The 114,490-nt window shown below is 67.3% G+C and carries 99 protein-coding genes, 1 tRNA gene, 1 other RNA gene and 1 riboswitch (1 of these 102 cut by a window edge); of the genes, 45 read left to right on the forward strand and 56 right to left on the reverse strand.

All coding sequences use genetic code 11. The features are described from left to right. Nucleotides 1-59 precede the first annotated feature (59 nt). The 12 genes from LRM18_RS11825 to LRM18_RS11880 all read right to left on the reverse strand — a co-directional run bounded on the left by LRM18_RS11825 (nt 60) and on the right by LRM18_RS11880 (nt 13,653). Entirely contained in the window at nt 60-1,379 is a 1,320-nt protein-coding gene (locus LRM18_RS11825; protein WP_064239101.1) for a dicarboxylate/amino acid:cation symporter, read from the reverse strand. Between the two features lie 57 nt (nt 1,380-1,436). Next, nucleotides 1,437-3,152, reverse strand: a complete 1,716-nt coding sequence (locus tag LRM18_RS11830; RefSeq protein ID WP_270954675.1) for a BatD family protein — start codon at nt 3,150-3,152, stop codon at nt 1,437-1,439. Next, the gene (locus LRM18_RS11835; RefSeq protein WP_270954677.1) at nt 3,149-4,954 is read right to left on the reverse strand and encodes a VWA domain-containing protein; all 1,806 of its coding nucleotides are present in this window, start codon (nt 4,952-4,954) and stop codon (nt 3,149-3,151) included. Before LRM18_RS11835 ends, LRM18_RS11830 begins: the two co-directional genes overlap by 4 nt. Next, complete coding sequence (locus LRM18_RS11840; RefSeq protein ID WP_270954680.1) at nt 4,951-5,955, reverse strand: VWA domain-containing protein; 1,005 nt, start codon at nt 5,953-5,955, stop codon at nt 4,951-4,953. The genes LRM18_RS11835 and LRM18_RS11840 overlap by 4 nt, the downstream gene beginning before the upstream one ends. Continuing rightward, nucleotides 5,952-6,401 (reverse strand): DUF4381 family protein, encoded by a 450-nt coding sequence (locus LRM18_RS11845; protein WP_053506009.1) that lies wholly within the window; start codon nt 6,399-6,401, stop codon nt 5,952-5,954. Before LRM18_RS11845 ends, LRM18_RS11840 begins: the two co-directional genes overlap by 4 nt. Further along, nucleotides 6,398-7,327: a DUF58 domain-containing protein gene (locus tag LRM18_RS11850; RefSeq protein ID WP_270954682.1), complete on the reverse strand. Its 930-nt coding sequence runs from the start codon at nt 7,325-7,327 to the stop codon at nt 6,398-6,400. Before LRM18_RS11850 ends, LRM18_RS11845 begins: the two co-directional genes overlap by 4 nt. A gap of 8 nt (nt 7,328-7,335) precedes the next feature. After that, nucleotides 7,336-8,361: a MoxR family ATPase gene (locus LRM18_RS11855; RefSeq protein WP_270954684.1), complete on the reverse strand. Its 1,026-nt coding sequence runs from the start codon at nt 8,359-8,361 to the stop codon at nt 7,336-7,338. Nucleotides 8,362-8,538: 177 nt separating this feature from the next. Beyond that, a complete protein-coding gene (locus LRM18_RS11860) occupies nt 8,539-10,509 on the reverse strand; it encodes a type IV pilus secretin PilQ family protein (RefSeq protein WP_154331122.1) in 1,971 nt (656 codons plus the stop codon). Between the two features lie 21 nt (nt 10,510-10,530). Next, complete coding sequence (locus tag LRM18_RS11865; RefSeq protein ID WP_005418914.1) at nt 10,531-11,064, reverse strand: pilus assembly protein PilP; 534 nt, start codon at nt 11,062-11,064, stop codon at nt 10,531-10,533. Then, the gene (pilO, locus tag LRM18_RS11870; protein WP_005418916.1) at nt 11,064-11,720 is read right to left on the reverse strand and encodes a type 4a pilus biogenesis protein PilO; all 657 of its coding nucleotides are present in this window, start codon (nt 11,718-11,720) and stop codon (nt 11,064-11,066) included. The genes LRM18_RS11865 and pilO overlap by 1 nt, the downstream gene beginning before the upstream one ends. Then, nucleotides 11,717-12,595, reverse strand: a complete 879-nt coding sequence (locus LRM18_RS11875; RefSeq protein WP_053506172.1) for a PilN domain-containing protein — start codon at nt 12,593-12,595, stop codon at nt 11,717-11,719. The genes pilO and LRM18_RS11875 overlap by 4 nt, the downstream gene beginning before the upstream one ends. Next, on the reverse strand, nt 12,595-13,653 hold the full coding sequence (locus LRM18_RS11880) for a pilus assembly protein PilM (protein ID WP_014038321.1): 1,059 nt from the start codon (nt 13,651-13,653) through the stop codon (nt 12,595-12,597). The genes LRM18_RS11875 and LRM18_RS11880 overlap by 1 nt, the downstream gene beginning before the upstream one ends. Before the next feature lie 219 nt (nt 13,654-13,872). Here LRM18_RS11880 and LRM18_RS11885 point away from each other — a divergent pair, with 219 nt between their 5' ends. Both LRM18_RS11885 and LRM18_RS11890 read left to right on the forward strand, forming a co-directional pair. Then, nucleotides 13,873-16,296 carry a penicillin-binding protein 1A gene (locus tag LRM18_RS11885; RefSeq protein ID WP_053461282.1) on the forward strand — a complete coding sequence of 808 codons (2,424 nt, stop codon included), beginning with the start codon at nt 13,873-13,875 and terminating at the stop codon, nt 16,294-16,296. 183 nt (nt 16,297-16,479) lie between these two features. Continuing rightward, nucleotides 16,480-17,124 carry a hypothetical protein gene (locus LRM18_RS11890; protein ID WP_049465702.1) on the forward strand — a complete coding sequence of 215 codons (645 nt, stop codon included), beginning with the start codon at nt 16,480-16,482 and terminating at the stop codon, nt 17,122-17,124. A gap of 115 nt (nt 17,125-17,239) precedes the next feature. On the opposite strand, the gene LRM18_RS11895 is transcribed toward LRM18_RS11890, so the two are convergent. From LRM18_RS11895 to gmk, 15 genes are all read right to left on the reverse strand, one after another. After that, nucleotides 17,240-17,983 carry a hypothetical protein gene (locus LRM18_RS11895; protein ID WP_154331123.1) on the reverse strand — a complete coding sequence of 248 codons (744 nt, stop codon included), beginning with the start codon at nt 17,981-17,983 and terminating at the stop codon, nt 17,240-17,242. A gap of 69 nt (nt 17,984-18,052) precedes the next feature. Continuing rightward, nucleotides 18,053-22,495: an ESPR-type extended signal peptide-containing protein gene (locus LRM18_RS11900; protein ID WP_270954693.1), complete on the reverse strand. Its 4,443-nt coding sequence runs from the start codon at nt 22,493-22,495 to the stop codon at nt 18,053-18,055. A gap of 62 nt (nt 22,496-22,557) precedes the next feature. Next, complete coding sequence (locus tag LRM18_RS11905; RefSeq protein ID WP_270954694.1) at nt 22,558-23,268, reverse strand: pilus assembly protein; 711 nt, start codon at nt 23,266-23,268, stop codon at nt 22,558-22,560. An 18-nt stretch (nt 23,269-23,286) separates the two neighbouring features. Further along, nucleotides 23,287-24,420, reverse strand: coding sequence for a CfaE/CblD family pilus tip adhesin (locus LRM18_RS11910; RefSeq protein WP_270954695.1), 1,134 nt, complete (start codon nt 24,418-24,420; stop codon nt 23,287-23,289). Further along, nucleotides 24,417-27,143, reverse strand: coding sequence for a TcfC E-set like domain-containing protein (locus LRM18_RS11915; RefSeq protein WP_270954696.1), 2,727 nt, complete (start codon nt 27,141-27,143; stop codon nt 24,417-24,419). The genes LRM18_RS11910 and LRM18_RS11915 overlap by 4 nt, the downstream gene beginning before the upstream one ends. 60 nt (nt 27,144-27,203) lie before the next feature. Next, entirely contained in the window at nt 27,204-27,701 is a 498-nt protein-coding gene (locus LRM18_RS11920) for a CS1 type fimbrial major subunit (protein ID WP_049465713.1), read from the reverse strand. Between the two features lie 460 nt (nt 27,702-28,161). Next, nucleotides 28,162-29,226: a hypothetical protein gene (locus LRM18_RS11925; protein WP_164082829.1), complete on the reverse strand. Its 1,065-nt coding sequence runs from the start codon at nt 29,224-29,226 to the stop codon at nt 28,162-28,164. Nucleotides 29,227-29,431: 205 nt separating this feature from the next. Next, complete coding sequence (locus tag LRM18_RS11930) at nt 29,432-30,709, reverse strand: citrate synthase (protein WP_053461289.1); 1,278 nt, start codon at nt 30,707-30,709, stop codon at nt 29,432-29,434. Nucleotides 30,710-31,005: 296 nt separating this feature from the next. Continuing rightward, nucleotides 31,006-31,248, reverse strand: coding sequence for a type B 50S ribosomal protein L31 (locus tag LRM18_RS11935; RefSeq protein ID WP_005410871.1), 243 nt, complete (start codon nt 31,246-31,248; stop codon nt 31,006-31,008). Between the two features lie 88 nt (nt 31,249-31,336). Continuing rightward, nucleotides 31,337-32,275, reverse strand: a complete 939-nt coding sequence (locus tag LRM18_RS11940) for a nucleoside hydrolase (RefSeq protein WP_049465719.1) — start codon at nt 32,273-32,275, stop codon at nt 31,337-31,339. 327 nt (nt 32,276-32,602) lie between these two features. Next, on the reverse strand, nt 32,603-34,714 hold the full coding sequence (gene recG / locus LRM18_RS11945; protein ID WP_270954697.1) for an ATP-dependent DNA helicase RecG: 2,112 nt from the start codon (nt 34,712-34,714) through the stop codon (nt 32,603-32,605). Between the two features lie 7 nt (nt 34,715-34,721). After that, entirely contained in the window at nt 34,722-35,108 is a 387-nt protein-coding gene (locus tag LRM18_RS11950) for a RidA family protein (protein ID WP_270954698.1), read from the reverse strand. A gap of 181 nt (nt 35,109-35,289) precedes the next feature. Beyond that, nucleotides 35,290-37,452 carry a bifunctional (p)ppGpp synthetase/guanosine-3',5'-bis(diphosphate) 3'-pyrophosphohydrolase gene (locus LRM18_RS11955; RefSeq protein WP_005418955.1) on the reverse strand — a complete coding sequence of 721 codons (2,163 nt, stop codon included), beginning with the start codon at nt 37,450-37,452 and terminating at the stop codon, nt 35,290-35,292. 106 nt (nt 37,453-37,558) lie between these two features. Beyond that, nucleotides 37,559-37,858: a DNA-directed RNA polymerase subunit omega gene (gene rpoZ / locus LRM18_RS11960; RefSeq protein ID WP_005410877.1), complete on the reverse strand. Its 300-nt coding sequence runs from the start codon at nt 37,856-37,858 to the stop codon at nt 37,559-37,561. A 110-nt stretch (nt 37,859-37,968) separates the two neighbouring features. Next, nucleotides 37,969-38,634: a guanylate kinase gene (gene gmk, locus LRM18_RS11965; RefSeq protein ID WP_049465727.1), complete on the reverse strand. Its 666-nt coding sequence runs from the start codon at nt 38,632-38,634 to the stop codon at nt 37,969-37,971. Nucleotides 38,635-38,925: 291 nt separating this feature from the next. Here gmk and fdnG point away from each other — a divergent pair, with 291 nt between their 5' ends. The 9 genes from fdnG to selD all read left to right on the forward strand — a co-directional run bounded on the left by fdnG (nt 38,926) and on the right by selD (nt 49,490). After that, nucleotides 38,926-41,994: a formate dehydrogenase-N subunit alpha gene (gene fdnG, locus LRM18_RS11970; RefSeq protein WP_270954699.1), complete on the forward strand. Its 3,069-nt coding sequence runs from the start codon at nt 38,926-38,928 to the stop codon at nt 41,992-41,994. Between the two features lie 10 nt (nt 41,995-42,004). Beyond that, nucleotides 42,005-42,922, forward strand: a complete 918-nt coding sequence (gene fdxH / locus LRM18_RS11975; protein WP_049465732.1) for a formate dehydrogenase subunit beta — start codon at nt 42,005-42,007, stop codon at nt 42,920-42,922. After that, nucleotides 42,919-43,566, forward strand: a complete 648-nt coding sequence (locus LRM18_RS11980; RefSeq protein WP_064239116.1) for a formate dehydrogenase subunit gamma — start codon at nt 42,919-42,921, stop codon at nt 43,564-43,566. Before fdxH ends, LRM18_RS11980 begins: the two co-directional genes overlap by 4 nt. A 205-nt stretch (nt 43,567-43,771) precedes the next feature. Further along, complete coding sequence (locus LRM18_RS11985; protein WP_167522410.1) at nt 43,772-43,948, forward strand: hypothetical protein; 177 nt, start codon at nt 43,772-43,774, stop codon at nt 43,946-43,948. Next, complete coding sequence (gene fdhE, locus LRM18_RS11990; protein ID WP_270954700.1) at nt 43,929-44,912, forward strand: formate dehydrogenase accessory protein FdhE; 984 nt, start codon at nt 43,929-43,931, stop codon at nt 44,910-44,912. Before LRM18_RS11985 ends, fdhE begins: the two co-directional genes overlap by 20 nt. A gap of 3 nt (nt 44,913-44,915) precedes the next feature. Further along, entirely contained in the window at nt 44,916-46,340 is a 1,425-nt protein-coding gene (gene selA, locus LRM18_RS11995; RefSeq protein ID WP_270954701.1) for an L-seryl-tRNA(Sec) selenium transferase, read from the forward strand. Continuing rightward, nucleotides 46,337-48,265: a selenocysteine-specific translation elongation factor gene (selB, locus tag LRM18_RS12000; RefSeq protein WP_270954702.1), complete on the forward strand. Its 1,929-nt coding sequence runs from the start codon at nt 46,337-46,339 to the stop codon at nt 48,263-48,265. Before selA ends, selB begins: the two co-directional genes overlap by 4 nt. Before the next feature lie 23 nt (nt 48,266-48,288). Further along, nucleotides 48,289-48,384, forward strand: a tRNA-Sec gene (locus tag LRM18_RS12005). Between the two features lie 26 nt (nt 48,385-48,410). After that, entirely contained in the window at nt 48,411-49,490 is a 1,080-nt protein-coding gene (gene selD / locus LRM18_RS12010; RefSeq protein ID WP_270954703.1) for a selenide, water dikinase SelD, read from the forward strand. Between the two features lie 57 nt (nt 49,491-49,547). Here the strand turns inward: selD and LRM18_RS12015 are convergent, their stop codons facing one another. After that, nucleotides 49,548-50,408: a YicC/YloC family endoribonuclease gene (locus tag LRM18_RS12015; RefSeq protein ID WP_049464265.1), complete on the reverse strand. Its 861-nt coding sequence runs from the start codon at nt 50,406-50,408 to the stop codon at nt 49,548-49,550. A gap of 124 nt (nt 50,409-50,532) precedes the next feature. Between LRM18_RS12015 and rph the strand changes: the two genes are divergently transcribed. From rph to pepQ, 7 genes are all read left to right on the forward strand, one after another. After that, nucleotides 50,533-51,258 (forward strand): ribonuclease PH, encoded by a 726-nt coding sequence (rph, locus tag LRM18_RS12020; protein ID WP_049464263.1) that lies wholly within the window; start codon nt 50,533-50,535, stop codon nt 51,256-51,258. Then, nucleotides 51,255-51,644: a VOC family protein gene (locus LRM18_RS12025; RefSeq protein ID WP_270954704.1), complete on the forward strand. Its 390-nt coding sequence runs from the start codon at nt 51,255-51,257 to the stop codon at nt 51,642-51,644. Before rph ends, LRM18_RS12025 begins: the two co-directional genes overlap by 4 nt. After that, the gene (rdgB, locus tag LRM18_RS12030; RefSeq protein WP_049464258.1) at nt 51,641-52,237 is read left to right on the forward strand and encodes an RdgB/HAM1 family non-canonical purine NTP pyrophosphatase; all 597 of its coding nucleotides are present in this window, start codon (nt 51,641-51,643) and stop codon (nt 52,235-52,237) included. The genes LRM18_RS12025 and rdgB overlap by 4 nt, the downstream gene beginning before the upstream one ends. A 58-nt stretch (nt 52,238-52,295) precedes the next feature. Beyond that, on the forward strand, nt 52,296-53,522 hold the full coding sequence (hemW, locus tag LRM18_RS12035) for a radical SAM family heme chaperone HemW (protein ID WP_241738496.1): 1,227 nt from the start codon (nt 52,296-52,298) through the stop codon (nt 53,520-53,522). Nucleotides 53,523-53,722: 200 nt separating this feature from the next. Continuing rightward, complete coding sequence (locus LRM18_RS12040; RefSeq protein WP_270954705.1) at nt 53,723-56,002, forward strand: DUF1631 family protein; 2,280 nt, start codon at nt 53,723-53,725, stop codon at nt 56,000-56,002. Continuing rightward, entirely contained in the window at nt 55,999-56,373 is a 375-nt protein-coding gene (locus LRM18_RS12045) for a PilZ domain-containing protein (RefSeq protein WP_049464255.1), read from the forward strand. The genes LRM18_RS12040 and LRM18_RS12045 overlap by 4 nt, the downstream gene beginning before the upstream one ends. Before the next feature lie 75 nt (nt 56,374-56,448). Further along, the gene (gene pepQ / locus LRM18_RS12050; protein WP_270954706.1) at nt 56,449-57,780 is read left to right on the forward strand and encodes a Xaa-Pro dipeptidase; all 1,332 of its coding nucleotides are present in this window, start codon (nt 56,449-56,451) and stop codon (nt 57,778-57,780) included. Between the two features lie 544 nt (nt 57,781-58,324). On the opposite strand, the gene LRM18_RS12055 is transcribed toward pepQ, so the two are convergent. Together LRM18_RS12055 and LRM18_RS12060 are read right to left on the reverse strand one after the other, a co-directional pair. Further along, complete coding sequence (locus tag LRM18_RS12055; RefSeq protein ID WP_270954756.1) at nt 58,325-59,647, reverse strand: aminopeptidase P N-terminal domain-containing protein; 1,323 nt, start codon at nt 59,645-59,647, stop codon at nt 58,325-58,327. Between the two features lie 5 nt (nt 59,648-59,652). Continuing rightward, nucleotides 59,653-60,201: a UPF0149 family protein gene (locus LRM18_RS12060; RefSeq protein ID WP_049466916.1), complete on the reverse strand. Its 549-nt coding sequence runs from the start codon at nt 60,199-60,201 to the stop codon at nt 59,653-59,655. A 153-nt stretch (nt 60,202-60,354) separates the two neighbouring features. Here LRM18_RS12060 and LRM18_RS12065 point away from each other — a divergent pair, with 153 nt between their 5' ends. The 8 genes from LRM18_RS12065 to LRM18_RS12100 all read left to right on the forward strand — a co-directional run bounded on the left by LRM18_RS12065 (nt 60,355) and on the right by LRM18_RS12100 (nt 64,506). Then, on the forward strand, nt 60,355-60,576 hold the full coding sequence (locus tag LRM18_RS12065; protein WP_005410898.1) for a TIGR02449 family protein: 222 nt from the start codon (nt 60,355-60,357) through the stop codon (nt 60,574-60,576). Continuing rightward, entirely contained in the window at nt 60,573-60,869 is a 297-nt protein-coding gene (locus LRM18_RS12070; protein WP_005410899.1) for a cell division protein ZapA, read from the forward strand. Before LRM18_RS12065 ends, LRM18_RS12070 begins: the two co-directional genes overlap by 4 nt. Before the next feature lie 153 nt (nt 60,870-61,022). Then, nucleotides 61,023-61,208: non-coding RNA, 6S RNA (gene ssrS / locus LRM18_RS12075), on the forward strand. 83 nt (nt 61,209-61,291) lie between these two features. Further along, a complete protein-coding gene (locus LRM18_RS12080; protein WP_074726450.1) occupies nt 61,292-61,885 on the forward strand; it encodes a 5-formyltetrahydrofolate cyclo-ligase in 594 nt (197 codons plus the stop codon). Further along, complete coding sequence (locus LRM18_RS12085; RefSeq protein ID WP_053461302.1) at nt 61,882-62,361, forward strand: EVE domain-containing protein; 480 nt, start codon at nt 61,882-61,884, stop codon at nt 62,359-62,361. Before LRM18_RS12080 ends, LRM18_RS12085 begins: the two co-directional genes overlap by 4 nt. A gap of 22 nt (nt 62,362-62,383) precedes the next feature. After that, complete coding sequence (gene rpiA, locus LRM18_RS12090) at nt 62,384-63,031, forward strand: ribose-5-phosphate isomerase RpiA (RefSeq protein ID WP_014648291.1); 648 nt, start codon at nt 62,384-62,386, stop codon at nt 63,029-63,031. Nucleotides 63,032-63,052: 21 nt separating this feature from the next. Continuing rightward, entirely contained in the window at nt 63,053-63,499 is a 447-nt protein-coding gene (locus LRM18_RS12095; RefSeq protein ID WP_053462577.1) for a DUF192 domain-containing protein, read from the forward strand. A 161-nt stretch (nt 63,500-63,660) separates the two neighbouring features. Next, the gene (locus tag LRM18_RS12100; protein WP_049466926.1) at nt 63,661-64,506 is read left to right on the forward strand and encodes a SirB1 family protein; all 846 of its coding nucleotides are present in this window, start codon (nt 63,661-63,663) and stop codon (nt 64,504-64,506) included. Nucleotides 64,507-64,548: 42 nt separating this feature from the next. Here the strand turns inward: LRM18_RS12100 and LRM18_RS12105 are convergent, their stop codons facing one another. Then, nucleotides 64,549-64,773 carry a rubredoxin gene (locus LRM18_RS12105; protein WP_014038358.1) on the reverse strand — a complete coding sequence of 75 codons (225 nt, stop codon included), beginning with the start codon at nt 64,771-64,773 and terminating at the stop codon, nt 64,549-64,551. A gap of 34 nt (nt 64,774-64,807) precedes the next feature. Between LRM18_RS12105 and thiE the strand changes: the two genes are divergently transcribed. Then, on the forward strand, nt 64,808-65,434 hold the full coding sequence (gene thiE, locus LRM18_RS12110) for a thiamine phosphate synthase (protein WP_154331139.1): 627 nt from the start codon (nt 64,808-64,810) through the stop codon (nt 65,432-65,434). Nucleotides 65,435-65,451: 17 nt separating this feature from the next. Then, nucleotides 65,452-66,741 (forward strand): glutamate-1-semialdehyde 2,1-aminomutase, encoded by a 1,290-nt coding sequence (gene hemL / locus LRM18_RS12115; RefSeq protein ID WP_049466933.1) that lies wholly within the window; start codon nt 65,452-65,454, stop codon nt 66,739-66,741. 71 nt (nt 66,742-66,812) lie between these two features. On the opposite strand, the gene azu is transcribed toward hemL, so the two are convergent. After that, entirely contained in the window at nt 66,813-67,262 is a 450-nt protein-coding gene (gene azu, locus LRM18_RS12120; RefSeq protein WP_270954707.1) for an azurin, read from the reverse strand. A gap of 122 nt (nt 67,263-67,384) precedes the next feature. Between azu and LRM18_RS12125 the strand changes: the two genes are divergently transcribed. Continuing rightward, nucleotides 67,385-67,987, forward strand: a complete 603-nt coding sequence (locus LRM18_RS12125; RefSeq protein ID WP_270954708.1) for an HAD-IA family hydrolase — start codon at nt 67,385-67,387, stop codon at nt 67,985-67,987. Nucleotides 67,988-68,040: 53 nt separating this feature from the next. Here the strand turns inward: LRM18_RS12125 and LRM18_RS12130 are convergent, their stop codons facing one another. Next, nucleotides 68,041-69,267, reverse strand: coding sequence for an acetylornithine transaminase (locus LRM18_RS12130; protein ID WP_270954709.1), 1,227 nt, complete (start codon nt 69,265-69,267; stop codon nt 68,041-68,043). A 63-nt stretch (nt 69,268-69,330) separates the two neighbouring features. Between LRM18_RS12130 and LRM18_RS12135 the strand changes: the two genes are divergently transcribed. Then, a complete protein-coding gene (locus tag LRM18_RS12135; RefSeq protein WP_049413719.1) occupies nt 69,331-70,203 on the forward strand; it encodes an ion transporter in 873 nt (290 codons plus the stop codon). 102 nt (nt 70,204-70,305) lie between these two features. On the opposite strand, the gene LRM18_RS12140 is transcribed toward LRM18_RS12135, so the two are convergent. From LRM18_RS12140 to LRM18_RS12150, 3 genes are all read right to left on the reverse strand, one after another. Continuing rightward, on the reverse strand, nt 70,306-71,247 hold the full coding sequence (locus tag LRM18_RS12140) for a YiiG family protein (protein ID WP_021203636.1): 942 nt from the start codon (nt 71,245-71,247) through the stop codon (nt 70,306-70,308). Nucleotides 71,248-71,407: 160 nt separating this feature from the next. Next, on the reverse strand, nt 71,408-72,400 hold the full coding sequence (locus LRM18_RS12145; protein WP_270954710.1) for a YiiG family protein: 993 nt from the start codon (nt 72,398-72,400) through the stop codon (nt 71,408-71,410). Nucleotides 72,401-72,493: 93 nt separating this feature from the next. Continuing rightward, complete coding sequence (locus LRM18_RS12150) at nt 72,494-73,312, reverse strand: NAD(P)-dependent oxidoreductase (protein ID WP_270954711.1); 819 nt, start codon at nt 73,310-73,312, stop codon at nt 72,494-72,496. A 108-nt stretch (nt 73,313-73,420) separates the two neighbouring features. Here LRM18_RS12150 and LRM18_RS12155 point away from each other — a divergent pair, with 108 nt between their 5' ends. Beyond that, complete coding sequence (locus tag LRM18_RS12155) at nt 73,421-74,104, forward strand: hypothetical protein (protein ID WP_270954712.1); 684 nt, start codon at nt 73,421-73,423, stop codon at nt 74,102-74,104. A gap of 110 nt (nt 74,105-74,214) precedes the next feature. On the opposite strand, the gene LRM18_RS12160 is transcribed toward LRM18_RS12155, so the two are convergent. Both LRM18_RS12160 and LRM18_RS12165 read right to left on the reverse strand, forming a co-directional pair. Beyond that, nucleotides 74,215-74,721: a DUF2867 domain-containing protein gene (locus LRM18_RS12160; protein WP_270954713.1), complete on the reverse strand. Its 507-nt coding sequence runs from the start codon at nt 74,719-74,721 to the stop codon at nt 74,215-74,217. Next, entirely contained in the window at nt 74,718-75,380 is a 663-nt protein-coding gene (locus tag LRM18_RS12165; protein ID WP_057495206.1) for a serine/threonine-protein kinase, read from the reverse strand. The genes LRM18_RS12160 and LRM18_RS12165 overlap by 4 nt, the downstream gene beginning before the upstream one ends. Nucleotides 75,381-75,465: 85 nt before the next feature. Here LRM18_RS12165 and LRM18_RS12170 point away from each other — a divergent pair, with 85 nt between their 5' ends. After that, nucleotides 75,466-77,463: a bifunctional DedA family/phosphatase PAP2 family protein gene (locus tag LRM18_RS12170; protein WP_270954714.1), complete on the forward strand. Its 1,998-nt coding sequence runs from the start codon at nt 75,466-75,468 to the stop codon at nt 77,461-77,463. A gap of 122 nt (nt 77,464-77,585) precedes the next feature. Here LRM18_RS12170 and LRM18_RS12175 read toward each other — a convergent pair whose 3' ends face one another. The 3 genes from LRM18_RS12175 to LRM18_RS12185 form a co-directional block, all read right to left on the reverse strand. Continuing rightward, on the reverse strand, nt 77,586-78,164 hold the full coding sequence (locus LRM18_RS12175) for an LON peptidase substrate-binding domain-containing protein (protein WP_270954715.1): 579 nt from the start codon (nt 78,162-78,164) through the stop codon (nt 77,586-77,588). Continuing rightward, complete coding sequence (gene mpl, locus LRM18_RS12180; protein ID WP_103282433.1) at nt 78,161-79,525, reverse strand: UDP-N-acetylmuramate:L-alanyl-gamma-D-glutamyl-meso-diaminopimelate ligase; 1,365 nt, start codon at nt 79,523-79,525, stop codon at nt 78,161-78,163. The genes LRM18_RS12175 and mpl overlap by 4 nt, the downstream gene beginning before the upstream one ends. A gap of 327 nt (nt 79,526-79,852) precedes the next feature. Beyond that, entirely contained in the window at nt 79,853-80,416 is a 564-nt protein-coding gene (locus LRM18_RS12185; protein WP_005419045.1) for an adenylate kinase, read from the reverse strand. A 136-nt stretch (nt 80,417-80,552) separates the two neighbouring features. On the opposite strand from LRM18_RS12185, the gene LRM18_RS12190 reads away from it, so the two are divergent. Both LRM18_RS12190 and LRM18_RS12195 read left to right on the forward strand, forming a co-directional pair. Beyond that, the gene (locus tag LRM18_RS12190) at nt 80,553-81,809 is read left to right on the forward strand and encodes a 6-phosphofructokinase (RefSeq protein WP_270954716.1); all 1,257 of its coding nucleotides are present in this window, start codon (nt 80,553-80,555) and stop codon (nt 81,807-81,809) included. A 114-nt stretch (nt 81,810-81,923) separates the two neighbouring features. Next, the gene (locus LRM18_RS12195; protein WP_164083175.1) at nt 81,924-82,313 is read left to right on the forward strand and encodes a DUF488 family protein; all 390 of its coding nucleotides are present in this window, start codon (nt 81,924-81,926) and stop codon (nt 82,311-82,313) included. A gap of 91 nt (nt 82,314-82,404) precedes the next feature. On the opposite strand, the gene LRM18_RS12200 is transcribed toward LRM18_RS12195, so the two are convergent. Continuing rightward, nucleotides 82,405-82,908: a hypothetical protein gene (locus tag LRM18_RS12200; RefSeq protein ID WP_049438804.1), complete on the reverse strand. Its 504-nt coding sequence runs from the start codon at nt 82,906-82,908 to the stop codon at nt 82,405-82,407. 311 nt (nt 82,909-83,219) lie between these two features. Here LRM18_RS12200 and LRM18_RS12205 point away from each other — a divergent pair, with 311 nt between their 5' ends. After that, nucleotides 83,220-85,247 (forward strand): sodium-translocating pyrophosphatase, encoded by a 2,028-nt coding sequence (locus LRM18_RS12205; RefSeq protein WP_270954717.1) that lies wholly within the window; start codon nt 83,220-83,222, stop codon nt 85,245-85,247. Here the strand turns inward: LRM18_RS12205 and LRM18_RS12210 are convergent. The 3 genes from LRM18_RS12210 to LRM18_RS12220 are packed head-to-tail and all read right to left on the reverse strand — an operon-like array spanning nt 85,210 to nt 86,603. Next, nucleotides 85,210-85,530, reverse strand: a complete 321-nt coding sequence (locus LRM18_RS12210; protein WP_270954718.1) for a hypothetical protein — start codon at nt 85,528-85,530, stop codon at nt 85,210-85,212. The genes LRM18_RS12205 and LRM18_RS12210 overlap by 38 nt on opposite strands. After that, a complete protein-coding gene (locus LRM18_RS12215; RefSeq protein WP_270954719.1) occupies nt 85,517-85,984 on the reverse strand; it encodes a YbaN family protein in 468 nt (155 codons plus the stop codon). The genes LRM18_RS12210 and LRM18_RS12215 overlap by 14 nt, the downstream gene beginning before the upstream one ends. Nucleotides 85,985-86,015: 31 nt before the next feature. Beyond that, nucleotides 86,016-86,603, reverse strand: coding sequence for a biliverdin-producing heme oxygenase (locus LRM18_RS12220; protein ID WP_270954720.1), 588 nt, complete (start codon nt 86,601-86,603; stop codon nt 86,016-86,018). A gap of 106 nt (nt 86,604-86,709) precedes the next feature. Between LRM18_RS12220 and LRM18_RS12225 the strand changes: the two genes are divergently transcribed. After that, entirely contained in the window at nt 86,710-86,967 is a 258-nt protein-coding gene (locus LRM18_RS12225) for a DUF2789 domain-containing protein (RefSeq protein ID WP_053461321.1), read from the forward strand. 78 nt (nt 86,968-87,045) lie between these two features. Here the strand turns inward: LRM18_RS12225 and LRM18_RS12230 are convergent, their stop codons facing one another. From LRM18_RS12230 to LRM18_RS12245, 4 genes are all read right to left on the reverse strand, one after another. Further along, entirely contained in the window at nt 87,046-89,964 is a 2,919-nt protein-coding gene (locus LRM18_RS12230) for a TonB-dependent receptor (protein ID WP_270954721.1), read from the reverse strand. 232 nt (nt 89,965-90,196) lie between these two features. Then, nucleotides 90,197-91,129 carry a FecR domain-containing protein gene (locus LRM18_RS12235; protein WP_270954757.1) on the reverse strand — a complete coding sequence of 311 codons (933 nt, stop codon included), beginning with the start codon at nt 91,127-91,129 and terminating at the stop codon, nt 90,197-90,199. 99 nt (nt 91,130-91,228) lie between these two features. Continuing rightward, nucleotides 91,229-91,729 (reverse strand): RNA polymerase sigma factor, encoded by a 501-nt coding sequence (locus LRM18_RS12240; RefSeq protein WP_057495197.1) that lies wholly within the window; start codon nt 91,727-91,729, stop codon nt 91,229-91,231. Nucleotides 91,730-91,800: 71 nt separating this feature from the next. Then, nucleotides 91,801-92,274: a hypothetical protein gene (locus LRM18_RS12245; RefSeq protein ID WP_057495196.1), complete on the reverse strand. Its 474-nt coding sequence runs from the start codon at nt 92,272-92,274 to the stop codon at nt 91,801-91,803. 185 nt (nt 92,275-92,459) lie between these two features. On the opposite strand from LRM18_RS12245, the gene ppa reads away from it, so the two are divergent. Next, a complete protein-coding gene (ppa, locus tag LRM18_RS12250) occupies nt 92,460-92,996 on the forward strand; it encodes an inorganic diphosphatase (RefSeq protein WP_005410935.1) in 537 nt (178 codons plus the stop codon). Between the two features lie 152 nt (nt 92,997-93,148). Further along, nucleotides 93,149-94,270: an HDOD domain-containing protein gene (locus tag LRM18_RS12255; RefSeq protein WP_057495195.1), complete on the forward strand. Its 1,122-nt coding sequence runs from the start codon at nt 93,149-93,151 to the stop codon at nt 94,268-94,270. 58 nt (nt 94,271-94,328) lie between these two features. Here LRM18_RS12255 and LRM18_RS12260 read toward each other — a convergent pair whose 3' ends face one another. The 6 genes from LRM18_RS12260 to thiC all read right to left on the reverse strand — a co-directional run bounded on the left by LRM18_RS12260 (nt 94,329) and on the right by thiC (nt 103,805). Further along, a complete protein-coding gene (locus LRM18_RS12260; protein ID WP_049466627.1) occupies nt 94,329-94,538 on the reverse strand; it encodes a hypothetical protein in 210 nt (69 codons plus the stop codon). A gap of 170 nt (nt 94,539-94,708) precedes the next feature. After that, the gene (locus tag LRM18_RS12265; protein ID WP_049466624.1) at nt 94,709-97,555 is read right to left on the reverse strand and encodes a TonB-dependent receptor; all 2,847 of its coding nucleotides are present in this window, start codon (nt 97,553-97,555) and stop codon (nt 94,709-94,711) included. Nucleotides 97,556-97,604: 49 nt separating this feature from the next. After that, nucleotides 97,605-98,504 carry a helix-turn-helix transcriptional regulator gene (locus LRM18_RS12270; RefSeq protein ID WP_164687747.1) on the reverse strand — a complete coding sequence of 300 codons (900 nt, stop codon included), beginning with the start codon at nt 98,502-98,504 and terminating at the stop codon, nt 97,605-97,607. A 115-nt stretch (nt 98,505-98,619) separates the two neighbouring features. Beyond that, nucleotides 98,620-100,938, reverse strand: a complete 2,319-nt coding sequence (locus tag LRM18_RS12275) for a winged helix-turn-helix domain-containing protein (protein ID WP_270954722.1) — start codon at nt 100,936-100,938, stop codon at nt 98,620-98,622. A 258-nt stretch (nt 100,939-101,196) separates the two neighbouring features. Next, nucleotides 101,197-101,868 (reverse strand): ion channel, encoded by a 672-nt coding sequence (locus LRM18_RS12280; protein ID WP_150827010.1) that lies wholly within the window; start codon nt 101,866-101,868, stop codon nt 101,197-101,199. Nucleotides 101,869-101,960: 92 nt separating this feature from the next. Then, nucleotides 101,961-103,805 (reverse strand): phosphomethylpyrimidine synthase ThiC, encoded by a 1,845-nt coding sequence (thiC, locus tag LRM18_RS12285; protein WP_049466619.1) that lies wholly within the window; start codon nt 103,803-103,805, stop codon nt 101,961-101,963. An 82-nt stretch (nt 103,806-103,887) separates the two neighbouring features. Continuing rightward, nucleotides 103,888-103,991, reverse strand: a riboswitch (TPP riboswitch). 267 nt (nt 103,992-104,258) lie between these two features. Between thiC and LRM18_RS12290 the strand changes: the two genes are divergently transcribed. After that, nucleotides 104,259-105,836 (forward strand): BCCT family transporter, encoded by a 1,578-nt coding sequence (locus tag LRM18_RS12290; protein ID WP_049466615.1) that lies wholly within the window; start codon nt 104,259-104,261, stop codon nt 105,834-105,836. A gap of 545 nt (nt 105,837-106,381) precedes the next feature. Here the strand turns inward: LRM18_RS12290 and ggt are convergent. Continuing rightward, nucleotides 106,382-108,100: a gamma-glutamyltransferase gene (ggt, locus tag LRM18_RS12295; RefSeq protein WP_182067969.1), complete on the reverse strand. Its 1,719-nt coding sequence runs from the start codon at nt 108,098-108,100 to the stop codon at nt 106,382-106,384. 95 nt (nt 108,101-108,195) lie between these two features. On the opposite strand from ggt, the gene LRM18_RS12300 reads away from it, so the two are divergent. The 6 genes from LRM18_RS12300 to LRM18_RS12325 all read left to right on the forward strand — a co-directional run. Continuing rightward, a complete protein-coding gene (locus LRM18_RS12300; RefSeq protein ID WP_270954723.1) occupies nt 108,196-108,708 on the forward strand; it encodes a hypothetical protein in 513 nt (170 codons plus the stop codon). Between the two features lie 65 nt (nt 108,709-108,773). Further along, nucleotides 108,774-109,748, forward strand: coding sequence for a ketol-acid reductoisomerase (gene ilvC / locus LRM18_RS12305; protein WP_270954724.1), 975 nt, complete (start codon nt 108,774-108,776; stop codon nt 109,746-109,748). A gap of 39 nt (nt 109,749-109,787) precedes the next feature. After that, nucleotides 109,788-111,524: an acetolactate synthase 2 catalytic subunit gene (ilvG, locus tag LRM18_RS12310; protein ID WP_270954725.1), complete on the forward strand. Its 1,737-nt coding sequence runs from the start codon at nt 109,788-109,790 to the stop codon at nt 111,522-111,524. Then, entirely contained in the window at nt 111,508-111,759 is a 252-nt protein-coding gene (locus LRM18_RS12315; RefSeq protein ID WP_049469921.1) for an ACT domain-containing protein, read from the forward strand. Before ilvG ends, LRM18_RS12315 begins: the two co-directional genes overlap by 17 nt. A 96-nt stretch (nt 111,760-111,855) precedes the next feature. Continuing rightward, nucleotides 111,856-112,947, forward strand: coding sequence for a threonine dehydratase (locus LRM18_RS12320; protein ID WP_049469924.1), 1,092 nt, complete (start codon nt 111,856-111,858; stop codon nt 112,945-112,947). After that, nucleotides 112,944-114,490: the 5' portion of a 2-isopropylmalate synthase gene (locus LRM18_RS12325; RefSeq protein ID WP_053461333.1), read on the forward strand. The gene runs 40 nt beyond the window's last position; the window shows 1,547 of its 1,587 coding nt (coding positions 1-1,547); its start codon is at nt 112,944-112,946; its stop codon lies off the right edge, out of view. Before LRM18_RS12320 ends, LRM18_RS12325 begins: the two co-directional genes overlap by 4 nt.

A 114,490-nucleotide genomic window follows, 5' to 3' on the forward strand; every position in this document is an offset into this window, starting at 1 on the left:
CGTACCCGGCCAGCGGCCGGCACTACCCGCCCCCGGAGTCCGGGGGCGGGGCGTTGGACTCAGTCCTGGTGCGGCGCCAGGGCCGGGCCATCGTGGGACTCGCCCTTGGCCACCAGCGTGGTCAGGGCCAGGTCGCCGGTCACGTTCAGCGCGGTACGGCACATGTCCAGGAAGTGATTCACGCCCAGGATCAGGCCGATGCCCAGCGGGTTCACGCCGACCATCGCGCAGATCATCGCCACCACCGGCAGCGAACCCGACGGAACGCCGGCGGTGCCGATGCCGCCGAGGATGCAGACCGCCATCACCATGAACTGCTGGCCGATGCTCAGGTCCACGCCGAAGAACTGGGCCAGGAAGATCACCGTCACGCCCTCGAACAGTGCGGTGCCGTTCTGGTTGGCGGTGGCGCCCACGGTCAGCACGAAGCGCGATACGCGCTGCGGCAGGCCCATCTGGTCGGCCACGCGAAGTGCGGTGGGCAGGGTGGCATTGCTGGAGGCGGTGGAGAACGCCATCACCGTCGCTTCTTGGGTATCGCGGAAGAACGACAGCGGCGAGCGGCCCGACAGCCACACCGCAGTACCGTAGGTCACGATCATGTGCAGGCCCAGCGCCAGCACCACCACGCCCACATACGCACCCAGGCGGATGATCAGCTCGAAGCCGAACAGCGCGGCCAGGTTGAACATGAAGCAGGCCACGGCGTACGGGGCCAGGCGGATGACCAGGTTGATCAGGGTCATCGAAATCTCGAACACGCCTTCGATGGCGCGGCGCAGCGGGGCGACCTTCTCATCATCGGTCAGCACCATGCCGATGCCGAACATCAGCGCGAAGAACATCAGCGACAGGATCGCGCCGTTGTCCGAAGCGGCCTGCAGCACGTTGCTCGGCACGATCGACAGCAGCATGTCCATGCCCTTCGGCGTGCCATGGATGCCGGCGACGATTTCCTTGCTGCGCTCGGCGTTCTCCGACAGCATCAGTGCTGCGGTCTGCGGATCCACGCCCGCGCCCGGCTTGAGCACGTTGACCAGCACCAGGCCGATGCCGACTGCGATGCCCGACAGCAGCACGGTGTAGGCCAGGGTCTTCCAGCCGATGCGGCCAAGGGCGCGGATGTCGCCCATCTCCGACACGCCCATGATCAGCGCCGAGAAGATCAGCGGCACGATCAGCATGAAGATCAGGTTGAGGAACAGGCCCGACGCCGGGGTGGTGACGTAGTCCATGACCCACTTGGCACCGGCCTGCAGACCCCCGACGCTGCCGCCCAGGGCATGCACGGTCAGTCCCAGGACCAGGCCGATCGCAAAGCCGATGCCCATCTTCCAATGCAGGGGCAACTTCTTCTTGTCGGCAGCAGCTGCTGTCATACGCGGGTTTCCTCGAAAAATGAATGCACTCTAACAAAGCGCGCAAGCGGCGCCGGTTCAGGTTCGCCGCGGCGGATACAGCGGCGCCAGGCCAGTGTCGGCGGCACCCGCCGCCGCCGACCAGTGCGGTCCGTCACGGAAGGCGCCGCGCAGGCGGGCCCGCAGCGCACCCGGATCGCCCTGCCCGCCCCAGCGCGCCTGCTGCAGATCCTGCAGCACTTGGCGTTGCACCGGGTCATCCAGCCGCGCGATGACCTGTTCAATGCGCTCGACCCCGGCCATTGCACACAGCCGTGCTTCCACCTCGTGGAAATCTTCGCCATCCAGCGCGCGGCGCAGTTCGGCCACGCCGGCACGTCCGGTCGCCACGGCCGGCGCAGCGGGCGTACCGGCTGCCGGTGCTGCGGAACGCGGGCGGCGACCTCGCTGCCAGCCCCACAACAGGGTCAGCAGCCACAGCAGCGCCAGGCCGATGGCCGCCGCCATCCATGGCCACGGGCGCTCGGTCAGGCCACTGGCACGTGGATCGGTTGCCGCGATACGCGCGTCCTGTCCATCGCTACCGGGCAGCGCGGCATCGGTGTCGATCGGCGGCAGCGGTGCAGGTGAAGCGCTGCCACCGCCATTGCCGGCCGCAACGGCCAGCGTCAGGTCCGGCAACGTCGCTTCCTGTGCCTTCCCCGCGCGCACATCCCACCACGGCAGGCGCGGCCCCGGTACTACCAGCGATCCCGGCTGGCGCGGCACGATCGAATAGCGGAGGGTGATCTTCAGCCGCGGCGTACTGCCGTTGAAGGTCTCTTCGTACTGCGCGGGTTCGGCGAACACCTGCGCGGCGTTGCCGACATCGGGCACCGGCAGGTCGGTGAACTGTGCACGGGTCGCGCCTTCGGCCACCGCCTCGACGACCACGTTGGCCGCTTCGCCGGTGCGGGCCTGGGTCGGCGCACTGGTGTAGCGCAGCTGCAGGCTCTGCAGGGGCAGCCACGGCTGCGGCGCCTGTGCCGGCTGGGCCTGCACCTGCAAGGTGCGGTCGGCGCCGGTAGCATTCATGCGCCCGTCGCCGCCGCCGAAGAAATCATCGAAGAAGCCACCGGCGCTGCGCCCACTGAAGCGCGCACCGGCCAGCCGCAAGGCGCCACTGCGCTCGGGGATCAGCAGGAAACGCCGTTCGACCACGTTGTAGCGGCGGCCATTGACCTGGCGCACATCGGTGCGGTCATCGCCCACGCGCTGCAATGACGCGCCCGCCGGGGTGTCCAGCACCAGCTCGCCGGAGGCCAGCTGCGAGGCGAAATACAGCCGTACCACGACACCCACGCTCTGCTGCACGTACGGCGTCGGGTCGTCGACCACGGTTTCGATGAAGGCCATCGCATTGCTGTCCGGACCGGCTACGGCAGCCGCATCCACCTGCAGGGTCAAGGGCGCAGTCCGCGTGCTTCCCACCTGCAGGCCCGGCACCACCAGCGCACCGCTGCGCCGTGGCGTCAGTGCCACGCCATACAGGTTGCGCTGCTGCATGCTGCCATTGCTCCACTCCACCTGGCGGCTGCTGGTCTGCCCGCTCAGGTCGAAGTCGGTGCGCAACGGAGTGAAGTCAGGCGTCCCCTGGTCGCTCTCGACATTGAGGGTGACCGTGTCACCCATCGCGATACGGTCGCGGTCGAGCCAGGCACGCGGCTGCGCCCACGCCAGCAGCGGCAGCCACAGCAGCAGCACCGCCAACAGCGAACTCGGCCAGCGCCGGTGCATGTTCGTCGACCGCGTCATCGCCCTTCCCTCTTCCTGCGTTCGTTTTCCAGCTGGAACTTGGCCCGCAGCAGGGCGCCCGGGTCATCCGGCACGCGCCGCATCCACGCTTCCACCGCCTGTTGCTCCTCGCGCTGGCGTGGCGTGCGGCCCTCACTGCCCGGTACCGGTTTGCCGTCCTTGCCGACCTCACCCTCGCGTGCCTGCTGCATCGCCTGCTGCATGCGCTGGCGCTGCTGTTCATCGGCCTGCGCCTGTGCCCTGGCATCTTCCACCTGCGGCGGTGCCTGCTGGCCCTCGCGGCTCCGCTGGCCGGGCTGCGGGCTCGACTGCGCCTTGTCGGACTCCTGCCCGGGCTGGCCCTGCCCCGGGTCCTTCTGCCCCTGCTGCGGCTGCTGTCCCTGCGGATTCTGCTTGCCCTGGGAACGGTCCTGTTGTTTCTGCGTCGGCGTCTGCTGATCCTGGCCCTGGCCGCCACCGGATTGCCTGCGCTTGCGTGCAGCATCGACCACGGCGCGGTTGGCCACTGCATCGGCCATGCCCGGATGCAGCGCCAGTGCGCGGTCGTAGGCGGCGATCGCTTCGTCGTAGTTGCCTTCGCGTGCCAGCGTGTTGGCCAGGTTGTACCAACCGGCATCGCTGTCGATGCCTTCGAACTGCCTGCGTGCCGTGGCGAAGTCGCCCTTGCGGTACGCCTGAACCCCCTCGGCCAGGCGCTGATGCTGCATCTGGTCGCTGCGCTTCCACAGCGTGCCCTGCGCCGGCTGCGAGACAGGCGTCGCAGGGGCCTGCGCCTGCGCGCCGTTCATCCACGGCAGCAGGCCGACCGCGAGCACCGCGGCCAGCACCGCGCGACGACGGAAGGCCAGCAATGCCAGCAGCATCACCGGCGGCAGCAGCCAGAAGCCCTCGTCAAGCCACTGCTTGCCTTCGCCCGGCCGCTGCGCCGCCGTGCCCTCGCGCGCGTCAAGCACGCCGAGCGCGCGCAGGTCGCTGTCATCGGCGGCGATGCGTGCATAGCGGCCACCACCGGCAGTGGCCACTGCGCGCAGGCTGCCCTCGTCCAGGGCGGCCTGGCGAATCTGCCCGCTGCCATCGCGGTAGGCCGCGCCAGCCGGCGTGCCCAGGCCCAGCACCGACACCTGCAACCCCAGGCTGCGCGCCTGCGCCGCGGCCAGTGCCGCTTCACCATCCGCCTGATCGCTGACCAGCAGGATCTGCCCCTGCAACGCGCCGATCTGCCGCATCAACCGTGTTGCCCAGTCGATGCCACGGTCGGCACGCTGGCCATCGCGTGGCATCACGTCCGGTGACAACGCATCCAGATACAGCGCGACGTTGCTGCCATCGTCGGTGAGCGGGGCCACGGTGTAGGCATCATCGGCGTACACCACCAGCCCCACCTGTCCGCCCTGGCGCGCGCGCAGCAGCTCGCCCAGTTTCGCCCGCGCCTGCAGCAGGCGCGACGGCGGAAGATCGGTTGCCGTGATCCGGCTGGACAGGTCCAGCACCACCAGCAGCGGCGCACTGGCCTGGAACATCGGCTGCGCCTGCTGCCGCCAGCTCGGCCCGGCCATGGCCAGCGATGCCAGTGTCCAGCCCAGCAGCAACGCCCAGGGCAGGCGCGCTCGACGCTTCGCACCCGCGGCCAGCAGATGTGGCAACAGGTGTGCGTCCACGGCCTGCCGCCACGCATCACTGCGTCGCTGTCGGTACAACGCGAGCGCGAGGATCAGCGGCAGCGCCAGCAGCGCCCACAGCCACTCGGGCCGCAGGAAGTGCAGCACGTTCCAGTCGGGGAGATTCGACGCAAACGCGATCATCGGCGACGCTCCGGCCACAGCCAGGCCAGTGCGCCCAGCAGCAACGCCAGCCCCAACGGCCAGGCATAGCGTTCTTCGCGCGGGCGCAGGCTCGGCCCCTTCGCGGCGACCGGCTCCAGGCGATCAAGCTCGGCGTAGATCCCGGCCAGCTGTGCGGTATCACGCGCGCGGAAGAACTGACCGCCGGTCATGCTGGCGATCTTCTTCAGGGTGGCCTCGTCGACCGGATCCTGGTCGGTGGAAATGGGAATGCCGAACAGACGCATGCTGCCATCGCCGCCAAACGCGACCGTGTGGATGCGCACGCCCTCGGCGCGCGCGACTTCCGCCGCGCGCAGCGGCTCCAGCACACCGGCATTGCTGACACCATCGGTCAACAGGATCAGCACGCGCTGCCCCTCCGGCTGGCTGCGCAGGCGCTTGACCGCAAGGCCGATGGCATCGCCGATGGCCGTCTCGCGCCCGGCCAGGCCGACCACGCTGTCGCGCAGCTGGTCACGCACGCTGGCCAGGTCGGCAGTAAGCGGCGTGAGCGTGTACGCGCGGTCGCCGAAGATCAGCAGGCCGACGCGGTCACCCGCGCGACGATCAAGGAAGTCGGCAAGCACGGCCTTGGCGGCGGTGAGACGGTCGACCGCCTGCCCGCCCAGCACCATGTCGCCCTCGCCCATGCTGCCGGACACGTCCATCGCCAGCATCATCTGTCGCCCCTGCTGCGGGGGCGTGATGGCTTCGCCGAGCTGTTGCGGTCGTGCCAGCGCGATGCACAGAGCGCACCAGCCCAGCCACAGCAGCAGCGTGCGCAGCCACGACACGTCGACGCGACCACCACCGGACAGCGCTTCCAGTTCGGCGGCGGCATAGGGCACGCGCAGTGCGGCGCCCGGCGCTGCACGGCGCTTCCACCCGCGCATCAGCAGCGGCAACGGCAGCGCCAACAGCGCCAGCGGCCACGCCAGCTGCAGGTCCGGCCATGGCCAGTAGCTCACCCACAGGTTCATCGGCGGCGCTCCAGCAGCATCGCCAGATAGCGCTCGCGCGCCCAGCTGCGTACGGCCGCCACGTCGTTGCTGTCGACCCGCGGACGATAAGCGCCTTCAGCCAACAGGCTGCGGCGGTCTTCAGGCAACGTGCGCTGCGGATCCAGGCGTTGCCACCAGGCGTCATCGCGCAGCGATTCGCTGCCCGGCCGAGCATGGCGGGCGGCACGGCGCAGCAGTCCTGCGATCGCCGCCAGTTCGGCGGTGGCATCCGGGGCGGTGGCCAGTTCCTGGTCGAACAGCTGCAGCCAGCGCTGGCGACGGCGGCGACGCCGCCACACCAGCACGGCGATCACCAGCAGCACCAGCACGACCGCCGCGCCGATCATCAGGTAACCGGGGGCGGGCGGCCACCAGGAAGGCGCCGGTGGCAGCTGCACATCACGCAGCGGCAGGCTGGCACTCATGCCGGTACCTCGGTCGGTGACGGCGCAAGCCAAGCGTCGCTGGGCGCATCGGTGGACAGCACCTGCACGTCGACCCGGCGCGCGCCGAGCTGGCGGCGCAGTTCCTGCAGCGGCTCAACGAAATGCGCCTGCCAGTGCGCCTGCACCTCGCTGCGACGCAGATCGAGGCCGACGCGCTGCTGTGCGGTCTGGAACTGCAGCACCGCCGAGGGCGGTTGCAGTTCCAACGGATCGACCAGCAGCACCAGGCTGAGATCGTGATGCTGGGCCAGCGCGCTCCAGCGCGCCGGCGCAATGCGGATGGCCTGCTGCGGGTCGGCCAGCACCAACATGCGGGCCCCCGGGCGCAGCACGCGGGCGGCATGGTCCAGCGCGCGCTCCAGGCCCAGATCGTCCGACGGCGGCTGTGCATACCAGCGGCTCAGCGCATCGAGCACGCGCAGCACGCCGCGTGGCCCGCCTGCGGGGGCGATCGGCGCTTCGCGATCGCTGCCGCGCAGCGCCCCCACGCGGTCGCCACGGCGCTGCGCCGACCACGCCGCGACGGCACCGGCGCGGGCGGCCTGTACCGATTTGAAACGCACGCGGGTACCGAAGTACAGCGCAGGCGAGGTGTCGGCCACGATCAGGCTGACCCGCTCGCGCTCGGCCTGGAACAGCTTGGTGTGGGCGCGGCCAGTACGCGCGGTCACCCGCCAGTCGATGTGACGCGCGTCGTCACCGGCCACGTACTCGCGCGACTCGGCGTATTCCATGCCACGTCCGCGCAGCGGCGATGGCGCCTGGCCGGCGTTGCCGGTGCGGCCGCGGCGCGGCGGTGGCGGGCGCTGGGCCAGGCGCCGCAGTGCGACCAGCTCGGCCAGCTGCGGGCGCAGGCCGTCACCTTCGACGGACGACGGCACCTGTTCCGGGGATCGATCGGTCATGCGCAGGCTCAGGGTGCCGGCACCCGGGCCAGCAGCTCCTGCACCAGGCGCTCGCCGTCCCAGCCTTCGGCGGTGGCTTCATAGCTGGGCAGCACGCGATGGCGCAGCACGTCGGCCGCGACCGCACGCACATCATCGGGGGTGACGAAGTCGCGACCGGCCAGCCAGGCACGTGCACGGGCACAGCGCTCCAGCGCGATGGAACCGCGCGGGCTTGCGCCCCAGGCGATGCGGCGGCCCAGGCCGGCGTCGTAGCGCGACGGATCGCGCGAGGCCAGCACCAGTTCGACCAGGTAACGCTCCAGCGCCGGCGCCATGTGCAGGTCCAGCACTTCACGGCGGGCATCGAATACGTCCTGCATCGGCATCTTGTCCGGCGCCGGCGCGGCCTCGCCCAATGCGCCACGCGCACGCTCTCGGGCCAGCCGCAGGATTTCCGATTCGGCCGCCTGGTCCGGGTAGCCGATGCGCACGTGCATCAGGAAGCGATCCAGCTGCGCCTCCGGCAACGGGAAGGTGCCTTCCTGCTCGATCGGGTTCTGCGTGGCCATCACCAGGAACAGGGGCGGCAGCGCATAGGTGTGGCGACCGACGGTGACCTGGCGCTCGCCCATGGCTTCCAGCAGCGCCGACTGCACCTTGGCTGGCGCGCGGTTGATTTCATCGGCCAGCAGGATCGGGTGGAAGATCGGGCCGGGCACGAACTCGAAACGGCCTTCCTGCGGGCGCCAGATCTCGGTGCCGGTGAGGTCGGCCGGCAGCAGGTCGGGCGTGAACTGCACGCGGGCGAAATCCGCGTCCAGGCGCGAGGCCAGCGCACGGATCGCCGTGGTCTTGGCCAGGCCGGGCGCGCCCTCCACCAGCAGGTGGCCGTCGGCCAGCAGCGCAATCAGCAGGCGTTCCACCAATGCCGCTTGGCCGACGATCTCGGCCGACAGCGCATCGCGCAACCGGGTGAATACCGCATGCAGGCGGGAGATGGCCGGCGCGGGCGGCGGCAGGACGGTTTCGGGCATCGGCGGTGGCAGGTTCATGGGGGCCTTTGACCGGCGCAGGACGGCACGGGTTCCCGACATCATCGCAGGGTGCCTTGCGATTGGCATCAAGAACGGCTGAACAGCCATCCATGCCACGCACGGCGTGGAACTACTGGCGGAAACGAAGAAGGGCCGCTCGAGGCGGCCCTTCTTCGAACACGTCGGTGCGTCGGCTCAGTTCTGCTTGGCCACGCGCAGCACCTTCGGGGTGACGAACACCAGCAGCTCGGCCTTGTCCTTGTTGCGGCCGCGCTTCTTGAACAGGTTGCCCAGGAACGGCACATCGCCCAGGAACGGCACCTTGCTGATGCTGTTGCGATCGGTGAACTCGTAGACGCCACCGATCACCACGGTCTGCCCATCCTCGACCAGCACCGCGGTGTTGACTTCGCGGCGGTTGATCGACGGCACGGTGCCGTAGCCTTCCAGCTGGATCAGCTGGTCGACTTCGTCCTTCTTCACCTGCATGTTGAGGAACACGCGGTTGTCGTTGGTGATGGTCGGGGTGACCTTCAGCTCCAGCACCACTTCCTTGAACTGCACGTTCGGCGTTGCCACGCCGCCTGCGGTACCGCCACTGATGGTGACGTAGCCGATTTCCTTGCCCTGCTTGATCATCGCTTCGCGCTGGTTGGTGGTGACCACGCGCGGATTGGAGATCACCTCGCCTCGCGACTCCTGCTGCATGGCCGACAGCTCCACGTCCAGCAGGTAACCGGCATTGAGGATGGACAGCGCCAGCGAACCCGGGTTGCTGGCGGCCGCCACCGGCAGGTTCCAGTTCAGGCCACGGGTGATGGTCGGAGCAGACGGTACCGGCGCCGGCCCCACGCTGCCACCAGCCTGCCAATCGCGGTAGGCCTTGGCATTGGCTGCCGCGGTTTCCACCTGCGAGTTGCGCGTCTTCAGGTTGGAGTCCAGATCACCACTGAAGTACACGTTGTCCCGGCTGCCGCTGACACCGAACTTGGCGCCCAGCTCGCGGGCGAAGGTGTCGGTCGCGATGACGATGCGGCTTTCGATCAGCACCTGGTCAACCGGGCGGTCGATCACGTTGATCAGCTCGCGCATGCGCGCGATCTTCTTCGGGATGTCGCTGATCATCAGCGTGTTGGTGCGCTCGTCGGCCACGATGCGACCACGCGAGGACAGGAAGCCACTGTCTTCCTGCGACGTGCTGCCCGCACCACCGCCACTGCCACCTCCGCCGTTGCCACCGATGCCCTTGGCCTCGGTCAGCGCTTTGAAGATCTGCGTGGCGCTGTGGTAGTTGATCTGGATGTAGTCGGTCTGCAGGTCTTCACGGTTCTCGATGGCGATGCGCGCGTCTTCCTTTTCCTGCTCGAACTTGGCCAGTTCGGCCTGCGGCGCCACCCAGATCACGCTGCCGTCGCGACGCTTGTCCAGGCCCTTGGCGCGCAGGACGATGTCCAGCGCCTGGTCCCACGGCACATTGACCAGGCGCAGGGTCACGTTGCCCTGCACCGAGTCGGACGCCACCACGTTCAGGTTGGACTCCTCGGCGATCAACTGCAGCACGGTGCGCACCGGCACGTCCTGGAAGTTGAAGGTCACCGGCTTGCCGGTGAAGCCGCGCTGGCCGACGGCCTTGGCCGCCTGGGTAACGCTGCCGGCGGTGACCGCACCCACGGCGGCCTGGGCCTGGCGCGGGCTGATCTCGACCACGTATTCGTTGCCGCTCTGGTAGGCCAGCGACTCCACCGCGCCGCCGGTGCTCAGCACCAGCTGGGTGCCCGCGCCCGACGGCTTGGCGTCGATGCGCTGCACCGGCGTGGCGAAGTCGGTGACGTTCATCGGCTTCTGCAGGTTGGCCGGCAGCCGGGCATTGCCGACGTCGACCACCACGCTGTTGCCCTGCGTGCGCAGGTCAGGGATCGCGCCCTGCCCGTCGAACTGCACGATCAGGCGCCCGGCGCCATCATCGCCACGCTTGAAATCGATCTTGGCCACCGACAGGCCGGCCGGCGCAGCGGCCGGTGCCACGGTGGTGCCGGCCGGCTTTTCCGCCGGTGCGGCGGCCAGCGCCGGAGCGCAGGCCAGCATCAGCGCGACTCCCAGCGCGCTGACACGGTTCAAGGTAGAGCGCCGGATGGGACGCAGCCCCTTGGCTTGGTGAAAGGTCATCGTGCTATCCCCAGTAAACGATCATTGATCTTCGAGCGAGAGCGTTGCCGGCCGTTCCAGCCAGCCACCCGCGCCATCCGGCACCAGTTCGATCAGCTCCACGCGGTCTTCGAAGACCGCCGTGACCCGCCCGTCGCTCTGCCCCAGGTAACCGCCCGGGCGAACCCGGTAGGTGACCTTGTCCGGCCCCATCACCAGCGCCACGGTACCTGCGCCGGTACCGATGGTACCGACCATGTCCAGCGCATCCAGCGGGAAGCCCTCCAGCGGCTCCTTGCGTCGGTTCGGGTCCGGCCGCAATCCGCCATTCCCCTGCTGCGGATTGGTCCAGGCATCGGTGAACGGATCGCGCATGCCCTGCGCGGAGTATTCGAAGGTCTCGAACTGCTGCATCACCGGCAGCGGCTCCAGCGGTTGCGCCGGTCGCGCACGCTCGCCTTCCACCCACTTTTCAAGGTTCGGTGCATCGCCGGGCGTGCTGGTCACGCCACGGCCACAACCGGCCAGCAGCAGCACGGCCAGCACCATCGCACCACGTACGGTCTGCGCGCGCATCACTTCTTGCCCTCCTTGCCAGCGTCGGCCGCCTGCTGCGCCTGCACTTCGGTTTCGTCCAGGTAGCGATAGGTCTTGACCGTACCGGACAGTTCCAGTGCACCGCTGCGGACGTTGCCGCCGGTCTTTTCCTTGGGCTTGAGGTTGATGTCGTGCATGGTCAGGATCACCACCCGCGGCAGCGAGGCCACGCCGCTGACGAACGCGCCGAACTGGTGGTAACTGCCCACCATGCGCAGCTTGATCGGCTTCTCGGCGTAGAACTCCTTGATCTGCTCCTGTTCCGGCTCGAACAGCTCGTTGGTCAGGCCGCTGGACAGCGCGGTCTGCGAGATGTCGATGATCAGGTCGGGCATTTCGGTCTTGCTCGGCAGCTGCCGCAGCATCTGCTGCAGGACCTGCTCCATCTGCGCCAGCTGCTGCTTCAGCGGCCCCAGGTTCACCGCGCGCTCCTGCTGCTTGGTGAATTCGGTGCGCAGCTCGACTTCCTTCGATTCCAGGCCGGCCAGCTCCTCACGCTTGCCGCTGATCAGCAGCATCCACGCCACGAACATGATGACCAGCGCCAGCAACGAGCAGAAGACGATCTTGGCCTTCTGCGGCCAGTTGCCGATGTCGTTGAAATCCAGGTTTTTGATGTCGATCTTCTGGCTCATGCGCGATCCCCCTGCAGCAGCGCATTGAAGGCCTGCGGCGGCTGCGCCAGGCGGCTGCCCTCAGGCTTCGGGGCAGGTGCCGGGGCCGGAGCGGCCGGCGGGTTCGGCTTGGCCGGAGCGGCCGACGGTGCGGCAGCCGGTGCAGCGGGCGCAGCAGGTGCTGCCGGCTGTCCCGCCGCCGGTGCCGCAGGCGTTGCGGCATCCGGGCCTGCAGCCAGCGGTGCCACCGGTGCCGGGGCCGCCGTCGCCACCGAGCCATCGGCGTTCAGGCCCGGCGTCGCCGACACCTCTTCGCTCTGTGCCGGCAGTTTCACCTTGACCACGAACACGTAGGGCAGCGCCTTGATGTCGGCCAGCGGGCCGGCCTTGCCGTCCTTGTCCTTCTCCGGGTCACGCGCTTCGATGATCGACAGCTCCGGATTGGTCATCCAGCCGGAGGTCTCCAGGTTGCGCATGTAGGCCGAAACGCGGGCGTTGGACTGGGTGCGGCCTTCCAGTGTCAGCACGTCCCCTTCCTGCTTCAGCGCGGTCAGCACCACGCCATCGGGAATGGTGCGCACCAGCGCATCGAACAGGTGGACCATCTGCGAGCGCTTGGCCTGCAGCTCCTCGATCACCTTCTTGCGCGCCAGCAGGCGTTCCTTCTGCGCGTCGAGGCGGTCGATCTCCTTGTTCTGTTCCTTGACCTTCTCGATCTCGGCTTCCAGATAGGCATTGCGGTCCATCTGGCCGCTCACCTGACGGTCGTAGTAGAACCAGATCATCAGCGACAGCAGCAGGCCACCGACGGCGGCCATGCCCAGCATTGCGTAGAACTCGCGCTGGCGTTGCTTGCGCCGCTCGGCGCGCCAGGGCAGTAGATTGATGCGTGCCATCAGTCGAAGCTCCTCAGCGCCAGACCGGTCGCGATCATCAGCGCGGGGGCATCCTGGGCCAACGCATGGGCGTTCACCTTCGGCCCCAGGGTCATCTGCGCCAGCGGGTTGGCGACCACGGTCGGCACGCCCAGCTGTTCCTCGACCATCTCCGGCAGGCCACCGAGCACGGCGCAGCCGCCGGCCAGCACGATGTGATCGACGCGGTTGAATTCGCTGCCTGCATAGAAGAACTGCAGCAGGCGGCTGATCTGCTGGACCGTGGCTTCCTTGAACGGCTCCAGCACTTCCATCTCGTAGCTTTCCGGCAGGCCGCCCTGGCGCTTGGCCAGCCCGGCTTCCTCGTAGCTCAGCCCGTAGCGGCGCATGATCTCGTCGGTCAGCTGCTTGCCACCGAACACCTGCTCGCGGCTGTAGAGGCTACGGCCGCCGCGCAGGACATTGAGGGTGGTCATGGTGGCGCCGATGTCGACCAGCGCGACCACGCCGTCGATGGACACCGGCAGTTCGCTGGCGACCAGGGCGTAGGCGTTCTCGACCGCGAAGGCCTCCACGTCCATCACCTTGGCCTGCAGTCCGCCCAGTTCCAGCGCGGACTGGCGCAGCTCGACATTCTCCGAACGCGAGGCCGCCAGCAGCACCTGGACCATCTCCGGGTTGTTCGGGATCGACCCGATCACCTCGAAGTCCAGGTTCACTTCCTCGATCGGATAGGGAATGTAGTTGACCGCTTCCAGCTCGATCTGGGCTTCCATGTCGTTTTCGTCGAGGTCGGCCGGCATCGGGATCACCTTGGTGATCACCGCCGACCCCGCGACGGCAGCAGCGGCCAGCTTGGCCTTGCTGCCTGAACGGTTCATCGCCCGGCGGATGGCCTCACCCACGGCCTCCACTTCGACGATGTTCTTCTCCACCACCGCATTCGGCGGAAGAGGTTCCACAGCGTAATGTTCCACGCGGAAACGATTGCCGCTGCGGGACAGCTGCAAAAGCTTTACCGCAGTCGAACTGATGTCGACGCCTACGAGCGGCGACTGACTTTTTGGGATGAGCCCCACGGTTTCTCCCCTGCCGACGGGCACTTGGACGCAAGACCTGCGCCCAAGCATTAATAACGTATTCTTAGCAAATGGCAACGGCCCTGCTGTGAATTCCTTCACGGATTCACCATGCAGCCCCTGACTGTTCCCCTTGCGCTCCCCGGTGCCGACCCCAGCCGCCACCTTGCGTAATCTATACTCTGCGACCACGAAATTCGCAATCGGAATCTGAACCCGATGACTCGACTCCGCCGCTGGCTGCGCTGGATCTTCCTGATTGTCCTGGTCCTGGCGCTGATCGGCGCGGCCGCCGTGGGCGGTCTGTACTATGCCGTTTCCTCCAAGCTTCCCGACGTGCAGACCCTGCGCGACGTGGAAATGCAGGAGCCGATGTACGTCTATGCTGCCGACGGCAAGCTGATGGCGGTGTTCGGCGAGACCCGGCGTACCCCGATCACCATGAAGGACGTACCGGAGAAGCTGAAGCAGGCCTTCCTGGCCACCGAGGACGCCCGCTTCTACGAGCACGGCGGCGTGGACTACATGGGCATCGGCCGCGCGGTATGGCTGCTGGCCACCACCAACGACAAGCGCGTGCCGGGCGGGTCCACCATCACCCAGCAGGTTGCCCGCCAGTTCTTCCTCAGTTCCGAGTACAGCTACACCCGCAAGCTGGCCGAGATCCTGCTGGCGCGCAAGATCGAGTCCGAGCTGAGCAAGGACGAGATCTTCGAGCTGTACCTGAACAAGAGTTTCTTCGGCAACCGCGCCTACGGCGTGGCCGCCGCCGCCGAGTTCTACTACGGCAAGAAGCTGAACGAGCTGGACCTGGACGAGATGGCCTCGCTGGCCGGCATCCCCAAGTTCCCCTCGTCGGGCAATCCGATCTCCAACCCGGAACGTGCCCGCCAGCGCCGTGACAACTACGTGCTGCAGCGCATGGCCGACCTGAAGTTCGTCAGCCAGGCCGAGGCCGACGCGGCCAAGGCCGTGCCGATGCACGCCACCGCGCATGAGCCGCCGGTGCAGGTCGATGCCCCGTACGTGGCCGAGCTGGTGCGCCAGGAAATGATCGCCCGCTTCGGCGGCGACGTGGTCAACAAGGGTTACCACGTCACCACCACGATCGATTCCACCCTGCAGACCGCGGCCAACCTGGCCGTGCGCGACGGCCTGCTGCTGTATGACCACCGCCACGGCTGGCACGGCGTGGAAAAGCAGGTGCAGCTGGGCGCCGGCGACGATGCCGCCGCCCTGGCCGAGCACCTGCGCGGCATGTACGGCCAGGCCGGCCTGTTGCCGGCGATCGTCGCCAGTACTGGCGCCGATGGCAGCGCTACGGTGGTGCTGGCCAACCGCACCGAGATCGTGCTGCCGGCCGGTGCCGCCAAGTGGACCAACAAGACCCCGGGCAAGCTGGTGCAGCGCGGTGACATCGTGCGCGTGCGCGCCGGGGCCAAGGAGGGCGAGTGGCTGCTGGACCAGATCCCGCGCGGCCAGTCCGCGCTGGTCTCGCTGGATGCCCACAGCGGTGCGCTGAAAGCGCTGGTGGGCGGTTTCAGCTTCTCCGGCAACAAGTTCAACCGCGCCACCCAGGCGCGCCGCCAGCCGGGTTCGAGCTTCAAGCCGTTCGTGTATGCGGCCGCCTTCGACAAGGGCTACAACCCGGCCTCGATCGTGCTCGACGCCCCCGTCGTGTTCCGCGACCGCCGCGGCAAGACCTGGGCCCCGCAGAACGACGGCGGCGGCTTCCGCGGCCCGATGCGCCTGCGTGAGGCGCTGGTGCAGTCGCGCAACCTGGTCTCGGTGCGCCTGCTCGACGGCATGGGCGTGGACTACGCGCGCAAGTACATCAGCGAGTTTGGCTTTGCCGAATCGGAGCTGCCGCCGAACCTGTCGATGTCGCTGGGTACCGCCTCGTTGACCCCGCTGTCGGTGGCCCGTGGCTACGCCGTGTTCGCCAATGGCGGCTCGCGCGTGGATACCTGGCTGATCGACCAGGTCAATGACCGCGACGGCAACCTGGTGTTCAAGGAAAACCCGGCGCTGGCCTGCCGCGACTGCGCCGGCAGCAGCGACCAGCCGGTCAACCAGGTGGTGGACGGCTTCAACTTCGGCGCCCCGGCCCCGAAGGTGGACCCGGCCGCTGCAGCCAAGGCCGAAGCCAAGACCGAAACCCCGGCCGCGCCGGCCAACCCCGATGCCCGTACCGCCCCGCGCGCGATCGACGCCCGTACCGCCTACCAGCTGGTGTCGATGATGCGCGACGTGGTCCAGCGCGGCACCGGCGTGCAGGCCAAGGTGCTCGGCCGCGAGGACGTGGGCGGCAAGACCGGCTCCACCAACGACCACCGCGACGCCTGGTTCTCCGGCTTCGGCGGCCCGTACGTGACCACCGTGTGGGTGGGCCGCGACGACTTCCGCTCGCTGGGCTACCGCGAGTACGGTGGCAAGGCGGCGCTGCCGATCTGGATCGACTACATGCGCACCGCGCTGAAGGACACCCCGATCGCGCAGAACGAGCCGCCCAGCGGCATGGTCCAGGCCACCCTCAACGGCGCGACCGAGTGGGTGAAGGTGGAAGACATGGACCGTCTGACCGACTACGACCTGAACCTCAATACGCCGCAGGCCGACGCCGCCGCGTTCGATATCTTCTGAGGAACGGTTTGGTGGGTGCCAACCATGGGTTGGCACCGATGCGGCTCTGGTAGAGGCCAACCTTGGTTGGCGCCTCGTGCCGACCAACGGTCGGCACCTACCAGAGCGGTTGCATCCGCCATACCCACGCGGATGTCACATCCGTGCGCTAGTCTGTCGTCAGGTCGCAACAGGAGTCATCGCATGCATCGCGCCCGTCAGCATGCTGCCAGCCAGACCCGCGAGCGGCGCCACCGCCTCGCCCACGAAGCCGCCCGCCTGATGGCCGAAGGCGGCATCCGCGACTACCACCAGGCGAAGTTGAAGGCCGCCAGCCGGCTCGGCATCCACGACGATGCCTCCCTGCCCCGCAACACCGAGATCGAAGACGCCCTGCGCGAATACCAGCGGCTGTTCGCCGGCCCCCAGCACGGCAACGAACTGCAGCGCCGCCGCGAGGCCGCGATGCGGGCGCTGGAGTTCCTGCACGGGTTTGCACCGCGCCTGGCTGGCCCGGTGCTGGATGGCACCGCCGACGCCAACAGTCCCGTGCAGCTGCACCTGCACAGCGACGACCCGGAAGCCGTGCACCGCTTCCTCGACGAGCACGGCATCCCCGCCGAATCGCGGACGCGCCGGCTGCGGATGGACCGCGAACGGAGCCTGGACGTGCCGGTGTGGGTGTTCAGTGCCGAGGAGCTGACCTTTGACCTGGCGGTGCTGCCCTACGACGCGCTGCGCCAGGCGCCGCTGTCGCCGGTGGACGAGAAGCCGATGCGGCGTGCGTCGGTATCGCAGCTGCGGCAGATGCTGGCCGAGGCGGAGATCACCGCGTACATCGGCGGGTAACGGCTGCGCTGGTTCTGGAGGGTGCGGACCGTTGGTCCGCACGGTGCCTCAGCCCTCCGGATGTCTGACCCAAGCGCGGCCGGGCATGGCCCGGCGCTGCACACGCCCTGCCGGTCTACCAGCCCCGGTACGGTTCCTCCGCGTCGCCGGACAGCAGGCGCGCCAGCCACGGCGCACCCGCGCGCTGCGGGTACGCCACCATCATGCGCGCGTGCATGTTCTGCAGGTCCCCCAGCAGCCAGGTCTGGTTGTAGACATCGCCGAAAGGATCCGACCATGCCGTCTGCAGCCGCGCACGCTCGCCGCCGTCGAGGTTGGGCATCCTGTCCAACGGGATCTCCAGCACCGGCTCGAGCGCGCGGTTGATGGCCGCGTTCTCCGCCTCCGCCGCACGCATGAGCTCCAGCCGATGGCTGACCAGCCAGCACGGGAAGGGGAAGCAGCTGTCCGTGGCATCGATGTACGCCGCCATGTCGGCCAGCATATGGGCTTTCAGCTGCCACACCATCGCACTGTCCAGCAACTGCCGCACCCGCAGCGTGCGCAGCGTACCGGCGCGGACGTCTTCCGGCGTGGTGAACGGCTCGCCCGGCGTCGGGCCACCATGGCGGACCAGCACGATGCGATGGATCGCTTCCTGGGTGATGTTCTCCACGCGCAGCGCGGCCGCCTCTGGATGCACCCGCGGCGGCGGCACGCTCGTCAACCGCCAGTGGTACCAGAACACCAGCGCGATGCCTGACAGGCACAGCAGGGTGAACAGCACCCAGCGATCCAGGTTGCGGGTGTAGTAGTAATACCGCGCCCGCCACAGATAGAACGTGCGATAGCTGATGAATCGGCTTACCCAACGGTACATGGCCATTTCCTCGGCAAGGGCCCCGGCGCGGCGGGGCGGAATACGCGCGTCACGCCGGAGCGTCATCGCTTACCAGCCGATGCCCACGCCGACGCCCATGCTGCGTTCGCCACTGTTGGTGAACGCACCATTGAGACTGAAAGTGGCCGAGCCCTTCTCGTTGAGCACGCGCTGGTAGCCCACCGCCATCGCCGACTCGCCCTCGCTGTAACCCACGCCCGCACCCAGACGGTTGTACGTGGCCAGGCCGGCGGTGTTCATCGCCATCGCGCTCTGCGCGCTGCTCATCGCCGCCATGCGATTGAAGCGCTTGTCCATCTTGTCCAGGCGACGCTCGAAAGTGCTGATCGCACCGTCGGTGTACTCGTTGGCACGGGCCAGCATCTTTTCCAGATCAGCGGTGTCGACCTGTGGCTTGGGCGTGTCGTCCTGCTTCGACTTTGGCTGCGGCATCGGCTTGTCACCCTCACCGGTCGAGGCGATCTGCGGCGAGCCACTGGTCTCCGGTGTCGGCGCGATCTCTTCAGTGGAAGGCGACGGCGTGGACGCAGCCGCCATGGCGCGGGCCTGCGGCTGATCGTCGATGCGCTGCTCCAGCCCATCCATGCGGCCATTGAGCTGCTGCTGCATCGAGTGCAGCTGGCCACCGTTGACCGCATCACGGCTGCCGGCCGCGATCAGACCGTTGGCCACGTTGGAGATGACCATGCCGTTGGCACCGGCCAGGGTGAGCTGGTGGGTGCCGTCTGCGCGGACCGAGGGGGTGTCCTGGAAGACGGAACGGAGCTGGGATTCGACGTGGTTTACGCGCGAGGTGGTGCTGACGACTGCACCATCGAGCGCTTCCAATGCGCCGTTGAGGGTGGATTGGGACTGGCCTTGGACATTGAAGCTGGGACCGACGATGTTGCCGTTGGCATCGACTTCGCCGCCGAGGACGGAGAGTGCGCCGCGCAGCTGGCCGACGGTGGCGGCGTTGTGGTTGGCGGTGCCGTTGGCGATGTTTACGAGGCGGCGCTTGATGCCAACACCGCCAAATGACGCAACCCCCGCCTCGGCTGCATAAGAGCTGGTTCCGAGCGCTATAGAACCATGGGCCCCGGGTTCGACTCTCGAACCAGCACCAAACGCTATGGCTCCGATTGCACCAGGCTCGCCGGCCCTACCAACCTCAGCTCCAGTTCCGACGGCAAAGCTGGACTCTGAACCATGGTAGACAGTGGACGCCCGTCCAATGGCAATTGAGTTTTTGCCCATTGCCTCGGCGAACGTTCCAATTGCCGTGCCACCCTCAATGCCCGTCTTTGCCAAGTTTCCAATTGCGAGACCAACCGGACCAGCCTGAGCACTGCCATGCTCAGGAGCCGTACCCACACTAACGTACTGGCTGATTCCTTCCATGGCCGAAACCCGACTGTTGGTCTCATAGAGCTGACTTCCGCGCACAACGTCCGAACTGTCAGCCGACAGCTTGCCCTCGGCCACGCCGGTCAAGCGCACACCGCCGAAATCGATCGGGCCGCTCGCATCCAATCCACGCATTGTCTGCGCGCCCACCTCTCGCTCCTTGCGCATCGTCTCCAGATCCTTCCGATTCTGCGAAATCTTCTGCTCGGCGGCGTACAACTGACTGCCCGTTACGGCATCACGGCTTCCTGGCGCCACTCGACCGTCAGCCAGATTGGTCAGCACCATGCCATTCACGCCATTCAGCGTGATCTGGTTCATGCCGTCGGCGCGGATCGAAGGTGAATCCTGGAAGATCGAACCCAGCTGGCCTTCCACCTTGTCCGCGCGGCGGCCTGCGGTGATGACGGCACCATCGAGTGCCATCAGCGCATCCTCGACGGTGTTCTGCGTCCCGCTCTGCACTGAATAAGTAGGAGCGATGATGTTGCCGTTGGCATCCATGCCTGCTCCGCCGCCGAGGGGGTCGAGGGAGTCCTTGAGCTGGGAGACAGTGATGGCATTGTGGTCAGCGGTACCACGGGCGATGTTTACAAGACGGCGCTGAACGCCAATACCCCCAAACGACGCGACTCCTTCTTCAACTGCTTGAGAGCCATTTCCAAGTGCCAGCGAGCCGTGAGCCCCGCTTCCAACTCTTGCGCCAGCACCAATCGCGACACCTTCATTCGCGCCGCCCGCGCCTCCACCGACCTGTGCACCGACTCCCATTGCGAAGCCATTCTCGGAATCAACAGAGACAGTCGCCGCTCTACCAATTGCGGTGGAGTTCTTTCCCATCGCCTCCGCAAATGTGCCTACCGCAGTCCCTCCCTCCAGTTCAGTCTTTGCTGAATTTCCCACCGCAACGCCTGCTACACCCGCTTCTGCACGCTCACTGAAGGGCGCTGACCCGATACTCACATACTGCGCGACACCCTCAAGATCTGAGACACGTGAATTGGTTGAGTACAGTTGCTTCCCAGACACTGCTTCAGCGCTACTGGTGCTCAAGACCGCATCCGCAACCCCGCTGACCTTGCGATTGGCGCCAGCGCTGTTACGCATATCCAGCACTGTGCCGCTGTTCTTCTCACCCAGGCGGACGTTGCCCGTGGTGGAAACCTGCCCTACAAGACCACCCAGCGTCGTCGCGGCGGTCAACGCCGTGCCAGCATCGTCCATTGCAGTATCGGCTGCCGTCTGCGCCGCCTTCGCCGTGCGGTCCACCTCGCCCACCTGGGCATTGGTTTCAAACAGCTGCTTGCCGGTGACGCCCTCGGTGCTGGTGGCGCTCAACAGCCCATCCTTCAAGCCTCTGATCGTCCGGTTCGCATTCGCGCTATTTCGCACATCCAGCACCGTGCCGCTGTTCTCCTCGCCCAGGCGGACATTGCCTGTGGCAGACACCTGCCCCACAAGGCCACCCAGCACCGTCGTTGCGGTCAACGCCTTGCCGGCTTCATCCTTTGCCGTAGAGGCCGCCGTCTGCGCCGCCTTCGCCGTGCGCTCCACCTCGCCCACCTGGGCATTGGTTTCAAACAGCTGCTTGCCAGTGACGCCCTCGGTGCTGGTGGCGCTCAGCAACCCATCCTTCATCCCGCTGATCGTCCGCTTCAACGAGTCACTGCCGATCGATACCTGATCATTGGCGGTCGTAACCGAAAGCACGCCCAAGGCGACTGAACGCGAATGATTGGCCTTGGTGGATGCACCCAGCGCCATGGAGCTCGCCCCCCCTGCAGCAGATGCCTGGTAGCCGATCGCAACCTGGTACGCGGTCGGGCCGGTGCTCGCCGAGGCGCCGATGGCGATGCCGTAGTTGGAGGAGCTCGCCTCGATCTTCGCGCCGGAGCCGATGGCAATCGAGCCGATTGCATTGGCCTTGGCGTTGTATCCATGCGCGCTCGCGCCCGAGCCACTGGCAAGCGCGTTCAGGCCTGAGGCAAGCGCACCCGTTCCCGATGCCTGGGCACGCTGCGAGGACGTCACAGTCGAGCCGCTGGCGGTCAGGTAGCCTGCCGCGTTGGCTGCCGACATCGCGTTCTCAGCCGTGCTCTTGGCCGTGTTCGCCGTGCTCTGCGCCGTGCTTGCGTTTGTCTTGGCTGTATCTGCCGCAGTCTGCGCCCTGCTGATGTCTTGCTTGGCCCAGTACAGCTGACTGCCGGTGACCGCGTCGGAACTGGAGCCAGTCAATCGAGCATCCTTCACATTCATCACGCGCCGCTTGAGCGTGCTGCTTCCCACCGATACGGTGTCGGTCTCGTTGGCGACCGACCGCGTACCCAATGCCACCGATCCCGACACGGAAGCGCGTGACTCATAACCAATCGCCATCGCGTCATAGGACGCATTGGACTTGTTGCCTACAGCGATGGCTCCCGAATAGCCGCTGGTGCCGGCACGGGCATCGCCTCCCAACGCGATTGCGCCGATACCACCTCCGGTAGACGCCCGCGAGCCGCTACCAATGGCAATCGCATTTCCGCCGTCGGCTCGTGAATCATTGCCGTAGGCCGTGGCACCCCAGCCACCGCCCGCATACGCGCCGTCACCCACCGCGGTGGAGTACCAATGCTCGATCTTTACGTTCGTGCCGATCGCAACGTTGTGCTCACCCGTTGAACGGATGCCGTTGCCGTAACCAACTGATCGTCTGCCCGAGATGGCGGAGCGCGAACCCACTACGACCGTGTCATCACCAGTCGCTGTGGAATCCCGATAGGCCACATCGTTCACAATCGCCATTTGGTAATGCGTGGACTGCGGAGCAATCGACGTCAACGAGAGCCCAGCATTCAGTCCGCCAGTCATCGTAAAGAGATTCTTGGGCATGCCCGAACGTCTGGAATATTCCTGCTCATTCCAGATCGTTTCAGTCTCCTCGCCTGGACTCTCCTTCTCGGCACCTTCGACCGCCATGGCATTTGCGGACAGCGCCAGCACTGCGGCGCTCGCCGCCACGCTGACCGAGCGTCGCGCGGCCGGCCCGCGCTTGGTCAACTCACTTCCAACCACCCAGCAACGCTTGGCGGCACTCCAGATACGACGATAGATGTGGTTCATGCTCTCTCTCCTTAACAGGACATCGAAAGTGAGGCCCTGCAGATGACGCAGGGCCAGAACGTTCAGGCGCTCGGCGCCAGGGTGGTTGTGTGTTCGCGGTAGCCGTCCTTGGACAGGCGGTAGTGCAGCTGCAGAGTGCTACCCGGTTGAGGCTGGAACGGCAGCTTCAGCTCCGCGTCGGGGTACAGGCTTTTGGCAAAGTCGTGGGACGTGCAGGCGCCGCTGGCACTGCACTCGGCCAGCCCCGTGATTCCCACGCGCAATGTCCCTACATTGCGCAGGGTGTCGCCTTGAAACTGCAGATCCACACTGCCGTTGGTGGGCAACACGTTCACCAACGCGCCCCAGACCAGGCTGACGCCGACGTTGGCCTGCGCCGCCTGCTCGTCGCCTTCGAGAAGCGTTCCATCCGGGCCCCTGACGCTCTCGAAGTAGACCCGGTAGGCCACCTCTTTCTCGACCGTCTGCAGCGGGATGACCCGGATCAGGCGATTGCCACCACCACTGAGGGCGAACTTTCCAGGCGTGATGGCAACCGCGGCATCGGCCGCCTCGACTTCGATCTCTTCCTCACCAGCCTGCGCCGGATTCGCGATACGCAGCAGGCGCGCCTGCACGTACTGCGGCTGGGTGGAGTGCGAGTAGACGCGGATCTGCGTACCGCGTTTGGTATCGACGGCCGCGCGCATCGGATGGATGGAGAGGTTGGCATGTGCCGCCGGTGGGGCCAGCAGCGCGCTCAACGGCAACAGACAGAACAGCAGCTTCTTCATGATGAGGCTCCGTGGGGATCAGGGTTTGGCGGTCGGCACGCGCAGCTCTACCGTCAGCTCGCCGTCGTACAGACCGGGCCGCTTGCTGGCGATGGGCGTAGGCGGCGTTTCCAGTACCAGCGGCGTGGGCACGCAGTACACGGGTTGATTGATGCCTGGCAGCATCACCAGGCGCAGCTGCGCGCTGTCGATGCCGCGCAGCAGCTGTTCCTCGCCGTGTTTCATGGCCAGCAGGTTTCCGCCGTACTTCAGGCCGACCTGGTAGTCGAGGCGCTGGGTGTCATCGCTGCCACCGTCCCCGTGCCAGACCGCGTAGTCACGGCCTGGTGGTGGTCGTGGACCGCTGTCGCGCACGGTGACGCCGAGGAACTCGCTCTGCGAGCCCACCCCGTCGTACAGGCACATGTCCACTTCCTTGTAGCCGCCGACCACCTTGCGGATGGGGTCGTAGCGCAGGTCCATGTTGACCAGCGGCGCAATGCCGTCGAAGCCGGGGAAGTAGATCGAGATCGCGTCGTAGTCGGTGACGGTGAAATCGAAGTTGAATGTGGCGGTGGCGACGGGTGCCGCGGTTGGATCGGCTTTGATGTTCAGGCGCATCGTGGCCTGCCAGCGGCCAGCTACGAGCTTGGCAAGCTCAGATGCTGGAATAGTCAGCGCAGCACCCGTGCCGATCGGTTCGTCCGATACACATTCGTACCAGAACGCTTCATTCAGAATGCGCTTCTGACTGTCCCAATAATCGATATTGCAGCGAGGACCCGACATAACTCGCAGCAAGCTTCCTACCGCACGAACTTCCGTACGCAGGCCAGTCCTCAGATCAACGAGGCGCAACGCTATCTCAGTTGTTCCCACTGACATTCGCGGCTCACTTTCCGCCGGGCACCGCCCAAACTCACTATCAGAAGCAGACCCACAAACCACATGGATCTGCCCATACTTGAACGCGAGGTCGTGACTGAACCCCAGCACCGTCCGCGGCGCCCACAGCTCCACATCACCCGGCACCGCCGAGCGATCCCAGCTCATCACGATGTCCCGGCTCTGGTCCGTCGGATGCGTCTCGGGCGGCCACTGCGCCCACGCCCGTGGCATCACCAGCACCAGCGCACATACCAGCATCAACACAAACAACCAACGCCGGCTCATCGCGTACCTCCTGCAGCAGCGGTCTGGGGCGTGGCGGCAATCAACGCGCGTTCCTGCAGCAGGCGGGTCACGCGGGCCTGCTGGCGGATCTCGGGCGGCAGCTGGGCCACGGCCAGCGGCTCGCAATGCACGGCGCCGACCAGCAGCACCACCTGGCGGCGCTCGCGCACCTGCAACGGGCAATGCAGCAGGCGGTCGTCCTGCAGCAGGTACAGCGTTGTTTCGCGACGCGGGAAGTCGGCAACGAAGCTGCCGTTGGCGCTGGTGCTTGGCACCGGCGCGTTGAGGATGCGGGCGCCGCCCAGCGGCGACCCCGCCAGGTCCTTGGCATTGCCGATGAAGGTGTAGGTCACTTCGATCGGCACCGGCAAGCGCATCAGCTTGCCGGGCGTGAGGAACATCGGCCGTGCACCGCCCACACCGGTCACGCGGATCGCGGCAATGCTGTCCAGCGTGCTGGCGTCCTGTACTTCGGCGCGATGCGACTGGTACGACGACAGCGGCAGCAGCCGGCGCTCGCCGATCTGCAGACGCTGTCGGCGCAACCCGCCCACCTGCAGTTCTGCGGCCACGCCATGCAGGTCGGCATCGTCGAAACCGTCCACCTGCACGGCCAGGCCGGCCTCGGCGCCGTTGGCACCGCTCCAGTAGAAACCGCGGCGGCCCAGTGCGAAGCCCGAGCTGTGGCTGCCGCTGTAGCCGGTCTCGCCACGCCCGCGCTGCTGATAATGCGCGATGCTGGCGGTGGTGTTGCCGATGCCGTTCTGCAGCTGGCCACTCAGCGAGGCGCTGTAGCGGTCATTGTTGTTGGCACGCAGTTCGGTATTCAGCTCGCGATAGTGCGTATCCCGCTCCTGGCGCAGGCTCTGGCCCACGCTGTAATCGATGGCCGGGCGCTGATGCTGGGGCTGGCGTACATCCACGGCGTAGCGGCGCTGGCCACTGCTGTCATGGTTGCGCTGCAGGCGGGTCAGGCTGAGGTTGAAGTAGATGCCACGGTCACGCTCGTTGCTGCCGCGCACGCTGTCAGCGCTGCGCTGTTGCCAGAGGCCCACGCGCGTGGACACGCTGAAGTCCTGCCAGCGATGGCTGCGGCTGAAACTGGCCTGCCAGGTGCGGCTCAGCACCGGCTCGCGGCGCGGCTCCAGCGGGCCCGGCGGCAGCAATGGCTCCAGGCCGAAGAACGGGTCCTGCTCGAATCCGGGCTGATGCCAGCCGGTGCGCCAGGTCTGGCGCCGCGTATAGCCCACGTAGACATTGCCACCGGCCACCGGCAGCGACATCGAGCCGCTGAGTGAGTTGGTGCAGCCCAGCTGGTCGCGTGCATCGGCCTCGAACTGGCAGGCCTTGCCGCGCATGCGCTGCTGGTAGAGATTCCACGACGCCTTGCGCCGGTACGACAGCTGGTGCTGCTGGCCGTTGCTGCCGTCGCTGCCCCGCATGCCGCTGAGCGTGGCGCGCATCTCATGGGTGGCCAGCACGTGGCGCAGGTCCAGGCGCAGCTCACCGTAGCTGTGTCCGCCGAGGTTGGCGACACCGGCGGTAAGCGCGGCGTCGCGGCCCAGCGGCACGCGCAGGCCGGCCATCGCCACGCGTTCGCCATCGAAGCGGTCGCTGCGGCGCTCGTTGCGGCGGCCGCCCTGCACGAACCACTGCCACTGGCTGTTGGTCCAGTCGCCGCCCTTGTCGAACGGCGCCTCCTCGGTGCGCACCAGCACACCGTCCTCGTAGATGCGCATGCGCACCAAGTAGTTGCCGAACGGAAAATTGCGGGTGTCGATCTGGTTGATGCCCGCCTGCAGGTAGAACGTCTGCAGCAGCCGCTCGCCATCGAACACATCGACGCGTGCGTCGCGCGCCAGCAGCACCGTCAGCGGCGTGGCCTGCACGGCGGCATCGGTGTCCACATAGGCCTGGGTGGTGCCCACGCGTGCGCCCTGGAAACGGTCCAGCGGCAGCATGCTGAAGCTGAAGGTGCCGCCCTGCGGGCTGGACAGGTTGCGGCGGTCCATGCGCCCGGCCTGCAGGTAGTGCGCTTGGCCCAGGTCATGGCGGTAATAGACGTTGACGAACTGGAAGTCGTCGTCGCTTCGGCTGCGGTAGCGTTGCTGGGTGTAGTACCAGTCGGCGGACAGGTGAGCGCGATCAAACAGTCCCAGCGTGCCTACGCCGCGCGCGGACAGCGCCTGATGGTCGCGGCCGCCGCTGACGTTGAGCGTCTGCTGGTGCAGGAAGGCGTTTTCGGCGTTGGCCGTGACCGTGTGGTAACGCTCGGCGGCCGGCTCTCCGGGAATCCACTGCCGCGCCACGAACAGGCGCACCGCGCCCTCGCCTTCGTCGTACAGCGCGCGCGCCGCAGTGGGGTCTTCGGGTGGATCGAGGTAGCCACAACCCGCCGTGGCGCCGCCAAAGCGGCACGCCAAGTGGCTGTTGCGCGGCAGCGGCTGCGACAACGCCGGCAACAGCGCCGCCTGTGCTTCGGCCGGCAGGTCCAGAGCCTGGAGCACGCGCGCCGGCTCTTCCAGCTGCACGTGCTCCAAGGTCACGCGCACCGGCGACAGTCCGGCCGAGCGGCCGAACAGCTGGATGTCGAGTTGTTCGGTCTGGCCTTCAACCAGATCCTCAAAGCCGGCGGGGACGCCGCGGGCTGCGGCCAGGGGAGCAGCCAGTGCCAGGGCGAGCGCGACCGCCAGCCGGGTAACGGCGGGGGCGTGTGGGGTCATTGGGGGTACCGCTGCAGTAGCGGCCGGCCCGGAGTGCGGGCCGGCGCGGGAAGCCGTGGATCAGGGCTTCTGGTTCATGACGATGTAGACCATGCCTTCGTAACGGCCGTTGACCGTAAGCGGGCCGCCGGTACCGGCCTGGGCGATGGTCAGCGGCATCGAGATGGACGCACCCGGGGTCGAGCTGGCGCCGTTGAACAGGTCAGCCGCCTTGAATTCGGTGACCGCAGTGGTCAGCGCGTCGGTATTCAGGCTGACGGCCAGCGGCACGCGCGTGGCGCCATTGATCAGGACCGGATCGTGGCCGAGGCGCACCTCGATGTCCGCGGTTTCGTCATTGGAGTGGATGCGCACCTGCTGCGTCGACGGCAGCAAGCCGCGCAGCGGATCGTGGGTCAGCTGCACGGTGTCCGGCAGCGGGGTGCCGTCATCGCGCAGCAGCGCCAGCGTCGGGTCGACGTCGGCGTAGACGGTGATCTTGGTTTCCAGCGCGTGCGCGGACAGCGAAGCAGTAGCCAACGCTGCAGCGAGCGCGGCCTTCTTGATAATGGCGTGCATGGTTGTCTCTCTCGGACAAGGGGGAATATGAAAGCTCCCCTCCCCAAGGAGAAAAGGGAGGGAAGCGCCGCCCGCGGGGATGGGTGCGGGCGACGGAGAGAATGTTAGGAATCCATTGCCATGCAGGCCATTCAAGCATTCCTAAAACGTTGAACGTTAAGGAGAATTCTTGAAAGTGCTCAACGTTTGAGAGTTATGCAACTTTCCTCAGTGATTGAATGCAAGAAACCTCATTGCATGGCATTTGTAGAGTCGAGCATGGCTCGACTCTACCGTGGGCATCCACGCAGGGCGTGGATCTGCTGGATGGCATCAGGCCGCCTTTCGGCGGCCTGATGACACGGCGCGGTGGTGCGCGATCAGAAGAAGATCGCGTACAGGATCAGCAGCGGAATCGGCACGCCCAGCAACCAGAGCAGAATCATCTTCATGGCAGTTCTCCTTGCATGGAAGGGTGGAATTACAGGTCGCGGCGGCGGCCGCCCCAGGTGGCGCTGAGGCTGGCAAAGAACGCGCCGATCAGCAGCGTGATGAACAGCCACAACGCGGCGTAGGCGGTCGCCTTCCGCGCATCGTCGGCAGCCTGCTTGGCGGTGTTCTTGGCCTTCTCCAGCGCTGCACGCATGCGCGTCTGCACATCGGTCACCCGGGCCTGCGCTTCAGCCGGGCTCATCCCGGTCTCGCGCGCGATCAGCTGTGACAGGTACTGGGTATCGGCCGGATCCAGGCCCTCCCCGTGCAGGCTGTTGACGATGATGCGGTTCACTTCGGCGCGCACTTCGCGGCGGTCGCCGATCGGACCGTTGCCCGGCAGCGGTCGCGGCGGCGGGGCGATGCGCGCGTCGCGTGGACCGGCGCCCGGTGCCGGCGGCGGCGCGGCATTCGGGTCCATCGGCGCGCCCGGCGGCGGCGCTGCAGGATCGGCCGGCCCTGCGTGGGCCGTGCTGCGGAACAGCGAATCCACCCAATAGTCGAGGTCACCTTCCGGTGCAGCCGTCGCAGCGCCGCTGGCACCGGCTGCAGCCACGCCGACCGTGGACGCAGCGGCCCCGGCGGTGGCGCCGGCCACCTTTGCCCCCGCACCCAGCACGCCACCGATGGCCGACGTCAGCAGGCCCGCGGTCAGCAGCGTGGCCACCGCCCACGACACGAAGCCGTGCGCGGTGTCGCGGAAGTAGGTTTCGTCGCCGTGGATCTGCGTCCACTTGGTACGCAGGCGACCCGCCAGATAACCCCCGAGGCCGGAGGCGGCCAATGCAGTGAAGGTGAGCCAGGCGATGCTGGACCAGCCGAAGGTTTCCTTGCTGACGCCTTCGAACGACCAGGGCGACACCGACGACAGCCCCAGGCCCACGCCAAGGATCAACAGGATGAGGGAGAGTGCAGCGGCGGCGGCGGCGCCAGCGAAGATTGCCCCCCACGACACCGCACTTTCGCTGGCGGGCGGAACAATGGGGGCAGCGACGACGGTGGTCACCTCGGGGCCGAGCGGGCCGCGCTCGGGTGGATCGAATCGGGTACTCATGCAGTGGATGCTCCGGATCAGGGGCTGCGGATGCAGCGGGCGCCCTGAGGCTGCGCGAGCGCTTGTGAAGCTGGCGAGACCCTTGAATCACGCGCTCTTGTCGCAGTGGAGAGCGTGCCAGCCCAGGTTGGCACCCACCCGCGCGGCGGCAAAAAAAAACGCCCCGCAGATGCGGGGCGCTTCCGGCACAACCTACGCGGGGCGATCAGCCCTGGTAGTCGCGCACGTCGCTGCCGGTGTAGACCTGGCGCGGACGGCCGATCTTCATTTCCGGATCAACCTGCTGTTCCAGCCAATGCGACACCCAGCCGGAGGTACGGCCGAGGGCGAACATGACGGTAAACATTTCGGTCGGGATCTGCAGCGCCTTGTAGATGATGCCGCTGTAGAAATCGACGTTCGGGTACAGCTTGCGCGCGACGAAGTACTCGTCCTGCAGCGCAGCCTGTTCCAGCTTCACGGCCACGTCCAGCAGCGGATCCTGCACGCCCAGCTGCTTGAGCACCTTGCTGGTCATCTCGCCGATGACCTTGGCGCGCGGATCGAAGTTCTTGTAGACGCGGTGGCCGAAGCCCATCAGGCGGAAGCCGGAGGTCTTGTCCTTGGCCTTGACCACGGCGGACTCGACGTTGTCGGCGGTGCCGATCTCTTCCAGCATCTTCAGCACGGCTTCGTTGGCACCACCGTGGGCCGGACCCCACAGCGCGGTGACACCCGCGGCAACCGACGCATACGGGTTGGCACCGGTCGAACCGACCAGGCGCACGGTCGAGGTCGAGGCGTTCTGCTCGTGGTCGGCGTGCAGGATGAACAGCAGGTCCAGCGCCTTGACCACGTCCGGGTTCAAATCGTACTGGCCGTCAGCCGACTCGAAGGTCTGCTTCAGGAAGCGGCTGACGTAGTCCAGCGAGGTGTCCGGCTTGTTGGCCGGCAGGCCCTTGCCATGGCGGTAGATCAGCGCCGACAGGGTCGGCACCTTGGCGATCAGGCGCACGGCGGCCTGGCGGCGCTGTTCGGCGTCGGACAGGTCCAGCGAGTCGTGGTAGATGGCCGACAGCTGCGCGATCGCAGCAGCCAGGATGGCCATCGGGTGGGCGTCCTTGGCGAAGCTGCCGATCAGGGTGTTGATCGAGTCGTCGACATTGGCTTCGGCAGTCAGCTCATCGGTGAAGGCCTTCAGCTGCTCGGCGCTCGGGCGCTCGCCGTTGATCAGCAGGTAGGCCACTTCGACGTAGCTCGACTTTTCCGACAGCTGCTCGATCGGGTAGCCGCGATACAGCAGCACGCCCTTGTCGCCGTCGATGTAAGTGATGGCGGACTTGCAGCTGGCCGTCGCGGTGAAGCCGGAATCGTAGGTGAAGAACCCCGTTTCCTTGGTCAGCTTCGCGATGTCGACGCAGTCGTTGCCAAGGGTGGGTTTGATGACGGGCAGAACGACGGACTTATCGCCGGCGTTGAGCGTGACCTGATCAAGATCGGACACTGTGTGCGCTCCTTCATGGGAAGGCGCCTGCCCAAGCGCATTGGTCAGGCACGTGAATGACGTCCTCGGCCTGTGCCGGGGATCATGCCATTATCGCACAGCAGCATTTGCCCGGCGCTAGACAGAAGTCGTAGACGGCAGGCGGCCAGAACCCGGCCAGCAAGCGGCCCGGATCGGCAAAAGCGTTGTCACACGAACGCAGTGTTCTGTCCATCCAAACGCCCGTTGGGTTGGCGTTGGGGAAAAACAAACGGCCGCGCAGAGCGCGGCCGTCGGTTCGAAGCTGGATCGACAGATCAGCGCGCGTAGCGCTTCTGGAACTTGTCGATACGGCCCGAGGTGTCGATGACCTTGTGCTTGCCCGTGTAGAACGGGTGCGAAGCCGAGGAAATTTCAACCTTGACCAGCGGGTATTCGTTGCCGTCTTCCCACTGGATGGTTTCCTTCGTCGCCATGGTGGAGCGGGTCAGGATCTTGAAATCGGAGGTGACGTCATGGAAGACGACGTCGCGGTAGTTCGGATGGATATCGGCCTTCATGGGCTCACACCGTAAATGGGCTGGTGGTCAAGAGCGGCATTATAAGCACCGGTTGCCGCTCGGGGCAACCGGTGCCGGGCAACGGACGTCAGTCCGCGCCCAGGGCCTGGCGCACCAGGGCCTCGAAACGCCCCTGGTCGTAGGCCATCAGCAGATCGCAGTTGTCCGGCTGGCCGGTCTGGCGGTTCCAGTCGACGATGGTGGCGCCGCGGCTGAACGTGCCATTCAGCTCCACGTTCAGCGGACGCGACTCGACCCGCAGCTGCCCTTCCGGGTTCAGTGCCCAGGCCATGGCCACCGCGTCGGCGGTGTACCAGCGCCCGCCCTTGCTGTCCTCGGACAGGCCACGGGTCTTGCGCGAGATCAGCTCGTAGAAGCGGGCGCGATCGGAATCGGCCTGCAGCCATTTCTCGGCTTCTTCCAACGGCAGGCCGTGGGCAACAGTGGCCTCCCAGTCCGACACCAGCAGGTGCTTGAACGCGGTGAACACCACGTGCGCAGCTTCCGGATCGAAGGCGATGTTGAATTCGGCCGCCGGAGTGATGTTGCCGTGGCAGGTGACCGCGCCGCCCATCACCACGATGCGCTTGATGCGCTGGGGCAGGGTCGGGTCCAGCTTCAGCGCCAGTGCCAGGTTGGTCAGCGGGCCCAGCATCACCAGCATCAGTTCGCCGGCATGCACGTGTGACAGGCGCAGGATCGCCAGTGCGGCGTGCTCGGCTTCGGCCTGGCGGCTGGGCGGCGGCAGGTCCACGTCGCCATAGCCATCACGGCCATGCACGTGGGCAGCATCAACGGAAGGATGCAGCAGCGGATCCGGGCTGCCGGCAAACACCGGCACGTCGGTGCGGCCGACGATGTCGCAGAGCTTGAGGGCGTTGCGGACCGTGTACTGCAGGCCGACATTGCCGGCGGCGATGGTCAGGGCGACCACGTCATGCCGTTCATCGGCAAAGGCCATCAGCAGGGCCAGGGCGTCGTCCACACCGGGATCGGTGTCGATCAACAGGGGGATCTTGTGGGTCATCGTTGCCGTCTTCAGATCGGCAACGAAGTGTGGACCGGGATGATGACCGTTGCAAGTATGGGGGGGGGCGGCAGGGCTGCGCCCTGCAACCGCAGTAGTGCCGGCCGCTGGCCGGCAACTTCAACAGCAACGTCAAAAACGGGTTTCCCCGCGGATGGCGGGGAAGAGCTCTCTGTAGAGTCGAGCCATGCTCGACTCCCGCGCACAGCGCGCACAGCAGCCGAGCGTGGGCTCGGCTCTACAGTAGATCCACGCCGTGCGTGGATGAGCGTGCCGGAAATGGGGTCAGAGGCCATTGCTGCGCAAAGAGCTCTGACCCCAGGGTGCTTACGCCGAGGCGTAGCGCACGGCGGTGCCGATCCATCGCTGCACCACCCGATCGGCCAGTGCAGGCTGCTGCTCCAGCAGGCGCTCGGCCAGTGCGTGCACGCCGGGCAGCAGCCCGGCGTCGCGGGCCAGGTCGGCGATGCGGAAACCGGCCAGTCCGGTCTGGCGGGTGCCCAGCAGCTCGCCGGGGCCGCGCAGTTCCAGATCCTTCTCGGCGATGACGAATCCATCGTTGGTTTCGCGCATGGTCTGCAGGCGCTCGCGCGCCATCTGCGAAAGCGGAGCCTGGTACAGCAGCACGCAGCGCGACACCGCCGAACCACGGCCGACGCGGCCGCGCAGCTGGTGCAGCTGGGCCAGGCCGAGGCGCTCGGCGTTCTCGATCACCATCAACGAGGCATTCGGCACATCCACGCCCACTTCGATGACCGTGGTCGCGACCAGCAGGTCGATCTCGCCGGCCTTGAAGGCCACCATCGTCGCCAGCTTCTCGGCCGCTTTCAGCCGCCCGTGCACCAGCCCCACGCGCACGCCGGGCAGCAGTGCCTGCAGCGATTCGTAGGTGGCCTGCGCCGGAGTGGCATCCAGCTCTTCGCTTTCCTCGATCAGCGTGCACACCCAGTAGACCTGCCGCCCTTCCTGGCAGGCCAGCGCGATGCGCTCGATCAGCTCCGGGCGGCGGTCATTGTTGAGGGCGACGGTCTGTACCGGCGTGCGGCCCGGCGGCAGCTCATCGATGGCCGACACATCCAGGTCCGCGTATTCGGACATCGCCAGCGTGCGCGGAATCGGCGTGGCGGTCATCACCAGCTGGTGCGGCACGCTGTTGCCTCCCGCGCCCTTGTCGCGCAGCGCCAAGCGCTGGTGCACGCCGAAACGGTGCTGCTCGTCGACGATGGCCAAGGCCAGATCCTGGAACACCACCGCCTCCTGCATCAGCGCGTGGGTGCCCACCACCACCTGCGCTTCGCCGCTGGCGACCTGCGCCATCACCTTGGCGCGCGCCTTGCCGGTGACCTTGCCGGCCAGCCAGGCGATGCGCACGCCCAGCGGTTCCAGCCAGCCGCGCAGGTTGTTGAGGTGCTGCTCGGCCAGCAGTTCGGTAGGTGCGGCCAACGCAACCTGCTTGCCCTGCTCCACCGCCAGCATCGCGGCCAGCGCAGCGACCACGGTCTTGCCGGAACCCACATCGCCCTGCACCAGGCGCAGCATCGGGCTGGGGCGCGCGAGGTCTTCGCGGATCTGCTTGAACACGCGCGCCTGCGCACCGGTCAGGGCGAACGGCAGCTGCTTCAGCAGTGCCTTGGCCAGCTTGCCGGGGCCCGCCAGCGGCGGCGCGTGGTGTGCCTGCAGTGCAATGCGCTGGCGACGCAGGCTGAGGTGGTGGGCCAGCAGTTCTTCCATCGCCAGGCGGCGCTGCGCCGGGTGCGTGCCGGCGGCCAGCGCGGCCAGGTCGGCATCCGGTGGTGGCCGGTGCACGGTCAACAGCGCGCTGCGCAGCGACGGCAGGCCGAGGCCATCGAGCCAGCCGCCGGGCAACAGTTCCAGCGCGCTTTCCTCGGGCAGGCGGTCCAGCGCTTGGCCGATCAGCTTGCGCATGGTCATCGGGCCGACGCCTTCGACGGTGGGGTACACCGGGTCGAGGCGGTCGCCGAGTTCAGGATCGTCGTTGCGCCCCAGCACCTGGTAACTGGGATGGACGATCTCCAGGCCGAGGTGGCCGGGCTTGGGCGTGCCGAAGCAGCGCAGCCGGTTGCCGACCGCGAACTGGCCGACCTGCTGTTGGCGGAAATGGAAGAAGCGCAGCACCAGGGTGCCCTGCCCTTCGTCTTCCACCGCCACTTTCAGCATCGGCCGGTAGCGCATGCCGCGCTCTACCGCGACCACCCGCCCTTCCACCTGGGCCGGCACGCCGTTGCGCAGGTCTTCGATGCGGGTCAGCCGGGTCCGGTCTTCATAGCGCAGGGGCAGGTGAAGCCAGAGATCCTGCAGGGTGCCCAGGCCACGCGCCTGCAGTTTGGCGGCCACGGCCGGACCGACGCCGGCGAGCATCGCCAGGGATGCTTCGCCGGACGGTGACAGGACCGGAGTGACCGCCGCCTTGCGTGCCACGTGGCGGTCAGTCGATGACCATCACCGCATCGACCTCGAAGCTGGCGCCCTTCGGCAGGCCGGACACTTCGATGGTGGAACGGGCCGGGTACGGGGCCTGGAAGTAGTCCTGCATGACCGCGTTGACCTTGGCGAACTCGCCCAGGTCGGTCAGGTACAGGCCCAGGCGCACGACCTTGTCGAGCGAGCCGCCAGCGGCCTCGGCCACGGCCTTGAGGTTGTCGAAGGCGCGACGGGCCTGCGCTTCAACGTCACCGGCGCCGACGATGTCGCCGGTGGCCGGGTCAAGCGGGATCTGGCCGGAGAAATACACGGTGTTGCCGGCGTGCACGGCCTGCGAGTACGGGCCGATCGCGGCGGGGGCCTTTTCGGTGTTGATGATCTGGCGGGACATGGGTCGCTCCGGTGCTTTGGGGGAAAACAGAGCGGTGATTGTACCGGCTGGGGGTGCATCCACGCATGGCGCGGATCCACCGCGCCGCTTCGGTAGTGCCGGCCGCTGGCCGGCAATCGCGACGCCGTCGAGGATCCATGGGTTGCCGGCCAGCGGCCGGCGCTACCGGTCCGCGCAGGGCCTACTGGCGGCGTACCGACTGCACGACCGACAGGCGGCGCAGGCGGCGCATCACTTCGGCCAGGTGGTTGCGGTCGCGCACCTGGATGTTGAACGCCAGCACGGCGGCGTTGAAATCGCGGTCCAGGTAGTCCACGCGCTCGATGTTGGAGTGGCTCTGCGCAATGGCGGCGGCCAGCTGCGCCAGCACGCCGGTGCCGTTCTCCACTTCCACCACCAGCGAGGTGTCGTAGTCGCCGGAGACGGTGGTGTCCCAGCCGATCGGCACCCAGCGCTCGGGCGACTTGCGCAGCTCGGCCAGGTTCGGGCAGTCCATCCGGTGCACCACGATGCCCTTGCCGGCGGTGTGGTAGCCCATGATCTCGTCGCCGGGAATCGGCTGGCAGCAGCCGGCGAAGGTGACCACGCCGCGCTCGCTGCCGTTGATCAGGATCTTCTCCTGCGAATGGTGGCGCGAATGCGGGCCGCCACGCAGTTCGGCGTAGGCCATCAGCGCCTGCGCGGCCTGGGTCGGCATCCAGTTGCCCAGCGCGACCTCGGCCAGCAGCGCCTCCAGGCGCGGGAAACGGTGCTCGGCCAGGAACGCATCCAGGCGCCCCTTCGGCAGCCGCTCCAGCGACGAATCCATCGCTTCCAGCGCACGGTCGAGCATGCGGTGGCCGAGCTGCACGGCATCTTCGTGTTCCAGCTGCTTGAGCTGGTGGCGGATGGCGGTGCGTGCCTTGCTGGTGACCACGAATTCCAGCCACTGCGGTTTCGGCGTGGCCGAGCGTGCGGTGATGATCTCCACCGACTGGCCCGACACCAGCTTGGTGCGCAGTGGCACCAGTTTCTTGTCCACGCGCGAGGCCACCGCCATGTTGCCGACGTCGGTGTGCACCGCGTAGGCGAAATCGAGCGCGGTGGAATTGCGCGGCAGGGCCAGGATCTTGCCCTTCGGGGTGAACAGGTAGACCTCGTCCGGGAACAGGTCGACCTTGACGTTGTCGAGGAACTCCAGCGAGGAACCGGCGGCGCGCTGCGAGTCGATCAGCTCGACGATCCAGGCGTGGGCGCGGCTCTGCGCGCTGTTGGGCGAATCACCACCGAACTTGTAGGTCCAGTGCGCGGCCACGCCGCGCTCGGCGATCAGGTCCATTTCCTCGGTACGGATCTGCACTTCGATCGGCGAGCCATACGGCCCGAACAGCACGGTGTGCAGCGACTGGTAACCGTTGGCCTTGGGAATGGCGATGAAATCGCGGAAGCGCCCATCCAGCGGCTTGAAGGTGGCGTGCACCGAGCCCAGCGCGTGGTAACAGCTGGGCACGCTGCGCACGACCAGGCGGAAGCCGAACACATCCATCACCTGGTCGAAGGATTTGTTCTCGTCGCGCATCTTGTTGTAGATGCTCCACGGGGTCTTGATGCGGCTGATCAGCCGATGCTCGATCCCCTCCTTGGCCAGGCGCTGCGACAGCTGCACTTCCACCTGTGCCATCGCCTCGCGACGCACCACCGGCTGGCTGCGGATGTGTTTTTCGATGATGGCGTGGCGCCACGGGTAGAGCGCCTTGAACCCCAGGTTCTGCAGCTCGCTCTTGACCAGGCTCATGCCCAGGCGCTGGGCGATCGGCGCGTAGATCTCCAGCGTCTCGCGGGCGATGCGGCCGCGCGCTTCGCGGCTCTGCGCACCCAGCGTACGCATGTTGTGCAGGCGGTCGGCCAGCTTGATCATGATCACGCGCAGGTCGCGCGACATCGCCAGCAGCATCTTGCGGAAGCTCTCGGCGGCCGCTTCCTGGCGGTCGCGGAACTTCAGCTTGTCCAGCTTGGTGACACCGTCGACCAGTTCGGCGACGGCTTCGCCGAACTCGGCGGCCAGCGCCTCGCGCGTCAGCGGGGTGTCTTCGATGGTGTCGTGCAGGATCGCAGCGATCAGCGCTTCCACGTCCAGGCCGAGCTCGGCCAGCACCTGGGCCACGGCCACCGGGTGGGTGATGTAGGGCTCGCCCGACTTGCGCGTCTGCCCAGCGTGCGCGGAGGCTCCGACTTCCCAGGCACGGCGCAGCAGCGGCAGCTGTTCCGGCGGCAGGTAATGGGCGGCGCGTTCGAGCTGGAGGACGTAGTCGGGTACGGCGGCAGTGGGGGCTGCGGCGACCTTGGCAGTGGGGCCTGGGTTCATGCCCGCAGCCTATTCCAGCGCGACGTTTACGGCAAATCCTGAATGCGAAACAGCCCGCACGGGGCGGGCTGTTCGGTGTATCCAACGATTACGTTGATCGATGCGATCAATCGTCGTTCTTGGACATGTCTTCGTCGGCCACCACTTCGGCGGCGGCCCACTCCAGCGCTTCGCGCTCGGCGCGCTCACGCTCGGCCTTCTCGACTTCGTCGATCAGCGCGTTGTCGATCTTGCGGGCGGCGATTTCGCGCAGCGCCAGCACGGTCGGCTTGTCCTCGGTCTCGCTGTTGTCCAGCGTGGCCTGCACGCCGTTGGCGAGCTGGCGGGCACGCTTGGATGCCATCATGACCAGTTCGAAACGGTTGTTAACGACTTCCAGGCAATCTTCTACGGTGATGCGGGCCATACGGGCTCCCGGCGACCGGTCGGCCGCTCAGTCGAATGAGGGAAAGGGGACGGAGTGTACTGGCAGGGGCTGGACAAAATCAAGCCAACCCCCCATCGATTCTTTTGGAATCAGTCAGTTGCACCCGGATCCGGGGTCAGCAGGGCCTGGATCAGGGCGGCGTGGCGCACCTTCTGGGCCTCCCGGCGCAGGCGGCTGGCGGTGAAGATGGCGCACAGCTCGTCCACGGCAGTGTCGAACACCTCGTTGACGATGACGTAGTCGAACTCGTTGAAGTGCAGCATTTCATCGCGGGCTGCGCCCAGCCGCTGGGCGATGACCGCCTCGCTGTCCTGGCCGCGCTTGCGCATGCGGTCCTGCAACGCCTGCTTGGAGGGCGGCAGGATGAACACGGTGACCGTGCCCGGCACCAGCTGCCGCACCTGCTGGGCGCCCTGCCAATCGATCTCCAGCAGCACGTCCTGGCCGGCGGCCAGCTGCGGCTCCACCGATTGCCGGGCCGTGCCCTTCCAGTCGCCGTGCACCCAGGCGTGTTCGAAGAAGTCGCCGGCGGCGATCATCTGCTCGAACTTCTCGGCACTGACGAAGTGGTAGTGCTGGCCGTTCACCTCACCGGGGCGCATCGCGCGCGAGGTGAAGGAAATCGACAGGGCGATCTGCGGGTCACGCGCCAGGGTGGCGTTGACGATGCTGCTCTTGCCGGCGCCGGACGGGGCGGCCACGATGTACAGCGTGCCGCGCGCAACGGCGTCCGACGGCTTCGACGGGGCGCTCATGCACGGCTCCCAACTGGTTGATTTCGCAAAATTTTTCCTCGATGTTCCAGGTCCGGCGCGGCGGATCGCGGCCGGACGGCGGGGGCTGCGCGGAACATCCTGGAACCAGGCCCGGCAGACGCTTCCCCGGGGGGGCGGGCACGCAACTTTACCAGAGCAGGCCCTTTCCGGGCCCGTCCGGCAGGCGCCGCGCCTTGTGCCACATGGGCATGCGGGGGCCTGTGCTATAACCGGCCCGTACCCAACGACAGCCCGGAGGCCTGCGCCTCCCCGCCATCCCAGGAGAACGGCATGCCATCGATGAGCCGCCGCCAGTTCCTGAAAGTGACCGGGACAACCCTGGTCGGCTCCAGCCTGGCACTGATGGGCTTCGCGCCCGGCATCGCGCTCGCGGAGGTCCGGCAATACAAGCTGACCCGCGCGACCGAGACCCGCAACACCTGTACGTATTGTTCGGTGGCCTGCGGCATCCTGATGTACAGCCTCGGCGATGGCGCCAAGAACGCCGAACCGAGCATCTTCCATATCGAAGGCGACCCGGACCACCCGGTCAACCGCGGCACGCTGTGCCCGAAGGGTGCCGGCCTGGCCGACATCATCCACAGCAAGTCGCGCCTGCTCTACCCCGAGTACCGCGCGCCGCGCTCCAACGAGTGGAAGCGGCTGAGCTGGGACGATGCGCTGGACCGCATCGCGCGGCTGATGAAGGAAGACCGCGATGCCAACTTCGTGCAGAAGAACGAAGCCGGGCAGACGGTCAACCGCTGGCTGACCACCGGCATGCTGGCGGCCTCGGCCACCAGCAATGAAACCGCGGTGCTGACCCACAAGGTCGTCCGCTCCCTGGGCATGCTGGCATTCGACAACCAGGCACGTGTCTGACACGGCCCGACGGTGGCAGGTCTTGCCCCGACGCTAGGCCGTGGTGCGATGACGAACCACTGGGTCGACATCAAGAATGCCGACCTGATCCTGATCATGGGTGGCAATGCCGCCGAGGCACACCCGTGCGGGTTCAAATGGGTAACCGAGGCCAAGGCACACAACAAGGCCCGGCTGATCGTGGTCGATCCGCGCTTCAACCGCTCGGCGGCGGTGGCCGATGTGTACGCGCCGATCCGCACCGGTACCGACATCGTGTTCCTGGGCGGCCTGATCAACTACCTGCTGACCGAGGACCGCATCCAGCACGAGTACGTGCTGAACTACACCGACATGTCGTTCCTGGTGAAGGACGAATTCGCCTTCAAGGACGGCCTGTATTCGGGCTACAACGCAGAAAAGCGCAGCTACGACCGTTCCAGCTGGGACTACGCCTACGGTGACGACGGCTACGTACGCAGCGACCCGACGCTGAAGGACCCGCGCTGCGTCTACAACCTGCTCAAGCAGCATTACGCGCGCTATACCGTGGAGATGGTCGAGCGCATCTGCGGCACGCCGGCCGACAGCATCCGCCAGATCTGGGACATGATCGCGTCCACCGCCGGCAAGGACAAGGCGATGACCATCCTGTACGCCCTCGGCTGGACGCAGCACTCGATCGGTGCGCAGAACGTGCGTGCCGGCACCATGGTGCAGCTGCTATTGGGCAACATCGGCGTGGCCGGCGGCGGCATGAACGCGCTGCGCGGGCATTCCAACATCCAGGGCCTGACCGACATCGGCCTGATGTCCGACCTGTTGCCCGGCTACCTGACGCTGCCGAGGCAGGACGAGCAGGACTACGACGCCTACATCGCCAAGCGCACGCAGAAGCCGCTGCGCGCCAACCAGATGTCGTTCTGGCAGAACTACCCGAAGTTCCACGTCAGCCTGATGAAATCGTGGTGGGGCGACGCTGCCACCGCCGACAACAACTGGTGCTTCGATCACCTGCCCAAGCTCGACAAGCCGTACGACATGCTGCAGGCGTACGAGCTGATGAACGAAGGCAAGATCCACGGCTACATCTGCCAGGGCTTCAATCCGCTGGCCTCGGCACCGAACAAGGGCAAGCTGATCAGCGCGTTCTCCAAGCTGAAGTTCATGGTCAGCATGGACCCACTGGAAACCGAGACCATCGCCTTCTGGCAGAACCACGGCGCGCTGAACGACGTCGATCCCAGCACGATCCAGACCGAGGTGTTCCGCCTGCCGACCACGTCCTTCGCCGAGGAGAACGGTGCGGTGGTGAATTCCTCGCGCTGGCTGCAGTGGCACTGGAAGGGAGCCAATCCGCCAGGCGAAGCGCGCAGCGACATCGAGATCATGTCCGAGCTGTTCCATCGCATCAAGGCGATGTACGAGAAGGACGGCGGTGCGTGGTGGGAGCCGGTGCGCGACCTGGCCTGGAACTATGCCAACCCAGAGGTGCCCACGCCCGAAGAGCTGGCGATGGAGTACAACGGCAAGGCGCTGACGGACGTGTTCGATCCGAAGGATCCGACCAGGCTGGTGCGCAAGGCCGGCGAGCAGCTGGCGACGTTCGGCGACCTGCGCGACGACGGCAGCACCGCGTCGGGGTGCTGGATCTACATCGGTGCCTGGGGCCCGACCGGCAACATGATGGCGCGCCGTGACAACAGTGACCCGACCGGCATCGGCAATACGCTGGGCTGGGCATGGGCGTGGCCGGCCAACCGCCGCGTGATGTACAACCGCGCCTCGTGCGACGTCGCCGGCCGGCCATTCGATCCGCGCCGCACGCTGCTGGCCTGGAACGGAAAGAACTGGGGCAACGTGGATGTGCCGGACTTCAAGGCCGACGAAGATCCCGCTGGCGGCATGGGCCCGTTCATCATGAACCCGGAGGGCATCGCCCGCTTCTTCGCCAAGGCCGGCATGGCCGAAGGACCGTTCCCCGAGCATTACGAGCCGTTCGATACCCCGCTGCGCAGCAATCCACTCAGCCCCGGCCAGGCATTGACGCTGAACAACCCGGCCGCACGCGTGTTCGCCAGTGACCGTGCCCAGATCGGTTCGCCGGATGAGTTCCCGCACGTGGCCACCACCTACCGCCTGACCGAGCATTTCCACTTCTGGACCAAGCACGGCAAGCTCAACGCCATCATCCAGCCCGAGCAGTTCGTCGAGATCGGCGCTGCCCTGGCCGACGAGCTGGGCATCAACAACGGCAGCCGGGTGCGGGTCAGTTCCAAGCGCGGGCACATCGAAGCGGTGGCCATGGTGACCAAGCGCATCAAGGCCCTGCAGATCGATGGCCGGACCGTGCACCAGGTGGGCGTGCCGATCCATTGGGGCTTCCTCGGTGCGGCCAAGCCCGGCTACATCGCCAATACGCTGACCAACGCCATCGGTGACGGCAACTCGCAGACGCCCGAATCGAAGTGCATCCTGGTCAAGGTCGAGAAGGTGTAGGAGACACGCCATGTCACTGCAATCGCTGGACATCATCCGCCGCTCGGCCACCACCACGCCCTCGCCGGAGGCGCGGGGGGCGCACACCGGCCAGGTCGCCAAGCTGATCGATGTGAGCAAGTGCATCGGCTGCAAGGCCTGCCAGGTCGCCTGCATGGAATGGAACGACCTGCGCGACGAGGTCGGCAGCTGTGTCGGCAGCTATGACAACCCGCCCGATCTGAGTGACCAGTCGTGGACGGTGATGAAATTCCGCGAGTACGAGGACGAGAAGGGCAAGCTGGAGTGGCTGATCCGCAAGGAAGGCTGCATGCACTGCAGCGACCCGGGCTGCCTGAAGGCCTGTCCGTCGCCGGGCGCGATCATCCAGTACGCCAACGGCATCGTCGACTTCCAGGAAGAGAACTGCATCGGCTGTGGCTACTGCGTGACCGGCTGCCCGTTCGATGTGCCGCGCATCTCCAAGAAGGACCACAAGGCCTACAAGTGCACGCTGTGTTCGGACCGGGTGGCGGTGGGCCAGGAACCGGCCTGCGTGAAGACCTGCCCGACCGGGGCGATCACCTTCGGCAGCAAGCAGGCGATGACCGAGCACGCCGCCGGACGCGTGGAAGACCTGAAATCGCGCGGCTACGGGAACGCGGGCCTGTACGACCCGCAGGGCGTGGGCGGCACCCACGTGATGTACGTGCTGCAGCACGTGGACAAGCCGGAGCTGTACGCCGACCTGCCCAAGGACCCGCGGATCAGCCCGATGGTGGAAGTCTGGAAGGGCGTGGCCAAGCCGCTGGGCGTGCTGGCGATTGCCGCTACGGCCTTTGCTGGGTTCCTGCATTACATCGGCATCGGCCGCAACACGGTCAATGACGAGGAAGAAGAGGCCGCCGAACACGAAGCGAAGAAGATCGAAGAGGAGCAGCGGCCATGAAGTACGCCCCGCACCCGCGGCAGATCATCCGCTACCGCGCGCCGACCCGCATCAATCACTGGATCGTGGCGATCTGCTTCGTGCTGACCGCGCTGTCCGGGCTCGCGCTGTTCCATCCTGCCCTGTTCCCGTTGACCCAGCTGTTCGGTGGCGGCCCGTGGACACGCATCCTGCATCCGTTCATCGGCCTGGCCATGGTGGTGGGCTTCACATTGCTGGCGATCCGCATGTGGCGTGACAACCTGCCGACCGCCGACGACCGTGCGTGGATGCGCGGCATGCGCGACGTGCTGCGCAACGAAGACGAGAGGCTGCCGCCGGTGGGCCGCTTCAATGCCGGCCAGAAGCTGCTGTTCTGGGCCATCATCGGCTGCCTGTCGGCGCTGCTGCTGACCGGCTTCGTGATCTGGCGGCAGTATTTCAGCCACTTCTTCCCGATCGGGCTGATCCGCTTCTCGGTGCTCGCCCATGCGTTGTTCGGCTGGGTACTGGTGTGTGCGATCGTGGTGCACATCTATGCCGCGCTCTGGATCAAGGGCTCTGTGCGGGCGATGACCCAGGGCAAGGTGACCTATGGGTGGGCCTACAAGCATCACCGGCAATGGTTCCGGGACATCCTGCGCGGGCGGCGGGAACAGGGCTAGCGGCAGGGCCTGCGGCCCTGCACCTGCAGAAGCAACGTCAACGTCAAAAGCTGGCTTCCTAGGAGTTGCGGGGTGGGTCCGGTTGCGGGGGACGCTGCAAGTACGTCCATGTAAGCTCGGTCGCCGCATCCATGCGGCTCACGCCCCCGCAACCGGACCCACCCCGCCTTCGACAGTTCACCGGTGCTTTTGGTAGGTGTCGACCTTGGTCGACACGATGAACACCGTAACAACCGATGGGGTCAGATCCGTTTTCCTGTGGAAAACGGATCTGACCCCAACCTTTCAAATGGCCGGCAACGCGCTGGACGCCAGCACCGACAACAGCGACGATGGAGGCTGGTTCTTCTGGCTGGCCCTGCATGGCGCAACGCATCCTTGAACCCGGTGAGATCGAGACGCTCGCCTCGCGCGACGTGCCGCGCATCATCCTGCCCGATACCGAATCGCTGTTCGCTGCACGCGCGGCGCGACTGCGCAGCCTCGCCGCGCACAGTGCCATCGGTGGCTATCTGCAGCTGCTGGCGGCGCTGGCCGATGCGCAGCAGGCGCTGCTGGACGAGCTGACGCCGCAACAGCGCGAGGCGCTGCAGGTTCAGGCGCGTGCACAACAGTCGAGTGCGGCCGTCGGTGCCGGCATGCCCTTGCGGCCCGCCAACACACTGCAACTGGACGGCCGCTGGCGCGACTGGCTGCGCACGCTGTGCCGGCACTGTGCCGACGAAGCCGGGCTGCCGGCGGAAACCCGGCGCGAACTTCTGCGCGTCGCCGCCGCCGATGACGCCTGGCTGGATGCGCAGGCGCGCGCCGTGCTGGAGCGCGATGACGCCCCCTCGGTGGATGCGGTGGCGGCGCTGCTGGTGATGAATGCGTTGCAGGTGTACTGGGCCGTGCTCACGGCCAGTTTCCGCGCCAGCGACCTCAGGCCGCTGGCCGATGCGCCTGGCGTGTGCCCGCTGTGCGGCACCCTGCCGGTGGCCAGCGTGGTGCAGGCCCGCCCGCCCTATGCGTCGTACCGCTATCTGTCGTGCTCGCTGTGCGCCTGCCAGTGGCACTACGTGCGTGTGCAGTGCAGCCAGTGTGGCGCCGCTGGCAAGGACATCGCCTACCGCGCCCTGGCCGATGCCGACGGCGATGCCGCCCAGGCCGTGCGCAAGAGCGCGGTGCGCGCCGAGACCTGCGACCACTGCCACAGCTACCGCAAGATCCTGTATCTGGAAAAGGACCCGGCGCTGGAACCGGTGGCCGACGACCTCGGCACGCTGGCGCTGGACCTGCTGCTGGGCGAGGAAGGCTACGCGCGAGCCAGCCAGAATCCGCTGCTGTGGCAATCCGACGACGACTGACCGATGCCACGCACCTCCGCCGCCCCGGCATCGGCCGCCGCCCTGCCCTCGCTGGACAAGCTGCTGCGACTGCCGGCGCTGTCGGCGCTGATCGAAGATCACGGTCGCAGCCGCATCACCCAGCTGCTGCGCGCACACCTGCAGGCGCTGCGCGAGCGCATCGGTGCCGCACAACTCTCGGCCGAGCAGTTGCAGTGGGCCATTGAAGGCCCGGCACTGGTCGCGGCGCTCGACGCCGCCCTTGCCGCCGATGCACGGCTGGACCTGCAGCCGATGTTCAACCTGACCGGCACCGTGCTGCACACCAACCTGGGTCGCGCGCTGTTGCCCGATGCCGCCGTGCAGGCGGTCACCCGCGCGATGACCGCGCCGGTTGACCTGGAATTCGACATCGCCCGCGGCCGCCGCGGCGACCGCGATGCGCGGGTGCAGGCGCTGGTCTGCGAGCTGACCGGCGCCGAAGCGGCCACCGTGGTCAACAACAATGCGGCGGCGGTCCTGCTGCTGCTCAACAGCCTGGCCAACCGCCGCGAGGTGGTGGTGTCGCGCGGCGAACTGGTGGAGATCGGTGGCGCCTTCCGCATTCCTGATGTGATGCGCAGCGCCGGCGCACGGTTGCTCGAAGTGGGCACCACCAACCGCACCCATCCCGCCGATTTCACCCGTGCCATCAGCGCGCGCACCGCGCTGTTGATGGAGGTGCATGCCAGCAACTACGCGATCACCGGCTTCACCGCCAAGGTCAACACCACGACGATGGCAGCCATCGCGCACGACCATGGCCTGCCGCTGGTGGTGGACCTGGGCAGTGGCAGCCTGTGCGACCTGGCGGCCTTCGGCCTGCCGCACGAGCCGACCGTGCAGGAAACGCTGGCGGCGGGCGCCGACCTGGTCTCGTTCAGTGGCGACAAGCTGCTGGGCGGGCCGCAGGCCGGCATCATCGCCGGCCGCGCCGACCTGATCGCGCGGATCAACCGCAACCCGCTCAAGCGCGCGCTGCGCATGGACAAGATGGGCCTGGCCGCGCTGGCGGCGGTGCTGGCCCTGTACCGCGAGCCGGAACTGCTGGCCCAACGGCTGCCGACGCTGCGTACGCTCTCGCGGACACAGGATGACATGGATGCGCAGGCCCAGCGCCTGCTGCCGCCGATGCGCTCGTCGCTGCCGGCCGGCTACATGCTTGAACAGGCACGGATGCACAGCCAGATCGGCAGTGGTGCGCAGCCACAGACGCAGCTCGGCAGTGCCGGCCTGCGCATCACCACTGCGCAGCGTGGCGGCCTGGACCGCCTGGCCAAGCGCCTGCGCCAGCTGCCGCGACCGGTGCTGGGCCGCATCGGCGAGGACGCATTGTGGCTGGACCTGCGTTGCCTGGAACCGGCCGACGAAGCAGACTTCCTCGCCCAGTGGGGCGCGCTGCAACCATGATCGTCGGTACCGCCGGGCATATCGACCATGGCAAGACGCGCCTGGTGCGGGCACTGACCGGCATCGAAACCGATCGCCTGCAGGAAGAGCGCACGCGCGGCATCTCCATTGAACTGGGCTATGCCTATGTCCCGGTGGACGGCTCAGTGGGAGACGCGTCGGCGACGCTGGGTTTCGTCGACGTGCCAGGCCATGAACGCTTCGTGCATACGATGGTGGCCGGTGCTACCGGCATCGACATGGCGCTGCTGGTGATTGCCGCCGACGACGGTGTGATGCCACAGACCCGCGAGCACCTGGCGATCCTGCAGTTGCTGGGCGTGGATCGCGGCGCAGTGGCGCTCACCAAGATCGACCGGGTGGACGCCGCGCGCATGGCCCAGGTCCAGACCGAGATCGCTGCACTGCTGGCCGGCACGCCGCTGCAGGATGCGCCGGTGTTCGCCTGCAACAGCAATTCCCCCGATGATGTGGGCATCAACGCCTTGCGCGCCCACCTGCATGCATGCGCCACAGGCGAGTTCAACGCGCGCCGGGCCGCGCCGCACCATGAACTGTTCCGCATGCCGGTGGACCGCGTGTTCTCATTGGCCGGCCACGGCACGCTGGTGACCGGCGCGGTGCATGGCGGCGTCGCCTCGGTTGGCGAACATCTGCAGCTGATGCCGGCGGCCACCGATGTGCGCGTGCGCAGCATCCACGCGCAGAACCAGGCCAGCGAACGTGCGATGGCCGGGCAGCGCTGCGCGTTGAACTTGGCTGCCATCGCGCGCGAAGACATCCACCGTGGCGACTGGATCGCCGATCCACGCGCCCTGCTGGCCACCCTCCGTGTCGACGTTCGGCTGCGGATTTCCGCGCAGGCCGCACCGTTGCGCGACTGGGCACCGCTGCATATCCACTGGGGCACGATGCACCGGCAGGCCCATCTTGTGTTGCTGGAGGACGCTCCCTCCGGCGATGGGCAGCTCGTGCAACTGGTATTCGATTCGCCGGTCTGTGCGATGTGTGGTGATCGCTTCATCGCCCGTGATTCGGCGGCCACCCACACGCTGGGCGGCGGCATCGTGCTTGATCCGGACCCGCCGCAGCGGCGCCGGCGCAGCCCGGCACGGCTCGCCTGGCTGCGCGCACTGGAGCAACTGGCCGCAGGTGCCGGGCTCGGTCCGCTGTTGCAGCAGGCGCCCTTGGGGATACCCATGGCCGCACTGCAGCGCTACTGCCGGCGCGCGGCCGACCGCATCGATCTTCCTGCAGACACACGACGCATCGTCACCCGCGAAGACACGGTGGTCATCCTCGCCTCGCACTGGCAAGTGCTGCGCGAGCAGGTAATTGCCTCACTGCGCAGCTGGCACGAGCGACGCCCGGACGAACCCGGTGTCGACAGCGGGCGCCTGCAACGCAGCACCCTGCCCGCGCTTGCGACGGGGCTCTGGAATGCGCTGCTGCAGGACCTGCTGGCCGACGGCACGCTGCAGCGCGTGGGCGCGTGGTGGCGCCTGCCCGGTCACGACCATGCGCCGCCGGAGCGTGAACGCCTGCTGCTGGAACGCGTGCTCCCGCACCTGCACGCCGGGGGTTTCGATCCGCCGTGGGTGCGTACCCTGGCCACCGACTTCGGCCTGCCCGAGGACGAGGTCCGCGCCATCCTGCGGCGTGCCGCCGCGCGCGGCGAACTGTTCCAGGTGGTACCGGACCTGTTCTATGCGCCGGCCCGCATCGCCGAGCTGGCCGCGATCGTCGCACGGCTGTCGCAGGCCAGCGGTACGGTGGATGCGGCCGCCTTCCGCGATGCCATCGGCCTGGGCCGCAAACGCAGCATCCAGATCTTGGAGTTCTTCAATCGCGTTGGCTACACTCGACGCGTCGGTGACCAGCATCGGCCTCGCGGCGACCTGCAGTGGAACGCGGCCCGCGACTGAGCGCACCGGCACCGCGGTACTTCGGAAGGCATGCGCATCCGGGCATGCGGCTGGGCTTCAAACCCAGTAGGGGGCGTCGATCGCTCCCTGGTAGGTTCGACTCCTGCTGTCTTCCGCCATTCGTGTTTCCGCAGGAGATGTCGGCATGGCCACGCACGCGCAGTCCCCCGCCCCTTCCACGGCCGACGCCCCGCAACGACTGACCTCGCTGGCCCACGGTGGCGGTTGCGGCTGCAAGATCGCGCCGGGCGTGCTGACCGAGCTCCTGCGCGGCGTTCCGGCGCTTCCCGCACCGCCTGAGCTGCTGGTCGGGCGCGAGACCAGCGACGACGCGGCGGTGTATCGCCTCGATGACCGCCAGGCGATTGTCGCCACCACTGATTTCTTCATGCCGATCGTCGACGACCCGTTCGACTTCGGCCGCATCGCCGCCACCAACGCGCTGTCGGACCTGTACGCGATGGGCGCACGACCCTTGTTCGCGCTGGCCATCGTCGGCATGCCGATCAACACGCTGCCACAGGACACCATCCGCGCCATCCTGCAGGGCGGCGAGCGTGCCTGCGCCGACGCCGGCATCGTGGTGGCCGGCGGCCACAGCATCGATTCGGTGGAACCGATCTATGGCCTTGCCGCGATCGGCGTGCTCGATCCGCAACGGCTCAAGCGCAATGCCGATGCCCGCGCCGGCGATGTGCTGGTGCTGGGTAAGCCGTTGGGCGTGGGCGTGTATTCGTCAGCACTGAAGAAGGAAGTGCTGGATGCCGACGGCTACCGGCAGATGATCGCGTCGACCACCCGCCTGAACAGCGTGGGCGTACCACTGGCCGCGCTGGACGGTGTGCATGCCATGACCGACGTCACCGGCTTCGGCCTGCTCGGCCATCTGCTGGAAGTGTGCCGCGCCAGCGGCGTCGGCGCCGAAGTGGACAGCGCGCAGATCCCGTTGCTGCCGCAGACGTTGCATCTGCTGCAGCGTGGCTGCGTGACCGGCGCCTCCAATCGCAACTGGGCCTCGTATGGCACCGGGGTGCGCTTCGCCGAAGGCTTGGCCGCCCACTGGCAGCCACTGCTGACCGACCCGCAGACCAGTGGCGGCCTGTTGGTGTCCTGTGCCCCGGATGCGGTGGATGCGGTGCTGGCCTGTTTCCACGACGCCGGGTTCGGCCAGGCGGCCGTGGTGGGGCGGCTGGCCGAAGGCGCGCCGGGCGTCAGCGTGCGCTGATGTGTTGAAACGACAAGGGCGCCCGAAGGCGCCCCTGCGCTGTTGCCGGATGCAACCTCACTCGATGTTCTGCACCTGCTCGCGGATCTGGTCGATCAGCACCTTCAGCTCCACCGCCGCATTGGAGGTACGGCTGTCCACCGACTTCGAGCCCAGCGTGTTGGCTTCGCGGTTGAACTCCTGCAGCAGGAAGTCCAGGCGGCGGCCGACCGGCTCGCGCTGCTTGAGCACGCGGCGGATCTCGACGATATGGCTGCCGAGCCGGTCCAGCTCTTCATCCACATCCAGCTTCTGCAGCCACAGCACCAGCTCCTGCTCGGCGCGGCCCGGGTCGACCGGGTGCGGCAGATCGGCCAGGCGTGCGGCCAGCTTGGCGCGCTGGCCGTCGCGAATGGCCGGAATCAGCGTGCGGACGTCGGCGGCGATGCGTTCGATGCCGTCCACGCGCTCGCTGATGGCCGCGGCCAGCTTGCCACCTTCGCGCTCGCGGGCCTCGACGAAGCCGTCCAGCACCTGGTCCAGCAGGGCCAGCGCCTCGACCTGCAGGGCGGCCGCATCGGTGGCCTCGCCGCGGGTCACGCCCGGCAGCTGCAGCAGGTCGGTGAAGCTGACCTGCAGGTTGGGAAAATCGGAGGTCAGGCGGTGGGCCAGGCGGCCCAGCTGGCCCAGCAGGGCCTCGTCGACCTGCAGGTTGGCGGCCGCTTCCGGCGCGCGCAGGCGCATCACCAGATCCAGCTTGCCGCGGCTCAGGCGCGCGGCGATGCGCTCGCGCAGCTGCGGTTCGAGCGCCCGCAGTTCCTCGGGCAGGCGGGTGCCGACCTCCAGGAAACGGTGGTTGACCGAGCGCAGCTCGCAGCCCAGCGTGCCCCACGGGGTGACCCGCTCGCCGCCGGCATAGGCGGTCATGCTTCGAATCATGGAATGTGTCCGGTGCGTGCAAAGGGGGAATGGTACCCTAGCGCCCTCACCAGAGCCCCCTTGCCCGCCCCGTGAAGGCCGCGGGCGTGGCGGCGTACTCCCTTGCCATTACGGAACCCGCACCATGTCCGATTCCCGCCCCAGCGGCCGCCAGCCCGACCAGCTCCGCCCGGTCGTCATCCAACGCGGCTTCACCCGCCACGCCGAAGGTTCGGTGCTGGTGTGCTTCGGTGAAACCCGCGTGCTGTGCACCGCCAGCGTCGAGAACCGCGTGCCGGGCTTCCTGCGCGGCAAGGGCGAAGGCTGGGTGACGGCCGAGTACGGCATGCTGCCGCGCGCCACCCACACCCGCAGCGACCGCGAAGCAGCGCGTGGCAAGCAGGGCGGCCGCACGCTGGAGATCCAGCGCCTGATCGGCCGCAGCCTGCGCGCCTGCGTGGACCGCAACGCGCTGGGCGAGCGCACCATCACCCTCGACTGCGACGTGCTGCAGGCCGACGGTGGCACCCGCACCGCCGCCATCACCGGCGCCTACGTGGCCCTGGTCGATGCAGTGAACGTGCTGATCAAGCGCGGCGACATCAAGCGCAACCCGGTCCTGGGCGCAGTGGCGGCGGTGTCGGTGGGCGTGTACCGCGGCACCCCGGTGCTGGACCTGGACTACGCCGAAGACAGCGACTGCGACACCGACATGAACGTGGTGATGAACGACGGCGGCGGCTTCATCGAGCTGCAGGGCACCGCCGAAGGCCATGCCTTCCGTCGCGATGAACTGGACGCGCTGCTGGGCCTGGCCGAGAAGGGCGTGGCCGAGCTGCTGGCCGCGCAGCAGGCGGCGCTGTCGGCATGAACCGGCGCCTTGCCCTGACCACCCTGGTGGTGGCCGACTATGACGAAGCCATTGCGTGGTACACCGGCAAGCTCGGCTTCGCATTGCTCGAAGACATCGACCAGGGGCACAAGCGCTGGGTGTTGGTCGGCCCGACCGACGGCAGCGCCGCCGCCCTGCTGCTGGCCCGTGCCAGCGACGAGGAACAGCGCAGCCGCATCGGCAACCAGACCGGTGGCCGCGTTGCCTTCTTCCTCAACACCGACGACTTCCACCGCGACCACGCAGCGATGCTGGCCGCCGGCGTCGAGTTCCTGGAAGCACCGCGCGAAGAACCCTATGCAACGGTCGCGGTATTCCGCGACCTGTATGGCAACACCTGGGACCTGTTGGAGCCCCGTCAATGAACAAACTGGTACTGGCCAGCCACAATGCCGGCAAGCTGGTGGAGATGCAGGAGATCCTCGCCGACCTGCCGCTGCAGATCACCTCGGCTGCCGAGCTGGGCCTGGGCGACGTCGAGGAGACCGGCCTGACCTTCGTCGAGAACGCGCTGCTGAAGGCACGCGCCGCCTGCGAAGCGACCGGCCTGCCGGCGCTGGCCGATGATTCCGGCCTGATCGTAGATGCCCTGGGCGGTGCACCGGGACTGTACAGCGCGCGCTATGCCGGCCACCCGACCAACGCCGCGGCCAACAACGCCAAGCTGCTGGACGCGATGGCCGCAGTGCCCGACGGCCAGCGCAGCGCCCGCTTCTACGCGGTGATCGTGCTGCTGCGCCACGCCACCGACCCGCAGCCGCTGATCTGCGAAGGCCGCTGGGAAGGGCAGATCATCCGCGAGCTGCGTGGCACCAATGGTTTTGGCTACAACCCGGTGTTCCTGGACACCACCCACGGCCTGACCGCCGCGGAAATGGAGCCGGCCCTGAAGAACGCCATCAGCCACCGTGCCATTGCCCTGCAGCAGCTCAAGCAGCAGCTGGCGACGCTGTACTGACGCCCGACCTGATCGAACCAGGGAAGCCGGCCAACGGCCGGCACTACCGATGAACCCCATGCCGCACGCCCACGACCACTGCACCCACCTGCCCGGCGAAGCCTGCTCCGCTGACCACGACAGCGCACCGCGACTGGTGCCACCACCGCTGTCGCTGTACGTGCACCTGCCGTGGTGCGTGCGCAAGTGCCCGTACTGCGACTTCAATTCGCACCAGGCCAAGGGCGACCTGCCGTTCGAGGCCTACATCGATGCACTGCTGCGCGACCTCGACCAGGACCTGCCGCTGGTCTGGGGCCGGGTGGTGCACAGCGTATTCTTCGGTGGCGGCACGCCCAGCCTGTTCCCGCCCGACGCCATCGACCGCTTCCTGCAGCAGGCCAGCGCGCGCCTGCGCTTCGCACCCAATGCCGAGATCACCCTGGAGACCAACCCGGGCACCGCCGAGCATGGCCGCTTCGACCGCTACCGCGCGGCCGGCGTGAACCGCCTCAGCTTCGGCATCCAGAGTTTCGACGACGCGATGCTCAAGCGCCTGGGCCGCATCCACGACAGTGGCGAAGCCGAGCGCGCGGTGAAGATGGCGCAGGACGCGGGCTACGACAATTTCAACATCGACCTGATGTACGCGCTGCCGGAACAGACCCTGGCCGGTGCCGAGGCCGATCTGGAGCGTGCGTTCGCGCTGCAGCCGGCGCATATCTCGCACTACCAGCTGACCCTGGAACCGAACACGGTGTTCTTCGCGCGGCCGCCGCAGGGCATTCCCGATGAAGACCACGCCTGGGACATGCAGGAGCACTGCCAGGCGCTGCTGGCGCAGGCCGGCTTCGGCCAGTACGAGGTCAGCGCGTACGCGCGCCCTGGCCGGCAGAGCGCGCACAACCTGAACTACTGGCGCTTCGGCGATTACCTGGGCATCGGTGCCGGCGCGCACGGCAAGATCAGCTCGGGCGCCGAAGAACACGTGCTGCGCCGCTGGAAACTGAAGCACCCGCAGGCCTACCTGGACAGCGCCGGCACGCCGGCCTCGTTCGGTGGCGACGATGTGATCGCAGCCGAGCGCCTGCCGTTCGAGTACATGCTCAACCTGCTGCGCCTGCACGAAGGTTTCGGCCTGCGCGATTTCGAGTCGCGCACCGGGCTGCCGCGCAGCGTGCTGGACGCACCGCTGGCCGAGGCCGTCCAGCGCGGCTGGCTGGACGTGGCGGAGGGCCACGTGCAGCCGACCGAGCTGGGCCGCCGGTTCACCAACGACGTGGTGAGCCTGTTCCTGGAGGAATAAGCCCTGCGCCATACCGGGTAGTGCCGGCCGCTGGCAGGCAGCCCGGTAAAGACGGTTCTGCCGACCAGCGGCCGGCACTACCGTTCATGCGTCGGGCATGGCCGCGCCCCGTACGCGCATTCACCCTAAAGTAGCGCTGACTGCGGCCGACACGGTAGATTCACTCGATCGATCCGCGGGAATCCGGGTACCGCTCGCCGATGTCAGCTGTCTTTTCCATCACCCCTGCCGACAAGGCCCGCCTGGCCGCCAGCGACCTGCCACCGCGGGTGCGCGAGCTGTTGGGCGCATTGATCGGCCTGTGCCGGCAAACGTTGGCCGCGCCGCTGATCCTGACCGTCGAAGCGTTGGAGCAGACGCTGCTGCACGACGCCGACCGTGCACGCAATCCCATGCAGCAGGCGGACCTGATGGCGCAGCGCGGCCAGCTGCACGCCTTCGCCGGCCATTTCGCCGACCGCATGCTTGATGCCGTCGCCGAGGCTCTGGCGGGCCTGCGCGAGCCGTCCACCGCTTCGGCAGCGCACGCCACCCCGCCGCCCCTGCCAGGCATGCTCGGGCTGTCGCTGGTCGATGAGCACGAGGTGGACCGCGACCTGCTGCTGACCGAGATGGTCCGGCGCGAAACCCTGCGCTCGACCAATTCGCTGAACCTGCTGGGCCAACGCCTGGGCGTGCTTGCAGCGGCGCCCGCCTTCGAGGCCGACACCCTGCCACTGGCACCGCAGGCCCTGTGCGCGATGGTGCGCCGGATCGCCGAACAGGACGCCCTGGGCGTGGAGGTGCAGCTTGCGTTGTACCGCAGCTTCGAGCGGCAGGTGCTGGAGCGCCTGGGCGATGTGCTGGACCGCGCCAATGCGCTGCTGGCCCAGCACGGCGTGCTGCCGGGGCTGGTCTACACCCCGTACCTGGCGCGCTCAGCAAGCACCCGTCGGATCATTACCCAGTCGGTGGGTGGCGGCCGCGCAACCCAGCCTGCCAAGCGTGCCGCCGCGCCACTGACCGGTTGGAACGGCTCCGCGCCCGCCGGTTCATGGTCGAACCTGGTGCAGGATGCCTTCAACGATGCGGGTACGCCGGGCGCAGCCACCGCTGGCGTGACCACGGCCACCGGCAGCGTGCTGCATGAACTGCTGCAGCAGGCCCGCCATGCATCGGCGCCGGCTGCCGATCACGCTGCGGTGCCCAGCGCGGCCGTCGATGCGGTTCTCGCGCGCCTGCAGGCCCAGTCCAGCGCGGCCACCGGGGTCGCCGACCTGGAGGCTGCGGTGGTCGCCCAGTTGCGTAGCGAGCACGGCGCACAGGCCCAGCTGGGCAGCCACGACCGCGACAATCTCGAGCTGCTGCGCCTGCTGATGCAGCAGGTACAGCAGCAGCAGCGCCCCGATCCGGTGCCGGCGGCCCTGCTGGCGCGCCTGCAGGTGCCGCTGGCGCGTGCAGCGATGGCCGATCCCGGCTTCTTCGTGCGCGACGAGCATCCCGCACGCGAACTGCTCAACCAGATCGCCGAAGTCGGCGCCCACTGGCTGGGCGACGATGATGTGGACCCCCAGCTGCTGCAGCGCATGGCGCAGAGCGTGCAGGGCCTGCTTGGCCAGGACGCGCGTTCGCCCGAAGCCTTCGCCAGCGCCAATGAGGACGTGCAGCAGCACCAGCGCGCGGCGGCCCATCGCGCCGAGCTGGCCGAGCGCCGCCACGTCGAGGCCGCACGCGGCAAGGAACGGCTGGAACTGGCGCGTCGCCAGGCCAATGCGCAGATCGACCAGTGCTGTGACCTGCAGGCGCCGCCGCGCTTCGTGCAGACCCTGCTGCGCCAGGCGTGGGCCGATGCACTGACCCTCACCCGCCTGCGCCATGGCGACGATTCGCCGCAGTGGCAGGAACGCCTGCTGCAGACGGAGCGCATCGCCGCGGTGACCGCGCAGGCCGTCGATGCCAACGGTGGCACCGATGCAGTGCTGGCCAGCGAGGTGGAATCGGCGCTCGTGCAGGTCGGCTATCACGCCGAGGAAGCCGCCGCCGTTGCGCGCCGTCTGGCCACGCCAGGAGGCGAGGATGAAAGCACCTCGCGCACCGAACTCAGTGCGCGCCTGAAGGCACGTGCACGACTGGGCGAACATGCTGCCAGCGGCAGCGCCGATGCCCCGCGCACGCCGCGCAGCAGCGCCGAAGAGGCGGCCTACCAGCAGCTGGTGACCCTGCCCTTTGGCAGCTGGTTCGACATCGACAACGGTGACGGCACCCTGCGCCGCCAACGCCTGTCCTGGTACAGCCTGCTGACCGGCCACGCCCTGTTCGTCAATCCGCGCGGGCAGAAGATCGCCGATACCGACCTCGATACGCTGGCCCGGCAGATCAGCGCCGGACGCGCGCAGCTGGTCACCGAAGACAAGGGCCGGCTGGTCGATCGCGCATGGCAGGCCAGCCTCGGCGCACTGCGTGCGCTGGCTGGCGGCCGTTACAAGGAGGCGTCCGTTTGAACGTGCAACCGCCGCAGGACACCCGCCGCGCGCCGCGTCGCCAGGTCTCCGACCTGGTGCCGGTCACCGACCAGATGCGCGAATGCGTGGTGGGCCGGCTCGGCAATGTCTCCGAGACCGGCATGTTGATGCTGGCCAGCACCCCGCTGCGCGAGGACGCGCTGTACCAGTTCCGCTTCCCGCTGCCGATCGGTGACGGCCGCCACGAGGCCATTGACGTCGGCGTGCACCTGCTGTGGAGCGAGCCGGCGCATGTGCCCGGCCAGAGCTGGACAGGCTTCCGCTTCCTCACCCTGTCCCGCGAACATCGGCAGCTGCTGCGCCAGTGGATCGGCGAAGACAGCGACGAGGGGCCGGTTTCGACGGCCTGAGTGCCGGTTCCAGCACAGCGGTTTTTTGCGGTATGCGGCAGAATCTAGGGCCGTTTTCCGTGTCGAGCCATCGCAATGAACCAGCAAGACCCCGGCGCCCTGTATCCCGACCACCTGGCCGTGCTGTGCCGACGTGCCGAGCAGGCGCTGGCGCGCGGCGGCTTCGACCACCTAGTGGTGCCCAGCGGCACCCTGCACTACCAGGTGTTCGACGATCGTGATTACCCGTATGCGGTCAATCCGCAGTTCAAGGCCTGGCTGCCGCTTACCCGCGTGCCCAACAGCTGGATCGTGTTCAGCCCCGGCAAGCGCCCGGCGGTGATCTTCCACCAGCCCTTCGACTACTGGCACGTGGTGCCCGACGCTCCCAGCGGCTGGTGGGTGGACCATTTCGATATCCACATCATCCGCACGCCGGAAGAGGCGCTGGCCCTGCTGCCGGCCGACCCGTCGCGCTGCGCGATCCTCGGCGAGCCGCAGAGCGCGCTGGGCAGCTACGTGCCGAACAACCCGGCACCGGTGGTGAACTACCTGGAATGGCACCGCGGCAGCAAGACGCCCTATGAGATCGCGTTGATGCGCCAGGCGCAGGTGCTGGGCGTGCGCGGCCACCGCGCCGCCGAAGCCGCGTTCCGCAACGGCGCCGACGAGTTCAGCATCCACATGGCGTACTGCCAGGCGGTTGGCCAGGACGCCAACGAGCTGCCCTACGGCAACATCGTAGCGTTGAACGAGCACGCCGCCGTGCTGCATTACACCGAGCTGGGCCGCAAGGCACCGCAGCCACTGCGCAGCTTCCTGATCGATGCCGGTGCCAGCGCGCACGGCTACGCCAGCGACATCACCCGCACCTACGCAGCGCGGGGCCACGACGAGTTTGCGGCGATGATCGCCGCCGTCGACGCTGCCCAGCAGCAGATGTGCGCGGCGGTGCGGCCGGGCTTCGACTACAAGCAGCTGCACGTGGACGCGCATCTTTCGCTGATGGCGGTGCTGAAGGACTTCGGCGTGATCAAGGTGTCGCCGCAGACCGCGCTGGAGACCGGCGTCAGCGCCGCATTCTTCCCACACGGCATCGGCCACCTGATCGGCCTGCAGGTGCACGACGTGGCCGGCTTCGCTGCCAGCGACGAAGGTGGCCGCATCGAGCGTCCGGCGGGCCATCCGTACCTGCGCCTGACCCGAGTGCTGGAACCGGGCATGGTGGTGACCATCGAACCGGGCCTGTACTTCATCGACATGCTGTTGAACGAAGTGAAGGACGCCGGTCATGGTGATGCGATCAACTGGGACCGGGTGGACTTCTTCCGTCCGTATGGTGGCATCCGCATCGAAGACGAAGTGCTGTGCACCGAGGGCGAAGCGGACAACCTGACGCGGCCGGCGTTTGCCGCGGCGAACGACTGAGCCCCTCGTGGTTGGGCGCTTGGAGCAAAAGCCGCGCTTGGCGGGGCGGGTGGGCCATGCAGGGGACGCTGCAAGTACGTCCCTGTAAGCTCGATGGCGCCATCCAAGGCGCCAACGCCCCTGCATGGCCCACCCGCCCCACCTTTGACAGTTTCCTGCGCGCGTCCAACCACGGAAAAGAAAAAAGAAAAGCAAAAGCGGGTCGCTTGCTACGCTCGCTCTGTGTCGACCAAGGTCGACACCTACCAACAACCGCAGTTGCCGGTAGATCCACACCATGCGTGGATGATTCATTCGATATCTGACAGATGTGCCGATCAACGGTCGGCACCCACCAACAGCCGCGTGAACCTGTCGAAGGCGGGGCACTGTGGGTTTGCGGGGTGTGAGCGGCATGGATGCCGCGACCAAGCCCCCATGGACGGGTTCACGGCGTCCCCGCACACCCACAGTGCCCCGCCATCCTACGGATAGCCCGCTGTTGCTGTTGCTGTTGCTCTGGCTTGCAGCGGGTGCAGGGCTGCAAGCCCTGCAGAACAACCCCTTACCCCGCCATCACCGCTTCAATCTCGTCGGCGCTGCGCGCCAGGCCTTCGGTCAGCACGCGATGGCCGTCATCGGTGATCAGCACATCGTCTTCGGTGCGGATGCCGATGCCGCGCCAGCGCGGTTCCACCGTCGTATCGTCCACGCCGATGTACAACCCCGGCTCGATGGTGAACGCCATGCCCGGCTCCAACAGGCGCGAGTCACCGGCCAGGCGGTAATCGCCCACGTCGTGCACGTCCAGCCCGATCCAGTGCCCGGTCTTGTGCCGGTAGAAGCGCTGGTACAGGCCTTCGGACAGGTTCTTTTCCAGCGTCCCCTTCAGCAGGCCCAGCCGCAGCAGGCCCTCGGTCAGCGTCTGCACCGCGGCCAGGTGACCGGCCTCGTACGGCACGCCCGGCCTGGCCTGGGCCAGCGCCGCCGCCTGCGCCTCGCCGACCAGGTCGTGCAGCGCGCGCTGCTCGGCGCTGAAGCGGCCATTCACCGGGAAGGTACGGGTGATGTCGCTGGCGTAGCCACGGTACTCGGCACCGGCGTCGATCAGCACCAGCTCGCCGTCGCGCGAACGCGCGCTGTTGTCCCGGTAATGCAGGATGCAACCGTTGCGGCCCGCACCGACGATGCTGCAATACGCCGGCACCGCAGCGCTGGCGCGGAACACGCGTTCCAGTTCGGCCTGCAGTTCGTACTCGTGGATGCCCGGCCTGGCAGCCTTCATCGCTGCCAGATGGGCGCGAACGCTGATCTGCGCCGCGTGGTGCATCAACGCCACTTCCGCACCGGACTTGAACAGGCGCTGCTCGTGCAGCAGGTGGCCCAGTTCCAGGAACTCGTGCGGCGGCTGCGCGCCATGGCGTACCTGCGAGCGCACGCGGTTGACCCAGCCGATCAGCTTCAGGTCGAAGTCGGCGTCGCGGCCGAAGTGATAGTAGACGCGCGAACGGCCTTCCAGCAGGCCCGGCAGGATGTCGTCCAGATCGTCGATCGGGTAGGCATCGTCCATGCCGTACTGCGCCACCGCGCCTTCCTGGCCGGCGCGGCTGCCATCCCAGGCTTCGCGCTCGGCATCACGTTCGCGGCAGAACAGGATGGCCTCGCCGTGGCGGCGGCCCGGGATCAGCACCAGCACTGCTTCCGGTTCCGGGAAGCCGCTCAGGTACTGGAAATCCGAATCCTGCCGGAACGGATAATGGGTATCGACGCTGCGCACCTTTTCGGCCGCGGCCGGCAACACCAGGATCGCGTCCTCGCCGGCCATGTCCATCAGCTGGCGGCGGCGACGCTTGTACTCGCCGGCCGCAATGCCGGTGCGCTGCTTGATGTCCATCAGTTCAGGCGCTGACGATGGCGCGAAGCCAGCACCACGTCACCGTGCAGCAGCAGCACCGCCACGCGGATGAACTCCTCGATCTCCGACAGGGCTTCGTCGTCATCATCGCCGCCGGCCTCGAAATCCTCGCTGGAGGCGCGCGCCAGGCTGGCCATGTCGGTCAGCGCTTCTTCACCCTCTTCGGACAAGGCCGGGCGACGGCCGCCGCTGCCCAGGCCGAAGCCGCCCAGGAAGGAGCGGGTCCAGCTGAACATGGCATCGGCCTGCGCGGAGACCTCATCGGTGTCCGCCAGCAACAGCTCGAAGGCGAAGTCGCGGTCTTCCAGCTGCTTGATGGTGGCCTGCAGCAGCTGCCCCAGCACGCTGTCGGCAGCGACGGGCGGCAGGTTGTCGTCGGCCAGCACGCGTGCCGGCCAATCGTTGCCGGGGGCACCGCCGGCGGCCAGCCAGCCGCACAGCGCGCCATGCAGTTCGGCAGCGGTGGCGCCCAGGCCCAACGCCTGGCTGGCGCGGGTAACGTCGTCGACGGAGGGAAGTTCGGTCATCGTGCGGCTCGTTCGGAAAGGAAACCCGGGGCGCGCACGCGCGCGCCCGTGAGACCCCGTAGTGTAGCAACCCGGCGGCATCCTCCCGGTAGCCCTCCGGCCTTGCTGCGACAGCGCTTGACCGCCCTTGCCCGGCTTGCCTATCGTGCCTGCATGGAACCCGCCGATCCCCTTGCCCAGCTGCAGGACTTCGCCGCCCGCGTGGAAGCGTTGCTTGAACGCAACCAGCGCCTGGCCGAGGAGAACCGCAGCCTGCGCCACCAGCAGGAGCAGCTGGTGGCGGAGCGTTCGACGCTGCTGGCCAAGAACGAACAGGCGCGCTCGCGGGTGGAAGCGATGATCAGCCGGCTCAAATCCCTGGAGCAGCACACATGAGCGCCGAACCGGTCAGTGTCCGCATCCTCGATCGTGAATACACCGTGGGGGTCGGCGGAGATGAACGCGACAGCCTGATGGCAGCCGCGCGCCTGCTGGACGCGCGCATGCGCGAGATCCGCGGCAGCAACCGCATGGCCGCCGTCGACCGCGTCGCCGTGCTGGCCGCGCTCAACCTGGCTCACGAACTGCAGCTGCTGCGCGACGAGAACGCCCGCCAGGCGGTGGCCCTGCAACAGACCCTGGCCGACCTGAACCGGCGCCTGGACCGCGCGATCGACGGCACCCCCTAGAAAAAGGGGACGGAGGGGATTAAGGCGCATTCGCCCCATCCGTGCCGGAAACGTCTTAATCCCCTCCGTCCCCTTTTCGCATATCTGAATTGGCACGGACTGTTGCCGACGAACGGCCTATCCAGATCCTGCACGCTGGCTATAATGGCCACGCGTTCTCTGCGGTACTCGACGGCATGTGCAAACATTCGCCTTGTCCCTTAAGAACGACACCGGGAGCGCGACAGCGCCGGGAGTGCAGGTCCGCCTTGTAGCGGGAAGCCCGATGGTTCTCCAGCGTTCCCACTTGAGCCCCCGGGTTCAAGGTCGTTTCGCATGCATCGACATTGCGGAGAATGCAATATTCCAGCAAGGGCGGCGTCTTCGGGCGTCGCCCTTGTTCTTTCCGGCACAATGACGGCTGATCCTTGCCGCACGCTGCCATGACCGACCCGCGCCAGGCCCTGCGCCACGACCTGCGGCAACGCCGCCGCGACCTCTCCGCCGGTGAGCGCATCGCTGCCGCCGAATCGCTGGCCGATGCCCTGCTGGCCCTGCCGTTCGCCCCGCGCGAAGGCGCCGTGGCCGGCTACTGGGCGCTGGATGGCGAAATCGCCCTGCACCGCTGGCAGCTGCAACTGCCCGAAGGCCTCACCTACTGCCTGCCGGTGCTGGCCGGCGACGTGCTGCGCTTCGCGCCGTGGCGGCCGGGGCAGGCGCTGACCAGCAACCGCTACGGCATTCCCGAACCGGACGTGGCGCTGGACGATACGCTGGAACCGGCGCAGATGGCGCTGGTGGTGGCCCCGCTGGTGGGGTTCGACGCCCACTGCCGGCGGCTGGGCATGGGGGGCGGCTGGTATGATCGCAGCTTCGCCTTCCGCCATGACCGGCCGGCGCCGCCCTGGCTGGTCGGTGCTGCGTTCGCGGTGCAGCAGGTCGAGTCCTTGCCGGTGGCGTCGTGGGACGTGCCGGTGGATGCGATCTGCACCGAAGACGGCACCCTGTTCCCCTCCGCTGCCCCCGTGAACGCATGACCGCCCGCAAGCGCTACTGGCTGATGAAGTCCGAACCGGACGCCTTCTCCATCGATGACCTGGCCAAGGTCAAGGTCGAACCCTGGAACGGGGTGCGCAACTACCAGGCGCGCAACTTCATGCGCGATGGCATGCAGGTCGGCGACGGCATCCTGTTCTACCACTCCAATACCAAGGTGCCGGGCATCGTCGGCCTGGCCACGGTGGCCAGCACCGCCTATCCGGACGACACCCAGTTCGATCCAACATCCGACTACCACGACCCCAAGAGCACGCGCGAGAACCCGCGCTGGATGCTGGTGGACGTGGCCTTCGACCGCAAGCTGAAGCAGGTGATCGCGCTGGACGAGATCAAGCTGCACGCCGAGGAACTGGGCGAAGGCTTCCCGCTGGTTGCCAAGGGCAACCGCCTGTCGGTGTTCCCGGTGACCGCCGCGCAGTGGAAGCTGCTGCTGTCGCTGGAAAAGAAATCCTGATTCCCTGCCTGAGAGTTCTCCCATGTCCGAAGCCAAGCGCCTGGCCGCCGAGAAAGCCATCGAATACGTCGAAGACGGCATGATCGTCGGTGTCGGCACCGGTTCCACCGTGGCCTATTTCATCGATGCCCTGGCCCGCATCCAGCACCGCATCAAGGGCGCCGTGTCCAGCTCCGAGCAGAGCACCGCGCGCCTGAAGCAGCACGGCATCGAGGTGATCGAGCTGAACCACAGCGGCAACCTGTCGCTGTACGTGGACGGCGCCGATGAGTGCGATCCGAACAAGTGCCTGATCAAGGGCGGCGGCGCCGCACTGACCCGCGAGAAGATCATCGCCGAGGCCAGCGAGCGCTTCATCTGCATCGTCGACCCGAGCAAGCAGGTGCCGGTGCTGGGCAGGTTCCCGCTGCCGGTGGAAGTCATCCCGATGGCGCGCAGCCTGGTCGCCCGCCAGATCCGCGACATGACCGGCGGCCAGCCGACCTGGCGCGAAGGCGTGGTCACCGACAACGGCAACCAGATCCTGGACATCCACAACCTGCAGATCACCGATCCGGAAAAGCTGGAGCGCGAGCTCAACCAGCTGCCGGGCGTGGTCTGTGTGGGCCTGTTCGCGCGGCGTCGCGCCGATGTGGTGATCGTCGGCGGCGAACCGCCGGTCGTGCTCTGACCCTTCAGAAGGATCCTGATGATGTCGCTGTTGCGTTCGCTGCTGATGCTTCCGCTGCTGGCCCTGGCCGGTTGTGCCACCGACGCGGCCCGCCATTGGGTCGAACTGGAGGGCGCCCGCTACCAGGTGGAGCTGGCCACCAACGATGAGACCCGCGCCCGCGGATTGATGTTCCGCGACCAGATGGCGGCCGACCACGGCATGCTGTTCATCCACGACCGCGAGGAGATGCAGGCGTACTGGATGAAGAACACCAAGATCGCGCTGGACATCCTGTACTTCGACAACCAGCGCAGGCTGGTCAGCCAGCAGCGCGACGTGCCGCCGTGCTCGGCCGGCGACATGTGCCCGCCCTACCCCAGCGGCGGCCCGGCGCGTTATGTGCTGGAGCTCAACGCCGGCCAGGCCGAGAAGCTGCAGCTCAAGGACGGCACGGAGCTGAAATTCGGCCCGGGCATCGAAAAGTAAACGATACGGCCGGCACCCACGGTAGTGCCGGCCGCTGGCCGGCAACCCGGCCGGGGTCCCGATCGGGGCCAGATCCCTTTCGCACGCGGAAGGGATCCGGCCCCTGCATCTTTCACGCGGCACCGCTTGAAACCGCACGCGAATGACGCCAGTCTGTGGCCATGCAGGACCGGATCACACTCCCCGACTGGGATGCACTGGCCGACCTCGAAGACGAGGCACTGCCACTGTTGCCGACCGCGCTGTTGATCGCGCGCGATGAATATCCCGATCTGCAGCCGTCGACCTACGACGCGCTGATCCAGAGCCATGTCGAGCACCTGCGCTCGGAAGTGGAGAGCATCGACAACAGCCCGCTGAAGATGGCGGCGATCAATCGCCACCTGTTCGACGAGCTGGGCTACAGCGGCGACCACGACAAGTACTACGATCCGCGCAACAGCTACCTCAACCAGGTGTTCGAGCGCCGCTTGGGCAACCCGATCTCGCTGGCGCTGGTGCAGATGGAAGTCGCGCGCCGGCTGGGCATTCCGCTCGATGGCGTGTCCTTCCCCGGCCACTTCCTGGTGCGCCTGCCGGTGGACGACGGCGTGCTGGTGATGGACCCGTTCAACGGCGGCCGTCCGCTGGACGTGGACGAACTGCGGGAACGGGCCAAGTCACATCTTGGCGGGCAGATGCCCGACGACCAGGTGCTGGCGCAGATCCTCGACCCGGCGCCGGCGCGCGCAATCCTGATGCGCATGCTGCGCAACCTGCATGGTGTATACGCCGAGGCGGGCGAATGGGACCGCGCGGCACGCAGTGCCGACCGCCTGCTGAAGCTGGCCCCGGAGCAGGACGACGCGCTCCGTGACCGTGGCCTGGCCTACCTGCAGCTGGAGTACCTGGCCGGCGCCCGCCACGATCTGGGGCAGTACCTGAAGCGCAACCCGGAAGCCAGCGACGCGCAGTGGCTGCGGGAGAAGCTGATCGACCTGGGCGGACCGATGCCGCGGCTGCATTGAGGGTGCCGCCGTGTGGACCAACGGCCCACACCCAAGGCTAGGTCAATCGACCTCGACCATCTCGAAATCGGCCTTGGTGACCCCGCAGTCCGGGCAGGTCCAGGTCTCTGGAATGTCCTCCCAGCGCGTCCCCGGCGCGATGCCCTCCTCCGGCAGGCCCTCCGCTTCGCTGTACAGGAAGCCGCAGACCACGCACATCCAGGTGCGCAAGGTGGTGGGGGTGGCATCGCTCATCGGATAATCGGGGCTGGATTCACGGGCCGCCATTGTCCCATCGCGGTCCACTCACCGGTAGCCATCGATGACTTCTGCTTCCCCGGCGCCCCGCGGCGTCTACCTGATCACCCCGGACGAGCCCGATACCGCGCGCCTGCTGGCCCGTACCGCGCCGCTGCTGGCCGCGGGCGCTACCTGGCTGCAATACCGCAACAAGACCGCCAGCGGCGCGCTGCGGCGGGAGCAGGCCATCGCCCTGCAGGCGCTGTGCGCGGAATACGGCGTGCCGCTGATCGTCAACGACGACCCGGCGCTGGCCAAGGCCGTTGGCGCGGCGGGGGTGCATCTGGGCGGCACCGACGGCGACATCCCCAGCGCGCGCGCCCTGCTCGGCCCCGAGGCCATCATCGGCGCCTCCTGCTATGACCAGCTGGCCAATGCCGAGAGGGCCGTGGCCGCCGGCGCCAGCTACGTGGCCTTCGGCGCGTTTTTCCCAACCACTACCAAGATCACCACCAGCCGCGCGCATACCGACCTGCTGCGGCAAAGCGCCGCACTGGGCGTGCCGCGGGTGGCGATCGGCGGGCTGACGCCGGACAATGTCGGGCCCATCATCGACGCCGGTGCCGATCTGGTCGCCGTGGTCAGCAGCGTGTTCGCCGCCGAAGACCCGGTCGCGACCCAGCGCGCCTTCCTCGCCCAGTTCGCGTAACGCCCAGGATATTCCCCATGAACCACGACCAGTCCCACGCCCTGTTCTCCCGCGCCCAGCAGCTGTTGCCGGGCGGCGTCAATTCGCCGGTGCGCGCGTTCAAGTCGGTCGGCGGCGAGCCGTTCTTCGTTGAACGCGCCGACGGTGCCTACCTGTACGACGTCGACGGCAACCGCTACATCGACTATGTCGGCTCCTGGGGCCCGATGATCGTCGGCCACAACCACCCGGCCGTGCGCCAGGCGGTGAAGAAGGCGATCGACAATGGCCTGTCCTTCGGTGCGCCGTGCGCGGCCGAAGTCACTATGGCCGAGACCATCACCCGCCTGGTGCCGTCGTGCGAGATGGTGCGCATGGTCAACTCCGGCACCGAGGCCACGCTGTCGGCGATCCGCCTGGCGCGTGGCGCCACCGGCCGCAACCGCATCGTCAAGTTCGAAGGCTGCTACCACGGTCACGGCGACTCGTTCCTGGTGAAGGCCGGCAGCGGCATGCTGACCCTGGGCGTGCCAACCTCGCCGGGCGTCCCGGCCGGGCTGAGCGAACTGACCCTGACCCTGCCCTACAACGACTTCGAAGCGGCCACCGCGCTGTTCGCGCAGCAGGGCGACGACATTGCCGGGCTGATCATCGAACCGGTGGTCGGCAATGCCAACTGCATCCCGCCGCGCGAGGGCTACCTGCAGCACCTGCGCGCACTGTGCACGCAGCATGGCGCGCTGCTGATCTTCGACGAAGTGATGACCGGTTTCCGCGTCGCCCTCGGCGGCGCACAGGCGCACTACGGCATCACCCCGGACCTGACCACCTTCGGCAAGATCATCGGCGGTGGCATGCCGGTAGGTGCCTACGGCGGTCGCCGCGAATTGATGCAGCAGATCGCCCCAGCCGGCCCGATCTACCAGGCCGGCACGCTCAGCGGCAATCCGGTGGCGATGGCCGCCGGACTGGCGATGCTGGAGCTGATCCAGCAGCCGGGCTTCCACGCCGACCTGGCCGAGCGCACCGCACGCCTGTGTGCCGGCCTGGAAGCGGCCGCCGCCGAAGCCGGCGTGGCGGTGACCACCACCCGCGTGGGCGCGATGTTCGGGCTGTTCTTCACCAGCGAGAAGGTCGAGACCTATGCGCAGGCCACCGCCTGTGACATCCCGGCGTTCAACCGCTTCTTCCACGCGATGCTCGACCAGGGCGTGTTCCTGGCACCGTCGGCGTACGAGGCCGGCTTCCTGTCCAGCGCCCACGATGACGCGGTGATCGAGGCCACCCTCGCCGCCGCACGCGTAGCGTTCCGGGCCGCCAAGGGCTGATCACAAAAAGGGGACGGAGGGGATTAAGTCGTTTGTGCACAAACGACTTAATCCCCTCCGTCCCCTTTTTTCTAGCCGAAGACGAAGGTGCCCTTCATCATCGCGAAGTGGCCGGGGAACGAGCAGAAGAAGGTGTAGTCAGCGCCCTTCTGCAGGCCCTGGGTGGAGAAACGCACACGGGTGGTCTCGCCTCCACCGATCACTTTGGTATGCGCCAGCACGCGCTTGTCGGCCTTCGGCAGGTAGCTGTCGGCCAGGGTCATGCGCATGCCCGCCATCGCCACCGGCTGGTAATCGGCCGTGCGGGTCAGCACCCAGTTGTGGCCCATCGCGGTAGCGGCCAGCTTGCCGGTATGGCGCAGGGTCAGGTCCACGGCGGTGCAATCAGCGGCAACCTTGATCTCGCGGCTGCTGAAGCTCATCTGGTCGGTGCTGTCGATGCTCACCGCACACACCTGTGCCATCGCCGACGGCGCCAGCATCACCGCGCCCAGTCCCATTGCCACCAGCCAAGCCTTCATCGTTGCCTCTCCTGCGGATTCAAGTGCCATTCTAGGCACCCGCCTGCGCCCTCGGCTGCGACCGTCTGTCGCACGTCCACTCCAGGGTTTCCGCGCATCCACCGCGATGGCATGCTCGGCCGATGCGGATCGACCTGTTGCTGCTGGATGTGGATGGCGTGCTGGTGCAGTACCAGCGCGCACAACGCGTGCTGCAGCTGGCGAACGCACTGCAGGTTCCGACCCAGGCCGTGCAGGCCGCGCTGTATGACAGCGGACTGGAGGCGGCGCATGACGACGGCACGCTGGACGGCCCGGCCTATCTGGCGCGGCTGGGGGAGCGCCTGGGCAGGACCGTCGATGTCGCGACATGGATCGCGGCACGCCAGGCCGCCAGCCATCCGCAGGCGGCCGTGCTGCAGCGGCTGCAGGGCCTGCAGCTGCCGATGGCCGTACTCACCAACAACGGCGCGCTGATGGTACAGGCGCTGCCCGCCCTGCTGCCGGAACTGTTCCCTGCGCTGCAGGGTCGCGTGTTCTGCAGCGCGGATTTCGGCCTGCGCAAGCCCGCACCGGCGGTGTTCCTGCGCACGCTGGACGCGCTGGGCGTGGCGCCTTCGCGCACGCTGTTCGTCGATGACCTGTTCGCCAACGTGCGTGGCGCGCGCGCTGCCGGCCTGCACGCGGAGACCGTGCGCGATGGCCGGGGATTGGGCAAGGTATTGAAGCGTTACGCGGTGAGCTGATCGGGGTCAGAGCCCTCTCCGCAGGAGAGGGCTCTGACCCCGGCACCCTGGCTTCAGCGCGCGGCGATGAACGCGGCAATTGCCGCGCGCAGGCGCTTCAGGCCTTCGGCCACTTCTTCGTCGGTGATGTTCAGCGACGGCACGAAGCGCAGCACGTCCGGGCCGGCCTGCAGGGTCAGCAGGCCGTGCTCGGCGGCATGGTCGAGGATCGCACCGGCCTGGCCGGCGAAGTCCTTGCCCAGCACCGCGCCCAGCATCAGGCCGCGGCCACGCACGTCGCTGAACACACCGAACTCGTCGTTGATGCGGGCGAAGCCATCGCGCAGCGCCTTGGACTGGCGGCTGACGTTGGCGGCGATCTCCGCCGAGCCCAGCTTGCGCAGTGCCACGCGGGCCACCGCAGCGGCCAGCGGATTGCCGCCGAAGGTGGTGCCGTGCGCGCCGAACTGCATGGTCTCGGCCACCTTCGGGCCGGCCAGCATCGCGCCGATCGGGAAGCCGCCGCCGAGTGCCTTGGCCAGGGTGACCATGTCCGGCACTACATCGTCCTGCCAGTGCGCGAACAGCGTGCCGGTGCGGCCCATGCCGGCCTGGATCTCGTCCAGCACCAGCAGTGCGTTGTGCTGGTCGCACAGTTCGCGCACGCGCTTGAGGAAGCCGGACTTGGCCGGCATCACGCCGCCCTCGCCCTGGATCGGCTCCAGCATCACCGCTGCCACGTCGCCGGCGGCCATCGCGGTTTCCAGCTGCACTTCATCGTTGAAATCGATGTAGCGGAAGCCACCGGGCAGCGGTTCGTAGCCTTCCTGGTACTTCGGCTGGGCCGTGGCGGTCACCGCGCCCAGGGTGCGGCCGTGGAAGCTGCCACGGAAGGTGATGATCACCCGCTTGTCGGCCGGGCGGCCCTGGCTGGAGGCCCACTTGCGGACCATCTTGATCGCCACTTCGTTGGCTTCGGCGCCGGAATTGCACAGGAACACGCGCTCGGCGAAGCGGCTGGCCTTCACCAGCTCCTCGGCCAGGTGCAGCGGCGGCGCACTGTAGAACACGTTGCTGGTGTGCCAGAGCTTGCCGGCCTGCTCGACCAGCGCGGCCACCAGGTCCGGATCGTTGTGGCCCAGGCCGCACACGGCGATACCGGCGGCCAGGTCGATGAACTCACGCCCCTGGCTGTCCCACACGCGGGCGCCCTGCCCTCGCTCCAGCACCACCTGGCGGGGCTTGTAGACCGGCAGGTAGTAGTGCGAAAGGGAAATCAGCGGATCGGTCGCGGCGGTCATGGCAGTCGGCAGGGTTCAGGAATGCCCATTCTCGCGCCGGAACCCCTGCGGCACAATGCGCCCATGCGACCGTTTTCCGCCCCCCAGCTCAACCCCGCCACCGAGACCGGCTGGCGCCGTCGGTGGTTCGACATCATCTACCGCCATGACTCGCGGCCCTCGCGCAATTTCGACCTGATCCTGGTGGTGGCGATCGTTGCCAGCATCCTGGTGGTGATGATCGACAGCGTGCAGCACCTGCATGCCGAATGGTCCACCGGCCTGTACATCCTGGAATGGGGCTTCACGATCATCTTCACCGCCGAGTACCTGCTGCGCCTGGCGGTGGTCAAGCGCCCGCTGCGTTACGCGGTGAGCATCTGGGGCATCATCGACCTGCTGTCGATCCTGCCCGCGTACCTGTCGATGTTCATCCCGGGCGCGCAGAGCCTGCTGGTGGTGCGTGCGCTGCGCATCCTGCGCGTGTTCCGCATCCTCAAGCTGACCCGCTACATCGAGGAAAGCGGCGTCCTGATGACGTCGCTGTGGCGCAGCCGGCGCAAGGTGCTGGTGTTCCTGTTCACGGTGATCACCATCACCATCATCGCCGGGGCGCTGATGTACGTGATCGAGGGCCCCGAACACGGCTTCACCAACATCCCGGCCAGCATGTACTGGGCGGTGGTGACCATGGCCACGGTCGGCTTCGGCGACATCGTGCCGCAGACCGTGCTTGGCCGCTTCGTCACCTCGGTGCTGATCCTGATCGGCTACAGCATCATCGCCGTGCCGACCGGCATCTACACCGCCGAACTGGCCAGCACCATGCGCGAAGCCGAACTGGCGGCGCGCCGGGATGCGCGCGGCTGCCCGCACTGCGGGCTGGAGGGGCATGAACCGGATGCGCGCCACTGCCGCAAGTGTGGCGGTGAACTGCCGGACGCATTCAGCCATTGAGGCACATGCCGGCCAGCGGCCGGCACTGCCAACCCCGCAGGGTGTGCGCCGGGCATGGCCCGGTGCCACCGTGGACGGGGCCACGCCCTGTGTGGATCGCCCTCAGCGCATGCGGTTGCTGGTGGTCACCAGGTCGTTGTAGGCGTCCAGGATCGTCGACTGTGCCCCTTCAGGATCGGTGGTGAGCCAGCTGCCCGACGCCTTGCGCTCGGCGGCCAACGCATCGGCGGTGATCGGCTTGCCCTGCTCCAGACGCTCCACACCGCGCCCGGCGGTACGCACCAGCTTGTCGGCCGAACGCTGCACATGGCCCCACATCGGGTCGTCCTTGCCGACACCACTGTTCTGGATTTCCGTCACCAGCGCCTGATAGTCGGCCAGCTGGCCGCGCAACGCCGCAACATCCGGCGCGTCGCTCTGGAACGCCATCGCCAGCTGCTTGCCATCGCCGACAAGGCGCAGGTGGTAATAGGCCAGCGAGCGGCCTTCGCTTTCCTCGATCTGCTTCAGCTGGGCGGCGCGGCGATCGTTCTCGTTCTTTTCCAGCGCCGCATCCATCGCTTCGCTGGCCTTGAAGAAATCGGCATAGGCCTGCATCAACGGGGCGTGCTGGCTGCGCATCCCTTCGCCACCATCGCGACGATAGTCCTCGCGGGTGAAGTACCCATCGGCACGCTCGATCAGGGTGTTCAGTGCCTGGAATGCCTGCTGGTACTGTCGCGCGGGTGCATCCAGCGGCGTGGCAGGGGTCTTTGCCAGCGCATCGGTCAGCGGCTGGCCGCAGTACTCGACGCGGTGCGACAACAGCTTGCCCGGTGAGCGCGGCTGCGCTTCCTTGCCGGTCGGCCCCGCCTTGGGGTCCTTCATCCAGCCCGTGTAAGTCTGGAAGCCTTCGTGGATGGGCTGTTCGACGCCGTTGTAGCACTCGATGTAGGCGTTCACCTTCTCCAGCCCGGGGTCGGCGACCGCCAGCCCCGCCGGGCTGTTGCAGCCGGCCAGCGCGCCGAGCAGGAGAACGGGAATCAGGCGTGTGGATGCGTTCAAATCAGTTCCTTGCACCAGTGAAAACTGCAGCCATCGTCCTGCATGGCGCGAGCGCGCGCTCCAGCACCTCGGGAAGGTGCTGGCATTCGGGGCTGCGGGGCGTGTCATGTCGCGATCGACCTGCTCGATCGCGACAAAAATAGCGCGTTGAGCTTCCCGCTTACTGGCGGTTGCTCTGGAAAACCAGCGAGTTGTATTCCTGCATCAGCTTGCTGGCAGAGCCGCTCGGCGCCATCGAGGGCGAATCGAGCATGCGCCGTTCGAAATCGGTATAGGGCGTGTTCTCGCTGACGCGCTTCAGCCGCTCCTTGCCTTCGCGCCGGAAGTTCTCGGCCTCACGCTCGAAGCTGTTCCAGTCCAGCTTGCCCGGCTCCTGATCAGCCACCTTCGCATGCGCTTCGTCGGAAATGCGGTTGAACGCATCCAGACGCTCGCGCGCCTTGGCCTGGTCGAAATCGTCCTCGCTCATCAGATCCATGATGGCCTTGGCTTCCAGCATCATCGCCAGACGGTAGTACTCGCGCGTGCGCCCCTCGGCCTGTTCCAGCGCCTTGAGCTGCTCGCGCTGGGCGGCGTCGTTCTGGCGCTCCAGCTCGGCGTTGAACGTTGCGCTGGCAGCCACGAACTCCTTGAAGGCGGCCATCAAGGGCGCATGCAGCTGCTTGCCCTTGGCGAACCGGTCATCTTCGTAGTCCTGGCGATCGTAGTAGTCGTGCGCCTCCTTGCTGATCGGCACCAGTGCCTTCAGCGCCTGCTGGTAATGGCCAGCAGCGGCATCGAGCTCGGCCAGCGCCGGCTTGGCAGCCATCGCCTCGGTCACGGGGCCATCGCACTGCTTCATGTCGTAGTCGCTGATCTCGAACGGACCGTACACCTGGGTCTCGCGCCCGGTCGGGCCGGCCTCGACGTCCTTGATCCAGCGCGTATAGGACTCGATGCTGCCGTGGGTCTTCGAATCAAGCGTGTTGAAGCAGCCGATGTAGGCGTTGAGCTTGGCGGTCAATTGCTGCTGTGTGTCCGACGGCGCCGCGCTGGCGTCGGGCGTGCTGGAAGGGCCGGCGTCGCCAGTGGTTGCAGGCGCCCTGCTGCCGCAGGCAGCCAGGACAATCGACAGCGAAGCGGCCAGCGCCGCGACGGAAAGAGTGCGTGACATGGGTTCACGTCCTTGTTGAAAACGATTACAGCCGCGCATTCTAGCGCAGCAGGCCGAAGGTCGCAGCCCTCGGCCTCTGCCGGCGACGCGCGATCAGTCCAGGAACAGATCCGGCAACAACGGTCGCGACGGATCCACCGCATAGCCGGACAGATCGGTGATACCCGCCTGCGCCAGCACGTCATCGTCGATCAGGAACTGGCCGTGGAAACCCGCCGCCTCGCGCACCAGCACCGCGTGCGCAGCATCGGCCATGATCTGCGGCGTGCGGCAGCCGGCCGCATCGACGCCCGGAATCATGTTGATCGCATCGGTGGCGATCACCGTGCGAGGCCACAGCGCGTTCACCGCCACACCCTGCGGGCCGAATTCCGCGGCCAGGCCGAGCGTGACGAAGCTCATGCCCATCTTCGCCAGCGTGTAGCCGGTGTGCGCGCCCCACCACTTCGGTTCCAGGCTCGGCGGCGGCGCCAGGGTCAGGATGTGCGGATTCGGCGCCTGCAGCAGGTACGGCAGGCAGGCCTGCGCGCACAGGAAACTGCCGCGCGAATTGACCTGCTGCATCAGGTCGAAGCGTTTCATCGGCGTATCCAGCGTGCCACGCAGCCAGATCGCGCTGGCATTGTTGACCAGGATGTCGATGCCACCGAAGGTGTCGACCGTGGCGGCAATCGCCGCCTGTACCTGCTCTTCCTCGCGGATATCGCACTTCAGCGCCAGCCCCTGGCCGCCGGCCGCCGTAACGGCTTCGGCTGCGGTATGGATGGTGCCTGGCAACTTCGGATTCGGCACCGATGACTTGGCCGCAATGGCCACATTGGCGCCGTCGCGCGCAGCGCGCAGTGCGATGGCCAGGCCGATGCCGCGCGAGGCACCGGTGATGAAAAGCGTTTTGCCCTGCAGACTGCCCACGTTCCACACTCCAGCGTATGCAATGAGCCGCTAGTATGCCGCGCCGACGTGGAGTTCACCCGGCCTTGACGATACTCGGGCCTCCAGTCAACGCACGAGGTCCACGCCATGCGCCGTTCCCGCCTGTTGCTGCCTGCTCTGGGGCTTGCCCTGCTGACTGCCTGCCAGGGCCGTTCGCCGGAACCCGGCAAGGAGCCGCCTGCCGGTGACACCCCCAGCGCAGAGAAAGCCGCCGCCGACGGCAAGCTGCGCTGGAGCGAGGCAGTGGTGTGGGATGGCGACCTCAACGCCTGCCGCCAGGGCGAGAACGCGGCCACGCGTGATTGCCTGCGCGATGCGATGCGCGCCGGCGGCGCCAGCGCCGATGCGATCACCGCCGCCGAACAGCTGTCCACCAGCGGCGAGCTGGCCTACGTGACGGCCTGGCACGAGAACGAAGGCCTGGGCATTGCCACGGTCGAGTATCCGTTCCGCGCCAACACCAACGAGGGCACCCGCCTGGTCGACGCCACCGGCAAGCGCATCGATGTGGATGCCGTGCAGCTGGACGACACCCTGCGTGCCGACCCCACCGTGCAGGCCCTGCTGAAGGACCACCCGCAGGCCACGCCGTTCGCACCGGCGCAGTCGGCCGGGGCCACGCCGCTGGAGAACGGCGGCATCCGCCTGCTGTACCGCACGCCGCTGCGCGACTGCCACGCCTGCCCGGATGTGGGCCAGCTGCAGATCGCCTACGACTTCGATGCCAAGCGCAACTTCATTGGCCAGCAGGTGGTGCCGGCGACGCCGTAAGGTCACCGGCGCCTGTAGAGCCGGGCCATGCTCGGCTCATTGAATGCAGCCGAGCATGGCTCGGCGCTACATCAAGGCCGACAGCGGGCGCATCCACGCATGGCGTGGATCTACCGGTACCCCTGCACCTGCTTCCTCAGCAGATGCGGCACGATCAGCCGATGCACGGGTGCAACCGGCAGCATGTACACCCGCCCGAACGCGTTGTGCGTATGCACCACCGTTGCCACTTCCAGCACGTCGCCGTGCCACTGCAGGGCCAGCTGCACACGCAGGTGGCGATCGTCGTCTTCCAGCACGATGGCATCGTCATCCAGCGACTGCAGGGTGAAGATGCCCAGCCGCTGCCCGGGTTGAGGATCCGCAACACCCTGCACCGCCCGCAACGAGCCCAGGTGCTTCATGCCGAGCAGGCGCATGCCGCGATTGCGCAGCGCCATCAGCCCATCGAACCAGCCGGGAATGGTCGCGGCCATATCGCGATAGGCCCGCAAGGCCGAGCGTCCATCACGATGGGTCGTTGCCTGGCAGGCATGCACGAAGTCGGCGCCGGCCAGCTGTGGGCGCAGGACACTGCGCGCGCTTGGCGGGCCGGTCACCACCTGCGCAGTGCTCACGGCTTCGGCCCCTGCCCCTCGTTGTCTTCCCAATGCAGGATGCGGCGGGTGACGAAGCGGTAGACCGGCTTGCCGGTGGCGAACCACAGTTCGCGCACCCACGAGGTGCGCTTGAGCACCCGCTTTTCCACCGGGGTGAGCGACTCGCGGCAGTACATGCGCTTGTGCTTGAGCAGGTGGCGCAGGTCCTCGCGGGCCAGCAGGCGCATCCAGCGCGAGCGCGGGTTGCCGATCACTGCCAGCTGGAAGTCGATCAATGCCGGACGGCCGTCCTCGGTCACCAGCCAGTTGGCTTCCTTGGCCAGATCGTTGTGGGCCACGCCATTGCGATGCAGCTGCTGCAGCAGGCGACGCGCGGCGCGGAACCAGGCCAGGTCGCCGCGGGGCGGACGCTGGTACATGGCGTCGCCGGCCATGAAGCTGCGATCGAGATGACGGCCATCCCACGCCAGCAGCTGCGGCACATCGGCCATGCCATGGATATGGCGCAGCGCGCGCGCTTCGCGGCGGGCCAGCCACCAGGCCGGCAGCCGCAACCACAGTGGTGTGGCGCCCAGATCACGGCGCACGAAGGGGCCGGCCGGCCCTTCCACAAGGAGGATGCGACCGAAGCTGTCGGCCTTCAAAGCATGCGGTGGAGTGTCTGGCGTATGCGGCATGACCCCATTCTAGGCGATGGCGATGGTTGCAAACGGCCACCAAGCGGCTGGGAACCAGTCACCTTCACGCCCCTATAATCGGGCAATGGACTCTTCATGGATCGACGCCACGCTCGCGTGGATTGCCGCTCACCCCGTGCTGGCGGGTGCCGTTATCTTCCTCATCGCCTTCTGCGACGCGGTGATCATTCTCGGTGCAATCGTGCCGGCCCTGCCGCTGCTGTTCGCGGTGGGCGTGTTCATCGGCCTGGGCCAGATCTCCGGGCCGTACGCGGTGGCCGCCGCCGCACTGGGCGCATTCGCCGGTGATGGCATCAGTTACTGGATCGGGCGCCGCTGGGGTGACCGCCTGCGTGGCGTGTGGCCCTTCAGCCGTTACCCGCAGCTGCTCGACCGCGGCGAAAACCTGTTCCGCCGCAATGCCTTCAAGAGCATCCTGGTGGCACGCTACGTGGGCGCGATCCGGCCGTTCGTGCCGGCCATCGCGGGCATGATGAAAATGCCGGCCAGCCGCTACATGCAGGCCAGCGGCATCGCCAGCATTTCGTGGGCGGTGTTGTTCCTGGCACCGGGCTGGGTGCTCGGCGAGGCCTACGACGCGGTGGCCGCAGTGGCCGGGCGACTGGTGGTGGTGGTCGGCTTGCTGGCAGTGATCCTCGGCCTGGTCTGGGCCATCGTGCTGTACGGCTACCGCTGGTCGGCCGCGCGCATGGACAACTGGCTGGCGCGGCTGCTCGACTGGTCCAACCGCCACCCGACGCTGGGCCGCTACACCGTCGGTGTGCTGGACCCGAAGCGGCGCGAGGCGGTGCCGCTGGCAATGCTGGCGTTGATGCTGCTGGTGCTGGGCTGGGGCTGGTTCGCGCTGCTGACCGTGGTGGTCGCGCACGGGGAACCGCTGGCGATCGACCTGCTGGTGCACCAGGCCATGCTGGCCCTGCGCAACCCGCTGGCCGATTACCCGATGGCCGCGCTGGCCTCGCTGGGCGCCTGGCAGGTACTGCTGCCGGCCACTGCGGCGGCGATGGGCTACCTGATCTGGCGCCGGCGCTGGATGGCGGCCGCGCACTGGCTGGCCGCGCTTGCCTTCGGCCTCGCATTGACCATGCTGCTCGGTGCCACCGTCGATGTGGTGCGCCCGGTCGACGCCAGCAGTGGCTTCGGCTTCCCGTCGGTGTCGGTGACGATGGCCACCATCACCTTCGGCTTCTTCGCAGTGCTGATCGCCCGCGAGATGCCCGGCCGCACCCGCGTCTGGCCGTACCTGGTGTCGGGCATCGTGGTCAGCCTCATCGGCTTCTCGCGCCTGTACCTGGGCGCGCATTGGCTGAGCGATGTGATCGGCGGCATGCTGTTCGGCACGTTCTGGCTGCTGGTGCTGGGCATCGCCTACCGCCGCCGCTTCAACCGCTCGTTCTGGGTGAAGCCGGTGGCGTGGCTGTTCTACGGTGTCTTTGCCGTGGCGGCGATGTGGTACGCGCCGCGCAACATCCCGGTGAAGCTGGAACGCTTCGAGCCGACCCTGCCGGCCGCGCAGGCGATGGACATGCAGGCCTGGTGGCAGCACGACTGGGCGACACTGCCGGCGCGCCGCAACGAGTTCGACGACGACCAGCGCTGGCCGCTGGACGTGCAGGTGGCGGGCCCGTTGGCCCCGCTGCAGGCGCAGCTGGAAGCACGCGGCTGGAAGCGGCAGGAACAGGCCGGCTGGCAGGAAGCGCTGCTGATGCTGGACAAGAACACCGGCGCCGATGCGCTGCCGGTGCTGCCCGCCACGCTGGACACGCGCGTGGAGGCGCTGTTGATGGTGCGCCCGGGTACACACCGCGATGAGCGCTACGTACTGCGCCTGTGGCCGGCCCCTGCGCAGTTGCAACCGGGCAATACGCCGCTATGGCTGGGCAGTGCGCAGACCCTGCGCTACGAGCGCCACTTCGAATGGATCGGCATGTGGCACCCGCTGCGCGGCGTCGACCCGGCCTTGAATGCGGTGAAGGAGGCCGTGCAGGAGCTGCCGCAGCGCGAGGATGTGCACAGCGAAACCGGGTTGCCGGTGCTGCGGTTGAAGACCACCACGCCCTGACGGGGCCGGTGCGCGATCACCCGCTGTAGCGCCGGGCCCATGCCCGGCTGCGCTTCGCACGATCCAACACGCCGAGCATGGGCTCGGCGCTACAGTAGATCCACGCCATGCGTGGATGGCTGCTACGGCATCCAGCCCAGCAACTGCTGCAATCGCTGGTGCGGGTCGTCCATCTGCAGCAGCTGCAGGCGCTGCTGCTCGCTCAGCGGCAACAGCTCGGCCAACCGCCAGCCGACCCAGCTCGCCTGGTCCAGCAACGCCGGGTTGGACGGCGCATAGGCCTCGCCAGCCTGTTCGATGATGTGCCCCAGCACCGTGGCCAGCAGCGCGTGCTGCGGCCGCAGTTCGTCGTCGGGGTCCTCATCGCACCAACGCACGTCGGCCACCACCAGGCCGTTGTCGCGCACGCGGGTACGCTCGACATGGAAACGGCGGGTGCCGCGCAGGCGCAGCTGCAGCACGCCGTCGGCGCCGACATCGAAGTCTTCGATGCGCACCTGCACGCCAAAGGCGGCCGGCGTCGCCGGAACGCCCACTTCCTGGCCGTCGAGGATCAGGCAGACACCAAATCCCTCACCGCTGCGGCCGCTGTCGCGGACCAGGTCCAGATAGCGGCGCTCGAACACACGCAGGCCCACCGCTGCACCCGGCACCAGCGTGGTGTGCAGCGGGAACAGCGGCAGCGAGCCATCGCCGCTCATCGGGCCTGCAGCGCGGCGAGGAAGCGGCGCGGCGCGCCGTCGAAGCCACCGTTGGACATGAACACCACGTGGTCGCCACTGCGCGCGCTGGCCTGCAGCTGTGCCAGCAATGCGTCGGTATCAGGCACCGCGTGCGCTTCGCCACGCACTGCGGCAATCACCGCCGCCGCATCCCAGGCCAGTTCCGGACGATGCAGGAACACCACTTCATCGGCCAGCGCCAGCGATGGGGCCAGTGCCTGCGCGTGCGCGCCCAGCCGCATCGAGTTGCTGCGCGGTTCCATCGCGACCACGATGCGCGCATCGCCCACCTTGGCACGCAGACCTTCCAGGGTGGTGGCGATTGCGGTCGGGTGATGGGCGAAATCGTCGTAGACGGTGATGCCGTCATGGCTGCCGATCACTTCCATGCGGCGCTTGACGCTGCGGAAGCGCGCCAGCGCCGGGATCACCTCGGCCGGCGCCACGCCCACTGCATGCGCGGCGGCCAGCGCAGCCAATCCGTTGAGCACGTTGTGGCGGCCCAGCAGCGACCACTGCACGTCGCCCAGCGCCTGCCCACGATGGTGCACGCGGAACGCGCTGCCATCGGCGGCCAGCAGCTCGGCATGCCACTCCAGCGACGGATCGAAACCAAACCGCTCGAACGGGGTCCAGCAGCCCATCGCGAGCACTTCGGCCAGGTGCTGGTCCTCGCCGTTGACGATCAGCCGCCCACGTGCGGGTACGGTACGCACGAGGTGGTGGAACTGGCGCTGGATCGCCGCCACGTCCGGGAAGATGTCGGCGTGGTCGTATTCAAGATTGTTGAGGATGGCCACCAGCGGCCGGTAGTGCACGAACTTGCTGCGCTTGTCGAAGAAGGCCGTGTCGTACTCATCGGCTTCGACCACGAACTCGCGTCCCTGGCCCAGCCGCGCAGAGACGCCGAAATCTTCGGCGACGCCCCCGATCAGGAAGCCCGGCGAGCGCCCGGCGCTTTCCAGCAGCCAAGTGAGGATGGTGGTGGTGGTGGTCTTGCCGTGGGTACCGGCCACGGCCAGGGTGTCGCGGCCCGGCAACACCTGCTCGGACAGCCACTGCGCACCGGAGATATAGCGCTGGCCGGCATCGAGCACGGCTTCGACGGCCGCATTGCCGCGCGACAGCGCATTGCCGATCACCACCTCGTCGGTGCCGGCCGGCACGCTGTCGGCGCGGTAGCCCTGGTCCAGGGTGATGCCCAACTGTTCGAGCTGGGTCGACATCGGCGGATAGATGGCCTGGTCGCTGCCGCTGACGGCATGCCCGAGTTCACGCGCCAGGGCGGCCACGCCGCCCATGAAGGTGCCGGCGATTGCAAGGATATGTACGCTGCTCATGACCGAGGATTGTGACCGATGACGGCTGTATAGGGCCAATGTCCGCTATCGGGTAAGACAACCCCTACACGGGATGTGAGAAAACTCCAATCAGCTGTCAGGGAATTCCCGATAGCGATGTTCTGTGAACCCGGACACAATTCGAACTGCCAGCCGCAGTACCCGAACCGGTCCTACTCCCCAAGAGGCCATCCCCAAGGGAGCTCATGCTGCGGGGCCCTGAGCAAGCCCTTCGCTGGCGCCTATCAAACGACACAGGCCTGATCCTCGCGGACCAGGCCTGTGTTTTTTGCGCCCGCAGGGCCAGCAGCACGCGGCCCTGCCGGATCAGGCCTTGATCGCCGCCAGGATGCGGGCTTCGATCTCGTCCAGCTCGCCGACGCCATCGACGCGGGCCAGGGTGCCACGGCCGGCGTAGAAGTCGACCACCGGGGCGGTCTGGTCGTTGTAGACCTGCAGGCGCTGGCGCACTGCTTCCGGGTTGTCATCGGCGCGGCCCTGCTCCTTGGCACGACCGGCAATGCGGTCCACCAGCAGCTCGGTGGGCACATCCAGCTGCACCACCGCGTCCAGCGGCTGGCCGATCTTGGCCAGCAGGCCGTCCATCGCATTGGCCTGGGCCACGTTGCGCGGATAGCCATCGAGGATGAAGCCCTTGGCGACATCAGCCTGGGTCAGGCGCGACTCCAGCATGCCCAGCAGGATGTCGTCCGACACCAGGTTGCCGGCATCCATCACCGTCTTGGCCTGCTTGCCCAGCTCGGTGCCGGCGGCGATTTCCGCGCGCAGCATGTCACCGGTCGAAATGTGGGCGATCCCCAGCTTTTCCTTCAGGCGCGTCGCCTGTGTCCCCTTGCCCGAACCGGGCGGTCCCAACAGAACCAATCGCATTGACCTGACTCCAACGTGTTGAAAACAAAGAAGGTTCGCGTCCCGGACGGTCCGGTATCGCTGCACCGCAATAGCGCCACTTTACCGCATCCGGGTAATGTCCCTGCAATGTCCCTTCCCCCGAGCAGGTAGAAGCATGCGCAACGGTACCCTCCTTTATGCCCAGTCCGGCGGTGTCACCGCCGTCATCAATGCCACGGCGGCGGCGGTGATCGAGCAGGCCCGGGCCAAGGGCATCAAGGTTCTGGCCGCCCGCAACGGCATCCTCGGCGCGCTGCGCGAGGAGCTGATCGACACCAGCAAGGAGAGCGCCGCCGCGATCCGTGCGCTCGCCCATACCCCGGGCGGGGCCTTCGGTTCGTGCCGGGTCAAGCTGAAGTCGCTGGACGCCGACCGCGCCCGCTATGACCGCCTGCTGGAGGTGCTGCGCGCGCATGACGTGCGCTGGTTCCTCTACAACGGTGGCAACGACTCGGCCGATACCGCGCTGAAGGTCTCGCAGCTGGCCAAGGCCTCCGGCTACGACCTGACCTGCATCGGCGTGCCCAAGACCATCGACAACGATCTGGCGGTGACCGACACCTGCCCTGGCTTCGGCTCCGCCGCCAAGTACACCGCCGTCTCGGTGCGCGAAGCGGCGCTGGACGTCGCGGCGATGGCCGAGACCTCGACCCGTGTCTTCATCTACGAGGCGATGGGCCGACACGCCGGCTGGCTGGCCGCGGCCGCCGGCCTGGCTGGCGACGGTGATGACGAAGCGCCGCACATCATCCTGCTGCCCGAGCGCGCCTACGACGAGGCCGCATTCCTGGCCAAGGTGAAGGCGGTGGTCGAGCGCGTCGGCTACTGCGTGGTGGTGGCCTCGGAGGGCATTGCCACCGCCGATGGCCGCTTCGTTGCCGATGCCGGCGGTGGCAAGGACTCGTTTGGGCATGCGCAGCTGGGCGGCGTGGCCGCGCACCTGGCCGGCCGGGTCAAGGATCAGCTGGGCCTGAAGGTGCACTGGGCACTGCCCGACTACCTGCAGCGCTCGGCCCGCCACCTGGCCAGCAGGACCGACTGGGAGCAGGCGCAGGCGGTGGGCAAGGCCGCGGTGCAGCTGGCACTGAAGGGCCAGAATGGCGTGATGCCGGTGATCGTGCGCAGCAGCGATGCACCGTATCGCTGGAAGATCGAAGCCGCGCCGTTGTCGAAGATCGCCAACCACGAGAAGAAGATGCCGGCCGGTTTCATCCGCCACGATGGCTTCGGCATCACGGCCAAGGCGCGCGCCTACCTGTCACCGCTGATCAAGGGCGAAGCGCCGCTGCCGTATGGCACCGATGGCCTGCCCAAGTACGTCACCCTGAAGAATGTGGCGGTGAAGCAGAAGCTGCCGGCCTTCGAGGGCTGACCCCTAAAAAGGGGACGGAGGGGATTAAGTCGCATAGGCCCCTCCGTGCCCCTCGGCGTCAGCAACGGGCCGGATACGACTTAATCCCCTCCGTCCCCTTTTTGGAGAGATGGCATGGCACTGCGTGTTGTTCGACTGGGTACGCCGCGCCAACCCGGCGAGGGGCTGCGCATCGGCACAGTGCGGCGGCCGCCGCGGGGCGTGCCACGCAGCGAGTTCGCCCGACAGGACTGGTACGACGTCTGGTTCCCGACCCTGTCACCCAGCGCGGCGCTGGTGAAGCAGGCGCATGAGGCGAAAACGGCCGCCGACTGGAACGCGTTCTTCCGCCACTACACGACTGAGATGAAGGCCCCGGATGCGGCCCACGCGCTGGACCTGCTGGCCGCGATGTCGCAGCACAGCGACATCAGCGTGGGGTGCTATTGCGAGGATGAGGCGCACTGCCACCGTAAGGCGCTGCGCGAGCTGCTGGTGGCGCGCGGGGCGACGCTGGCGGAGTGAAGATGGCGGGATGCCGGCCAGCGGCCGGCACTACCCAGGTCTCCCATCCAGTAGATCCACGCCCTGCGTGGATTCGCGCTGCTGGACGGCCTCAATTGCAGGCCTTGCCTTCCATCTGCAACTGCGCGGCGAACATCGTCACCTGCGGAATCTGCCCGGCCGCGGCCTGCTTCTTCGCCTCCTCCAGGTAGATGCGCGACTGGCCCTGGCCGTCCAGCTCGACCTTGTTGCTCGACGGCAGGCGCCACACCCGCACCACGGCCTGCTGGGCCGGGCACGCCGCGTTCGGCACGCGGATCACATCGTTGAGTTTCCAGCCCTTGTCCGCACTTGGCTGCGCCTTGGTGTAATCGACGAAGCGCGCGCGTGGCTGGCACTGTTCGCTGGTACGCACGGCAGAGAAGCGGTACGGCGCGGCGGCATCGCCGGTGAACGCACCTTCCAGCCGCGCGCAGGCCTCGGGGATCTGGCGCAACGTATGCACCGCACCCACCGCCTGGGGCGCGCCAACGGCACGCTGCAGTTCCGGGGTTTCCGCAGCGAATGCCGGCACGGCCGGGACCAGGGCGGCAAGCATCAACAGGGACAGGCGCATGTGGGATCTCCTACGGGACTGTGCGCAGGCTTGCAGAGACTGGCTTAACGGGGCGCAAAGGCCTGATGGCTCTCCGATCGTGCCCATGGCCCGGCGGCAGGGCCCGCGCGCTCGTAGAGCGCCAGTCGAGCATGGCTCGACTCTACAAGTGGCGGCACGCATACTGCGGGCACCAGGGAATGCTGAACACCGCCATACGTCGGACGACCGCCAAGGTCGGTACGGGTTGGTTCCAGGCTGCAGCCCGTCGTCCCCCTCGTGGTGCCGTTCATCGCCACTGGATGCCTACATCCATTCTGCGGAGGGGTCTAATGCTGGAACGTCACGGGCTGTCATTGGCGCTGGGCTGCGCCATTCTCGCGATCCTGTTCGGAATCGTCTCGGCGCGCTGGATCCTGCGCCAACCCACCGGCAATGAGCGCATGGTCGCGATCGCCACCGCGATCCAGGAGGGCGCGCGCGCCTACCTCAACCGCCAGTACCTGACCATCGGCATCGCCGGCGTGGTGCTGTTCGTGCTTGTCGGCATCTTCCTCAGCTGGTACACCGCGATCGGTTTTGCGGTGGGCGCAGTGCTGTCCGGCGCGGCCGGCTACATCGGCATGAACGTGTCGGTACGCGCCAACGTGCGCACTGCCGAAGCTGCACGCCATGGCATCAGCGCGGCGATGGACGTCGCCTTCCGCGGTGGCGCGATCACCGGCATGCTGGTGGTCGGGCTGGGCCTGCTGGGCGTGGCCGGCTACTACGCGTTGCTGCTGCGCCTGGGCCTGCCGATGGAGCAGGCGCTGCATGCGCTGGTCGGCCTGGCCTTCGGTTCCTCGCTGATCTCGATCTTCGCGCGGCTGGGGGGTGGCATCTTCACCAAGGGCGCCGACGTCGGCGCCGATCTGGTCGGCAAGGTTGAAGCCGGCATTCCCGAGGACGACCCGCGCAACCCGGCGGTGATCGCCGACAACGTCGGTGACAACGTCGGCGACTGCGCCGGCATGGCCGCCGACCTGTTCGAAACCTATGCGGTCACCGTCATCGCCACCATGCTGCTGGGCAGCCTGATGCTGGCCGAAGCCGGTGCCAATGCCGTGCTGTATCCGCTGGTACTGGGCGGCGTGTCGATCATCGCCTCGATCATCGGTGCGCTGTTCGTCAAGGTGAAGCCGGGCGGCTCGATCATGGGCGCGCTGTACAAGGGCGTGATCGTGTCCGGCGTGCTGGCCGCGATTGCCTTCTACCCGATCACCACCGGCCTGATGTCGGACAACGTACATGGGCCGATGGCGCTGTACGGCTGCGCGCTGATCGGGCTGCTCCTGACCGGCCTGATCGTGTGGATCACCGAGTACTACACCGGCACCCAGTACAAGCCGGTGCAGCACGTGGCACAGGCCTCGACCACCGGCCACGGCACCAACATCATCGCCGGCCTCGGCATCTCGATGAAGTCCACCGCGCTGCCGGTGGTGGCGGTGTGTGCGGCAATCTGGGGCGCGTTCGCGCTGGGGGGCCTGTACGGCATCGCCATCGCCGCCACCGCGATGCTGTCGATGGCCGGCATGATCGTCGCCCTCGACGCCTACGGTCCGATCACCGACAACGCCGGCGGCATCGCTGAAATGGCCGAGCTGCCTTCCGATATCCGCGACATCACCGATCCGCTGGATGCGGTGGGCAACACCACCAAGGCGGTGACCAAGGGCTATGCGATCGGCTCGGCGGCACTGGCCGCGCTCGTGCTGTTCGCCGACTACACGCACAACCTGCAGGCCGCGCATCCCGGACAGGAATTCCGCTTCGACCTCAGCGACCACACGGTGATCATCGGCCTGCTGATCGGCGGCCTGATTCCGTACCTGTTCGGTGCGATGGCGATGGAAGCGGTCGGCCGCGCGGCGGGCGCAGTGGTGGAAGAAGTGCGCCGCCAGTTCCGCGAGATCCCCGGCATCATGCAGGGCACCGGCAAGCCGCAGTACGACAAGGCGGTGGACATGCTGACCCGGTCGGCGATCCGCGAAATGATCGTGCCGTCATTGCTGCCGGTGGCGGTGCCGGTGGTGGTCGGCCTGCTGCTGGGGCCCCGCGCGCTGGGCGGCCTGCTGATCGGCACGATCGTGACCGGCCTGTTCGTGGCCATTTCGATGACCACCGGCGGCGGCGCCTGGGACAACGCCAAGAAGTACATCGAGGACGGCCACTTCGGCGGCAAGGGCAGCGAAGCGCACAAGGCTGCGGTGACCGGCGATACCGTCGGTGACCCGTACAAGGACACCGCCGGCCCGGCGATCAATCCGCTGATCAAGATCATCAACATCGTGGCGCTGCTGCTGGTGCCGTTGTTGTAGGTCCACGCGATGCGTGGATGGCAGGCTTGATGGGGTCAGAGCCCTTTCCTGCGGAAAGGGATCCGACCCCGATGGCGGTCAGCGGCCACGCAGGAAGAATGAAACCGGCACGGGCCAGCGGTGCGGCCACCATGAAGATGCGGCGCGCTCGCCGGGCAGGCTCGGCGCGGGCCAGTTCGCAGCCCTTGGCCAGCAGCACGGCCCAGGTCGCCAGCGAGGCCAGGGCCAGCGCGATCATCATCGACTTCACCACTACGTCGGGGGCCAGGTCAGCAGGCAGCATCGTTCCGGGTTCCCTCATCGCCCGGGGGCGCGGCGCGGTGGCGGGCCGCGCGCGGGTCCGTGGCATCGTCCACTTCCACGACCGGAGGGGACTCCAGCCGCGGTGCTGGCCGGCTGAGCACGTAGCCAGCGCTGACCGCAAAGAACAGGCCCACGCCCAGCAGCAGGCGCCATGACGGCTGCGCGCCCCAGCAGAACAGCACAAAGCCCGCCGCCATCCCTGCGCTGGCGAACGCCTTGCCCTTGCGCGACACCGCGCCCTGCTCGCGCCACAGCCGCAGCGACGGGCCATAGCGCGGATGTGCGAGCAGGCGCTGCTCGAACTTCGGCGAGCTGCGCGCGAAGCAACCCACGGCCAGGATCAGGAAGATGGTGGTGGGCATCACCGGCAGCAACGCGCCGATCACCCCGAGGCCGACCATCACCCAGCCCAGCGCGAACCAGAGCCAGCGCATCAGCGCGGTCTCCGTGCGCAGACGTGGCACATCAGTCGAATTCCGCTTCGACATGGCCGTGCACGCTGCGGAACGCGGCATCGGCGGCGTCGATCACCTGCTGTTCCTGCTCGGCGCTCAGCGCAACCGCGTCCAGCGCAGCGGTGAACTCGCGCCAGTGGCGCGCGGCGCCATCCGGATGCGCGGCTAGGTGGCGGGCGCCGAAATCACGATCCAGCCCGAGCCTGGCAGCCATCTTGTACAGCACGGTGCCGCCCAGGTTGGAGCCTTCGGCCACGTACAGCCAGCCGAGGGCTGCCGGCAGCGCCAGGTCCGGGGGCAGTGCGGCGATGTCCGCGCCCGGGACCGCCTGCTCCAGGTCCTGCAGATCGCGGGCAACCTGGGCCAGGCGGCGGCGCTCGCCCAGGCCGGGCAGCAGCGCGTCCAGCGCAGGGTTGGCGTACAGCGCATCAATGCTGCGGTGGAAGCGGTACTGCACGCGCAGGAAACGGGCGAAGTTGCTGCGGTCGGCGAAAATGTCGCCGGCCATGATGCGCTTGTCCAGGGCAGCGTGACTGTCGCGGGTGGCGGCCTTGAGCCGTAGGCTGCGGCTGTCTTCGGGAGCGAGGTATGCGTTCATGGGGAATGCCAGGGAGTCGTCGTGCTGTAGACGTTTGCCACGGGGCTTTCCCCAAGGCGGTGGATACCGATAATGGACCATCCCTTCTTGCTGCAGGACACCGCTGATGATCACCACCGAACCGCGCATGACCAACCTGTTCCTCCAACTGGGCCTGGACGCCAGCGCCGAGGGCATCGCCCGCTTCATCCGCGAGCACCAGCTGGCCACCGACGTGGAAGTGGTCGAGGCGCCCTACTGGACCGACGCCCAGCGCCAGTTCCTGTCCGAGTCGCTGCAGGCTGATGCGGCATGGACCACCGTGGTGGACGAGCTGAACGAGTCGCTGCACGAGGATGCGGTGAAGGCGGCGACGGGGCTGTAAGCGGGGTATCCCGTGCTGTTGGGGTCAGAGCCCTTTCCGCAGGAAAGGGATCCGACCCCATCGCTCATCCACGATCGGTCAGTACTTCCAGGTCAGCGCCAGCCGCGCGGTGCGGCCCGGGGCCGGCATCACGCCCAACGCCAGCGGATCCAGGTAGTAGCGGTCGGTCAGGTTGTCCACGCCCGCGTCGACCGACAGCTGGTCGTTGAAGCGCCAGCTGGCGAACAGATCCACCAGCGTGGTTGGCCGGTACAGCTGCTGGATCGCCGACAGGCCCACGTTCCAGTCCTTGTCCAGCGCGCTGATCGGGCCGGCGTTGTGGACCACGCGGGTGCCGAAGGTCAGGCGCTCGTCGAACAGGCGCGAGCCCAGGGTCAGGTTGACCATGTAGCGCGGCGGGTTCTGGGTGTTGGTGTACGACCCCTCGAAGCCGCCGTCCACGCAGTCGGGCGTGTGGGCCAGCTCATCGTTCCTGCGCTGTGCGCCATAGGCCCGGCGCTCGGCGGCGATGTCTGGCGCGCAGGTCTTGGCCTTGAAGTAATAATGCGCGGACAGGTCGGCAAACACCTTCCCGCTGTCATAGCTGGACTGGAACTCCATGCCCGAGACCTTGAACTGGTCCACGTTGCGGATCAGGCCGGCCGACAGCGTGCGGTAATCGCGGGTGATCAGGTCGTCAATGCGGGTATCGAAATACGCCAGCTTCAGCGCCAGGCGGTCGCCGGCAGTGAACAGGTCGTAGCGGAGGGTGCTGGCGCCGATTTCCCAGCTGCGCGCACGCTCCGGCTTGAGCTCACCCACCGGTTTGGCGGCGGTGAACAGGCCCAGCGTGGTCTCGAACAGGCTCGGCAGCTTGGTGCCTTCGGCGTACTTCACGTAGACCAGGGTGTCTTCGCTGAAGCGGTAGGCCACGCTGGCGGTGGGCGAGAACGCGGAGTCGCGGCGGCGGATCGGCTGCGACCAGCTCCAGCTGACCGGCACCTCCAGGTCCTGCGCCTTGCCGGCGTCGTAGAAGTTCCAGCCGGCGATGTCGGCCACCGTGCCCTTCTTGTACGGCGAGGCCAGCAGCGAGGCCTGGGTGAAGTTGCCGTTGGCATCCGGATACCAGTTCAGCAGCGCGATGCGCTTGGCGCGCCACGAGGGCAGTGCCGGGTTGCCGTTGAGCAGCTCGGTGTAGCGGTACTGGCCCTGCACCGCGTAGGCCTCGGGCGTGGCCAAGCGGTTGCGGTCGTGCACCTCCACGCGGTTCCAGCGGCCGCCGGCCAGCAGTTCCCAATGTTCATCGGGCTGCCACTTCAGCGAGGCCACGGCGCTGTATTCCTTGCGCTCGGCGTTGCGCAGGAAGCGGTTGTTGACCAGGTCGTCGTGCTTGATCGGGCCCGAGCTGCCCGGCGCGATGTCTTCGTCGCTGTAGGACAGGCCGTAGTCGAGCGTGAACGCACCGGCGCGGGTGTCGAACGTCGAGGTGTTGCTGGCATCCAGGTTGAAGCGCTTCTGCCGCAGCGGGTTCCGGTAGGCATCCTTGTAGCCGGGATCGCCACTGAAGCTGGGCGCGTCGTACCACTCGGTGCGGCGATCGAAGTACCACGGCGTGATGCCGGTCAGGCTGTTGTACATCACGCTGTCGGTGTCGGTGTAGGCGGCATTGATGCGCAGGTCGACCCGCTCACTGTCCGGGTTGAAGCGGTAGCGCAGGCTGTAGCTGTCCATGTCGACGTGGCCCGGATCCCACTGCGGAATGCGGTCACGATCCACCCGGATGATCTGCGAGGCCATGATCTCGCCGGCGGTGCCTTCATAACGGCGGTAACCGGCCTCCAGCGTCTGCGCGTCGTCGATGCGCCAAGTGCCCTTGAGCAGCGCCGACTTCGAGCGCGAGGAGGTGTTGAACACCTCGGTACGCGGCGGATTCAACGGCGCCAGGGTGCGACGGGTCTGCGGGAAATCGTCGTAGCCATGCCTGCCCGAGAAGTAGTTGCCATTGTCGCGGTAAGCGTAGGCAGCGACCAGATCGAAGCGGTCCCAATGACCGGCGGCGGCCACGTTGAAGAACTGGCTGCCGGTGGCGCTGCGATCGGTGCGTGGCGCCGCACTGTAGGACGGCAGGTTGTTGGCACTGCCATTGGCCAGGCCACCGCGCACGCGCACGCCGACGTCGCGGCCCTCACGCAGCACGTCGCCGATCTTCAACGTCTCCATCTCGACCACGCCACCGATGCCACCGGAGGCGTTGGCCTGCAGGCTCGGGCCCTTGCTGATGGTCAGGCTGGAGATCAGATCCGGGTCGAGGTAGGTGCGCTGCGACTGGCCCGCATAGCCGCGGTAGGTGTCCACGCTGGACTGACCGCCATCGATGATCACCGGCACACGGCCCTGGCCCTGGATGCCGCGGATGTTGACGTCGAAGCCGTTGCCCACGCGCGGATCACCGGCGGTGACACCGGCCACGCCCTTGATGATGTCGCCATTGGAGGTACCACGGAAACGCTCCAGATGCGCGCGGCTGAGCGTGGTGGTGGAGCCCACGCTGCGGTAGCTGTCGAGCAGGCGTGCTTCATCACTGCTCGCGCCGCTGTCGACCCGGTCGCCGGCCACGCTCAGTGTGTCGGTGATGATCACTTCACTGTCCGCCTGCGCCAGCGTCGTCGCCTCCAGGGTGACGGCCTCTGCGCCGACCCGGCGCACCGCCAGGCCGCTGCCCTGCAGCAGCTGTTGCAACGCCTGGTGCGCCGGAAGGCTGCCACTGACTGCGCGGGAGGTTACGCCACGTGCCAGCGCAGCGGGGTAGACCACCTCCACGCCGGACTGGCGCATGTAGCTGCGCAGCGCCTCATCCAGTGGTTGCGCGGGAATGTCGAAGCGCTGCACGACAGCGTGGTCACTGCCGGCACTCTGGGCCAAGGCGGCCGGCGCAGCAGTGGCCAGGCCGGCGGCGAGCAGCGCGATGCACAGGCGGGACGGGCGGAGCACGCGGCCCGAGCGGTGGAAGTTGTACATGGGAAACCTGTCAGGTAATCGGTGCCGCGAGCGCGGCGTCATCCGCAGCACGGGCGGACACGGCGACGTACGTGGCGGCGGCGTGTACGTTCGCGGGGTAAGACGGCTGGGCGCGCGACAGCCCCAAGAGCGATGTGCGGCCGCGGCAGGTGCCGACCGTTCGTCGGGTGGCTTCGGTGGGTGCCGACCGTTGGCCGGCACACTGGGACGATCATCCACGCAGGGCGTGCATCTACTGCACGATGGCGACGCCCAGTGGCAGGCGTGTGACCTGCAATCCAGCCGTCGCGGCCAGCGCATCCAGCGCCTGTTCCGGACGATCGATGCGCAATGCGGCACTGACTGCAGGCAGTCGTGACAGATCACCGCGCACGAAGGTCGGGCCCGTGCGATAGCGCCCCACCCACTGCACGGCATCGGCCACGTTGGCCTGTTCCAGCAGCAGCTCGCCCCGGCGCCAGGCGCCGACGCTGTCGGTGGTCACGTCGGCCAGCCGCATGACGCCGCCGTGCTCAGCGTAGACCGCACGTTGCCCCTGCTGCAGGTAGGTCCAGCCGCAGTCGACCGGGCTGGCCACGCGCACCCTGCCCTGCCCGACCTGGGTTTCCACCCCGTGGTCGCCACGCGCGACGGTGAACGCGGTCGAGATGTCCTCGACCAGGCCATTGCCGGCGCGCACGCGGAAACGCCGCTGCGGATCCGGGCCGACCTCGAACCAGGCGCGCCCGCGCAGCAGCTCGACCTCGCGGGCGTTCGCATCAAAGTGCACCGCAATCGCACTGTCGGCATCCAGCACCGCATGGCTGCCGTCGGGTAGCAGCACGCTCCGTACCTGATACGTGCTGCGATGATCGGACTGCAGGCGCAGCCAGGCCTCGGGCCAGGCCACCAGCATCGCCAGCATCGCCGCCGCGGCCATGGCCCAGCGCAATCGTCGCGGGCGCCGACGGCCCGGGCCTGCGGCCTGTACGCGCGGCCCGACACTGCGCCACAGCGCACGCTCGCATTCGAAGACCCGGCGGTGTCCCGGCTGCTGCAGCCAGCGTTCAAACGCCTGCATGCGCACATCACTGATGTCGCCCGAGGCCAGCCACGCGATCCAGCCCCGGGCCTGTTCGGCCAGGGCATTGTCATCGGCGGCAGGCGGCATGTTCGGCGGGCGCATCGGCTGGCTGACAGGCGCATTCAAGCGCGGGGGAACTGGACCGCATCCACGGTCAATGATCAAGACGTCTGCGCGCGCGCCAACCCCAAGCCGGCGTGATCATCGGCCACTGCGCGCCCAGGCCAGGCGTTGCAGCGCGCTGCGTACATGGTTTTCCACGGTGGTCACCGAAACCCCGAGGCGGCGTGCGATCTCCGCCTGGGTCTGGCCCTGCAGGCGGTTGAGCCGGAAGATGGTGCGGGTCGGCTCGGGCAGATGGCCGGCCGCGTCGAGCACGCGCTGCAGTTCATCCTGTGCCATGGCCTGTTCTTCGGTCGAGATCACCTCGTCCGGCCCCCACAGGTAATGATCGGCCAGCAGGCGGTTGCGCCGGGTCGACTCGCGGCCGTGGTCGGTGGCCAGGTTGGCGGCCAACCGATACAGATAGGCGCGCGGGTTGTCGATGGCCTGGCTGTCATCGACCCCACGCGCCTTGAACCACACCGCCTGGATCACGTCTTCGGCGCCGTTGTCGCCCCCCAGTATCCGTTGCACACGACGCAACAGCGCGGGCCGCTCGCGGATCAGCAGTTCGGTGAGGGAGGCAGCATTGGAAGACATGCGCGAGGCCGGGACGACAGACGGGAGCGCCGCGCATGCTACTCTTTAAATGCGAATACGTCACGTTTACATCAATGGATGCACTCGGTCAGCGCGTCATAGACGCTCTGCGAGCTGCCCGGCAGCGGGTCATGCAAGGGATCACGCGCGGCCAGCGCGGCATGGAAGGACTCCACCGGGGTACCCGCCACCAGCGGCAGGCGGCACAACCAGGTCGGTTGCCGGGCCTCGATCGCGCCATCGTTCGCGGACACCGCCAGATCGCTGGCGGCAAATGCCCACAGGCACTCGCGAACCGTTCCCCGCGCGGCATCCACCGAGCAGCGCAGTCGCAGGGGGTGAATATCGCTGTATTCCCCTTCGCAGAAGGTGTCCCCGCAGATGCTGTCGAAACCCTGCTGCAGCCTGCCCTCCAATGCAAAGAAGCGGTCCCAGTTGGCTTCCTGCTGCGGATAGTCGATCAGATCCACGTAGGGGTCGGCCTGGGCCGCGGGCGCAACAAGCAGCGCGCAGGACAGGCAGAGCGGCAGTGCGGACATTCTCATATGAAGACTCCTCGGGAAGGTGCGTACAGCCTGCCCTGCCGCACCGGCAGGCCCCATCAGCCAACCCCGGCCCGCCAGGTGGGCACCTGCCGCGCACCGCCGTCGGCCCCTTCCCCGCTGCACAGCGCCCGGCAAAGGCATAAAATGGCCAGCTATCCGTCTACATCCCCCACCTGGAGCACACCATGGGTCTGGAACTCGTCTCGCCCGGCAAGAACCCGCCGGAAGAAATCAACGTCATCATCGAGATTCCGAAGGACTCGGAGCCGGTGAAGTACGAAGTGGACAAGGAAACCGGCGCGATCTTCGTCGACCGCATCCTGTCCACCCCGATGCGCTACCCGTGCAACTACGGCTACGTGCCGAGCACCCTGTGTGGCGACGGCGATCCGGCCGACGTGCTGGTGGTGCTGCCGCTGCCGCTGGTGCCGGGCTCGGTCGTGCGCTGCCGCCCGGTCGGCGTGCTGAAGATGAGCGATGAGGCCGGCAGCGACGAGAAGATCCTGGCCGTGCCGGTCTCGAAGATCTTCAGCGGCTACGCCCACGTCGAAGACATCGCCCAGGTGTCCAGCCACTGGCTGGAGCGCATCGGCCACTTCTTCGAACACTACAAGGACCTGGAAAAGGGCAAGTGGGTCAAGCTCGACGGTTGGGGCGGCGCCGCTGAAGCCAAGCAGATCCTGATCGAGGCGCACCAGCGCCATCTCGACAGCAAGGCCTGAGCCTGAACCGCATCGCTCCGGCGGCAGTCCGCCGGAGCGATGCGGGTCACGTTTCATGACGACGGCACATCACACTTGGTGCCGTATTAGGTAAATTGCGTCACTTCACACGTCATCGACATCCATCGTCGAGACAGCCAGGGGAATGTGTCGTGCGTATTCTGCTTGTTGGGGATGCAGCCAGCCTGCCGGCCGAGCTGACCGAATTCATTGCCGATCTTGGGGAAGACTGGCAGCCGTTGACCGCCACCGATGGCCAGGCCGCGATGAACGCGGTGGCCACGCAGGGCGTCGATGCGGTGATCGTCTGCCCGCAGTTGCCCGATCTCAATGCCACCACGTTGCTGGGCCAGATCCGCACCTTGCGCCCGGAAACCATCCGCATCGCGCTGGTTGATGCCCAGCACGGCAACCGGCCACCGCCGGCGCGCCTGATCGGTGTCGCCCATCGTTTCCTGCCGCTGCCGCTGGCGCCGGAAGTGCTGCTGGAAGCGCTGACCAGCCTGGAAGAGCTACGCGAAGTGCTGGACAGCCCGCGCCTACGCGATGCCATCGGCCGCATCGAGAAACTGCCTTCGCCGCCACACCTGTACCTGAGCCTGACCCAGGCGCTGGAGCATGACGACGACACCGACAGCGCCGACGTGGCCAAGCTGGTGGCCGCCGATCCTGCGATCGCAGCCAAGGTGCTGCAGCTGTCGAACTCGGCGTTCTTCAGCCAGGGCCGCACCATCGCCGACCTGCGGACCGCGGTGACCCGGCTGGGCCTGGCGACGCTGCGCGACCTGGTGCTGGCCAGCGAAGTCTTCTCGGCACCGACGCTGTCGCCTGCCGAGCGCAATTCGCTGCAGCAGCGGGCACTGCTTGCCTCGCGGCTGGCCGCGCGCCTGCTGCCCGAGTCCAGTGCCGAACTGGGTGCGACCGCCGCACTGCTGGCCGACATCGGCCTGCTGCTGCCGGGCGTACGCAACGAACGCAGCGAACCTTCGCTGGCCGGCGATGCGCGCCCCGGCCATGCCGAGGCCGGTGCCTACCTGCTGGGCCTGTGGGGCCTGCCGATGCCGATCATCGAAGCGGTGGCCTTCCACCTGCAGCCGCAGCGTGCCAACACCCGCAGCTTCTGGGTGACCGGGGCGGTGCATGTGGCGCTGGCGCTGGTCAATGGCGACCCGGTGGATGAGGACTACCTGCAGCGTGCAGGCGTGCTCAACAAGCTGCCGCAGTGGCGCGAGCACGCCAATGCGCTGATGGGGCTGGCACCCAGCGACGCCTGAGCGCGTTGCCGATGGCCCAATGACAAGGGGCGCACCCACGCGGTGCGCCCTTGCTGCGTCAGCGAGTACCGCAGGCGTCCTGCACGCAACGACGGTACTGCGACTCGCAGATGACCGGTGACTTGCCACTGGCCAGGCATTGCTGGCGGAACTCTTCGCAGTAGAGGCCGCCACCGCAGACCCCGAGGCCCTGCGCGAACACCGCGCCCACCAGCGTCGCATAGATCAGTACAGCCGCTGATGCCTGGCGCAGCAACGTGTGCTTCATATCCCTCTCCACATGCAAGCGTCCGGTATTGGACCTCCTGACTGTGTTGATTACGACACGGCGGGACCGTGACTGCGCTCACCTTCCAACAGTTTCCGGAAAAACCCTACAAAAAAAGAGGGCGGACCGTTCGGTCCGCCCTCCTTCTGTTGCTACCGCACTTCGATGGATCAGAAGCGCTGGGTGTACTTCATGTACAGGAAGCGACCCACGTCGAAGCCGCCGTAGTAGGCGAACGCCGAGTTCGGAGCCGAGTACTGCAGCGGACCCTTGTGGTCGAACACGTTGTTCGCGCCCAGGGCGATCGTCGCATCCCACGGTGCCTTCCAGCTGACCTGCAGGTCGTGGAAGGTGTTGGAACCGGTGTGACGCAGCGGATCGGTCTCGCCGTTGGCCATGTGGTTCGGCGCATCGCACCAGCCATCAGCCAGCGAGATGCAGCTTTCCTTCATGCCGGAGTAGTAGCGCGCGGTGTAGTTCACACCGAAATCGCCGTACTGCCAGTTGACGCCCAGGTTCGAACGCACGCGGAACAGGCCCGGCTCGCCGACGCGGCCGATCATGATGTTGTCACCCGCGCTGTTCTGGCCCTGCTCGTCGTACTTGGCGGTGTAGCTGGTCTGCCAGTCGATGCTGAACTGACCGATGGCCAGTTCCGGCAGGCGGTACTTGATGCCCAGGTCGTAACCTTCGGTCTTCATCTTGCCGAGGTTGGCGGTGCCGTAGGTGATCGCACTGACGTGGCCGTCAGCCGCACGGGTCACGCTCGAGCAGCGCTCGGCGTTGCCCAGCACGTAGCAGTCACGCAGGATGCGGTCGACGCTGTCAGCGATGATCATGTCGCTGATTTCGTACTTGTACCAATCCAGCGAGACGTCCAGGCCCTGCACCCAACGCGGGCTCCACACCAGGCCGAAGGTGGTGCTCTTGGAGGTTTCCGGCTTCAGGTTCGGGTTGGCACCCGAGACGAACTGGTCACCCGACTGGCACGGCAGGGTCGAGCACGGCAGGTTGCCCTGGCCCAGCTGCACGTAGTTGGCCGGAGCGCCGGCGGCGGTGCATGCGGCATTGCCGGCAACGCTGCCCGGGGCCTTCACGCCGCACGGATCGATGTACGACTCGAAGCTCGAGCTCAGGCCACCGTACAGGTCGCTGATGGTCGGAGCGCGGAAGCCCTCGGCGTAGGTGCCGCGGACCAGCAGCTCATCCAGCGGACGCCAGGTCAGGCCGAACTTGCTGTTGGTGGTGCCGCCGAAGTTGCTGTAGTCCGAGTAACGGCTGGCAACGTTCAGGGTCAGTTCCTTGGCGAAGGCCATGTCGGCCAGCAGCGGCACGTTCAGCTCGAGGTAGACCTCGTTCAGATCGTACTGGCCGCGGGTCGGCTTCTGGCCCAGGCCGGTGGACTGGCCCGACTGCGCGAAGGCGTCCGGCACGTAGTTGCCTTCTTCCTTGCGGTGCTCGACACCCAGGGCGAAGCCCAGGTCGCCGGCCGGCAGGGTCACGATGGCGCCCGACAGGTTGGCGGTGAAGCTGGTGGTCTTGGTGACGCCGCGGGTGGTGAAGGTCGGGAACAGGAAGTCCTGCAGTTCCTGGTTCGCCAGCGAACCCTGGCCATCAACACCGTACGGCAGCAGCGGGTTCCACGGGCGGCAGTCGCCCAGGATCGGCTTGGCCGAGGTGCCGCAGCGGGCAATGCCGCCGGCGTCGATGAACGACGGGCCCAGCGCCTGGCCTGCAGCGATCAGGCTCATGTCGCCGCGGTTGCTCTTGATCGACTCGTTGCGGTTCCACAGCGCGCCGACATCCCAGTCGAAGGTCTTGCCGCCCAGCTCGAAGAAGCCGGTCAGGGTCGGAGCGAAGCGCAGGGTCTTCAGCTGGCTGTCAGTGGTACGCGGCACTTCCCACAGGCGACGACGGAAGCTGACGTCCTGGCCGACCGGGTTGAAGGCGCTCGAACCTTCCAGCGGGGTGCCGAAGGAGTTGGACTGGAACGGATAGCCGGCGATCTGCTGGAACGTCTGGCGCTCGTTGTAGAGCACGTCGGTGTTCAGGCTGATCGAATCGGTGAAGTCGTAGGTACCGTTGATGTAGACCGACTTGCGCTTCACACCGGTCAGCAGGGTCATCTGCTCGTTGGAGTTGGCGAATTCGTCTGCCGTGATGACGTGGTAGTCATTCGGGTTCTTCGGGTTGCCGCCGGCGTTCAGGGTCTTCCAGACAGCCTGCTTGGAGTCGCCGCAGTTGACCTGGGTCGGGTTGCACCAGCTGCCGTTCTGGCTGATCGGGCTCCAGGTGGCCGAGGTCGAGTTCGGACCCAGCGAGCCGTCACGGCTGTACCAGCGGTCCTTGGCCCACACCGGGTCCTGCTTCGAGTACTCGGCCGACAGGGTCAGGCTGCCGCGCTCGCCGCGGGCACCGAGGGTCATCGAATAGGTTTCGGTGTCGCCGTCGCCCTTGCCGTACTGGCCGACGTAGACGTTGGCTTCGCCGCCGTCGAAGTTCTTGCGGGTGATCACGTTGACCACGCCGGCGATGGCGTCGGAACCGTAGATCGACGAGGCGCCGTCCTTCAGGATTTCGATGCGCTCAACGGCCGACATCGGGATCTGGCTCAGATCCTGGTAACCGGCGGTGGTTGCGCCCAGGCGCTTGCCGTTCATCAGCACCAGGGTGCGCTGGGCGCCCAGGTTGCGGATGTCGACGTAGTAGCCGCCCACGTTCTCGCCCGAAGCCAGCGACTCCGAACGCGAAATGGCCGGGGAGCCGGCCGAGGTCAGGTTGTTCAGCACGTCGGCGACGCTCGAGAAGCCCTGCTTTTCCAGGGATTCGCGGGTCATCGTCAGGATCGGCTGCTGGGTCTCCACCGAAGCGCCGCGGATGCGCGAGCCGGTGACCGAAATGCGGTCCAGGTCGGTGGTGCCCTTTGCTTCCTGGGCGGAAGCAAAGGCCGGCGCCAGCGCCAGCGCAATGCCGGCCGGCAGCAGGCCGAACCGCACTGCGGGATTACGAACGTTCATCTATCTCTCCAAGGTACGTGTTAGCAGCGTGTTAAAACACCCCAGCACGTTACGATTGCGTTGCAGCGCTGTATTTGCGCGAACCAACCGGAGACTTTGCGGATTGTGGCGGGAGCAAGCCACCGTTCTCCCTGAAGCGCGACGCGGACTGGCCGTAGCGGGCGCGGAACGCACGCGCGAAGCTGCAGCAGTTGTCGAAACCGCTGGCGGCGGCGACCTCGCCCACCATCATGTCGGTGTCGCGCAGCAGATCAGCGGCGCGCTCGAGGCGCAGCCGTGCCGAAAGCGACTGCGGGCTTTCCTCGTACAGGCTCTGGAAGGTCTTGGAGAGATACCAGCTGGAGAAGTTGGTCAGCTCGGCCAGTTCGCCGATGCGCACCACCCGGTGGCTGTTGCCTTCCAGATAGAGGCGCGCGCGCTGCATGCGGCCGAACACCTGGCGCTTGCGGCTGCGCGAGCGGCCCGGACAGCGCTGCACGTTGTCGGCGAGGCCACGCTGCAGGCCCGCCAGGTGCAGCAGCAGCGGACGCAGGGCCTGGGCCGGCTGGCCGCTGGCCAGCGCGTCGCGCCACAGGCGCAGCGCGACGCGGGCATCACTGCGGTTCATGCGGCCGCGACCGGCATACAGGCCGCAGTCGGCCATTTCGGTCAACACGCGAAGCGCTTCGACGTTCAGGTTCAGGCCGACGCACAGCCCGTTGCGGCCGGCCTGCACCAGCGGCCGCGATTCCTTCTCGAACGCGATCCACTCGCCCTGGCGCAGGCGGAAGCGCCCTTCCTTGGCCTCGACCCAGGAACTGCCACGTACCTGCATCCAGACGGTGAAGCTCGAACCGGCGGTCTGCAGGCTGCCCAGGCGGGCCACGCCGAGGCAGGTCGGCGCGGCATCGTCGATCGACCGGTCCAGGGAAACGGTTTGGCCGCGATCGGCCAGCGAGAGTTGACGCATGGGGGCACCACGGATTTGCCTAGTACAGGCCTCCGTTTTGCCAAATGAGGCGGCACCGCGTCAGGAAAGTCAGACGAGATCGCCACGAAATCGCCACGAGATCGCGACGAAGAAATTACGAAGGTCCATTTCCCTTGAACAACAACAACTTGGAGAACGCCGGGAACAGCGCGGGAGGGCGTTCGGGCAACCGCATCACGCCGATGTCGGCGCCGTCACTGACCGCCATCGCCACGAACAGGTCACGCCCATCCGCGCTGGCGCTGAGCCCGTTGCCGGCACTGAGCCGTTCGGCGTCCAGGCAGCGTTCCGGCTCTTCGTGGCCGGGCTGGATGCGCACGAAGGTGGTGCCACACGTGGTCGAGGTACCGAGGTAGCCGATGCCGTTGTTGCCGGCCACCGTCCAGGCCCGGTATCGCCAGCGGCTGGGCCGGTCATCGCTGATCTGCTGCACGCTGGCCGGCGACAATCCTGCGTCCACCGACCACAGTCCCCCGGCCGCCAGGCGGGTGAACAACACGCGGCCGCTGTTGCGGTCGAAGCGCGCCTGCGACACCCCGTCGATGCTGGCCAGCCGCCGCCACGGCTGGGCGCTGCGGTCATACAGGCTCAACCGGGTGCGCTGGTCGGCATCGCGTTCGACCACGAACACCTGCTCCGGCGCCGCGCCATACAGCGCCTGCAGCGGCTGTTCGGCCGGCACCGGCAGCGGTTGCAGGCGTTCATCGCGTGGCGCGATCTCGTAGACCACGGTCCGCCCATGCGCATCGCGGCCGACCACCAGCAGCCGACGGCTGTCGGCCGACCAGTCCGGTGCCTGCCGCGCTTCGGGCCGCAGGCCTTCGATGGGACGCAGCGAATCGGGCCGCTGCATGTCCGCCCACCACAGCGCGAAGCTGCCGGAGCGATCGGAGGTAAAGACCAGCTGGCGCCCATCGGGCGCTGCCATCGGCTGCCCATCGCGGCCGCTGGAGGCAAACAGGCGCTCGGGCGCGCCGCTGCCCTGCATGGGCACCTTGAACACGCCGAACTGTGCGCGCCGGTGAACGAAGGCCAGCATGCCACCGCGTCGTGACACGGCCGGCCATTGCGCATCATCCAGGCCGGCATCGCGCAGCGTGTGCCGCTCCACATCCAGGTAATAGAGCCGGGCTTCGCTGTCGACGCGACGGCCGAACACGATGGTGCGGCCGTCGTCCAGCCAGGCCCAGCCACGCAGCTCGGCCGCTTCGTTGGTCAACTGCTCCGGCGTGCCGCCCGCAGCGGGCACCCGCCACAGATCACCGAGCTGCGGATTGCGCACGAACACCAGCCATTGCCCGTCGGGCGAATAGCGCGGCGCGTAGTCGAAGTCATCCTCGTCGACGCTGTACGCCAGCGCCCGCCACTGTCCACTGGCCAGGTCCAGCACGCGGATGCCACGGTGTGCATAGCGCCCGACCATGCTGCCGAACACCAGGCCACGCCCATCAGGCGTCCAGTCGAAGCTGAGCAGTTCAGTGCCATCGCAGCGGGTGGCCTGGCGCAGCGCACCGCCGGTGGCGCTGGCGATCAGCACCTGGCAGCCACCGTCGGCGGAGAACCGCGCAAAGGCGATCTCACGACCATCCGGCGACCAGTTCGGGAAGCGATCGACCGCACCGGCCGGGGGAACCAGCAACTGGCGCGCCGGCGCGTTGCCGGAGGTCTGCACCTTGATCGCGCCACCACCGTTGCCGTCTTCGTTGGCCCCTTCATAGGCCACCAGCGAACCGTCCGGTGACAGCGTGGGATAGGTTTCAAAGCCGCTGGTCGCGGTGATCAACCGATACGGACGCTGCGGGCTGCCGATCACCCGCGTGCCGTTTTCCACGGCGGCCTCTACCGCCGAACTGCTGGCCGGCGCCCGACGCAGCAACAGCGCAGTGAGCACCAGCAGCAACGCCAGCATCACCAGGCCCAGTGCCAGCAGCACGCGACGGCGGACATGACGCCAGCGACGGCGCGCGCCCTCTGCATGCGCGGGCAACGCAGCAGCAGTCTCCGGCTGCACGGCCAGGTCTTCGTCCTCAGCCGCGACTGCGGCCGCAGGCCCGGCATCGTCCAGCACCTGCACCGGCACCCGCAGCCGGTAGCCGGTCTTGGCGATGGTTTCGATATAGGCCTGCCCGTTGCCGTCGTCGTTGCTGAACGCCTTGCGCAACTGGGTGACAGCCTGGGTGAGCACATCGTTGGTCGGCAGCGTGTCCGGCCACACTTCCGCGAACAGTTCATCGCGGGTCACCACGCGCCCCGGCTGCCGCAGCAGCACGCGCAGCACACCCAGCGCTTTCGGCGTCAGCCGGCGCGCACGACGCGCACCGACGACCTCGACCTCACGCGAGGACAGAGTGACGGTGCACTCTCCTATCCGTATCCGGTCGGATACAGGTGGCTGGATTTCGCTGCTGTTCATTTTCTGCTACACAGTAGAGACAGTCCCGGGCAGCGTTTGCCTTCGATACCGCCCCGTCCTGGGAACAGCGAAAAGCCAGACTCCGCACAAAGCATCGGCGCATACCGCAAAAACAATCGAGCGCGCGAATACTAGCCTATGCCGGTTACCTCGCCTATCGCGTGGTCGACATCAGGCTCTCTCTCGCCGACGCATTCACATAATTCGCGACATCATTCGCGCCCTTTTGGGCGCGAAATTTTTATCTGGCGTTCATTTTCATACACGCCGCAACATGGTCAGTCCGACCAGTCGCGAAACCACCAAAGCGACGTACATCACGCCGGAAAACTGCTCCAGCATGACCAGTGCACGTGCCTGCGGATGCAGTGGCACGACGTCACTCAGACCCACGCCGGAGAGCAAGCTGAAGCTCAGATAAAGCAGCTCCATCCAAGTGCGCTGCGCGCCACCGCTGGAGCCGTGGAAACTGCCTGGATACCACTGCTGGCACACCGCGAATGCGAAGGCGAACGCCCACGCCAGCAGCGTAAAGGTCGCGCCGGCGGCGAACAGCTCGTCACGGGTGACCTTGTGGTCCTGGAGCATGTAGGCGATCAGTGCGCCGGCCGTATAGAAATACAGCAGGCTTTCCAGCAACTGCGCGGTGGTCAGCAGCGTGGTGCGGTCGAGCAGCGCACCGGCCAGCGAAAACACCACCGACGGAATGGCCAGCAACAGTGCCAGCCAGGTACCCAGCGGGCTGCGCTGGACCACCCACAGCGCCAGGCCGAGAACCGCCATGCCGAACATGCCCAGTGCCGCGCGGCCGGCGGCGGTGTCATCCAGCGCGGGGTACAGCAGCACCGCCAGCAACTGCGCGCCCAGCAACCAGGCCGAGGGATGACGGCGGGCAATGGCCAGCCAACGGGTGGTGATCGCAACGGGCATGGCGTGCATTCCCCTGGGTGATGGGCGGAGAATAGCCGGGCGCGGCGTGATGAGCGGTAGTGCCGGCCGCTGGCCGGCACCCCGTTTCCGCATCAGCCCTGGTGGTATACCTCGGCGCCGGCGGCACGGAACTCCTCCGACTTCTCCTTCATGCCCGCCTCGGCGTAGTCGCGCACATCCTGGGTGATCTTCATCGAACAGAAGTGCGGGCCGCACATCGAGCAGAAGTGCGCCAGCTTGTGCGCATCCTTCGGCAGCGTCTCGTCATGGAACTCCTTGGCCTTCTCCGGATCCAGGCCCAGGTGGAACTGGTCTTCCCAGCGGAACTCGAAGCGCGCCTTGCTCAGCGCGTTGTCGCGCACCTGCGCGCCCGGATGGCCCTTGGCCAGGTCGGCCGCATGCGCGGCGATGCGGTAGGCCATGATGCCGTCACGCACGTCCTGGCGATTGGGCAGGCCGAGGTGCTCCTTCGGCGTCACGTAGCAGAGCATCGCCGTGCCGAACCAACCAATCATCGCCGCACCGATCGCGCTGGTGATGTGGTCGTAGCCTGGCGCGATATCGGTGGTCAACGGCCCCAGCGTATAGAACGGCGCTTCGCCGCACTCGCGCAGCTGCTTGTCCATGTTCTCCTTGATCAGCTGCATCGGCACGTGGCCGGGGCCTTCGATCATGGTCTGCACGTCGTGCTTCCAGGCGATCTTCGTCAGCTCGCCCAGCGTTTCCAGCTCACCGAACTGCGCGGCATCGTTGGCGTCGGCGATGCAGCCCGGGCGCAGGCCGTCGCCCAGCGAGAAGGTCACGTCGTAGGCCTTCATGATCTCGCAGATGTCTTCGAAGTGCGTGTAGAGGAAGTTCTCCTTGTGGTGTGCCAGGCACCACTTGGCCATGATCGAACCACCGCGGCTGACGATGCCGGTCACCCGCTTGGCGGTGAGCGGCACGTAGCGCAGCAGCACGCCGGCATGGATGGTGAAGTAGTCCACGCCCTGTTCCGCCTGCTCGATCAGCGTGTCGCGGAAAATCTCCCAGGTAAGCGCTTCGGCGCGGCCGTCGACCTTTTCCAGCGCCTGGTAGATCGGCACGGTACCGATCGCCACCGGCGAATTGCGGATGATCCATTCGCGGGTCTCGTGGATGTGCTTGCCGGTGGACAGGTCCATCACCGTGTCACCGCCCCAGCGGATCGCCCACACCAGCTTCTCCACTTCCTCGGCAATGCCCGAGGAAACCGCACTGTTGCCGATGTTGGCATTGATCTTGGTCAGGAAATTGCGACCGATGATCATCGGCTCGCTTTCCGGATGATTGATGTTGTTGGGCAGCACCGCACGGCCGCGCGCGATCTCGTCACGTACGAACTCGGGGGTGATGATCTTCTGGATCGACGCGCCGAACGCCTCGCCTGGATGCTGCTGCAGCAGGCCCGCATCGCGGATGGCGTCCAGCCGCTGGTTCTCGCGGATGGCGACGAATTCCATTTCCGGCGTGATGATGCCGCGGCGCGCGTAGTGCATCTGGGTGACATTGGCGCCTGCGCGGGCACGGCGCGGCAGGCTGCGCGCGGGGAAGCGCACGGCATCGAGCCTGGGGTCATGCTCGCGATCGCGACCGAACGACGAGCTCAGGCCATCGAGCTGTTCGGTATCGCCGCGTTCCTCCACCCAGCTCCGGCGCAGCGCCGGCAGGCCCGAAGACAGGTCGATGCGCACGTCCGGATCGGTGTACGGGCCGGACGTGTCATAGACCGTGACCGGCGCATTCTCTTCGCCACCGAACAGCGTCGGGGTGCGGGTCAACGCGATCTCGCGCATCGGCACCTGCAGATCCGGGCGCGAACCGGGCACGTGGATCTTGCGCGAGCCGGGAATGGGCCGGGTCACGGATTCGGAGAGTTGCTGGGCCTGTTGCTGCAGGGCGGAGAGCTGTGCGTTCATCGGGCATCGTCCAGGGAGGTCAGGGACGAAGCGGCGGCGCACTGCGAACGCGCGCGGACGGTCCTTGGGCGGCGTCCGGGCACGGCGGCACTGCAAAGCTTCCCTACGCCGGTATGAGCCGGATCAGGTTCCAAGGGACTGTCTCAACCGTGACCAACTGTGGCCGCGGTACCCCCGCTTCTTGTCGTGCATTAGAGCATAGACCGCCCGCCTCCGGCGTTGCCTGCGGGGTCAGCTCCGTTTTCCTGCGGGAAGCGGATCTGCCCCTGATCGCTACCCGTTAACAGAACCATGACGTCGCGTTCAGTAACGTGCACGCCCATCGTGTTCGCTGCGACCGATGCTTCCCTCGCCGCCCCTGCGGCCCCTGCCCGGTCCGTGCTGCACGCCGCCGGCCCCCCGCTGCAAGCTCTGCTCGCTCCCCTCAATCCCCTTGATCGGAGAAGCTCCTTCATGGTGTTTCGCGTTTCCATCGCACTGGTCCTGCTGCTGGTGCTGCTCGCCGGCATCGCCCCCGGCCCCTTCAACGCTGTGGTGCAGAGCATCCTCGGCGAACTCATCCGTGGCATCGGCTGGCTCTACCTGCTGGTGGTGTTCCTGGCCCTGGTGTTCCTGATGTACCTGGCCTTTGGCCGCTTCGGCAATCTGCGCATCGGCGGCGAAGACGCCGAGCCGGAGTTCTCGCGGGCCAGCTGGATGTCGATGCTGTTCGCCGCCGGCATGGGCATCGGCCTGGTGTTCTGGGGCGCTGCCGAGCCCATTTCGCACTTCAGCAAGCCACCGGAGGGACTGGCGCCGGAGAGCATGGACGCTGCGCGTGCGTCGATGCGCTACGCGTTCTTCCATTGGGGCCTGCACCCCTGGGCGATCTACGCGTTGATCGGCCTGGCAATGGCCTGGTTCCAGTTCAACCGCAATGGTCGGGGCCTGGTCAGTGACATGCTGCAGCCGATCATTGGCCGCCACCACCGCGGCTGGATCGGCCGCGTGGTCAACATCGCCGCTGTCGTCGCCACCGCGATCGGCGTCGCCACCACGCTGGGTTTCGGCACCATCCAGATCGCCGCGGGCATGGAGCGCGTATTCGGCCTGCACGCCGGCCCCACGCTGCAGCTGGTGATCATCGCAGTGGCCTTCGTGCTGTACATGGCCTCCACGCTCAGCGGTGTCGACCGCGGCGTCAAATGGCTGTCCAACTTCAACCTGGCCCTGGCGGCCGTGCTGTTGCTGCTGGTGCTGGTGCTGGGCCCGACCGGCGCGATCTTCAACACGTTCACCACCACGCTCGGCTCCTACCTCAACCAGCTGGTGACGATGAGCCTGCGCATGTCGCCGTTCTCATCCAGCACCTGGGTGGCCGACTGGACGATCTTCTACTGGGCCTGGTGGATTTCCTGGGCGCCGTTCGTCGGTTCGTTCATCGCGCGCATTTCGCGCGGGCGCAGCGTGCGCGAGTTCGTGATCGGCGTGGTGCTGGCCCCGACGCTGCTGGGCTTCTTCTGGTTCTCGGTGTTCGGCGGCACCGCAATCTGGATGCAGATCTTCGGCCAGGCCGACCTGGTGCAGGCACTGGGCAATGGCTACGAGACGGTGCTGTTCACGATGTTCGACAGCATGCCGCTGCCGTTGCTGCTGTCGTGCATCGCGCTGGTGCTGTTGATGATCTTCTTCGTGACGTCGGCCGACTCGGCAGTACTGGTGCTGGCCAGCATGTCCACCGATGAAGCCGGTGACCCACCGTCCAAGCGCAAGCTGGCCTGGGGTGTGGGCGTGGCGCTGATTGCCGGTGCACTGCTGCTGGCCGGTGGACTGGATGCGCTGCAGGGCATGATCACGATCGCGGCGTTGCCGTTCGCGCTGCTGATGGTGCTGGTGATGGTGTCGCTGTACCGGGTGCTGGACCAGGAATACACGCGTGAGCGACGCCAGGCGCAGCGTCAGCGGCACATGATCGATGCGTGGATCGCACGCGAGATGGCGGCGCAGGAGGAGACGCAGGCGGAGGCCGCGCGCGCGCAGGATCGGGATTGAGGGGGTTTTGCAGCCTGCGGCTGCACCGCCTTTCTCAAGCAACGGCAACAGCAACTTCAAAAGCGGCTCCGGGTTTCTGCTGGTTGGGTGGGGCGGTGTGGGTGGGCAGGACACGCAGTGAACCATCCATGGGGGCTCGATGGCACCATCCATGGCGCCAACGGTCCTGCCCACCCACACCGCCCCACCCCCGACAGTTTCCCGGTAACGGTTGGTTTTCCACGCTTTGCGTGGAAGATGTGTATCGGAAAACGAGAAGGGGTCGGATCCGTTTTCCTGCGGAAAACGGATCCGACCCCAACCATCAGCACGCGGCTGTTGCTGTTGCTTTTGATCTTCTTTTTTCTTCCTGCGGTGGCGGCCGCAGAAAACTGTCAGAGGCCGGGTGGGTGGGCTGGGCGGGGGTGTCCGCCGCATGGATGCGGCTGCCAAGCCTACAAGGACGCACTTGCGGCGTCCCCCGAACAGCCTACCCACCCGGCCCAACAAGCTATTCCGCTTCTGAAGCCACCGCAGAGGGGGCTCAACCCGTTGGCCGGGAAACCTCAATACCCCGCCGCCTGCCCGTCCTTGCGGCTCTCCGAAGCCCCGTAGTAAACCCCGGTCTCGGGATCGCGCATGATCGCCTGGTACCCGCCATACGGACCATCGGCGAACACGATGCGATGCCCCTTGCGCATCAGCGCACGCACGGTTTCATACGGGAAGCCGGTTTCCAGGTTCACTTCACCACCGTCGGTCATCGCCGTGGCCTGCCCGGTCGGCTCGGTCGAACCTTCATGCTGGATCCGCGGTGCGTCGCCGGCCTCCTGCAGGTTCATGCCGAAGTCGACCAGGTTCATCACGATCTGCGCGTGACCCTGCGGCTGCATCGCGCCGCCCATCACGCCGAAGCTGGCATACGGCTTGCCGCCCTTGGTGATGAAGGCCGGGATGATGGTCTGGAACGGGCGCTTGCCCGGGGCATAGCCGTTGGGATGGTTCTTCTGCAGCACGAACATCTCGCCACGATCCTGCAGGATGAAGCCCAGCCCTGGCGGCGCCATGCCGCTGCCCATGCCGCGGTAGTTGGACTGGATCAGTGACACCATCATGCCGTCGGCGTCGGCCACGGTCATGTAGATCGTGTCGCCCTCCTCCAGCTGCTTCGGCGTGCCCGGCTGTACTTCCTTCAACGCCTTGTCCATCGAGATCAGCGCGCGGCGCTGCGCGGCGTATTCCTTGGAGATCAGCTTCTGCACCGGCGCCGGCTGGAACGCCATGTCGGCATAGAAGCGCGCACGGTCGGCGAAGGCCAGCTTCTTCGCTTCAACGAACAGGTGCACGTGCTCAGGTGAGCCGAACGGGATCTTCGAGAAATCGTAGCCTTCCAGCACGTTGAGGATCTGCAGCGCAGCGATGCCCTGGCTGTTCGGCGGCAGCTCCCAGACGTCGTAGCCACGGTAGTTGCTGCTGACCGGCTCGACCCATTCACCCTGGTGGTCGGCCATGTCCTGGTAGCTCAGGTAGCCGCCATTGGCCTTGAAGTAATCGCCGATGGTGCGGGCGATGTCGCCCTTGTAGAAGGCGTCGCGCCCACCGTCGGCAATCTTCTGCAGCGTGCTGGCCAGGTTCGGGTTCTTCCACATCTCGCCCTTGCGCGGGGCGTGGCCGTTGATCGTGAACTGCTCCTTGAAGCCCGGGTACCGCGACAGCTTCGGCACCGAGCGGTCCCAGTAGTAGGCGATCACTTCGGCCACCGGGTGGCCTTCGCGGGCGTAACGGATGGCCGGCGCCAGGTTGTCGGCCATCGGCTTGCGGCCGAAGCGGCCGTGCAGGGCAAACCAGCCGTCGACGGCACCGGGCACCGACACCGGCAACGGGCCGGTGGCCGGGATGTCCTTCAGGCCACGGCGCTGGAACTCGGCCAGGGTGAGCGACTTCGGCGAGCGGCCCGATCCGTTGTAGCCATAGAGCTTCTGTGTCTTCGGGTCCCAGACGATGGCGAACAGGTCGCCGCCGATGCCATTGCCGGTCGGCTCCATCAGGCCAAGCGCCGCGTTGGCGGCAATCGCCGCGTCCACCGCCGAACCACCCCCCTTCATCACGTCCAGCGCGATCTGGGTGGCCAGCGGCTGCGAGGTGGCGGCCATCGCATGCGGGGCGATCACCTCCGAACGGGTGGCGAAGGTGTGGCCGGTGATGCGGTCGGCGGCGAGGGACAATGCGGGCACGGCGGCCAGCACGGCGGCGGCCAGCAGGGATCGGGCAAGGCGTCGGGACACGGTCGGGTTCCGATGGAAGGGTGATCCCCTGATCTTCGCCGCTGCGACCTCCCTGCGGTATCGGGCAGAGGTCATGGACGTTGATCCCGGGGTGGATGCAGACCAAGGCAGAAAGCCGCCGGATTCCGCGCAAAAACCGCCCTGAAAGGAGTGAATTCGGGTTCACCGAAACACTTTCAGCGGCAACCATCCTTGCGCCACAAGCGATTGCGCCGGATGCAGCCGAAACCTTGAAAAATTCTGCCGCGAGGGTTGACACCGCCAAAACGGCTGTGTTTCTCTCGATCACATGTTGCATCACAACACGCCACCGCGAATCCACATCGAAGCCGCCGCCACCGGCGCCGCCTCGCTGCGTTCGATTCTTGTGCTCGTACTTATTACCCAACCAACAGGTGCGGGACGAGCCAGCGTGTAAGCAGCAGATACACCGGAACTCATCAAAACCCGCACCCGCCCCGGTGCGGGTTTTTTCATTTCAGGACCTGGTTTCAGACGCAACCACCATGAACACCGCCAACGTCAACACCTGGAGCAGCACCACCACGACACCTCGCGGTGGCTGTGCCTGTGCGGCGCATGGTGCCTCCTCCACCGCTTTCCCCTGACCGGCCGGTACGTCACCTCGACGACCGGCCGTTCTTTTTTCTTCCCACCGCAAGGAACCTCCCCCATGAGCACCAACGACCTGCCCCAGACCAAGATCGCCGTCATCGGCTACGGCAGCCAGGGCCGCGCCCACGCACTGAACCTGCGCGAATCCGGCTTCGACGTGGTGGTAGGCCTGCGTCCGGGCGGCCCGACCGAGGTCAAGGCACAGGCCGATGGCTTCACCGTGAAAGCACCGGCGGATGCGGTGAAGGATGCCGACCTGGTCGCCGTGCTGACGCCGGACATGGTGCAGAAGAAGCTCTACGACGACGTGCTGGCGCCGAACATGAAACAGGGTGCGGTGCTATTGTTCGCGCACGGCCTGAACGTGCACTTCGACATGATCAGGCCGCGCGAGGACCTGGACGTGGTGCTGGTTGCGCCAAAGGGCCCGGGCGCGCTGGTGCGCCGCGAGTACGAGATCGGCCGTGGCGTGCCCTGCATCTGGGCGGTCTACCAGGACAAGAGCGGCAAGGCCGCCGAGTACGCACTGGCCTATGCGACCGGCCTCGGCGGTGCACGCGCCAACCTGATCCAGACCACCTTCAAGGAAGAGACCGAGACCGACCTGTTCGGCGAGCAGGCGGTGCTGTGCGGCGGCGCCTCGGCGCTGGTGCAGGCCGGTTTCGAGACCCTGGTGGAAGCGGGCTACCAGCCGGAGATCGCCTACTACGAAGTGCTGCACGAACTGAAGCTGATCGTCGACCTGTTCTACGAAGGTGGCATCTCGCGCATGCTGGAATTCATCTCTGAAACCGCGCAGTACGGCGACTACGTCAGCGGCCCGCGGGTGATCGACGCCAGCACCAAGGCGCGCATGAAGGAAGTGCTGAAGGACATCCAGGACGGTACCTTCACCAAGAACTGGGTGGCCGAGTACGAAGCGGGCCTGCCGAACTACAACCGGTTCAAGCAGGCCGACCTGGAGCACCCGATCGAGAAGGTGGGCAAGGAACTGCGCGCCAAGATGGTCTGGTTGCAAGGACAGGCCGCGTAACCGCGCGGCCCTCCCCCACCCGCTTTGCAAGGTTCCCCCATGAACTCTTCCACACACCGCAGCGCGCCGCCCAACGGCGCGCGCTGGCTGACCCAGGCGCTGGAAGCCGAAGGCGTCCGCACGCTGTTCGGCTATCCCGGCGGCACCATCATGCCGTTCTACGACGCGCTGGTGGATTCGTCGCTGAAGCACATCCTGGTGCGCCACGAGCAGGGTGCCGCACTGGCGGCGAATGGCTTCGCCCGCGCCAGTGGCCAGGTCGGCGTCTGCGTGGCCACCTCCGGCCCCGGCGCCTCGAACCTGGTGACCGGCATTGCCGATGCGATGCTGGATTCGGTACCGATGGTCTGCATCACCGGCCAGGTCGGCACGCCGCTGCTGGGCACCGACGCCTTCCAGGAACTGGATGTGTTCGGCCTGACGATGCCGATCGTCAAGCACAGCTGGCTGGTGCGCAGCGTCGATGACCTGCCGCGCGTGGTGGCCGATGCGTTCCGCATTGCCCGTGAGGGTCGCCCCGGCCCGGTGCTGATCGACCTGCCCAAGGATGTGCAGTTGGCCGATGCCAGCCATCTGCCGGCGCATGTGCCCAGCGGCGTCGAACCGCCGCCGGCACCGGCCGAGGCGGCCATCGCCGAGGCCATTGCCGCGCTGGCCGCGGCCGAGAAGCCGGTGGTCTATGCCGGTGGCGGCATCGCACTGGGCGATGCGGTGCAGGACCTGCGCGACTTCGTCGAAGCCAGCGCCATCCCCACCGTGATGACGCTGCGCGGGCTGGGCGGGCTGCCGGCCAGCCATCCGCAGTCGCTGGGCATGCTGGGCATGCACGGTACCCGCGCGGCCAACATGGCGGTGCAGGAAAGCGACCTGCTGCTGGTGCTGGGCGCACGCTTCGATGACCGTGCCACTGGCAAGCTGGCCGAGTTCGCACCGTTCGCCCGCGTCGTCCATATCGATGCCGACGCCTACGAGATCTCCAAGCTGCGCAGTGCCGATATCGCCGTGCCCGGCAACGTCGGCCATGCCATCCGTGCCCTGCGTGCGGCCTTCCCCTCCCCCAAGGCCCATCAGGATGCATGGCGCAAGCGCTGTGCACAGCACCGCGATCGCTTCGCCGCGCGCTACGACGCACCGGGCCAGCACATCTACGCCCCCGCACTGCTGAAGCGCCTGAGCGAACTGGCGCCGGCCGATGCGGTGATCGCCTGCGATGTCGGCCAGCACCAGATGTGGGTCGCGCAGCACTGCCGCTTCAACCACCCGCGCAACCACCTGACCAGTGGCGCGCTGGGCACCATGGGCTTTGGCCTGCCAGCGGCGATGGGCGCGCAGTTTGCGTGCCCGGAACGTACCGTGGTGCTGGTGTCCGGCGATGGCAGCTTCATGATGAACGTGCAGGAGCTGGCCACCATCGCGCGCTGCCGCCTGCCGGTGAAGATCGTGCTGCTGGACAACAGTTCGCTGGGCATGGTGCGGCAGTGGCAGGAGCTGTTCTTCGCCGAGCGCTACAGCGAGATCGACCTGTCCGACAACCCCGACTTCGTCGCGCTGGCGCAGGTGTTCGGCATCGCCGCGACCCGCATCGACGCACGCGACGACGTCGAGGGCGGCCTGGCCGCGCTGCTGGCCGAGCCGGGCCCGGCGCTGCTGCACGTGGCCATCGACGCGCGCGCCAACGTGTGGCCGCTGGTGCCGCCGAACACCGCCAACAGCACGATGCTGGAAAGCAACCCCGCCCACGCCCGCCAGGAGACCCCCAATGCACTACCGGCTTGACCTGGTGCTGCACCCGGCCGAAGGCGCGCTGCTGCGCGTGATCGGCATGGCCGAACGCCGCGGCTTCGCGCCGCGCGCGATCAGCGGTGCGCCGGTGGCCGCCGACGATGGCCGCTGGCACCTGCAGCTGGTGGTGGATGGCCAGCGCCCGGCGGAAACGCTGTGCCGCCAGATCGAGAAGATCTACGACTGCGTGTCCGTGCAGGTCACGGCCGTGGAAGGAGCAGCCCCATGAACACCCGTACCGTAGCGACCACGGTGCCGGTACGGAGGCGTCTTCTTTGTCGTCCGTGCCCGCATGCGGCGGTCCTCCGCACCGCGCTGGTGGCCCATGCCGGCCGCTGACACCAACCAGGAAAGCGATGTCGGCGACGTAAGCGTTGCCGACGTCCTGGCAGCGCAGGCCCGCCTGCGCCGCTTCCTGCCGCCCACCCCGCTGCACCATGCCGAGCGCTTCGGCACCTGGCTGAAGCTGGAGAACCTGCAGCGCACCGGTTCCTACAAGGTACGCGGCGCCCTGAACGCGCTGCTGGCCGGCCGCGAGCGCGGTGACACCCGGCCGGTGATCTGCGCCTCGGCCGGCAACCACGCCCAGGGCGTGGCATGGGCCGCCTACCGCCTGGACGTGCCGGCCATCACCGTGATGCCGCATGGCGCACCGGCCACCAAGATCGCCGGCGTCGCCCACTGGGGCGCCACCGTGCGCCAGCATGGCACCAGCTACGACGAGGCCTACGCCTTCGCCGTCGAACTGGCACAACGCCATGGTTATCGCTTCCTGTCGGCTTTCGACGACGCCGACGTGATCGCCGGCCAGGGCACCGTCGGCATCGAGCTGGCCGCGCACGCGCCGGACGTGGTGATCGTGCCGATCGGCGGCGGCGGGCTGGCTTCCGGCGTTGCACTGGCGCTGAAATCACAGGGCGTGCGCGTGGTCGGCGCGCAGGTGGAAGGCGTTGATTCGATGGCACGCGCGATCCGCGGCGACGTGCGCGAGATCGCCCCCGTCGCCTCGCTGGCCGACGGCGTGCGGGTCAAGATTCCCGGTTTCCTCACCCGCCGCCTGTGCACCTCACTGCTGGATGACGTGGTGATCGTGCGCGAGGCCGAGCTGCGCGAAACCCTGGTCCGGCTGGCACTGGAAGAACACATCATCGCCGAGGGCGCCGGCGCGCTGGCGCTGGCCGCAGGCCGCCGCGTGGCCGGCCGCCGCAAGTGCGCGGTGGTATCCGGCGGCAACATCGATGCCGGCGTCCTGGCCGGCCTGCTCACCGACATCCGTCCGCGCCCGCCGCGCAAACCGCGGCGACGGCGCAGCGAGACCCCGCGCTCGCCGACCAGGGCCAGCGCCCTCGCCTCCCCCGCCTCTTCCCCTTCCCCCCTGCAAGCCGTCGCACCCGCTGTCGAGGAGATTTCCCTGTGACCACCATCGAACGAATTACCACCCCGCGCATCCGCATCTTCGACACCACCCTGCGTGACGGCGAGCAGTCCCCCGGCTGCAGCATGAGCCCGCCGCAGAAGCTGGTGATGGCGCGTGCGCTGGACGAACTGGGCGTGGACATCATCGAGACCGGCTTCCCGGCCAGCTCGCAGTCCGACCGCGAGGCGATGGCCCTGATCGGCCGCGAACTGCGCCGCCCGAGCCTGAGCCTGGCGGTGCTGTCGCGCTGCCTGCAGGCCGACATCGAGACCTCGGCACGTGCACTGGAAGCGGCGGCCAACCCGCGCCTGCACGTGTTCCTGTCAACCAGCCCGCTGCACCGCGAGCACAAGCTGCGGATGACCCGCGAGCAGGTATTGGAGTCGGTACGCAAGCATGTATCGCTGGCACGCTCATACATCGACGATGTCGAATTCTCGGCCGAGGATGCCACCCGCACCGAGCTGGACTACCTGATCGAAGTCTCGCGCGTGGCCATTGCCGCCGGCGCCACCACCATCAACCTGCCCGACACCGTCGGCTTCACCACGCCGGAAGAGATCCGCGCGATGTTCCAGCAGGTCATCGCTGGCGTCGCCGACGTGCCGAACGCCGCCAATGTGATCTTCAGCGCGCACTGCCACAATGACCTGGGCCTGGCCGTGGCCAACTCGCTGGCTGCCATCGAAGGCGGCGCACGCCAGGTCGAGTGCACCATCAATGGCATCGGCGAACGTGCAGGCAACTGTTCGCTGGAAGAAATCGCGATGGTGCTGAAGGTGCGCCAGGCCTTCTACGAACAGGACAGTTCGATCAACACGCCGCGCATCGTCGGCACCTCGCAGCTGCTGCAGCGCCTGGTCGGCATGCCGGTGCAGCGCAACAAGGCCATCGTCGGCGCCAATGCGTTCGCCCACGAATCGGGCATCCACCAGCACGGCATGCTGCGCCATCGCGGCACCTACGAAATCATGCGTCCGGAAGACGTCGGCTGGGAGGATTCGCAGATGGTGCTGGGCCGCCACAGCGGCCGCGCCGCCGTCGAAGCGCGCCTGCGTGCGCTGGGCTTCTGGCTGGACGAAGACGAACTGAAGCTGGTGTTCGAGCAGTTCAAGGGCCTGTGCGAACAGCAGCGCGTGGTGACCGACGCCGACCTGCAGGCGCTGATGCAGGGTGGCTCCAACGCACAGGGCTACCGGCTGGCCTCGATGACCATCAGCGATGTCGGCAGCCGCGCCAACGCGCTGGTCGAACTGTCCGACCCGGACGGCAATCGCGTGGCTGAGACCGCGCAGGGCGATGGCCCGGTCGATGCGCTGTTTGGCGCACTGTCGGCCGCCACTGGCGTGCAGCTGATGCTGGACAGCTACCACGTGCACAGCGTCGGCATCGGCGCCGATGCGCGCGGTGAAGCCAATCTGAGCGTGCGCCACGAAGGCGTGGAGTACGACGGCACCGGTACCAGCAAGGACATCATCGAGGCCTCCGCACTGGCGTGGCTGGACGTGGCCAACCGCCTGCTGCGCCAGCGCCAGGCCGCCAC

This window comes from Stenotrophomonas sp. PI_27 (assembly GCF_027854495.1).
GTDB lineage: Bacteria > Pseudomonadota > Gammaproteobacteria > Xanthomonadales > Xanthomonadaceae > Stenotrophomonas > Stenotrophomonas pavanii.

What these genes read in the sequence shown, in the direction of transcription:
- LRM18_RS11825 (WP_064239101.1), bottom strand. Translation starts at nt 1,379, where the DNA reads ATGACAGCAGCTGCTGCCGACAAGAAGAAGTTGCCCCTGCATTGGAAG.
- LRM18_RS11830 (WP_270954675.1), bottom strand. Translation starts at nt 3,152, where the DNA reads ATGACGCGGTCGACGAACATGCACCGGCGCTGGCCGAGTTCGCTGTTG.
- LRM18_RS11835 (WP_270954677.1), bottom strand. Translation starts at nt 4,954, where the DNA reads ATGATCGCGTTTGCGTCGAATCTCCCCGACTGGAACGTGCTGCACTTC.
- LRM18_RS11840 (WP_270954680.1), bottom strand. Translation starts at nt 5,955, where the DNA reads ATGAACCTGTGGGTGAGCTACTGGCCATGGCCGGACCTGCAGCTGGCG.
- LRM18_RS11845 (WP_053506009.1), bottom strand. Translation starts at nt 6,401, where the DNA reads ATGAGTGCCAGCCTGCCGCTGCGTGATGTGCAGCTGCCACCGGCGCCT.
- LRM18_RS11850 (WP_270954682.1), bottom strand. Translation starts at nt 7,327, where the DNA reads ATGACCGATCGATCCCCGGAACAGGTGCCGTCGTCCGTCGAAGGTGAC.
- LRM18_RS11855 (WP_270954684.1), bottom strand. Translation starts at nt 8,361, where the DNA reads ATGAACCTGCCACCGCCGATGCCCGAAACCGTCCTGCCGCCGCCCGCG.
- LRM18_RS11860 (WP_154331122.1), bottom strand. Translation starts at nt 10,509, where the DNA reads ATGACCTTTCACCAAGCCAAGGGGCTGCGTCCCATCCGGCGCTCTACC.
- LRM18_RS11865 (WP_005418914.1), bottom strand. Translation starts at nt 11,064, where the DNA reads ATGCGCGCGCAGACCGTACGTGGTGCGATGGTGCTGGCCGTGCTGCTG.
- pilO (WP_005418916.1), bottom strand. Translation starts at nt 11,720, where the DNA reads ATGAGCCAGAAGATCGACATCAAAAACCTGGATTTCAACGACATCGGC.
- LRM18_RS11875 (WP_053506172.1), bottom strand. Translation starts at nt 12,595, where the DNA reads ATGGCACGCATCAATCTACTGCCCTGGCGCGCCGAGCGGCGCAAGCAA.
- LRM18_RS11885 (WP_053461282.1), top strand. Translation starts at nt 13,873, where the DNA reads ATGACTCGACTCCGCCGCTGGCTGCGCTGGATCTTCCTGATTGTCCTG.
- LRM18_RS11890 (WP_049465702.1), top strand. Translation starts at nt 16,480, where the DNA reads ATGCATCGCGCCCGTCAGCATGCTGCCAGCCAGACCCGCGAGCGGCGC.
- LRM18_RS11895 (WP_154331123.1), bottom strand. Translation starts at nt 17,983, where the DNA reads ATGTACCGTTGGGTAAGCCGATTCATCAGCTATCGCACGTTCTATCTG.
- LRM18_RS11900 (WP_270954693.1), bottom strand. Translation starts at nt 22,495, where the DNA reads ATGAACCACATCTATCGTCGTATCTGGAGTGCCGCCAAGCGTTGCTGG.
- LRM18_RS11905 (WP_270954694.1), bottom strand. Translation starts at nt 23,268, where the DNA reads ATGAAGAAGCTGCTGTTCTGTCTGTTGCCGTTGAGCGCGCTGCTGGCC.
- LRM18_RS11910 (WP_270954695.1), bottom strand. Translation starts at nt 24,420, where the DNA reads ATGAGCCGGCGTTGGTTGTTTGTGTTGATGCTGGTATGTGCGCTGGTG.
- LRM18_RS11915 (WP_270954696.1), bottom strand. Translation starts at nt 27,143, where the DNA reads ATGACCCCACACGCCCCCGCCGTTACCCGGCTGGCGGTCGCGCTCGCC.
- LRM18_RS11920 (WP_049465713.1), bottom strand. Translation starts at nt 27,701, where the DNA reads ATGCACGCCATTATCAAGAAGGCCGCGCTCGCTGCAGCGTTGGCTACT.
- LRM18_RS11925 (WP_164082829.1), bottom strand. Translation starts at nt 29,226, where the DNA reads ATGAGTACCCGATTCGATCCACCCGAGCGCGGCCCGCTCGGCCCCGAG.
- LRM18_RS11935 (WP_005410871.1), bottom strand. Translation starts at nt 31,248, where the DNA reads ATGAAGGCCGATATCCATCCGAACTACCGCGACGTCGTCTTCCATGAC.
- LRM18_RS11940 (WP_049465719.1), bottom strand. Translation starts at nt 32,275, where the DNA reads ATGACCCACAAGATCCCCCTGTTGATCGACACCGATCCCGGTGTGGAC.
- LRM18_RS11950 (WP_270954698.1), bottom strand. Translation starts at nt 35,108, where the DNA reads ATGTCCCGCCAGATCATCAACACCGAAAAGGCCCCCGCCGCGATCGGC.
- LRM18_RS11955 (WP_005418955.1), bottom strand. Translation starts at nt 37,452, where the DNA reads ATGAACCCAGGCCCCACTGCCAAGGTCGCCGCAGCCCCCACTGCCGCC.
- rpoZ (WP_005410877.1), bottom strand. Translation starts at nt 37,858, where the DNA reads ATGGCCCGCATCACCGTAGAAGATTGCCTGGAAGTCGTTAACAACCGT.
- gmk (WP_049465727.1), bottom strand. Translation starts at nt 38,634, where the DNA reads ATGAGCGCCCCGTCGAAGCCGTCGGACGCCGTTGCGCGCGGCACGCTG.
- fdxH (WP_049465732.1), top strand. Translation starts at nt 42,005, where the DNA reads ATGTCACTGCAATCGCTGGACATCATCCGCCGCTCGGCCACCACCACG.
- LRM18_RS11980 (WP_064239116.1), top strand. Translation starts at nt 42,919, where the DNA reads ATGAAGTACGCCCCGCACCCGCGGCAGATCATCCGCTACCGCGCGCCG.
- fdhE (WP_270954700.1), top strand. Translation starts at nt 43,929, where the DNA reads ATGGCGCAACGCATCCTTGAACCCGGTGAGATCGAGACGCTCGCCTCG.
- selA (WP_270954701.1), top strand. Translation starts at nt 44,916, where the DNA reads ATGCCACGCACCTCCGCCGCCCCGGCATCGGCCGCCGCCCTGCCCTCG.
- selB (WP_270954702.1), top strand. Translation starts at nt 46,337, where the DNA reads ATGATCGTCGGTACCGCCGGGCATATCGACCATGGCAAGACGCGCCTG.
- selD (WP_270954703.1), top strand. Translation starts at nt 48,411, where the DNA reads ATGGCCACGCACGCGCAGTCCCCCGCCCCTTCCACGGCCGACGCCCCG.
- LRM18_RS12015 (WP_049464265.1), bottom strand. Translation starts at nt 50,408, where the DNA reads ATGATTCGAAGCATGACCGCCTATGCCGGCGGCGAGCGGGTCACCCCG.
- rph (WP_049464263.1), top strand. Translation starts at nt 50,533, where the DNA reads ATGTCCGATTCCCGCCCCAGCGGCCGCCAGCCCGACCAGCTCCGCCCG.
- LRM18_RS12025 (WP_270954704.1), top strand. Translation starts at nt 51,255, where the DNA reads ATGAACCGGCGCCTTGCCCTGACCACCCTGGTGGTGGCCGACTATGAC.
- rdgB (WP_049464258.1), top strand. Translation starts at nt 51,641, where the DNA reads ATGAACAAACTGGTACTGGCCAGCCACAATGCCGGCAAGCTGGTGGAG.
- hemW (WP_241738496.1), top strand. Translation starts at nt 52,296, where the DNA reads ATGCCGCACGCCCACGACCACTGCACCCACCTGCCCGGCGAAGCCTGC.
- LRM18_RS12040 (WP_270954705.1), top strand. Translation starts at nt 53,723, where the DNA reads ATGTCAGCTGTCTTTTCCATCACCCCTGCCGACAAGGCCCGCCTGGCC.
- pepQ (WP_270954706.1), top strand. Translation starts at nt 56,449, where the DNA reads ATGAACCAGCAAGACCCCGGCGCCCTGTATCCCGACCACCTGGCCGTG.
- LRM18_RS12060 (WP_049466916.1), bottom strand. Translation starts at nt 60,201, where the DNA reads ATGACCGAACTTCCCTCCGTCGACGACGTTACCCGCGCCAGCCAGGCG.
- LRM18_RS12065 (WP_005410898.1), top strand. Translation starts at nt 60,355, where the DNA reads ATGGAACCCGCCGATCCCCTTGCCCAGCTGCAGGACTTCGCCGCCCGC.
- LRM18_RS12070 (WP_005410899.1), top strand. Translation starts at nt 60,573, where the DNA reads ATGAGCGCCGAACCGGTCAGTGTCCGCATCCTCGATCGTGAATACACC.
- LRM18_RS12080 (WP_074726450.1), top strand. Translation starts at nt 61,292, where the DNA reads ATGACCGACCCGCGCCAGGCCCTGCGCCACGACCTGCGGCAACGCCGC.
- LRM18_RS12085 (WP_053461302.1), top strand. Translation starts at nt 61,882, where the DNA reads ATGACCGCCCGCAAGCGCTACTGGCTGATGAAGTCCGAACCGGACGCC.
- rpiA (WP_014648291.1), top strand. Translation starts at nt 62,384, where the DNA reads ATGTCCGAAGCCAAGCGCCTGGCCGCCGAGAAAGCCATCGAATACGTC.
- LRM18_RS12095 (WP_053462577.1), top strand. Translation starts at nt 63,053, where the DNA reads ATGTCGCTGTTGCGTTCGCTGCTGATGCTTCCGCTGCTGGCCCTGGCC.
- LRM18_RS12100 (WP_049466926.1), top strand. Translation starts at nt 63,661, where the DNA reads ATGCAGGACCGGATCACACTCCCCGACTGGGATGCACTGGCCGACCTC.
- LRM18_RS12105 (WP_014038358.1), bottom strand. Translation starts at nt 64,773, where the DNA reads ATGGCGGCCCGTGAATCCAGCCCCGATTATCCGATGAGCGATGCCACC.
- thiE (WP_154331139.1), top strand. Translation starts at nt 64,808, where the DNA reads ATGACTTCTGCTTCCCCGGCGCCCCGCGGCGTCTACCTGATCACCCCG.
- hemL (WP_049466933.1), top strand. Translation starts at nt 65,452, where the DNA reads ATGAACCACGACCAGTCCCACGCCCTGTTCTCCCGCGCCCAGCAGCTG.
- azu (WP_270954707.1), bottom strand. Translation starts at nt 67,262, where the DNA reads ATGAAGGCTTGGCTGGTGGCAATGGGACTGGGCGCGGTGATGCTGGCG.
- LRM18_RS12125 (WP_270954708.1), top strand. Translation starts at nt 67,385, where the DNA reads ATGCGGATCGACCTGTTGCTGCTGGATGTGGATGGCGTGCTGGTGCAG.
- LRM18_RS12130 (WP_270954709.1), bottom strand. Translation starts at nt 69,267, where the DNA reads ATGACCGCCGCGACCGATCCGCTGATTTCCCTTTCGCACTACTACCTG.
- LRM18_RS12135 (WP_049413719.1), top strand. Translation starts at nt 69,331, where the DNA reads ATGCGACCGTTTTCCGCCCCCCAGCTCAACCCCGCCACCGAGACCGGC.
- LRM18_RS12145 (WP_270954710.1), bottom strand. Translation starts at nt 72,400, where the DNA reads ATGTCACGCACTCTTTCCGTCGCGGCGCTGGCCGCTTCGCTGTCGATT.
- LRM18_RS12155 (WP_270954712.1), top strand. Translation starts at nt 73,421, where the DNA reads ATGCGCCGTTCCCGCCTGTTGCTGCCTGCTCTGGGGCTTGCCCTGCTG.
- LRM18_RS12165 (WP_057495206.1), bottom strand. Translation starts at nt 75,380, where the DNA reads ATGCCGCATACGCCAGACACTCCACCGCATGCTTTGAAGGCCGACAGC.
- LRM18_RS12170 (WP_270954714.1), top strand. Translation starts at nt 75,466, where the DNA reads ATGGACTCTTCATGGATCGACGCCACGCTCGCGTGGATTGCCGCTCAC.
- LRM18_RS12175 (WP_270954715.1), bottom strand. Translation starts at nt 78,164, where the DNA reads ATGAGCGGCGATGGCTCGCTGCCGCTGTTCCCGCTGCACACCACGCTG.
- mpl (WP_103282433.1), bottom strand. Translation starts at nt 79,525, where the DNA reads ATGAGCAGCGTACATATCCTTGCAATCGCCGGCACCTTCATGGGCGGC.
- LRM18_RS12185 (WP_005419045.1), bottom strand. Translation starts at nt 80,416, where the DNA reads ATGCGATTGGTTCTGTTGGGACCGCCCGGTTCGGGCAAGGGGACACAG.
- LRM18_RS12190 (WP_270954716.1), top strand. Translation starts at nt 80,553, where the DNA reads ATGCGCAACGGTACCCTCCTTTATGCCCAGTCCGGCGGTGTCACCGCC.
- LRM18_RS12195 (WP_164083175.1), top strand. Translation starts at nt 81,924, where the DNA reads ATGGCACTGCGTGTTGTTCGACTGGGTACGCCGCGCCAACCCGGCGAG.
- LRM18_RS12200 (WP_049438804.1), bottom strand. Translation starts at nt 82,908, where the DNA reads ATGCGCCTGTCCCTGTTGATGCTTGCCGCCCTGGTCCCGGCCGTGCCG.
- LRM18_RS12205 (WP_270954717.1), top strand. Translation starts at nt 83,220, where the DNA reads ATGCTGGAACGTCACGGGCTGTCATTGGCGCTGGGCTGCGCCATTCTC.
- LRM18_RS12210 (WP_270954718.1), bottom strand. Translation starts at nt 85,530, where the DNA reads ATGCTGCCTGCTGACCTGGCCCCCGACGTAGTGGTGAAGTCGATGATG.
- LRM18_RS12215 (WP_270954719.1), bottom strand. Translation starts at nt 85,984, where the DNA reads ATGCGCTGGCTCTGGTTCGCGCTGGGCTGGGTGATGGTCGGCCTCGGG.
- LRM18_RS12220 (WP_270954720.1), bottom strand. Translation starts at nt 86,603, where the DNA reads ATGAACGCATACCTCGCTCCCGAAGACAGCCGCAGCCTACGGCTCAAG.
- LRM18_RS12225 (WP_053461321.1), top strand. Translation starts at nt 86,710, where the DNA reads ATGATCACCACCGAACCGCGCATGACCAACCTGTTCCTCCAACTGGGC.
- LRM18_RS12230 (WP_270954721.1), bottom strand. Translation starts at nt 89,964, where the DNA reads ATGTACAACTTCCACCGCTCGGGCCGCGTGCTCCGCCCGTCCCGCCTG.
- LRM18_RS12235 (WP_270954757.1), bottom strand. Translation starts at nt 91,129, where the DNA reads ATGCGCCCGCCGAACATGCCGCCTGCCGCCGATGACAATGCCCTGGCC.
- LRM18_RS12240 (WP_057495197.1), bottom strand. Translation starts at nt 91,729, where the DNA reads ATGTCTTCCAATGCTGCCTCCCTCACCGAACTGCTGATCCGCGAGCGG.
- LRM18_RS12245 (WP_057495196.1), bottom strand. Translation starts at nt 92,274, where the DNA reads ATGAGAATGTCCGCACTGCCGCTCTGCCTGTCCTGCGCGCTGCTTGTT.
- ppa (WP_005410935.1), top strand. Translation starts at nt 92,460, where the DNA reads ATGGGTCTGGAACTCGTCTCGCCCGGCAAGAACCCGCCGGAAGAAATC.
- LRM18_RS12260 (WP_049466627.1), bottom strand. Translation starts at nt 94,538, where the DNA reads ATGAAGCACACGTTGCTGCGCCAGGCATCAGCGGCTGTACTGATCTAT.
- LRM18_RS12265 (WP_049466624.1), bottom strand. Translation starts at nt 97,555, where the DNA reads ATGAACGTTCGTAATCCCGCAGTGCGGTTCGGCCTGCTGCCGGCCGGC.
- LRM18_RS12270 (WP_164687747.1), bottom strand. Translation starts at nt 98,504, where the DNA reads ATGCGTCAACTCTCGCTGGCCGATCGCGGCCAAACCGTTTCCCTGGAC.
- LRM18_RS12275 (WP_270954722.1), bottom strand. Translation starts at nt 100,938, where the DNA reads ATGAACAGCAGCGAAATCCAGCCACCTGTATCCGACCGGATACGGATA.
- LRM18_RS12280 (WP_150827010.1), bottom strand. Translation starts at nt 101,868, where the DNA reads ATGCCCGTTGCGATCACCACCCGTTGGCTGGCCATTGCCCGCCGTCAT.
- thiC (WP_049466619.1), bottom strand. Translation starts at nt 103,805, where the DNA reads ATGAACGCACAGCTCTCCGCCCTGCAGCAACAGGCCCAGCAACTCTCC.
- LRM18_RS12290 (WP_049466615.1), top strand. Translation starts at nt 104,259, where the DNA reads ATGGTGTTTCGCGTTTCCATCGCACTGGTCCTGCTGCTGGTGCTGCTC.
- LRM18_RS12300 (WP_270954723.1), top strand. Translation starts at nt 108,196, where the DNA reads ATGCAGACCAAGGCAGAAAGCCGCCGGATTCCGCGCAAAAACCGCCCT.
- ilvC (WP_270954724.1), top strand. Translation starts at nt 108,774, where the DNA reads ATGAGCACCAACGACCTGCCCCAGACCAAGATCGCCGTCATCGGCTAC.
- ilvG (WP_270954725.1), top strand. Translation starts at nt 109,788, where the DNA reads ATGAACTCTTCCACACACCGCAGCGCGCCGCCCAACGGCGCGCGCTGG.
- LRM18_RS12315 (WP_049469921.1), top strand. Translation starts at nt 111,508, where the DNA reads ATGCACTACCGGCTTGACCTGGTGCTGCACCCGGCCGAAGGCGCGCTG.
- LRM18_RS12320 (WP_049469924.1), top strand. Translation starts at nt 111,856, where the DNA reads ATGCCGGCCGCTGACACCAACCAGGAAAGCGATGTCGGCGACGTAAGC.